Below are 115343 nucleotides of genomic sequence, written 5' to 3'. Positions count from 1 at the left end.
CAGTCTCAGTCAACGCGTCACAAGTTTCCGGCAGGCACAACGGCAGGACTCCGCCTCCCCGTTCCACGGCGTCGAGCTGCAGCTGGACGCGGCTGGAGCGATCGCGTGCAGCATGCGCGGTGCGCGCACTCGCTTCAGCTTGCCGCTACGTGGCCCACTACAACCACCACCGATCCCACCAAGCCCAGCAACTCGCGCCACCACGACCGGACCGACCGATCGCAGAGCCAAGCTGCACCTCGATACGCCGCCGGCCAGTCCTTGGCGGCCTGATCAACGAGTACGAACCCGCAGCAGCCTAACCCGCAGGTCAGACCACGTGGCCGACTTTTGAAACCCCACAGGGCCCCAACGACCTGATCACCGCCAAGAGCCTGTTCCGCGACATCACCGAAGGCTGGACCGACGACATGCACCGGTATAACTGACGCTCCTCTCGCATGTACACATCTTCAATTCCAAAAGGGATAGTCTGCGAGGGACGACTATCCGGAACCTGCACAACAGCGCAAGGACTGGTCTAGCCGCTCGGTTGCGACTCTTACCGCAGGCGGCCCGAGCCTGGCACGGCGCCATCGTCGTGCGGCCAGATCATCGCCCCAAAGTCAGATCGATACTGTTCCACCGTGCCAAGACCTCCCCGACAGCGGAAGCGACGGCCGAGACCCGACCTCGGCACCCGCGGCTACCTCTGCCTGCTGCAGTTCAGCAACGGGGTCATCAAAGCCGGCAAGACAACCGACGTCGTGGCCCGCCAAGCCGAGCACGAGAAAGAAGCCTCTCGCTACGACATCTCAGTCGTCAACCGCTGGAGCTCGTCGTCGCGTTGGCATCGGCTCGGAAGCAGCGTCAGCTGCCGGCGCCGGATCCGCGGTGGGCGTATGAGCCCGAAATGGACGGTTGGCTTCACTGAACTTGAACCGTCACGGATTTGAGACCGCTTCCGTTCTTGAGGAAGATGGTCGTCATCATGTCGAAGCGTTACCCGCCCGAGGTTCGTGAGAAGACCGTACGCTTGGCCCCTGAGCGTCTCGACGAGTTCGAGTCTCCGTATGCCGCCGCCAGGGCGATCGGCCCGATGGTCGATGTGCACTACGAGACGTTGCGGGTGTGGATCAAGAAGGCCCCTTGCGGAGGGCGTCCGGCCTGCCGCGCAGGCTTCGCAGGCACTGCCGCCGGCCGAGCGTGAGGAGTTGCTGCGGCTGCGGAAGGAAGTCCGGGATCTCAAGCAGGCCAACGAGATCCTGAAGCTGGCCTCGGCTTTTTTCGCGCGGGAACTCGACCCGCGGCACCACTGATCGTCGGTTTCGTCGACGAGTACCGCGAGGTCTACGGCGTCGAGTCGATCTGTGATGTGCTCACCGAGCACGGAATCCAGAGATGAAGGCATCGTGCACGTGGTGCTGCGAGTCGAGCGCGTCACTCCTCGATGAGGCCAGCACCTCGAGCGTAAGAGATGAATATCCGCACGGTGCCTCTCAAGCGCACGAGCGCGCGTGACTCTTGAGTATCTTCGCTCGGCGGAAGGGCGTTACGACAGCCAATTCCATTGCCAGGCAAAGAAATTCCGGATCGTGTGGAAGCTACTCCCACTCCTTGTCACACCGCGGTCGGTGGAGCCGTACCGATTCGACGAAGGTCGTCAACGAGGAAGGACTGCGATGATCGAGCTGACTATCCCGGCGGTGACAGGGCCTCTGCCGGAGCCATACCGGCTGGTGAAGCTGGCTGACACGGTTGTGCTCGTCCGCGGTGAGATCGCCATGGCCGAGCAGCGCAAAGAGGCGATGACCGCACTCGCGACGACGCTCGTCGCCGGAGGGCAGACCGCAACGGTCACCGCTCGCGAGTCAGGTGGCGTTCGAGTGGACGATCTCCATCGGGGTTAGCGCGGAGTCCGGGACGGCATGACCTCGATCAGACCGATGGAACGCGCACGCACCTGCGATCAAGCGGTGGCTGACAATCGCAGTCGACGGCGTTCTCCGCAATTGCGCCCGTTCGCCAGCTCATCGAATACAGATGATCAGTCTGCCGCGCAGTCGCGAGCTCGCGCTGGAAACGCTCGGGCGAGCGCTGCGGTCCGGCTGGAGACCTGGAGTCGCCGGAAGATGTTCTCCAGGTGCTTGCGGACGGCGCTCTCAGCCAGGTGGAGGTGCCTGGCGATCTGCGTGTTGCTGAGACCGGCGTCGACCAGCCGAAGCAGCTCCCATTGACGATTGGTGAGCCCTGGTTTGTCCATTCGACGGTCAAGAACCTTCAGGTGCGCGGAACGCAGGTGTGGGCGCAACAGTGTGAGCAGGCCCCTGTCGCATTCGGTGAAGTCCGGATCCCCACGACCGCGGTAGGCGATCAATCGCAGTTGGCGACCTGGTCCGTCCGGCAGACACACACGTATCGCGTGGTCGACGTCCGGCGGTCCATAGTAGTCGACGTAGATGGGTGTACAGCGAAACTCACGCAGCGTGTGGAAGTCAGTGGTCTTGGTGACCCCGCACCAATCACCGGTGCGCTCCGGGTAGGAACAGCTGGCCGAGTACCGATAGTGCGCCCAGTAGATGGCCGTGTCCGATGGTTTGTCCGGTCCACCGAGGTTCTGCCGGAGGTAGTGCTTGCGTTGGTCCACGTCAATCCCGTTGAACGCGATCCCAGTACAGGGAATGAGTGTCTTGAGCGCATCCAGCGTGGACCACGGCAACCCGTCTCCGTCGTCCCCCAGATCTGGGGCGTTGACGACTCGGAGCATCACGTGGAGTTCGCGTTCGCTGATAGCAACTGGAGTTGCCATGAAGGTTGCCTCCACGGGCGGGATCAACCTGTCACGACAGCCTAACCCGCGCCGCTGCCGCCCAACATCCGCGAAAACTCGTATGGCCACGGCAGGTCACAAAGGCAACGCTGGGTGTCGGCACCTGCGCGTCGATCGCGCACCATCGCGCCCTAGGAGGAGAAATGTCGGTCATCACAAAGATCGAACTACGACTAGTGACCGGAGACAGGCCGGATGCGGGAACGGACGGGGATGTCTTCCTGGGGCTTGCCGGACGGGAGTACAACGTCGACTCGCAGGGGGATGTCGACGACTTCGAGCGAAAGTCGGACCGCTGGTACATCTTCGGCGAGGGGGCGACAGTCCTGCGCCCCGCGGAGAACGATCCACGTATGCCCGTGGCCGACCGACTCCGCAGACATCAGCCGGGCTCCGAGATACATCCGCTTCGAGCCCGGCCCCGGCGGCGACTGGAACCTGGAGCGCGTCGAGGTCCTGGTGACCTACTCGGACGGTTCCGTCCATCTCGACCGACTCGGAGGCAGTGCTCATCTGTGGCTCGGGGAACGACGTGGCAAGTTCCTGTACCTCTAGCATCTGCCGGCGATCATGATGTTCACGATTCTCGGGTAGGGATTGCCTCTGGCAGTGGAGTTGTTGGCTCGGGTCTGGTGTTCCGTGCGCCAGCGTGAACAGCATATGAAGTGTGAGCCTGGCGCGTTACCGGACTACGTTAATCTTCCTGAACGGTACCTGCCGGGGTTGTGTCACGAGGCTGGGCTCCACCGTTCTGCAGCGCCCATTTGGTATCGCTGGGATACGGCTATACCAGGCCACAGCTCGACGAATCGTGACCGAAAGCGTGCCGAACGTCCGCTCGTGCCGCCGTGCGTCATGCCTGGCCTCAGAAGAGACAGAGCTGATGAGCCTTGGGAGCACGGAGTGGGAGCAGATTGGGAGCAACTCCGCACGTTGAACATGCCGGAACGGTCCTCAATGGACCTGAACGGATGCGCGCCGACGACCTGCGAGAGTCTTGTTTCGCAGGTCAGCGCGGTATGGGCGACATAGTTCACACCGAAGAGGTCACTGGTTCGATCCCAGTATCGCCCACAGTTTGTTTTACCAGTTCAGACGGCCTGTCGATGGATTCCATCGACAGGCCGTTTGCGTTGCGTAGGGCGGAACTGCCCTGCCAACCTCAGGTCTGCGGACAGCGAATCCGCAGCTCAGCGACTTTTCGCCCATCCAGCCCGTGATCTATTCGCCACTACCGAAGAGGTCACTAGGTTCGTTCTCGACATCATCGACACGACTGAAGCCTCTGACCTGCGCAGACCGAAGATCTCTCGGCGCTCATCGCTCCTTGCTCTCGGTACCCCGGTAGTAAAAGTGGTAGCAAACCCGTCGCGTTGCACGTCACATCAGCCTCGTAGACGAGGGCAGCTTGAGCAGACCAATCACTGTCTTGCAGCGTCGCGTTCAAGGTCCTGAATATGTACGGAGTGGGCCAGCTCCACCTGAGGTCCCACTGGCCCGCACGGCATGGACGTCGTACAGGTGCCGCACAGTCCGATTGAGGTTGCAGAGAAGGCCTCCAGACAACGCGCGACACAACCATCAGCCCGAAGACCTCCGACTAGCGTCGCAACTCTCGAGCCGAGGCTCTTCGACGCCTCAGGAGACAACGAGGCTAGGCGTTTTCTGTCCGGTGCGCAAGATCGCGGACATTGGTGGCCTCTTCTTTGTGGCTGAGTTCTACTTGAGCCCTCGCGTCCACTGGGCGACTTTCTTCTTTACGGCGCGTGGCTGATGAAGATCTCTGTGCTCATTGCCGCCCTCGTGCGATCACCGCTGCAGTAGCTTTGATCGCACGGCGTCGGCAGGATGTTGCACCACCGGTATTTGACCTTTAATTTGATTCCGCCGGAATGGTTGCCCACACGAGCACTAGAAAAGGCCGAAGCCAGCGCAGCCTCCTGCGAGCCAAAGGCACAAGCAAGGCGGCGAGCATCGCCCTATCCTCCATCACAGGCACTGATCACCGATTTGTCGTTGCAAAACCGCGAGTCGAGGTTGCAGCGCGAGGATCTCGACGTTCTTCTCACGGTCGGTCATGCGCAACAGCCACAACGCAGTGAAAGCATGAGAGACTGCGAGATAGCGAAGCGGACCAGCACGGCCACGATCATGCCGGACGAAGACCGGCAACACCTCGATGTCTACTGAACTGCACGGACGCACTTTCGGCACGTACAAGGATTCGCGGCTCGCTCTGAGGGAGAACGTCGCCACCGCGGACCTGACCCGGCTTACCGCCGAGGACTTCCATCTGGCGTGAGCTCTCCCAGGGTGCTCTCGCTGCAGGGAGGGCGCCCATTCGATTGCCGCGCCGAGTGGAATGCCCTCAGCCGATCGTGGGATGGTCAGTTCAAGAGCGGTAAACATCCTCCTCAAACAACTACCGTCGGCTGTCATGGTTCAACCGTCGGAGAGTTCGACCTACAATGTGTTGCGCGGCGCCGCCACGTCCGTCGTGCAGGCCGGTTCCATCTACACGCAAATGCACTCCGCACCGTTGCCGATCCCGCGCGAACTTCCTTGCGACGTACGTGGGTTCACCGGTCGCACCGACCACCTGGACCGCCTCAACGGACTGTTGAAGGCGGATGGCCGAGCGCTAGTGATCTCCGCGATCGCAGGCACCGCGGGTGTGGGCAAGACAGCCCTCGCGGTGCATTGGGCGCACAGCGTGCGCGAGCAATTCCCGGACGGCCAGCTGTACACGAACCTGCGCGGCTACGACCCCGTCGATCCTCCGGCGGAACCAGGGTTGGTGTTGGAGGGTTTTCTGCGCACGCTCAACGTGCCTGCCTCCCAGATTCCCAGCGACCTTGAAGCGCGCCAGCGACTGTACCGCTCTCTGCTGGACGGCAAGCGGGTCCTGATAGTTCTGGACAACGCCGCAACCGCTGACCAGGTACGCCCATTGCTGCCCGGCAGCGACACGTGTCTGGTTGTGGTGACGAGTCGCAGTGCGTTGGCAAGCCTGGTGGCTCACGAAGGCGCTCACCGCGTGACGATCGACGTTCTGCCACCAGCCGAAGCGATAAACCTGCTCACCGCCACACTGGGAGACGAGCTGCCATCCGCGACGCTGGAAACCCTGGCGGAGCTGTGCGTGCGGCTGCCCCTCGCGTTGCGGATCATCGCGGAACGGGTGGCCGCGTCCAGCACACCGATAGCGCAACTCGTCGCCGAACTGGCGAGTGAGCAGTCGCGGTTGGAGGCATTGTCTCCAGACGACGACACCAACACCGTGCGCGCGGTCTTCTCTTCGTCCTACCGCGCGTTGGCGCCTGATGATGCGAGGGCATTCCGGCTGCTCGGCCTGCATCCCGGACCGGACATCAGCGAAGCCGCTGCTGACGCACTGACCGGCGGCTTGGCTCGTCGGTCGTTGCGAAGGCTGGTGAACGCACATCTGTTGGAGGCGCATGGCACTCGTTATCGGTTTCACGACCTGCTGCGGCTCTACGCCGCTGAACGCGCTAACGTCGACGAAGCGCCATCTGCGCAACAAGAAGCGCTGAAGCGGCTGTCAGCCTGGTACGTCCACACAGTCGCTAATTCTCAGCGCATCGTCGATCCTCACTACCGCCGCATCGAACCAGATCCGTTGCCACCCGGTGTCACCCCGCTGACCTTCTCCACCAAGGACGATGTCAACACGTGGTTCAACCAGGAGCACACCAATCTCGTCGCGGTCACCCGCTGTGCTGGTGAGCGGAAGCTTGACGTCCAAGCCTGGCAGCTGCCCGCATTGCTGACGCGGCACTACATGAAGGGCCAGCGGTGGCAAGAGTGGGAGCCGACGACCACCGTCGGCCTCGAAGCGGTCCGGCGCGTCGGCAACCTATGTGGTGAGGCAGAGATTCTCAACAGCTTGGGGATCCTGCACGTACAGCTCTTGGAGTTCGAAGATTCACACGCTTGCCACGAGCGTGCACTGAACCTCAGACGCCTGCAGGGCGATCGGCAAGGCGAGAGTGTCACGCTCAACAACATCTGCTTTCCGCACAAGCAAGCCGGCCGACTCGAGAGTGCCTACGAGTGCCTACGACGATCTCTGATGATCACGCAGGAGATCGGCTACACAGGTTGGCAGCGCACCGTCCTGCTCAACCTGGCACACACCTGCGGTGAGCTTGGTAGATGGCAAGAGGCACTCGACTGGTGCGATGAAGCGTCTGCGCTCCCTCCCGACCAGGTTGATGCCGAGGACGAGGCCGAGCTCATAGCCAGGGGCGAGACCTACCGAGGTCTGGGACGCACCCAGGAAGCCATCCGATGCCACGAAAAGGCCTGGAACATGGTCCTTGGCCGAGGTATGCCGATGACTGAGGTCTTCGTGCTGAACTACCTCGGCCGCGCCTACCGTGACGCCGGTCGAGTGCACGAAGCGATCGAGATTCACCAGCAGACTGTCGCCACCTGCAAGGAGCACAACGCAAAGCGGTTCCTCGCGATCAGCTTGCAGGATCTCGCGGACGCCGAGGACCGCCTTGGCGGGTGACCTCACCGGCTCGCCACCAGCTGCTTCGCTAACTCCAGCTGATGGCACACCTGAGGTCGACGAAGGGAACCGATCATGCAGCAGCACCAGGGAGACCAGAGAGGTGTCGACGACGCATAAACCGAGCGGAGCAATCTGCTTCTGCGGTTGGGGAACAATCTCGGCGCCGACTCCGACGCCGCGCTCATGGCGCGTTTGAGCCTCGCGCACGCTCATCAGCTGGCGGGCGACCTCGCCGCAGCAACACTCACATCCAGCTCGTCTTGCAGCTGTGCGAGAACAGCTCGGATGCCCGGACGGCGATCGCTACGACAGCTCGGGAAATGCTTCGAGCGCAAGCAAGCCAGGCCGGCGGAGCACGACGCTTTCGTCTGCGCGTGAATGACGAGTCGTCGCCGACGACATCGCGCCCGCCACCGACCGACCAGCGCGCGGATGTCAGCCGCCTGCTGGACGAGCTGCCCGCCGGCTTCGCCTTCAGCTTCGGCAGGTTCGCACTCGTCGGCGATGAGCAGCATGTCGGTGGATTCTCGCCGGACGGGACGTATCCCGCGGCCGGTACCCAACACGTTCAGGGGTGAAGTCCGGCGAAGACCGCGGGGTCAGAGCGATCGCGTACCTGCCGGTAGCGAAGGACAGGTACCTCATCAGCGAATCCCGCGTGCGCGACTTCGGCTTCCAGGGGATCAGCCCCTATGACCTGGCAGAGGGGATCTGCGTCGTTGACCTCGCCAACGCTGCCGCCGACTGGCTCGCGGGCAAGCCCGTCGCGAGGAACAGCGCCGCCATGTGCAAGAAGGCCGAGGAGATCCAGCGACTGATCGACGACGGCCAGATCGTCGGCTCGGGTACCGGGACCAAAGCATCGAAGGCTCAGAGGAGTTCTCCATCAGCCTGACCCGCCGCGAAGGGTGATCCGCTCTACCGCGGACCCGACAATCGCGTTCGACCAGCCTCACCCGCTAGGAAAGCAAAGATCTTTCGACATCACGGATTGACAGGCTCACGAACCGTCCCAGAAGGACTACGGGTCCACGTGCAGGCACGAATCGACGTACCACCTGAGCAAAGCGCAACGAGCAACCCGTAAGGTCGGCAATGTTCTTTGACGCCGAAAGATCACACGGCTGATCGGCGTCACAACCAGGCGATCGACGAACGAACATCTCGATCGCTTGCCGAGCCAGGAGGCCTCCGCGGTGAGACCAGAGGAAGAGCTGCTCAGCATGATCGCGTCAGAACGACGCCTGGTCGCCACTCATCCTGGTTGGCAGTCCGGGCCGAATCGCATCCTCGCGCTTCTGCAGATGGCCACCCGAAGGCGGCAATCTCAGCCTGACTACCTGGGCCACCCTCTGCCTTGGGAGACGGTGCTCGGTCTCCTCGTCACCTGGCACCACGAGTTCCCCACCGCATCAGGAGCGATTGATCACGAAGACGCGACAGAGCTCGTTGAAGCGGCGATCCGGCTCTCACACGTGGTCAACTTGGAGTTGGCCAGTCGTATCGGCGCATACCACGTCCGCAAGCGCGGCAAGGGCTTCGTTCTCACGCACAGGTGGAATCCCGCCATCGAGGTCGCCGACGCGGTCCTCGAGCAAGAGGCCGCACCCAAGTTGTCTTCGCGCCTCACTGAAGCGGAGAGCGCCTGGATCGCCACGAAGGCCGGCGAATCACGCAGCTTGCCGCCGCTGGAGGTCCTTCAAGCCTCAGCCGCCCGCGCCCGAGACTCGATCACGATCCTGCGCGAGCACCAACCAGAGGGGGCATTGCCTGAGTCCTTCTCGCTCGGCGATCAACTCACGGTCGGCCACGCCATCGACCTTCTCGCCGCCCTGATGGGGTTCGCGGATCTCTGCACAGCCACCGCAAATATCCTGCAACGCACCGAAACCACGCTCGTGACCATGTCGACCACGACGTTGTCGAACCTGCTCACGAAACTGGCACCCGAATGCACGAGCGCGCATGTCGACAACCTCCTAGAACGACTGACGTTCAAGAACGGACGGTTGCCCCACTACTCTCCTCTTGTCCGGGTGGGAGACGACTCGCTCATCATCTGCCCGCCGCTCATCGGTATCCGCCTCGTCGACCCGCTCGTGCTGCGCTCAGCCGGCTACGACCCGAACCGGTTCGGGCCCATCGGAAAGTCGCTTGGAGACCTCGCGACGAGGTGGACCACCTGGCTGAAAAAGATCCCCGGTGCTCTCGTAGCCGAACGGATCAAGGTCACGTACCCCAACGGTCGTCAGGCAGGCGACCTCGACGTGCTGGCGATCGACCCCACCACCAAGACTGCCATCTGTCTGGAGATCAAGTGGCCGGTGGATGCCTGGGCGCTCACGGAGGTCGTCAAGGTCGAAGAGTGGGCGGAGAAGGCCGCCCTGCAGATCGCACGCGTCCGCGCGGGGCTCGCCTCCGGCGAAACCACCGCCAAGCTACCGGCACGTTGGCCCGACCTCAGCGACTTCACCTGGACCTGGGCAGTCGGCATCCCCAGGCAACTATGCCTGCGACCACTACCCGAACCAGACATTGAGGTCACCTCACTCCGCTACCTCCTGGCGTTGGGCGAGCCGACAAACCTCGAAGCGATCGCAAACGCTCTCGCCAAGCGCGACTTGCCAATCGCCGGCGAGCATTTCACCGTCGATCGCCTGACCCTCCCCTTGCAACGAGGGACGATCCATCTGGACGTGCTCATCATGGACCCGGCCAAGCCATGGATCCCCTTCCAGCAGCAGACCCCCTGAGAGCCTAAGCCGGCCGCAACTTGTCCCTACACAACATCCTCAAACTCGCCACGGGTCTGGGCATCGACCCGGCCGAACTTGTCCGCGGGCTGATCGCAGCCGCCGAGGACAGCCCGCAGGAATGACATCTCCACCAGGGTCGGCCGGTCGAACAAGCCGCGGTGAACCGCGGCTCTAGCCTGTCCCGGTGACTGTTGCTGTGGCTTCGTTGATCATCTCCGCATTGGCGTTACTCGTTGGTGGCGCCTCGTTGGCCTGGAACGTGCTCAACTGCCTACTCACCGGGCAGCGCGCGAAGTTGAGCGTCACACCGATGAAGCTGCTGGCGACCGGTGGCGGGGTCGGGATGGAGCCGGTTGTGCAGATCACCGTTGCTGCCACCGGACGTGTGCCGGTCGAGGTCATCGGTTGGAGTGTCGCCTTCCCCGATGATCATCACCTGCATTCAGCAACAGTCAGGGCGCAGTACGGCAACCTTGCCTCAGTACACCTCGGTGATGATCTGCCGAAGGTGATCGAGGAAGGCCGCAGCGGCACCTTTTGCGTCCCCATCGTGGCCATCAAGAAAGCCGCCGAACACCACGGTCTCGACCTGACTAAAGGACACGTGCAGGTCTACTTCGGAGCCCGTAAGACCTTGCGCGACCGCAAGAGCATCGCTGAGCGGCTCGGCAGCAAGGCCATCAGTAGCAAGTAGCAGTCCTTACCCTAGGACTGGTGGCAAGCCGCGCCCTGTCGCCTACGCGCTCCAGGCTTTGAAGCTCTCCGACAGTGCGTCGAGGGTGTCGGTGACGTGGGTGTTGACGGTGTTGTAGGAGGAGATCGTTGTTGCCTCTACCAGGCCGTAGGCCGGCGCGTTGGGTGCCAGGTTGGCCAGGTGGGACGGGATGCCGTAGTGCATGCACCGGTTGCGCAGGCCCCTGACGTCGTCACTGATCAAGTAGCGCGAATCGGCGGCATCCAACACCGCCTGGATTCCCATGATCCCGCGGCGCCCTGCCAGGGCGGGGTAACGCTGCAGGATCTCGGTGAGCGCGCGAAGCGCGTGGACTGTGGTGACGAAGCGGGCACGAAAAACCGGGCCGACGAATGTATCAGCCGACGGGGCGAACACGACGAGGCTGGTGTTGACCGATGACTCGATCACAGTCAGGATGTCTTTGAGCGCATCAGGAAACTCTGGCTCGAACCGCTGCGCGTAGTACTGACGTGCGGTCGTATTGCGCGGGCGGGGAACCTGCCCCGCGGGCAGCGGCACAGCAACCTCGGCAGGCAATCCAATGCCCAGCGCCATCGTGATCGATGGTAGAGCGGTCCCCATGTCGTAGCCCAAGTCGTACGTGCGGCTGCCCTGCCCGGTGGCGCGGGAGGCGATCTCGTGCTCGGTGAAGACTCCCTGAAAGTCCGCGACCCGCGAGGTCGTGAAGACATGCCCATCGCGGGTCACGACAGCGAATTTGCTCCGCCCCAAAGGGCATCATCGTGGGTCTGGGCGATGCGTTCGAAGTCGTCAACCACCCCGTCATACAGCTTGTGGGTGTCATCGAGCAGCTTGACGGTGTGACGCGCTGCCTCAATCTCGCGCCCGTGGCGCAGACGCACCATGGCCGCGGCCGCAGGGGCCTTGCGCGTCACATACTGATAACCCTCGTGCACGATCCGGGCGCAGTGGGGCGCGATCACCAACCCCATCAGTCCTTGCCACACCTCATCGGCCTGGGTGCTCGACGCCAACGAGTACAGCCACGACGCGTCCTCGAAGATCATCCGCCGATCCAAGGCAGACCAATCATGCTTGGGGCCTCGCGTCTTGCCTTTGCCCTTGCCGCCCTTGGTCCTGTTGCGCCCCATACGTGACTCCTAGCTACCCGATCTGCCGCAAACGGCGCCGCTCCACGTCGCAGCAAACCGCAGGTGTGGCTCTCGCAGCTTCACGCTGATGTTCCGTGCTGGCAAGCGGATTAGCTTAGCGGGCCCTGGCCTGATAGGGCTTTTGTCCGTCCCAGTCGATGGGGGCCAGTCCGTCTTGGACTCGGACGTCGTTGACGACGGTGCGGTAACGGCCAAGTACGCCGGTGAGCACGGTTTCCCATGGTGGAGGATTGAAGATTTCCCGCACGGCCTGCAGTGCGCGTAGCAGCTGCGTGGTCGCAAACGGCACCGGCGGCACAGGTTGCCGTGATTCGGGCAAGGCACCACCGCCGGGTAGCTCGGTGTAGCAGATGGCTGATTCGTAGGTGGGATGGCAGCGGGCCGTCTCGGCGAGGTAGCCGGGCAGCTCGTGGACCTCGCCGTAAGCCTTGAGGCGGTGCAGGAAGTGCATCAGGCTGTCGTTGCCACCGTCCCGCGTATCGGCGTTGATCTCATCGATGTCGCGACGGACCTGGTCCAAGTCAACCGACGTCCAGCCTGCTTCCGACACCGCTTCGTGACGCTTGCCGGAGTTGCGGGCGTGGCTGCGGGCGATGGTGTCGATGATCGAATCGCCTTCGGCGGCCAGCCACCGCAGCGCCAAGGTGTGCTCGAGGATTGAGCGGCGGATCGGGGCGGCTTCCTCGATGTAGCCGGCCTCATCCAGGATCAGGATGGATTCGATACCGCGGTGGCAGCGCAGATACCAGCCGTGCGCTAGGTATGCCACCTGCTGGTAGCCCTCGCGCACTGGTGGACGGCCCCCGGCAAGCGTGTCCAGGTACAACGGCAGCATCTGCTTCAGCAACGGCGTGAACCCTGCCCGCGCATCATCGACGACCACACTAACCTCCGAGGATCCAGCGTCCGCGCGGCACGCGCAGGAATTGCGGGGAGCGTCTGCGGGATGCCAACTGGTCTGTCAGCAGCGCCTGATCACCGTGCACCAGCGGAAGGTCAACCCTACAACCGTCGCCATGATGATAGTCAGGACCCGTACGACAACGCCTGACCCTGAAATAGGGGAATGTCGTGCACTTGCCATCAGACGTCACTCCAAAGCATTTTTTCCCTGAAACCTGCAAGCGAAAACCTTCAGGTTTGAACCAGACGCGACCGGGCCAGGCTCGCCAAACAGAAAGTTTGCCAGAAATGTCGCTTATCAGAGCCCAGGCGGAATAGCACGCGAACCGCCTGACAGGTCATGTTCCTGCACCACACATCACTACCCACGTCACGACAATCGCTTCGATCTGCAGCAAGACAGAAGCCTCCGCGACGAGCCCCACGAGCGCCGCCAGACCAATAGGCACATCGCCATGAACAGCGACCGAGCTGGACCGGTAGTAAATCCGGTAGCTGAGACAACCCGAAGCTAGCGAGACGCCGACGAAGCAGTGGGACCCTCAAAGCCTGTATACACAGGTCAAGAGTGTAGTGCTGAGACCGGCGAAACGGTCTGACACTCGACAGGATCCGTTCACACCGAAGAGGTCACTGGTTCGATCCCAGTATCGCCCACAGTGTGTTTTACCAGTTCAGACGGCCTGTTGATGGATTCCATCGACAGGCCATCTGCGTTGCGTAGGGTGGAACTGCCCTGCGAACCTCAGGTCTGCGGACTGCGAATCCGCAGGTCAGCGACTTGTCACCCATCCAGCCCGTGATCTATTCGCCCACTACCGAAGAGGTCACCAGGTTCGTTCTCGGCATCATCCTCACAATGAAGGCCTCTGACCTGGGAAGATCGAAGATCTCTCGGTGTCCATCGCTCTCTGCTCTCGGCGCCTCGGTAGTAAATGTGGTAGCAAACCTGCCTCGTCGCACGTCACATCAGCACCGCCGACGAGGGCAGCTGGAGCAGACCAATCACTGTCTTGGCTGCGTCGCGTTCGAGATCCTGCGGAGTAGGCCGGCGCCACCCAGGGCGAGCGCGTTCCTGAAGTCTGCACTGGCCAGCACCTGCAGTAGGCCATGAACCTCGACGAACTTCTTGCACGGTCCACGTCGAGCAGCCTGGTCTTATCCAACGATGAGAACTGCGCAAGTCCAACGGGCGTGCGCGGACCTCGGCATCAACCGGTTGATATGCCTGCAGCAGATCGGGCCGATCCGGGGGGACGAGGTGATGACGAGCATCCGGTTGATCAGGGAACTGATCCCGGAGTTCGACCGGTCCTGACTTGGTTCAGTCGCCGTGGCCCGCGCTCGCCGTCCTGCCGCTGAACGGGCAGCGCGGGCGGCTTCCCGGTCGTCGTTCAGAAGCGCTCGTTGGACTCTGCGGCGATGCGGAACCCGTGCCCGGTCTGATCGTGGACGCACCGCATGCCGGTGGTCTCGGACGTGCAGGTCATGCCTGAGACGGAGAGTGCGGCACCGTAAGGCAGAACCTTCGCGTTGCCATCGCTGAACATCAGGCCGCCGGCACACAGGTAGGCGACCTTTCCCGTGCTGTTGACGTACATGCCGAAGCCCCAGTTAAGCCTGCAGTCCGCCGGCTTGGGCGGGACCGGCGTGGTGGTTCCCTGGCACGCCGCGAGTCCTGTTTGCCCGTCGCTTGGAGCGAGAATGCCGCACCAGAATCGCCTGGAGGGTGAGTCGAAACTGTGTATCCCCGCGAACTTCTGGTAGTCGGCGGGGTCGGCTCGAACCTTGGGGCGCCGTGACTCGACGTCTTCGTTGACCACGCCCGTGGCAACGTTGGTCAGTTCGACGGCGCGCATGAGGTTGCTGTGGAAGCAGGCGCCCAGTGCTGACGTGATCGGCTGGGCGACGTCGTTGCGCGCGGTGACGTTGAGCGCGAGAGCGACCTGGTCGGTACCGGCGCGCACCGGGTTGAGCTGGTAGGCGCAGGAGGTCTGCTTCGTCTCGCCGCCGTACTTCGTCGCGGAGTCGGTCATGACCACGAGGTCTCCGACGGGGACGGTGTCGACCTCCCACGGAAGCCGGAACCAACCGGCTTTCGGGACGGTGAGCGCCGTGTCACCCGCCAGCGCCACGACTTTGACGTCTCGGGGGAACGACTGGAGCGCGGCCAGTTGTGGCGAGCCCTGCCGCAGCGCCAGGCCCGCCTCCGAGTCGAACGCGCGCGCCGGTTCCGGCAGGAAGTCGCAGAGCGTTCCGGTGTGGACGGACGTGGTACTGAGCTGGCCGCACGTGGCGAGGATGAGCCGGATCACGCTGACGGCGCGGTGGGCGATCGCACCGACGTCCAGCGCCACATCGCCCAGCGCTGCGATCAGCGAACCCGTGTGCGGTGTGCCGAAGGTGACGACAGTGCTGACCTTGTTCGATCGGCCGGGGTTCTGGCCGAGGGCATACCGAGTCGCCAGTCCGCCCATGGAGTGCGCGAGGATGATGACCTTCTCCCCGCTCGCTTCGAACAGGCAGTCGATCGCGTTGCCCAGCGCGTGGCCGATGTGCTGGTCGTCCACCCAGCGGGCGGAGTGGTCGTGGTAGTCGAACGTGAACACCGCGGTTCCGGGTATGCGCTGGATTTGCCCGACCATCGATCTGGTCGGTGACAGGGAGGAGAGTTGGTTCGCCGCCAGGTCGATCTTGTGGGAGAACGCGCCCTTCCTTCCCTCGTCGTGCGTTGACCTGCCGGTCCAGCCGTGCACCATGAGCACCGGGACGAACTTCCCGCGCCCGTCCCGACTGATCCGCACGGGCGTCCCGTCCGGGTTCACGTCGGGATCGCCGGTCAGTTGCGGTGCGAGACCGACACCCTCACATCGGACGTCCGCGGGATCGCCTGGCGCCTGTGCGGCAGAGTGAGGCACGATCGTGATGAGAGGCAGGAGCGTCAGCACTGCCAGGTACCGCAACGCCTTCATCGCGTTCCTCCGACTGCGGAGTCGCTGATGGGCATGGTGGCGGCCACCTTCCACCGCCCGTCCTCAGATACCATCACCACGACGTAGGAAACCGTTGGTAAGCCGGGCGAGCTGACGGTGACCTCGACGGTTCCGCCGCCGACGCCGTCCGGGGCCCACGAAGCCTCGTTGACCTTGACCGAGGATCCGGCTGGAACTCCCTCCCGAGCGCGTTGCCCGACGTGGCTACGGCTTCCGTCGGCCACCACAGAGTCGGGATCTGTCGCCAGCTGCCCCAGAGCCACCGCGACCTCACGGGCCTGATTCGCAGGCGCCTCGGCCGAGTTGGTGGTCGCAGTGGCGCTGGACGAGTTCGTGCGTTCCTCGTCGGAAGAAGATCTCAGAGACAACGTGATCCACGCAGCCGCCGTCAGCAGTGCCATCACTGCAAAGCTGAAGGCGACTTTAGCCCACCGTTTCACGGTCGTTCCTCCTCCGGGTTGTGCATGCCCCTCATCGGCAACGGCGCGGAGAGAGTTACCGACGGCTTCAGAGAGGGACATGTCGCCGTGGCCACGTGATAAAGAGCAGCGAGCCGAAAGCCTCGAATTCCATGCGGGCCGTACAACTCAGCTTCTCTCCGCCGCCAAGTCCGTGTGCGCCTCCTGGTTGTCGTGGCGTCAGAACGGCCGCACTCACACGGCGGCGACCACAACGATCGCGGTGCAGAGCATCGCGGCCCCTAAGCAGGCCAGTTACGACTCGGTGTAACAACAGATCATCTCGACTCGAATTCCAAACGTGCACCCGAGCAAGTTCAGGATCCGAGGACTTCGCGCCAGCGAGACACACGGTCGCCGAGGCGCTGCGGCTCGCGCACACCAAGGGCTTTTCCCGGCTGTCCGCGCCGAGCGCGGCCGTTCTGGGCAACGGCGAACGCTCGGTACGAGTCGAGCAGCGGAAACGAGGACATGACCAACTCTCGGGAAGAACGTGTTGCGCACTTGATCGCCGACAAGGGTCCTTGCGGCGAGGCCGAGTTGCTCACCCGAGCGCGCGTCACCTGGCCTGGTCTGACCGTTCAAAGATTGCGGAAGATCGTGACTGCGGCCGTCCACATCGGGCTTCTGGTGGATGACGGCGGAACCCTGCGGTCCGCATCGCGCGCCGCGGACCGCACACACCTCGACTCTGCGCCTGTCGAACAACGTGCTGTCCCCCGAGCGATCGTCATCGACGTGGAAGCAGTGGTCCGGCCGAGTTCTCAGGGATCCGGCAAGGATCGTCGCATCTACCAGATCGGCGCGGTTCGGTTGTCGGCCGACCAGACCTGGGTCGAGGACGCCCCGAGGTTTGACGCGTGGGTTGCCTTACCGGACGGGGAGTGGGAGGACCACCTGCGGTCCACCTCCGTCAGAGCCCGGTACGAGTCGGGCAAGGTGCCCGCCGCGCAGGTGCTGCAGGACCTGCGGGAGTACTCGGAGGGTGCTGACACCCTCGTCGCGTACAACGGTTTCGCCGCCGACTTCGAGATGCTCGAGAACTTGGCCAAGAGCGTGGACCAACCTCCGCCGGGAGGTCTCCGGCTCGTGGACGCGCTGTACTTAGCACATGCCGTCTGGCCCTTCGCGTCGACGCACCGGTTGGGCGAGCTCGCTGAAACCACCGGTGTGGACCGAACCGGTTTGCGTTGGCACGACGCTGGGGACGACGCCGCCCTGACCTCCCGACTGCTGTGCCGTGCCGCGGAAGTCGTCATTGCCTGGGACGGGCCCCTGCGGGACCTGGTGCTCGGGATCGGCGTCGGATCGCCTGCTTGGGCCTTGATGACTTCGCTGCTTCACGAGCCCTCCAGGCCACCCGCAGCTGACGACGGTGCTGTGGCAAATGTCCTCGCCGGGACGTTGGCCGGCTCAGGGCTGTTCACCCCCCTGCGTCGAGGACGTGCAACCCCAGCGACGTTCTCGATCCCCAAAGGCATGCTCGACGAAGCGGGTCGGACTGATCCGCACGTACTGGCACAAGCCGGGTCGGGCAGGGCCGTTGAACGGAGACCGGCCCAGCAGCGCATGGCCGAGGTGCTGGCGGATCAGGTAGCGGTCGGCCGCGACGCGTTGTGCGAAGCGCCGACCGGGACCGGCAAGAGTTTCGCCATCCTCGCCACAGCCCTGGACTGGCTGGCCGCTTCTCCTTCTCGACGCGTGGTTCTCGCCACCTACACCAAGCAACTCCAGTTCCAGCTCGCGACGGACATCACCCGCCTCATGCCCGCTGTCAGCGGTCTCGACAGCATCACCGACTTGGTCAAGGGAAGGCGAAACCGCCTGTCCATGCGATCGCTGGTCGCTGCTGTCACCGACGCGATCACCTCCAACTCCGGAACCGGCAGGCAATCCGAGCGCAGCCGGTTCGTGGCCAAGCCTGAGTACCGCGAGCTCCTGGTGTACTTGGTTCGGCGACTCACCAGCGCTACGTCGGCGTACCAAGCGTGGATGGCACGCAGTGTCGACCCGGTCGACCTACCGGCCTTCCTGGCCGAGTACATCGAGGCAACAGCGGGGTCCATGGTCGGAATGTGGCTGGGTGACCTGAGCCAGGAATACGGCGAGTACGGAGCGCACTCTGGTTCGCCGCTGGCCCGCATGACCGACACCGTCGCAGAGGCGCTCGCCAACCACCGATTGGTGATCGCCAACCACGCGTTGTTGCTGAGCAACCCCGATGTGTTCGCTGACGACACGTTGCTCATCGTTGACGAGGCGCATTCTCTTGAGCACGCCGCCACCGGGGCGGCAAGTGCCGAAGTCGACTACCGGTCCATGGAGAACCTCGTAGCAGAACTGCTTCATTGGAGCCGCACCCACCGCCACACCCCAGAACTGCTTCGCGAGCACATCGCCGATCTTGAGCGGTTGCTCGACACCGAGGTGATCCCCAAGGCAGCGCAGGCGGTGTTCGACGCGGTGGGTGGCGAACCGGGACTCCGAACCGCGACGCTGGCGAGCCCGTTCGGCGGTCTCGGCAGCAGCACGCCCGCGCGCCACCTGATGTCCCGCTTCAGCAGGCTCGCCACCATGGCAGGACAGGTCCACCAAAGACTGATCGGCCATCTCGGATCACCGGAAATGCGCGCCGCGTCGTGGTGGGAACGTGAACGGACTGCGTCATTGGCCACCAGGGTCGAGAACCTGGGCGACGCCGCGAAGACGATCTTCAGTGATGCCGACGAAATCCTCACCCTGGACCGGGCAAGGGCCTTACCTGCCGACGTGCCAACCATCCTGGACGGCGATCAGGGCGGCGAGCCGGACGTCCCACTCGACCCGCTGGAGGAGCATCTGGGCGAGACCGGGGCGGACGACCAGCCAGAAGCGTCAGGGAGCATCCCGCAGCGCGAGGTGTCGAACCGGATCGTGTACGCCACCGAACTCGAACTGCAGGGCTTGAGCGTTTCGGCTCGTCGGTACGCCTTCACGGTGACGTCCTCACCCATCGAACTGTCCCGTGACCGGCAGTGGCAGTCGGCCAAGGAGCGCTTCGCCCGCATCTTCTACGTCTCGGCGACCCTGCGGGTCTCTGGCCGATGGGACTACATCCGCAGCAGGCTCGCCCTCGACACCGATGTGGACGCCCACTGCCTGCCTGGACCGTTCGACCTCGCCGAGCAGGCTCGCCTGCTCTGTCTGACCGACTTCCCCAGCTGGGCTGAACAGGCCGAGGGTGCCGTCCGCACGGTGGCCCACCAACTCGCCGGTTACGCCCGCGAGGTCATCCGTCGAGATCCGAGCCCTTTGGGAATCGACGAGGCGGAGACGTTCACCGGCGGAGCTCTGGTCCTGACCACGGCCACCCGTACGGCATCCGCGATCGCCGAAAGCCTCCTAGCAGAGCTACCTGCCGAAGCACCTGATGTGCCCGTTGCCGTTGCTCCTGTCCTCGGCAATGCCCGCGCCGCGCATGCCTTCGCCGAGGCCGGGGGTTTTTGCGTGGCGACCCGCGGCATGTGGCAAGGCGTCGACTTCCCCGCCAACCGCCTGTCCCTGGTATGGATCAACAAGCTCCCGTTCGCGCCGTTCGCCGATCCCGTGGTCGCGGCTCGTCGCGCCGCCATCGCCCGCCGCGCCGCGGACAGCGGTCACCCGGACCCCGACCGGATCGCCAGCGAGTCCTACTACCTGCCGTTGGCCGCGATGGACCTGAGGCAGGCCGTCGGCCGGCTCATCCGTTCAGCTGGCCACCGAGGCGTCATCGTCATCAGCGACCGGAAGCTCGAGGGGAACACCGCGCTGCGACGCAGCTACCGGAAGGTGTTCCTCGAGTCGCTCGATCCAGGGCTGCTCACGAGCGATCCGGACACCGGCGAGGCCGCGGGAGGAAACCTGGTGACCATGGCCGCCGGGTGGGAACGGATCTGGCGGTTCCTCGCCGACTGCGGGAAGATCACCTCCCAGCGCGCCGACGAGTTGTGCACACCGGCGGCACTGGCCGAGCAGACTCTCCTGCCCGCCACCCGCAAGATCCTCGACGCCCGCATCACCCCGGCGGCCGAAGCCGCGGCGCGCGCCGACGGAACGTTCGGTGACCTGCTCGTCGAGCGATGCACCAGGATCGCCACGTGTCTGCACCCCGGCGACGAACCGATGGTTCTGCGCAGTCAACAGGAGCAGGTGATCCGCGCAGTCGCCGCCAGTTCCGACGTACTCGCTCTCCTGCCCACCGGGTTCGGCAAGTCTTACACCTTCCAACTGCCCGCGCTCGCCATGAGCGGTGTCACCGTCGTGGTGTCACCGCTGGTCGCGCTCATGGCCGACCAAGCCCTCGAACTCAACGCCACCGTCGGTGGCGCCGTTCGAGCACTGGTCGGGCCTATGGCGGAGTCGAACAGCAGACGTGGTAAGACCGAGGTCGCCGAGCAGCTCACCGGGGTCAGGGACCACGGCATCAGACTGATCTACATCTCCCCGGAGCGCCTGGCGAACCGTCGTTTCCAGGACTTGTTGCGCGAAGCGGCCGAGAGGGGAAACCTGCGGCGCGTCGCGATCGACGAGGCCCACACGTTCGTCCAATGGGGAGACGACTTCAGGCCGAGCTTCCGACGGGCAGCCACGCTGCTAGGCGAGTTGAGGACCGCACACGGGCTTCGCATCACCGCCGTGACCGCGACGGCCAACCGCGGAGTACGCCAAGGTCTGCGCAGCGGACTGTTCGGTCTACCGGAGGAGCCGACCGAGGGCGAACCGCTGACCACGATCACCGCAGACCCGCTGCGCCCGGAACTTGCCATCTACCGACGGGTCATGCCCTCCGGTGGCCCCAACGCCGTGGCCGGGTTGGCCGAGGCGGTGACGGCGGCTTGTACGGACCACGCCATCTTCTACTGCCTCACCGTCCGTGAAGTGGACACGCTGTACGCGCACCTTCGCGAGTTCATCGGCGAAGGCGGCACCAAGCGGGTGCGCAGGTTCCACGGCCGGATGCCCGAGGCGGAGAAGGCCGCAGTGCTCACCGAGTTCCGCGACGCGCCTACGAGGGACGACGAAGATTTCGTTCCGCTGCTCATCGTGGCGACCAGCGCGTTCGGGCTCGGCGTCAACCGCAAGGACATCCGCTGCGTGTTCGTCGTGTCCCCGCCCACCGACCTCGCGGGGCTCTACCAACAGCTCGGTCGAGCGGGCCGTGATCAGGCGGGGAAGCCGCCCGCCACGATCACCTCGCCCTCTCATGGGCTGGCACTCGGCACCGGCAAGGGGTTCCGCACAGTGTCCTGGATGGCCTCCCGGGGCCTGCCTACGTCGACGCTGCGACGCATCGGGAACGCGGTGCTGGTCGCCGCTCGCGACCAGTGCGTGCTCGATCCAGACCTGGTCGTTGACACCGTCATCGGTGATGAGCTCGCTGCGGGACTGTTGCCCGCTCGTGAAGCACGGAAGTCCGAGACGATCGCGGACTACCGGACAGCCGTCGTCAGGGCGCTAGCGGTGCTCGCCGCGGCCGGTGCCGTGGACGACGGCGGGGACTTCCCGGCGACGGTGACGCTAAAGCCGATCGACGATCCCGTCCGTTACGGCGATGATCTTCTAGCCTCGCCCCTCGCAATCGTTCAGAAGCTCGCCATGACCAACCCCGGCCGTCACCGGGTGGTCGAACTCCACCAGCAGCTCACCTCGCAGGTCGTCGGATACGCGGATCTCTCCGGCGACGCGGCCGGCACGTGGACGTTGTTGGCGACCATGCACGACCTGGGAGCCGTTGACATCTCTCAGGCGGGCAACACCCAGACCCTCATGTCGGTCCAGACGAGTGGGGGCAAGGGCGCGCTGCCCCCTGATTTCGACATCCGGATGAACTCTCAGAGGCAAAGGCTCAGAGAAGAGGTTCGCGCGCTGCGCGGCTGGTACTCCGAGACAACGCGGTGCGTCAACCAGGGTTTCGCCGACTACTTCGGCCGCCCTGACCAGTCCTTGCCAGAGGGAACCTGCGGCAGTTCGGCGTGCCGTTGTTCGAGTTGCTGGGGCACCACGGAAGACCTCGTCCTGCGTCCCGCACTGCTGAACGCATTGAACACGCCACGACCGCGACCGTCCGCCAACCGGGACGGTGCTCCCTACCACGAGGCTGTCGAGCGCTACGTCCGGACGTTGCTGTGGGACAACTTCCGCGGCCTGACCGCTGGAATGCTGCACCGGGTCCTCCGCGGTGACGACATGTTCTTGTCCAGCAAGTCAGGACGCGTGCGGCCGTTGTGGCCGCAGTTGCTCTACCACAGGCTCAGGGGCGTCGACCCCGGCATCAAGACAGGTCATGTCGAGGACGCGCTGATCCGGTTGCGCAGCAACGGTGAGGTGGTGCTGGCCGACGCGCGGGTGTGGCGACTACGACGACACGTCGACCGGGACCTTGCCCACACCCCAACGGCCCGGATGGGAGTGAGCGGATGACGATCACGGAAGCACCGGTGTGGCAGCCGTTGTACGACGAGCCGTTGTTCACCGGCACTCTGCTGCAAGGCCCCGACGCGGTGCCCGCCACCGATCGCGTCAGGATCTCCACCTACTTGGATCAGGTGGCACGTGTTCGTGGAATCCCGCTGCACACCAGCACGGCGTTCAACGCCCTGCATTTCGGGTTCGATATCGAGAACGACGGCTACCGCGCAGCGGTCCTCGATCCGGAACTGTTCGTACCACTGGAGGCGAGGAACGGCCGGTTGCCCCTGCTGCCGGTGGGCACGTTTGTCCGCATCGAACGCGGTGCGCACCTGTTGTGGGGCGAAGTGGTCGCCAGGTTCGGCGCGGAAGAGGCAGACCCGGACGGTTGGCTACCGGCGCACCTGTCTGGAGCACGTGACGTGTTCGACGAACAGGGCTGCCGTCGGGAACGGGTGGTTGTCGACCTGCACGCCTTCGGTGGGTCCCTCAACTCCGGCGACCGAAGAGAACTGCAGCGGCTTCGGCGCCGAGGGGTGTTCGACGAACGCGGGCACCTGACCGGGAACGTCCACTACCCGAACGCGCGGCACGGCGCTCTCGACGACACCGCCTTGTACGCCGCTCACCTGCTCGGCGCGGCCAAGCCGTTGGTGGCTCACGGCCCGCTCGGCAACTTGCTCACGGAGTCGGACGACGACACGTTGGCCGTAGCGCTGAGAACTGCGCTGAACACGATCGACGCGCTGCTGACCGACGCGCCGGACGTGCGTCGCTGGGCCGGATACGCCACCTCGAGCGATCGCTACCGGGAGCGGTACGACCATCGAGGTCTTCTCGGCGGAAAAGACCTCGACGAGCTGGTCCACGCCGTCACCCGGCCCACCGCCGTCCCCCGTTTCACCGGTATCTGGCCGTTGCTCGCGGGACGGGTCGACGCGGCCAGGCGCGTCGACCCCGATGACTTCGCCGCTGATCCGCTCGAGTTCACCGGCGCGGCAGAGGCGGTCGTACACGCCAACCTCGCCGTCGCCGACTTGGTGGGGCCCACCGGGACCGGCCGGCTGCCGAACGGGAGCCACGTCCGAGTGGACGACACGTGGCAGGCCGGCGGGGTGTGGCTGAGCCGAGCCGCACCAATTCACGCGAACCTGGGCGACGTCGATCCGCTGCGGCCGCTCGGGTTGGGCCGGCACGGTCTGCTTCCCGAGCAGCCGCCGGACGTAACGCCGACAGTGGATGAACCGGAACTCGAAGCCCCAGTAGACGACACTTGCGCGGCAGAGGTCGACCACCTCTCGAACAGCCTCACCGTCTACACGGTGGCGCTGCGCTCCACCCACATCGACAGCGACACCCTCCCCCTGCCCGAGCGCCTCGAGTCGATCCCGGCCGAGGGAATCCTCGTCGTGGAGCTGCACCACGACGGCGACGATTTGGCCGAGGACGAACGCGTGCACCGGGTCGGTCGCGCACCAGGACTGCTCACCGGCATCGCCTGGCCGCTGTCCTTCTACGCCGGCATCAAGGTCGTGGTAGCGATGGCAACCGAAGCCCGGCGGGTGTCGGTTACGACGATCTTGCTCGACGAACCGCTCGCACTCGGACCGGAGTACCGATGGGCAGCCGACCTGCACATCCTGACCGGTTCCGTCGGACAAGACCAGGACGGTGCGGCGGAGGCAGCTCCATCCACACCGCATGAGCAGATCGACCCACTGCCCGGATTGATCGTCGCGGTGCTGCGCCGTCACGGTGTAACAGGGGCGTTCGGCTCCCGCAGGCTGACAGGTCCCCAGCTGCTCGCCAGCCTGTTCGGCGACGACCTGGTGAACCCCGTGTTGTTGTGGGAGGTCATCCATACCTGCGAAGAACTGGTCGACAAGGGGAAGCTCTCCTGTGAACCGGGCGGAGACGCGCCCGACACCTTCGTGTGGTGGCCCGGCCCGATCGCTCAACGCCAGGCACAGCAGCAAGTCGAGCGGCAGCAGCGGGCCGCCTTGCAGAGCAGCATCAGACAGCACTGGGTCGTACCGCGCCTGCGAGCCCTACCCGCGGGGTATCGGGCCAGCGACGAGGCTCAGGTGGCGTACGCGCAGTACATCCGGAAGCTGCGCGGCCCCGGTACGAGTGCACAACTCCCCGACGGGTGCACCTTCGTCAAAGGACACGCACGCGGCAGCAATCCCGGGCCCTACTGGATCCAGCTGACATGACTCCACAGGTGCCGACCACCGATCTACCGGGCAAACACCGCTAACGAGAAAGCCGGCCCCACATGTCCAGTCGTTCCCGCCGCCTTCGAAATCAGAACCAGCCACCGGTGTGCACATCAGACGGCTTCCTCCGCCTTGCCGCCAAGGCAACCAGACCCGCGACCAAGGCACTCCTCACTGCCGAAGCGGAAGTCGCCGCGCAACTGGAACGCCTGGGCGACCCGGTGAACGATGCCTTGGAGGTCATCGGGCCGGAAGAGTTCACCGAGCTGGTGTGGCGGATGCCAAATCCCGGGCGGACGGAGTTCCTGAGCGCTCTCAAGATTCCTGGGGCGAGGAGACTCGCCACGGCCACGGCCACGATGGGTCTGAACCGCGTCCGCGCCAGAACGCCGGAGCAGCGGTTGCACGACGTGCGCTACTTCTCCACCTCGGCTTTGCGCGGTGTGTCCGTCGCGATGGAGCGCTGGCTGGAGGACCAGGATGACGACTCCCTGTCCAAAGCGTTGGTCGAAGATCCTTCACAGATCAATGCGAACCGGCTGGTGGTCGTCACCCACTGGTACGACACGCCGGCGTTGGTCGCCGCCCTGCGATGCGGTTTGAACGCGGGTCTCGCGCTGCCGACGTGGTCGACGGAGGTCGTCGGCAGTGTCATCGCAGCGTGCCGGGAGCTGGAACGAGTCTGGCTCGGCTTGGACGAGTGCGAGCGCACCGCAGTCGACAGCGCTGGTGAGCTGTCCGATTCCGAGGAAGACACCGTTGCTGTTCTGGTGGACTCCGGTGAACCGCAATCTGAGCGCGCCGAGCTCCTCCCCGTAAGCCTTGACGACCTGGTGGTCGCGGCCGAGGAGCTCGAGCAGGCGCTGACCGCTGCCCGGCAGCGGGCGGAGCTGTTCGCCCATGACTTGGCGCAGGGACGGCTGCCGGCGTTCGAGCGCATAGAGCCCATCCACACGCTCTACGCCGTCGTCGACCGGGTGAAACCGCTCCTCCGCGACAAGAACGCGCATCTCGGCTTCGACACCGCGAAGGAGCCATCGGACGGCGAGAACTGCGGGATGTTGCTCGACGCGCTAGGCGTGGCGATCACCGCGGCATCAGCAGAAAGCGGAACCCGTGACGAACTCCGACGCTTGATCGACGTCACCGGACCCGAGGCATCGCTTGACGTTCTGGACAAGGTCACAACGCTCACTGCAGAGCTGCTGCACGCACATCCCTGGGATGAGGCCCTCCGCAATCGTGCCGATGGACTGATTGCGCTGCTTCGGCTCATCGACGTGGTTTCGGCCGGTGACACCTCAGCGGCAATGGAGTGCCACGGTCTGGCGCAACAGCGGCTGCCGGGTGAACTCGCGCCGATCCTGGTCATGGCTCTCATGAATCAGCTCACCATCTCGAACGACGCGCACCAGGCGCCCGCACAGGTCGACCCTCCCGACCACGCCGACTTGCCGGTAACCCCCGACGACAACATGGCGGTGGCAGTGGCTGAGCCACCGCATCCGCTGCTCACGAAACCCGGCGAGCTACTGTCATCACCACAGCAGTCCAAACCCGCCGCGGCGGAGTCCGGCGACGTCGTCACCCCAGCTAGCGCATGGAGAGGGGCAGCGCAAGTTCCTGCCGACGCCCTCTCTCCCTCGGTGCTCGACTTGGAGCCGCGCGACGGCAACGAGGCACCTGAGTGCCGCTCCGACGACGAGAATTCCGCCGATGAGCAGGCCGCGGTCTCCGACGACCTCGTCATCGGCATCCCGTCCGAAGCTCAAGAAGACGCTCTGGCGAGCGGGGCAGAAGAGCGGATTGCCTCGCTGTTGCAAGCTCACGAGTACGGTCTGGCTCACCACGCGGCGAGCGCGGCGGGATCCACCGCTACCGCGAAAGCGTTGCTGCTGTTCACGTTGAGCGAGGCAGTCCGCAGCGAGACCGGTCCCACGGCGATCGAGTTCCACAACGCCCTCGACGACTTGCGGGTCCACTCCTTCGACGGCGACCGCCCGGCGCAGCTCCTGCTGTTGGCCGCGACGGTTCGAGCCGCCCTGGTGACCGCTGATCCGGCAGCCGGAGAGGTCGTCAAGGACCTCTCGGCCAGCCTGCACGAGCTCCCGGCAGTCAGCCGGCTGACCGACGCCATCGGTACGGCTTCCGCCCGCGGCGTCCTGTCGAGGAGCGAGACACTGAAGGCGCTGGCCCCCATCGCCGGTGCGGACAACGACATCCAAACCGCCGCAGCGCAGGCGGGCCGCGAGCGCACCAAGCCCCGCACCATCCGGTTCGCCCGCGCCAACCAGCTTGTCGACAGCTGGTGGTCGCCAAACGGCTTGATCGGCGCCTTGCTCGAGACCGCCGCCAGTGATCGGCGAGAACAGGTGGACGTGGTCGCGGCTCAACTGCGCAAGCTTCTCAAGCGCGAGCACCTCGCCCGGCAACTGCGCAGCGATGACGAGGAGCTGCGCGGGACAAGCGGCCGCCCCCTGGAAGGGTCCGCCCGTCGACGCCTGCTGGATCACGCAACGGAATCCCTCGAGGTCGTCGGCAGCTGGGTGGACGCGGTGCGCTCGGAGGCGAGTGCGGAGGGCGAAGGGGTACCGATCCCGTCGAAGCTGGCCGAACTGCGCACCGCTGTCCGCAGGGAGTTCGTGCCGGCCAAGGCTGAATTGAGCACGCTGATGAACGCGGAAACCGTGCTGGCGGGGTCCGCAGGCGCGTGCCTGGCCAGCCTCACCCGCAGCGTTCAGTTGCTCGATGGCAAGAGCCTGATCGGGACTGAACCCGACCCGGTGGTGGTGCTGAACCGCGACCTGCTGCGTAGCTCGTCGCTGCGCATGGACAGCAAGCTGGTGCCTCTGGACGACATCACGGTCGACCACATCGTCACCGCCGTCGCCAACAGCTGGGTGAACGCCTTCGACGACCGGCTCGCGCAAGAGGACTACGTCGCCGCCCGCACAGTTGTGGACGTCATCGCCGACGACGGAACCGATGCCGACCCGGTGAAAGTGGAAGAGATGTCCAACCGGCTGGAGCAAGGCATCACCCGCTCTCGTCAAGATCTCCGCGCGTTGCGCCAGGACATCTCCTCCCAGGTGAACAAGGCAGCGCGGCTGGGACAGCTCGGCACGACCGAGTACGCGCAAGTGATCGCGGCATTGGAAGCCGCGCAGGTCGAACGTCATGATCTCGGAACGGTGCGCCGCCAGCTCACCGGCATCGCCGAGGACCTGCCCAGGTTCGCCGAAGAAGCGAAAGCCGCCCTGTGGTCGCGGGTGCAACAGGAGCTCAACACCGCTGCCGGCCGGGTAGCTGACAACGCGGCGGAGACCATCAAGTCGTGCATCGACGCCGGTGACCTGGCCACGGCGGAGGAGTACCTGCTCAACGCGCTGGCAGGCGGGGAACCTCCCACCGCAGAAGTGTCAGGGCACCGAGCGGCGTTCCTGGCCGTGGCCCGGTCGTTCGGCACCGGTGTGGACGACGACATCGTCCAGGCGGCAGAACGTGGCGGATCGGCGCGCGGTTTGGAGTTCGGCCATCTGTCGGACGCTGCCCGGACCGCCGCGGAGGAAGGTCTGCGCCAGTGGGTGGGCATGAAGACCGCTCGGGATCGGCGCAACTTCCGGATGAAGTCGGTCTTCGCCTCGGCCTTGCGTCTGGCCGGCATCGAGTTCACCGGTGAGCGGCAGCCGTACAAGCTGACCTTCGCTCCGAACCGCAAGTGGCTCGAGCTGACCGGGTTCAAGCGAATGCCCCAGGCGTTGATGCCGGCGTTCGGGTCGCGCACCGACGACAAACTGAAGATCATGATGTGCTGGGGGGTCCAGGACGCGCAGACTCTGCTCACCTGGATCGCGCAGGACGCGACCACGGACCCCATCCTGATCACGTTGTTCGGCACCATGACCGTCGACCAGCGCAACCTGCTGGCGAAAGCGTGCGCGGACCAGCCGGATCGAGCGATCATGGTGCTCGACGATGCCGCGATCGCCTACCTGGCCACGACCGGAGGGGGCCAGTTCCCGACGACCGAACGCATCCTGCTGCCGTTCGCGGCGACGAACCCCTATCACCCCCATGCGATCGGCAACGTCCCGCAAGAGATGTTCTTCGGGCGCAGGCACGAGTTGCACCAGGTCATCGACGACTACGGGACCAGCCTCCTGTACGGCGGCCGGCAATTGGGTAAGTCGGCTCTGCTTCAAGCAGCGGCACGTCAGTTCGAGCTCGTGCCGGAACGCGTAGCCGTGTACCTGTCCCTCCCCGTCGGCTTCGGTTCCACGGATCAGGTGGACGACCTGTGGAGCATGATCGCCGACAAGCTCGACCAGCGCGGCATCGTCCCGTTGCAGCGCCGCCGACGTGACAGCGCCCAGTTCGTCGAGGCGGCCGTCACCGCCTGGCTGGACGCGAACCCGAGCCGACGGCTGCTGCTGTTGCTCGACGAGTGCGACATGTTCTTCGACGCGGACGCCAAGACCGGCTTCCGGCACACGACCAGGCTGCGCGAACTGATGAACACGACGAAGCGGCGCTTCAAGCCGGTTTTCGCGGGCCTGCACCAGGTTCAGCGGTTTGCGCACCTGCCCAACCAACCCTTGGCCGGGGCCCACTTCGGTGACCCCATCGTGATTGGTCCGCTGTCTCCGGACCCCGCGTACCGCCTGATGTTCACCCCGATGGAGACCCTCGGCATCACCTTCGAATCCGACGAACTCGTCCACCGAGTACTTGCCTACTGCAACTACCAACCCAAGTTGTTGCAGCTCGTCGGTGACGCCCTCGTGCGAGAGTCGCTGAGCCGCCGCGGCACCAGAGGGCCGGACTACCTCATTCGCGACGAGGACCTCGAACGAGTCATCGGCTCGGACACCGTTCAGCGCAAGGTGAGGGAGACGGTCCAGCTCACCCTCGAGCTCGACTCGCGGTACAAGCTGATCGCCTTGATCGTGGCGCTCGACGCGCTGGACAACGGCGCCGACCACACCATGGACACCAACACGTTGCGCGACGCGTGCCACGAGTGGTGGCCCGACGGGTTCCCGCACCGAGGCCCGGACGAGTTCCGCTCATTGCTCTCCGAGATGAGTGGGTTGGGTGTCCTGTCGGAGCGGAACGGCCGGTGGCGGTTGCGGTCCAGCAACGTCCTGCGACTCCTGGGGACCAGGGAGACGATCGAGGACGAACTGTGCGGGGAGAACTGGAAGGACAAGGTCACCCGCCTGTCAGCCGAACACGTGCGCCGCACCCTGAGGGACGGATCGATCTCGCCGCTGACGGAACGGCAACTCGCGACGGTGATCGAGCGGAGCAATCGGTTGCTGCTCGTCGTCGGCACCCCGGCCGTCGGCATCGACCAGGTCCAGTTGCTCCTGGACGAGGAGGCCGATCGGATCGGTGCGCGGTTCAGCATCCACAAGGCGGGAAGCCCCGCGAGGTTCCGGAAGGAACTCACCGGTGGCACAGCAGGAGACCTCCACCGAGTCGTGGTATCGGACCTGTCCGGGACCCGTTTGGAGAATGCCACCGCTGCCCTCCAGCAGGCTCTCGACATGATGCCGGGTGCCGGCGTGACGAGGACGGTGGTGGCGCTGGTGGACGCGAGCAGCAGTGACCTTTTCACCCATTCCGATGCGCCGGACCTGGCAGGCTTCACGGACCAGGTCATCGCCATGCGCCGATTGTCAGCTGACGGCTTGCGTTCCTGGGCAGTGTCGGAAAACGAGAAGGTCTCGCGGTTCAGCGACGCCGCCAGTCAGAAGCTACTGATGGACGCGACCGGGGGTTGGCCGACACTGCTCGACGAGGCCGCCCAACTCGTCGCAGTGGGTCGCAGTGCACGACGCGTGTGCGAACTCCTGACCGCCGGCGTGACCAGCGGCAAATACGCGGTCAAGCTCATCGAAGAGGTCGGCATGGCCGGTAACCCGGTTGCCGAGGCCGCATTCGCCAAGCTGGTCGAGTACGACGGACCGGTGACGACGGAGGAGATGGTCGAACTGCTCGACGAAGGCGGGCGCACTGGCAGCCGCCTGGTCGAGTTGCTGCGGTTCCTGGACGTGGTGGAGGAGCGCTCCACCGATGGCAGGTGGATGCCGGAGCCGGTGTTCGCTTCCGCCTGGAAGGCCGTCCGCGACAACGAAGCACCAACTGAGCAGTAGCCCGCCCGCTCCGATCCGTGATCCCACTGCAGCCCAAGTGACGGTCTGACCGTCACTTGGGCTGCAGTGGGATCACGGTCGCGTCCCGTAACGTGACCTGTACGTCATCACACGGTGTGGCAGAGTCGAACGGGATAGGACTGTCCAACGCAAGCCGAATCCGCAGATCCCTGGGAACACTCGCGATGTCTGCGGCCAGGTTTCCTCCAGAGGCTGGGAAGTGGAGGGATCCTCTTGCCCGTTCTTCTCCGTCGACGAGCAGTGACCAGTGCATCAAGGCCACTGGCGGGCACGGCGACTGCATGCTCATCTCGAACGTACCCACGATTCGCTCGACTGGTTCGTTCGGATAGGACGTTCGAAAGACGGTTTCGAGCTCCTTTTTGCCGTCAGAGCCCACGATCCACGTGTGGTCTTGGCCGGTATTGCGACCTGCTGCGACTTTAGGCTCGTCGCCAAACCGATAGACCAGCACCATCGGCGGCCGCGCGGGCGGCTTGATGCCGCTCTCAGGCAGAGTGCCCGTGACGGAGTCGTTTCCCTTGGTGCTGGCTTGCGGAGCGCTCATCGAGGGCCAATCGCGCACCGACATCAACGTTGTGAACGCCAGCATCACCACGACGAACGCCCACCCCAGTGCGAGATCGCGCCGCCTCAAATGCCCACCCGTAGTCGATGCTGTGATCGTCCCGATGGCGTTCAGGCCAGGAGCGGACCTCTCCGGCAAGACTCGAAGGTTTGCAGTGGACGTCATCGACGAGTCAAGGATCCGCGTCACGTCGTTGCGCAGGTCCACGGTGGCGTTGTGGGCCTTGTCGAACTCGGTGAACGCCTTCGAGGCGTCAGATCTCCTGCCAACCGCCACCAGTGCGCGCGCGAGGATCCGGATCAGCCGCTCGTCCTCCGGCCATGCGGTGAGCTGCTCGAGGACCTCGTCGAGTGCCTTGACGTGCTGGCCGAGTTCGAAACGGAGTTCGGCACGATCGAGGCATGCTTGACGCTGTTGCTCGTCGATTCGGCGCCGGACGCTGTCGATGAGCGGGGAGTCGAGGGCCCCGAGAGGTGTGCCTCTGCACTCCTCGAGCGCGGTGTTGAGCAACAGCAGTGCGGGCTCGCCCTTGGCCGCACGTGCCTCTTGGATCAGACGCCGGAAGCGGTGGTAGTCGAGGACCTCGGGGTCCGCGAGGTCGAGGCGCAAAGTACCGGATGTGCCGATCAGATCTGCTTGCCCATCGAAGTTCTCTCCAAGAAAGGTCCGCAGGTCGCTGATCGCCTTGTCCCTGGTGTTCTTCTGCCAGCCGTTCGGGGGTAGTTCCAGCAACCGGGTCTTGTCGATCGTCCTCTTCGGATCGCTCAGCAGTGCGCCCAGGAGCAGCTTTCGCGTCGGGGTAAGCGGCAGCGGGCCGCGGAGCGCGTGGATCGCCTGCACGTCCGAGAGAATGCGCAGCTCCACAGATCACTCAACTCTCCGGCTCGAAGCCGAGTTCGGTGGAGGCTTCAGTCACCTCGTCACGCAGGTCTTCGTCGGCGGCAGCCACGTCCATGGCTCGCTGCAATAGAAGCTCTGCACCGCGCTCGTCGTCCTCGATCGTCGCGTACGCCTGGGCGACGAGTGCGGACACGAGGTAGGAGGTCCGGTCGTCATCCTCAAGCGTTGACAGCATCGTCACTGCTTCTCGCGCCAGTTCTCGAGCTTCGTGGTAGCGCTGGAGGTCGACCTGTGTGTGCGCCATGTTGGTCAACGCTTCCGCCAGGTGCACAACGGATCCGAACTCGGTATCGAGCAGCGCGCGTCGGTGCTCGACGGCCTCCGCAGTAAGGCTCGCCGTGGTGGCGAGGTCTTCGAGGTTCGCCGCGCACACGCCGGCGTTGAGACACGCTACGGCCAGGTGCTCCAACTCGTTCGCGACGTCACCTCCTTCTTCCACCGCCTCACGGAGCAAGGCGATCATTTCCTGATACAGCTCGAAGGCGACCTCGTGTTGCCCGTCCGCCTCGACGGTTCGAGCCGCATGTCGAAGGATTCGCACGAAGTCGCCGTCAGGCTCGCGATACCTGGTTGCGATCAGGTTCCGGTAGATCTCCAGCGCCTTCATCGCGTCTGGGACCGCGCGGGTGAGATCATCGAGTTGGAACGCGGCAGCGGAAGCTGTGTGCAGCGCGGCCGCCAACTTTTCCTGGAGAGCTGCGGTTTCCGAGCGCATGGCGCGTTTGAGCAGTTCGACGGCCTCGTCCGCCAACTCCAGGGCCTGCGACTCTTCGTCCAGGTCGGACAGCGTGTCCGCTAGACCGACGAGCGCGTCCGCAAGATCAGGCTCGAACAGGTCAGGACGCGGTCCGGCCAGCTTGCGGTAGACCTCCGCGGCTTCGTCGTAGGCGTCGAGGGCGTCCTCGGTCCGGCCGGTGCGGGCCAGGTCGATCCCGAGGTTGTAGAGGGCGCTCGCGAGACCCGCGAGGTGCTCCCCCGGTTGCCTGGTCGCCAGGGCGCGGAAGAGCTTGACGGCCTCGGTGGCGTGGTCCAGCGCTTCCTCGGACCGTCCGGTCTGCCGGTACAACGAAGCGGTGTTGGTCAGGGCGTCGGCCAGCAACACGTCGTGCGCGTTTCCGTAGCGCAGGACCAGGTCGCGGGCCAGCGTCACCGCCTCCTCGCCCACCTCGACGCCCAGCTCGGTCTGCCCGAGCTCGGCGTGCGCACCGGCCAGGGTGCCGAGCAGCCCGATGAGGTCTCCTCGATGAACGTCGGGGGCTTCGGCATCGAGTTCGCGCACGATGTCCACCGCTGTGGTGCAGGCCGCGAGATGTTCCTTCCGCCAGCCGATGGCCGCCCAGCACGATCCCAGGCTCTGCAGGCCGTTCGCGTAATCGGCCCGAGCGCCGGGGTGGTCGGCGTGCACCAACTCGAGCAGTTCGTCCACCCCGCGCTCGATGCGTGGCAGCGCCTCTTCCGGTGCTCCGTCGGCGTCGAGCAGGATGCCGAGGTTGACCAATGTGCTGGCATGCCGGTGCTTCAAGTGCTGCCGGCTGTAGGTGCGACCGGGTTGGCCCCCTTCAAGCAGTTGCTCAAGCAGTTCGACGGCCTCTGTTGCCGCCGCAATGCCCTCGGTGTGCATGCCGAGCTTGGCGTACGCCGTAGCAAGGGTGTCCAAGGAGACCGCCAAGGCGACCTGGTCGTCCAAGGTCGGTCTCACGAACGCCCGATAACCTTCGACCGCCTGCCCCGCCAGCGCAAGCGCTTCGTCGAACTCGCCGACGTCGAGCAACCGCAGCGCCAGGTTCTGCCGCACCTCCGCGACGAACTCGTTGTCGACGTGCTCGTGCCGCAACTGCAGTTGCAGGAGCACCTTCGTCTGCGCGGCTGCGAAGACCGAGAGCGCGAGGCTCCGGTGCGGCAGCCGGTCCATGACGACCTCGGTCAGAGCAGTATCCGAACCGGTCAGCTCGGTGATCGCCTCGACGAGCTGCGGGCTCTCCACCTGACTGGCGACCGCGACAGCGACCGGCAGCCGGTGCACCTTGTCCGGTTCGATCAACCCGAGCAGGTGCTGCAGCACGCCGTCGTGCCGTGATGACGCCCGCGCCAACACTGTGATCGCACGGAGGACCTGCCCTTCGTTCAGCACACCCGCAAGGGAAGCTACCGCTGCGCGGGTGCCGAGGAACTCGACGACGAGATCTTCACCCAGGCGGTCAGGGCGTAGCGGGTTCAGCGCGGCAGGGCCTGGGTACAGCGCCCCTGCCCAGTCAGCATAGGTGTCGATCAGCTCCGTTGGTTTGCCCTGAAAGGTGCGCAGGGATCCCAGCAGCCGGTCCGCGTCCTCCGGGGTGGCCGCGCCGCACAGCGTCGCCACCGATATGACGGCGTTGAGTCTGCGCGTGGTCGCCTGCGCGATGCCGTGAGCTTTTATGGAACGGAGCCAATAGCGTCGTTCATGATCCAGCACTCGGTCCAGCGGATCGGTTCGAGTGCTCGACCAGCCGGAGATCGCGTCCAGAACCGCCGCCAGCGCGGCGGCGTGGACGTCGAGCATCCGGTCGTACCGCTCGTCGTCGAGATCGGCAGGCGGATGCACCTCACCGGTCGGGATTCTTGTCAGATGGGGCGTGAAGGCGCGCACCGCTTGGTCGAACCACCGGCGCCGGGCACCTTGGCCCGCAGGCAGCGACCGCACCGGTTCGACCACCATCTTCGTCAGCAGCTTGGCGATTCGAGCGTCCTTGTCCCTGCGGACGGTGGTCGGCAGCACCCCGACGGAACGCGCGAGCAACAGGATTCGCGCTTTCGTCGTGCGTGCGAGTACCGCCCGCACCACGGCGGTCACTTCACTAGCACGGCCCTCCGCGTAGTCGATCACCAACAGCACGGGTGTCGCTTCCGCGAGCACCTGGTCCAGTGCGCTGGGCGGCGCGTCTTCGCGGACCAGGCCTGCTGTCCATCCGGTGCGGCCGGCGAACCGGACGAGTTCGTGGGCGAGACGCGTCTTGCCGCGCCCGCCAGGTCCGGTGATCAGTCTGAGGTCGACGGTGTCCGAGCCGTTCAACCAGGCCTTGAGCCGCGACAGGTGGTCGTCGACCTCGTCGAAGCCGACGACCCGGTACTCGGCCTGCAGCAGTGCGCTGGGCAACGGCTCGGGTCCGAGGACGTAGTCGGGCTCGAACAGCAACGGCGTCAAGCCGACCCCGGCATCGGCAGTTCCGTCGCTGCTCGCCCGAGGCTGGAACTGCTCGTCGTGCGGCCAGCGGCGACGGCAGCCGTCGAGTTCGTCCGCCGCCTCCGTGCCACGTCCCAGGGTGGTCAAGAGCTGGATCCTGCGGTGGTGCGCCTTCTTCCACCGCTTCACGAGGGAATTGCGTTCCGCCTCCAGCTGCGCACCGCCGCTCAGACCTGCCCACGGCTCGCCGCGGAACTCTGCCGTCGCGGCTGCCAGTTCGGCCAGCACGACTTCCGGTTGGCCAGCCGCATCCGCCGCCTTCAGGTGCCTCTCCAAGCGGTACAGGTCGACCACGTCCGGGCAGGACAACGTCAGGCTCAGCAGTCCACCGGCACGAACGAGCTTCGCCGCTGGATCGAGGTCGCGCACAACCGCGCGCAGCTTCGTGACGTACCGGGAGATGGTGTTCTTGACCGGCTCTTCGCCGTCCCAGACGAAGTCCTTGATCTGCTTGTCGCTGACCTTCTCGCCCAGATGCAGCAGAAGTACCACCAGGAGGGCGTGCACCCTGGGTGCCAGGGCGATGAGCTCGCCGTTGGCACGGCGTACTTCCACAGGCCCCAGCACTCTCAGATCCACCGGGTTCGCTCCGATCACACCCCACCAGCTCTACGAGGAAACACACTCACGACCGGCCAGGACTCCCGCTCGCGGTCACTATGTCATCGGTTCGGCTGGACCAAGGATGACCGAGGATGGGCAACGGGTTCGAGCCGTCCGTGCGCGCCTTCGCCCGCAGGTCGTCCTCGATCTGCTTAACCAGGCGGGACGGCAAGGAATGCGTGCTGAGCGCACGGAGGTCGTCCTTGAGCTCCTGATAAGCCTCCTGCGCCGCAGCATTCACGATGATCCGGCCGAGGGTCTGCTGCGTGGCCGCGACCTGTGCGAGCAACCAGCGCTTCTCGGACGACCGCGCCTTGCGGAACACGAGCACGACCGGTCTGCGCAACCGGTTCGCAAGCGTCTCGAGCACGTTGTCGCTGAGACCGATCCCGCGCGCATCCTCCATGAGGTTCAGCACCAACTCCGCCGCGACACGGGTTCGGCCGGAGTCAGCCAGGGTGGTGGCCGCTGTGCCCGCGAGCGCGAACACGCCACTGTCCGTCGGTGCTGCGGAAGCCAGCCGGCGCACCTCATCGAGGTCACCGCGTGTCGGGTCAGCCCGCGTCGCGAGCACCTGGATCAGCGCGCTGCGCGCCGCCTGAACCACTCCGCCGTCCTGGCTCCGATGTGTCGCCGTGAGCTGTGGTGGATCACCCTGAACCGCGACGTACGAGGAGAGCAGCGTGCGCGCCGGGCCGAACGGTGCGGCGTCCCGGCTGACCCATTTTCCGAGCAGCGTGAACAAGTTGGCCTTCGCGCGTGGGTCGGTGACGTGACGCAGGGACCCGAGCATCTCGTCCCAGCTGCGTTCCACCCGGTAGCCCGCGTTTTCGAGAGCCTGCCACAGATTCACCGCAGTCCTTTGCTGCCCGCCGTTGCCCGCGAGCAACCGGTCGAAGATCGGCATGAGGCCGTCGCCGTGCGCCATGAGCACCGGGTAGGCCCGCGGCCCCAGCAACTTGATCGCCTCCGTGATGTGCTTGGCTCCCTCGTCCTTTACCAGGTCGACGAGCAGCGAGAACAGCTGCGGAGCCGTACGGAGGTGGGCTCTGATCGCGCTGGACACCAGCTCTCGCGGCTGGCGGGGCAAGTCGGCAGGCCTGGACTTCACAGCGTCCAGGGCGGCTTGAGCCGTGCTGTGACCGGCAATCGCCGCAGGGATGAGGAACGCCACGAGTCCGTCTGGCCGGCGCCACAGATCCACGTCACCGGCCGCCTCGACGCCGGTGAGCACCTCCGTGATCCCGGCAGGAGTGAGCTCGGCGTTGACGAGCGACGCCCGCGCCACCGCTGCCCACATCTCCGGTCCCGGTTGTGGCCGGTTCGCGGGCGCGGGCAAGGACTCCAGCATGGCGGCAACGCGTCGCGCCAAGGCATCGGCCGCAGGCCCACCAATGCGGAGCAGCAGCGGGAACGGTCCTCTGCTGAGCTGGTGCGGAGCTCGGGGCGGTGCCATCCCGACGAGAAGGTCGATCGTGGGTTCGATCACCCGGTGCTCGGGTTCGAGGCGAGCGAGCACGAACGCTATTCCGACCAGCTCCGCAGCGGCGATCGCGTCCTCGTCGTTCACCTCGACTCGTCCGCGCACCTCTCGCACATGCGTGAGCCAGGGATGTTCCGCGCCGCCGCGCCAGTCGCGATGCAGCGAGAAGTCCTCATCGAACCACCAATGCGCCGCCAGCAACTGTCCAAGCGCCTCGCGGATGGCGCCGGCATCCCGGTCCTTTCCTTCCTGCCCCTGCGGGACGAGGTCGAGGAACTTGCGCAGCAGGCGCCCGTCACGGATGTGTTCCCAGCTCTCCGCCACAAGGCGAAGGATCAGCACACAAAGATCACGTCCATGCGACCGTTCACTGGCCACGCGGTAGAACCGCGCCAGCTGCCCGCCGGCGTACTTGGGGGCCGCGGTCGCGACCGCGGCATAAGTTCTCGGCAGCACATGATGCGTTGGGAAGATGTCAGGCCGATCTTTGATCACGTAGTTCGCGCAGCGGGCGTTTCGCAGGAAGGTGACGACTTCGTCCGGCGCCTGTGCCGCCAGCCGCTCCACCGCCTCCAGCACCGCCTGCCTGCACTCGTCGTTCTTCATGTCCCACACGGAACGGAGTTGGCCGAACAGTTCAGGAAGCCGCTTCTGCACCACCGTGGGCACGATGTACACGTACCTGCGCACGGCCGCAGGCCCAACGACCTTGAGCACGTCGGTCGGCAGCTCCTTCAAGTTCGGGTGGTGAGCGACGACCACCAGCCCGATGCTTGGCAGGCTGGAGCCGCCGGCGGTGATCAGCGTGTCGACGGCGCCGCGCACGGCGGCCTCGTACTGCGGCTGTCTGGCGAGGAGGACGAGCACCTGCTCGAGCACAGCGCCCGCGAACAGGTCGGCCGGGTTGCTCCTCATGTGCTCGACCAACCGATCCGCTGCGTGCTGCCCGTCCCTGGTGATCAGGCCCCAGGCCGCGAAGTACTCGAAGAGCGTCTGGTGGTTGAATTTGAGCACCTTGCCCTCACGTGACAGCACGCTCCGCCGAAGCAGGTGTTCCACCGCCGTGGCGAGCCCGATGGAAGCCTGCACCGGCCATCCGGCACCGATGGCCGCCGCGGCTTGCAGGAGCTCAGTCTCTTCGAGTTCAGGTTTCCCGTGCACGAGGAACGCCACCGCGCACTGCTCCACGGCGATCGAGAGGTCTTCTCCCGTCGCGAAACCGACCTCTGTTCGCTGGTCGGTCTGGACCTTGTGCTTGCGGTACCTGTCATACAGGCCGGAGATGTCGAGCTCGCTCATCGGGAACTCGTCGTCGTACATCTCGAACAGCATCCGCAGGTGCAGAGGACTCCGGCAGATCTCGTGCACGGGCAGCGAACGGGCGACGGCGTTCATGATCCGTTCGGCCCGTGCCGCCGGATCGCGCGGCGCCGCGTCCGGGCAGTACATCCGCGCGTAGTTGGTCACCGCGACGCGCAGCTCCGCGTTGTCGTACCGCTCCAGGTCGAAGGTCTTGCGCCGATCCCGCGACAACAGCGCGGCCTCACGAGGCCGGCAGGCGATCACGATCCGGGCCGCCGCGTCGTCAAGCATCGTGCACAGGGATTCCGTCGCGATCCGGTCCGCGACGCCGTGCAGCAACAGGTCGGCGGTGTCGAGCAGGATCACGGCGGTGTCGCCGGACAGACGGACGGCGTCGGCGGCACGCACGACCTGCTCCGCGGTCACCACCCGGTCCGAGGCAGGTTCGAGCGAGCTCGACGTTGTCAGCCACGCGGAGTTCACCAGCAAGGGTTCGACGCCGTGCAGCTTGCCCAACTGGTGGTAGAGGTCCCACAACATGGTGGTCTTGCCGATACCCGCCTCACCGGCGATCAGGATCCGTTCCTGACCAGGCCCCGTGAGCAGGTCGAGGATGTCCGCGGTGTACCGGAGCCGTTCGACGTGCAGGCCCTCGCTGAGCCGCCGCACGGTCCCGTCGCCGACCGGCGCGATGCCGACGACGTCCATGTCATCGGCCATCAGCTGTGAGTAGCGGCGCAACAGCCGCAGCTCGGAGGGCATCTCACGCTGTGGCGAAATCGGTGGAGCGGTATCGAGGTCTTCGGTAGCCGGCGGAGCAACCACGGGGTTCTCGGCGACCGGCTGTTGTGCGGTCGGTCGGACGAAGTTCTCCTGCATCCACTTCTGGAAGCCGGGACTCGCCCCATGCGCCGATGCGAACTCGGCGAACACTGCCTTGGCGTCCGACCGTCTTCCGTCGGCCGCGAGTGCCTCGATGCTCAGCTTCACCAACTGCTCATCACCGGGCCAGCGGCGCACGTACCGGGCCGCGAGGTCCGACGAGCCGTCGCGCCAACCGAGGGCTGACAGCCGTCGCAAGTGCAGGTGGCAGGCTTGGCGGTACTCCGTGTCCAAGGCCTGCCGGATGCCTATCACGAGCGGGCCGGTGAACGTCTTCGTAAGCCCCGCGAGCGGTGCGCCGCTGGTCTCCTCGATCGCCGCCTGGAGCAGATCGGCCGCAGCCCGGTCGTCTGGGTCGGCGCGAGCCTCGCTCACCTGTCTTCGGAAGCGGTGGTAGTCGACCGCGTCGGGATCAGCGATGTGCAGTCGTGTCTGCTGCCCTTCGAGCGGAGGCAGCCGAACGCGCTCGTCGAAGTTCGCCTCGATGATCTTGCGCAGGTTGCCGATCACCCGGTCGACGGGGTCACTTTCCAATTCCTTGGACCAGATCTCCAGGAGCCGAGTCTTGTTCGTCGGCCGGTCGAGGTCGGTCAACAGGACCGCGAGCAACGCTCTGCAGCTGGGCGTGATGTGGACGGGCTCGCCGGCGTCGTTGATCGCCTCGACCTTGCCGAAGATGCGGAACTCCACGGACGTGCACCACCCCTGTCGTCGCCATCGACGAATGAGTCATCGAACCAGAGACCCGCCCTGCGGGACTCCGAAGGACATACCGCCATCCAGGTGACAGCGAAATTGCCAGTGGATCAGCAGTCGATCCGCCACTTATTCCGCCAGTACCTCCCAGTGCACTCGCTACCAGCGCAAACACATGTAGCTGGGAGTCGGGATGGTCGCGGAGCGGCGGGGAGGCTGGGTGCTCGCACCCGGTCTTTCGGCTGCCGTTCCGTGGTCGACGTGGGTCGGCCGCAGGACCGTCTTGTTCATCGCGCAGCACCCCCAGTCAGCCACACGACTTGCCTACGACCTGCTCCCGCACCTGGAGGACCACGGCCAGATCGACGTCGTCTGGACGACACCCGACGAGGAGTACCGGCTCTGGGACTTCGACGGGTTCATGCGCAAGCTGGGCACGACCAGCGTGCCGTGGTGGCAAGCGGAGCAGACTCCCTACGATCTCATCGTCACAGCCTGCTACGGCGGCCTGGCCGACACCATCGGTCACAAGATCAAGTTGCCTCACGGGATCAACGCCGCGCGCTCGCGGAAGGGCCCCTTCGACGGGGAGGTGCATCACGACCTCACTCGCGCCAAGCTGATGAAGGGCGACGAGGTCGTGCCCTCCGCGCTCATGTTGTCGCACGAGAACGAACTCGATGTGCTCGCGGAGTCCTGTCCGCCTGCCGTGCCTCGCGCTGTCGTGGCGGGGTGCTTGTCGTTCGACCGGATGCTCGTGAGCCGCCACTTGCGGCGGAAGTACCGCCGCGCGTTGCGGGTCCGGCTCGGTCAGAAACTCGTGGTGGTCAGCACGACGTGGTCCCCGCACTCTCTGTGGGGCACGGACTTCACGTTCTTCGAGCGGCTGCGAGCCGCCTTGCCTTCCAGCAGGCACCGCATCGTGGCAGTCGTACATCCGTTCGTGTGGCTCCAGCACGCCGGCACCGTCCGCTCGCTGGTGCGCAAGGCACGCGAGATCGGCATCGGCGTGCTCCCGTACGACGAAGGGTGGCGGGCGGCACTCATCGCTGCCGACCTCGTGATCGGCGACCACGGGTCGGTGACCCAGTACGCGGCCGCACTGGGGATCCCGGTGCTGATGAACGCGAAGTCGCTGGACAACGTGCGCGAGAACAGCACGGCGGACGCGCTCGCGCAACGCGCGACGCTGCTTCGCCCCGGTGACTCCCTCCTGACCAAGGTGCGGGAGGCGATGAAGGCCGGTCCCGCGCTGGACTTCGGCGACCTGGCCGTGTCTAACCACGGACAGGCCCTCGACACCGTGCTGAACACCTGCTACTCGCTGCTGGAAGTGGACTCGCCCGAAATCCCCGCACGGGTCCAGGAACTGCCGATGCCCGTCTTGTTGGACTAGGCGCTCTTGAGTGACCCCAGCCGTTCACGTAGTCGATGTGCCCGTGGATGCCGCAACGCGGTGAGGAGCTCCAAGGCCTGCTCCCAGTACCTTCGCGCGGCGGTCCGGTCGCCGGCGAGCAGGGTCACGTCGCCGAGCTTCTCGACCACATCGACGCGCAACGCCGGAGCTGCAGGGTCGAGTGTCGCGAGGCCCTCGGTCATCTCTGCTATCGCGCGGTCGTACTGGTGCTGCCGCGCACGGGTCTCCCCCAGCCCGACCAGCGCCTGCGCCCGGCAGGTGTGGTCGGCGATCGACGTGGCCGTGCGGATCGCGCGTTCGAAGCAGTCAGCCGCCCCGGAGTCGTCGCCCAGGCCGGACAAGGCGTAGCCGAGTGCGCACAACACCAAGCCGATGCCACGCGGGTGGTGGTGCTGCTCGTTGAGGACCAGAGCACGGGAGTAGAACCCGACAGCGTCCTCCAGCCGTCCGTCGGAGTGCGCGATCCTGCCCAAGCTCTCCAGCGCAGTCGCCTGCGCCCGCCAGTCCTGCCCGTCACGCGCCCTCTCCCACGCCGGCTGCGCGGCGCGCAGAGCAGCGGCCGGATCACCCAGCCTCAGGTGAGCGGCCGCGAGGTGCACGAGCAACCGCGACTCCGCGACCGGATCGCCGAGCCTGCCTGCGGCGACCGCGCCGACCGCGCACGACTCGAGCCACTCGGGGTGAAAACCTCGGTACAAGAACAGTCCCCACATGGCATCACTGAGCTTCCAGGCGAGGTCGTCCCAACCGGACTCGGCAGCGGCCCGCAGGACCGCCATCAGGTTCGGGAGCTGCGTCTCCAGCCAGTCAAGGGCCTCCGCCGACGAGGTGAACCGCTGGGCTCGCGGAGTCAGGTAGTGCTCACCGAGGTGGAATCGCAACGAGGTCGCGACCAGGTCGGCGGTGACAGCCCGGTCCAGGTACCACTCCGCCATCGCCCGTAACGCCTTCTCACGGACCCATAGGTCATCATCACGCTCAGCGCGATCGCGGGCGTGCAGACGCTGCAAGTCATGCATCCGGTAGCAGTCCTCACCCACCTCCGCGAGCATGCTGGTCTCGACCAACACGTCCAGCATGTCCTCAGCCGCCTCGACGGACGCGCCCACCGCCGCCGCTGCCACCTCGCTGCCGAAGACCGCGCCGGGGTGCAGCGCCATCCGCCGGTACATGCGGGCCGCGGCCGGGTTCAGCTCGCGGTACGACACTTCGAAGACCGCCTCGACTGACACCTCGCCGTTCTCCAGCACGAGCGCGCCGAGCCTGCGCCGGTCGTCGGTGAGCTCCCGCACCATGCGGCCGACCCGCCAGCGAGGTCTCGTCACCAACCGCGCGGTCGCGACCCGAAGTGCCAGGGGCATGCCGCCGCACAGTTCGGCCAGCCTCCGCACCACACGAGGTTCCTCAGTCGCTGCCCGCTCGCTGCCCAAAGTGCGCACGACAAGTGCTGTCGCGTCGTCCTCGCGCAACAACGACAGCGGCAGAACTCGAGCCCCGCTCAACACCATGCCGCCCAGGTGGGATCTGCTGGTGATCACTACAACGCTGTCCCCCGCCCCTGGCATCAGCTGTTGTATTTGAGCCGTCGACGCCACGTCGTCCAACAGCAGCGCGATCGACCGTTCCGCAGTGATCGACCTGAACAGGGCGCTTCGCTCCTCCAGCTCCGCAGGAACCTCGGTCGCGGGCACGCCCAATCCCCTGAGCAACCTCCCCAGCACCCTGCCGGGTTCAGCCGGTCCCTGCGGCCCGAACGCGCTCAGGTCCGCGTACATCTGGCCGTCGGGGAACTGATCGGCCCGTTCACCGAGCCACTTCAGCGCGAGAGCCGTCTTCCCGATACCTCCGGGGCCGACGATAATGACCACGATCAGCCCGCTGACATCTGCGGCCACGTCGTCCAACGCCGACAGCTCCTCTTCCCGCCCGGTGAACCCGGCCGGAATCGGAGGCAACTGTTGCAGGGAGTACTGCCGTGTGCTGGGGTGGACGTGCACGTCGCCCTTAATCAGCTTCGCTTGGAAAACCGTGCCGTGCACAGATCCGATCACGCGGTTCCCGCCTTGGACATGCTGGTCGCCCATCGGCACCTCCCCGAGCGAAGCCGGAGCTTCGGAGTATGCGCACCGAAGGATCGCCGGCGACCAGATGATCACCACTTCTCACCTGATCGTCGCACCGCCCGTCACTCAGCGTGGGACCTCAGTTCGTGGCTTCGTCACCGCCCGCCGGCTGGAGGACGGTGCTCGGACAGGCTTGACGAACCCAGGCATTCTCAGCGCGGACCGCGGCGGCTTCACCTGCGTGACCGCAGCGTTGAACACATGCCGCGCTTTGACGGCGTGCTGGACCAGTGGACCTACGAGAAGAACGAGGAGCAGCAGGCTGACCGGGTCCGTGGCCCCCTTCGGAGTCGGTTCGGCCAGGGTTTTGAAGTCGCCCAACTCACTCGCTCGGCCGCGACCAGTTTCTCCTGAATTTCCGCTCTAACGGCACTCGTGAGCTCCTGATCGCCAACCGCATGCAGGGCTCGCCCGATACGGGTGCGCCATTTCCTCAACCAGGATGTACGGCCGCATAGGAGAGAGCCCTGCTTGACAGGCAGATGGATTCCGTCGGATGGTCGAGCAGCTCGGCAAACGCATCTCGCTGGCCCTGCCGACGCTAGTCTTCGTTGTCCGGCTTGACGATATCCTTATCGCTCGCTAGATGGGCAGGTCGCAAACCGATCACTAGGGACAGCGCTCGACACCGCAGACCAAGATCACAGAGCGCGCCCCAAAGAGCACTTGTAAGACACCCTGAACTGCGATGACAGCACGACTAGACCAATAAGCACCTCCGCCGCGACCGATGCCCCGCCCTAAACCGGTAGTAAATTCAGTAGCTGAAACAGCCAGCTACGAGCGAGATACCAGAAGACCCCACGAGACGCAATCAGATCACTCACGCAGGTCAGAACAGAAATAGCGAGACAGACCGAACCACCTGAAACTCGACAGGATCCGTTCACACCGAAGAGGTCACTGGTTCGATCCCAGTATCGCCCACAGTGTGTTTTACCTAGTCAGACGGCCTGCCGATGATTTCATCGGCGGGCCGTTTGCGTTGCATTGGGAGCAAATTGGGAGCACGGGCTCCAGAACACATTTGCGATACCTAAACGTTCACACCGCTTCGTCCAGTCCTTCCATGATCCAGGCCCACCCGCCATCCTCTTCCCAACGGCGCTGCAGCTGCTCCAACATCCTGCCGATCATGGCGTCCGTCACATGCGAATACCGGTCGTGGACCTCCTTGCGCTTGTGTCCCAGCCGTTCGAGGCGCAGCACGTGCGGCACGCCATCCTCGATGAGCCACGTCTCATGCGTGTGGCGCAGATCGTGGAAGTGCATCCCTTCCTTGAGCGGAGCCCAGCCGAGAGCTTCGTTGCCAGCAAGAGCCGGCAACCAGACGCGCTGCCGGAAGTTGGACCGTCGCCGCAATGCACCCCGCGCACCGGGGAACACGAACCTCGAGTCGGGGTTGCGCTCATGGTGTGCACGCAACTCGTTCACGAGGAACGGCGGCAGGTGAACGTCGCGCACGCTGGCCGGGGTCTTCGGCGGACCGAGAACAAGCTGCTGCCCACGAACCTCATGCAGCGCACCGAACTCCGGATCCACCGCGATGCGCGGGTCCGAATCCAAGTAGATCCTGATCCACTGCAGCCCAGCCAGCTCACCCCACCGCAGACCGGTATAGGCGCCGGTGATCGTCAGCAGCCCGTCATCGGGATTGGCGCCCTGTGCTCGCTGTACTGCCACAACCCGCCCGTACGCCGCTCGGTCCTGGGCGCTGGCCTGTGTGGTGCCCGGCATGGTCGGCGGCCTCGCCGTCGCCCTGTTGACGGCCGCACTCACCACCAACGCGGCCGTCCTGGTCGCTGTCGGCGCCGTCATGGCCGCCGTGCAGAAGGCCGTCTGCGACGCCACCCGCATCGGTCCACCCGCGAATGTGGCGCTCACCTTCATCAGCTCAACCGCCCTGTTCCTGCCGCAGACTCCCGGCCAGGTCCCCGGCCACATCGGTCTGGCACTGGTGGCGGGTGTCTGGGCCTGGCTGGTCTGCATGGCGCCCGGTCTGTTGCGCCCTCACGGCCCCGAGCGCCGCGCCACCGCCAATGCCCTCGAAGCGGTCGCCGCGTACGCCGCCACGTGCGGCGAACCAGAGGGTCAGGTCAAGGCTCGTACGGTCGCAGCAGCAGCCGTCCAGACCGCCTGGCAATGCCTGCTGGTCTCCAGGGACCGCACCGACCTCACCCGCCGCTGCCTCGAACAGCTCGTCGTCCGTGCCGAGGGCGCATTCACCGCGCCTGCGGACGCGGACCCGCAGCGTCTGCTGGCATGGGCGCGCGACTTGCGCGGGTCTGGTCCGGTCCCGCACCTCGGTCCTCTGCTGCCAGCGGACGACGAACTCCTCGGCGTGGACGCCGAGATGACCGCACCGCACCCGCCGTGGTGGAGCAGGCTCAGCCCGCTCGTCCCGATCGCGGTGCGCACAGCCTTCGGCTGCGCCCTTGCCGGATACGCGTCCCTCGCCCTCGGAGTCAGCTACCCGTACTGGGCCCTGGTCACCGCCGCCTCGCTGTACCAGGCCGACCTCTCGCTCACCTGGCGACGAGGGGTCGAGCGGGTCATCGGCAACATCATCGGCGTCCTCGCCTTCGCCGCGATCGTTCCGATCGCCCACTTGCATCCGACGGCCCTCGTGCTGTGCTTCCTCGCATTCTGCTTCGCCGGTGCGGCGCTGATCGGCCCCAACTACTGGCTCCACACGGTCTGCGTCACCCCGATGGCTCTGTTCATCGCCGAGTTCGCGCAGACACAGGACTCCGGTCAACTGATCACCGAACGGATCGTGGACACGCTTGTCGGCGCGCTCGTCGGCTTCGTCGCAGCTGTGGCGGTCACCAACCGGCGCGCGGGCGATCGCCTCGAGCACGCGCTCACCACCGTCGAGCACGCCCGCGAGACCACTGCAGGTCTCCTCGCCGAGTCGCAACCCGCTTCCAGAGCCCTGGATGCCTCCCGACGTCGCCTCGCCGCCGCGCTCGTCGAACTGCGTGCCTGTGCCGACACCGCGGCCGGCGAGTGGTGGCTGCGGCTTTACGAAGCCAGGGGCTGATATCCCTCGACCAGGACACGGCCACCACCGCGCGGAACATGCAGACGTGACCGCACCTCAGGGATCCAGTCACGCGTCGAGCGCCCGGCGTTTCCGGTGCCGGGGCGCTATCCGAGGCTCTCCGTGCTGGGCACGACCACGTACTGCCGCAGATGCAGGTCGCGGAAGCTCACCGGGCCGCGCGGACCGGGAACTCGGTCGATGTTGATACCGGTTTCCGGCAGTCGCAGCAGCTTAAAGCCGTCCAGCAGTCGCGTCGTGGAATTCCAGAAAACCCCCGAGCCGCCGTAGGCATCGATGAACTCGGTCGCGGCCGCCGGGTCGTCGGTCGCGATGGCGGCGGCCAGCCCGGACGTTTCCTCGTTCGCGATCCGAGCCGCGTCCAACGGCCCCTCGGCGGCGTCGATCGTCACGGTCGCCGCTCGCTCGGAGTCGAGTGCCCACTCGAATCCACGTGGGTGGGTGTGCGGCGGAAGTGAAGCGGTGATGCCCAGGCTGTCCAGCAGCGAAAGAATGCCTGGCAGCCGTTCGTCGTACCCAGACCGGTCGATGAGCAGCAGATTGAGCCGGTTGCACACGCCCAGGCGGTCGAGTCCCTCGCTGATCAGCTCGTGCACGGTTTTCTCGTCCGCGGCCGAATGCACGTACAGGACCCCGCCGCCGTCGGCATGGGCGAGGGTCCGCACGCCGTGGCGTGCGCCCTCGCGGCCGAGTTCGCGGGTGCTGTCGCCGCTCCCACGCAGGATGACGAGCGGGATGAGTTCGGGTAGTGCCACCAATGCGTAAGCGGCCGAGCGGTCGTCGCTGGGCACCAGCTGGATGGCGTCCGGGTCCAGCCCCGCCTCGCCGAGCGCCGGTGCGATCACCTGGTTCACCAGGGCCTGAGACGAGCCGAGCGCGGCCGATCCGGTGCGGAGCACGCCCGCGTTGCGCGACTTGAGCAACTGGGACGCGATGTCGAGGGTGACGTTCGGGCGCGCCTCGAAGTTGGCGCCGATGACACCGACCGGTCGCCTGCGCTCCAACAGGGTGAGACCGTCTGGGCGCACCTCGACAACCGTGTCCCGCGGCTCGTGCGCGGTGTCCGCCAGCGTGCGCAGCTCCGCAGCCATGGCCTCCAGCCGCGGCGCGGTCAGCCGCAGGCGATCCTGAAGGGCGGGCGACATGCCTGAGGTGACGGCCGCCGCGAGGTCCTCCTCATTGGCGGACATGAGTGCCGGCTGCGCCGACTCCAAGCGCTCCGCCATGCCTCGCAGCGCCGAGTCGATCTCGATATCCGTAGCACGTACGAGGCTCGTTCCGCCTTGCCTTGCCCGAGTCGCACAAGCACGAACGACACTTGCGGAAGCGGATCCTCGGTAGCTCTCGTCGCTGGTCATGGGTCTCCCTCTCGCGGTCGGGACACCGCAGCAAACTGACTCCACCTAGCGCCAGGATTGTAGCATTGTTCAACAATACTACGAGGCGCAGGTGGTGTTGCGGGGGCGCTGAACATCGGATTTCAGACAACGGTGCGCATACCGGCCCATGAGCCTTGTGACCACTGCGGAGAGCGAGTTGCCCGCCTGGTCAACCGGTCCCGGCGCGGTGGGCGGACCTGAAACCACCAGGCGTTGTGCCGGTCTGCCGGGTGAAGAACTTGCCGAAGTTGGTGGGCTCACTGAATCCGAGCCTGCGCGCGATGGCCGCCACCGGGTCGTCGGTGTGCGCCAGCAGCCGCTGCGCCTCCAGGGCAACGCGGCCGTCGATGACGTGCTTCACGGACTGTCCGGTGGCGGCCGTGCACGCACGGGTGAGGGTCTTGACGGAGTAGCCGAGCCGCTGGGCGTAGTCCTCGGCACGCCGGACCGTGGCGTAGGAGCGTTCGAGCTCGGTGCGGAACCGGGCGTAGACCTCGCCGCCCGCATGCGGCTGGTCGCTCTTGGGCAGGCGGTCGACGTGCAACAGCAGCGCGGCGAGGATGAGCCGAAGGATCTCTGGCGAGACCGCGTCCGGCGGGCGGGTGAACTCGGCGCGCAGCTGACTGAGCAACGTCGACAGCGTGGCGTAGGCCGGGCTGACGCCCAGCTGCCAGCAGACCGGGCCGTACCACTCGCTGGTCAGGTGCTCGGCGCCGCTGAAATCAGGCGGGAAGGCCGGGGTGAACATCAGGTGGATGCCGTTGGACGTGCCGAGATCGCCGAACCGCTGCACCTGCCCCGGCCGGACCCACAGCAGCGTGCCCGGCCGGCAGGGGTAGGTCACGAAGTCGACGGTGCGCGTGCCGGTCCCATCTGTGACCAGAGTGAGGGTGTGGAAGTCGACGCGGTGCAGCCCGCCCGGCTGCCGTCGCCGCATCCGTTCGTGCAACGCGGCCAGGTCGGTGATCTCGAAGCCGGGAACTCCCGCGTCCGGCGGGTTGAAGCCGAGGCTGGTGATCGGCTCGTCCTGCATCACACCTCCGTGTCCGATTCTGACCATGGCGAGTCTGCAGGACATCTCGCTCGCCTGCGCAAGCGGGGACGAAAGTAGGGGCCATCACCGCGGCAGGGCACCGCCACACCAGAGGAGACCGGCATGAACGGGACGATCACGATCATCGACAAGGGCGCTGTCCGCATCCACAGCTACATGGCGCCGGACACCAGCGTGAACGTCACCACCCAGCTGATCGAGACTCCCTCGCGGATCATCGCCGTCGACGCGCAGTTCGTGCTCGCCTACGCCGACGAGGTGGTCTCCTACGTCGAGGGACTCGGCAAGCCGCTGGACCGGGTGATCGTCACGCACGCACACCCCGACCACTACAACGGCGTGGCCCGCTTCGGCGCGCCGGTGCACGCTCTGGCGGTCGTCCGCGACCAGATCATCGCCCGCGGCGACAGCCAGGACCCGACCGGTGCGATCATCCCGCTCACCGACGTCACGCCGACGGTCGAGATCGTCCCTGGCGCCGAGATCATCGACGGCGTGCCGTTCGTCTTCGAGACCCTCTCCGGCGGTGAGGCACCCGACCAGTTGGTGATCAAGCTGCCGGACCACGGCGTGCTCGTCGCGCAGGACCTCGTCTATCACGACATCCACCTGTACCTGGGCAACAACGACATCGCCGGCTGGCAGCGCGCGGTCGAACAGTTGGCCGGCGAACCCGGCTACGACACCGTCCTCGCCGGCCACGGCCTGCCCACCGGTCCCGAGGTCTACACCGAGCTGCTCGCGTACCTGGCCGACGCCCGCGAACTGCTGGGCGACGACGGCGAGGCGTACAAGAAGGCGATCGTCGACCGCCACCCCGGCTACCGCGGCTCGTTCGTGATCGACATCGCCAACCGGTACCTCTTCGCCGGCGGCCACGTGTGACCGGTGTCAGCGGCGCCAGGGCAGGTCGCGTGCCGGGCGGTCGGGGCCGGAGAGTCCGGACAGGACGATCTCGCAGACCTCCCCGAACACCCGGATCTGCTCGGCGTCCAGCCGGTCGAAGACCGCGGCCCGGACGGTGGCCACATGACCGGGCGCGGCTCGCTCCAACGTGGACAAGCCGGCCTCGGTGACGATGGCGAGCTGGCCACGCCGATCGTCCGGATCACCCTCGCGGCGCACCAGGCCGTCATCGGCCATCCGACTCACGGTGTAGGACAACCGGCTGCGGGCGACTTTCAGGGCTTCGGCGAGATCGGTCATGCGCAGCCTCCCGTCCGGAGCCTCGGAGAGGAAGACCAGTACGGAGTAGTACAGGTGGCTGATCCCGGCGTCACGACGGAGCCGCTGGTCGAGCGTGTCCTCCATGAGGAGGGTCAGTGACCGGTAGGCGCGCCAGGCGCGCTGTTCCTCGTCGTTCAGCCAGCGGGTCTCCATGTGACCAGCCTAGCAGTTTGTACAAATTTGAAGTACTTCCTTGAAATTTGAAGTACCTGCCCTTAGGCTCGGATGTGCTTCAAATTTGCAGAACTTTGAAGGAGTGAGCATGAGCGACCTGACCTTCACCGTCTTCGACCTGGACTTCCCCGTGGGGTCCCGGAACAAGACAGCCACCCTGGTCACCGGAGAGAACGAGGCCCTGCTGGTGGACACCGGGTTCACCCGCGCCGACGGCCACCGCCTGGTCGCGGCGGTGCTCGACTCCGGCAAGACGCTGACGACGGTGTTCATCAGCCACGGCGACCCCGACTACTACTTCGGTGCCGAGGTCGTCGCCGACGCCTTCCCCGACGCGCGGTTCGTCGCGACGCCGCAGGTCATCGAACACGTCCAGCACTCCTACGAGGGCAAGCTCAAGGCGTGGTCCGCACTCGGCGCGAACCTGCCCACCCGGCTCGTCGAGCTGACCCCGCTGACCGGCGACCTCGACCTGGAAGGCCACCGCTTCGAGCTCAGGGGCGGCCCGGCCGAGCTGCCCGACCGGCACTACCTGTGGCAGGCCGACGCACAGGCGGTCCTGGGTGGCGTGCTGATCTTCGGCCAGGAGCACGTCTGGGTCGCCGACACGCCGAAGCCCGAGCAGCGCGCCTCCTGGATCGGCCTGCTCGACGAGATCGCCGCCCTGGACCCGCAGCTGGTCGTCCCCGGCCACCGTCTCCCCGAGGCGCCCGCCGACGCCTCCGCCATCAGCGGCACCCGCGAGTGCCTGCTCGCGTTCGAGGAGGAGTTCGCCGCGGCCGCCGACGGCGCGGCGCTGACCGAGGCGCTGGTCAAGCGCTACCCGGACCACGGCATGCTGATCGCGGCGCAGATCGGCGCGAAGGTCGCCAAGGGCGAAATGAGCTGGGGCTGATGAGCGACTTCGCCACCTCCGGCGCGCCCGCCGACGTCGTGCGCCGGCAGTACCTCGCCTCCGCATCAGGTGATCTCGACGCCCTGCGCGCGACCCTCGCGCCGGACGTCGAGTGGACCGAGATGGCCGGCTTCCCTCTCGCCGGCACCTACCGCACGCCCGAAGGCGTCACCACCAACGTCATGGAGAAGCTCGGCCAGGACTGGGACGGCTGGGCCGCGCACGACGACACCTACGTCGTCGACGGCGAGAACGTCGTGGTCCTCGCCCGCTACACCGCGGTGAACAAGGCGACCGGCAAGCCGATCAACGTCCGCGTCGCCCACCACTTCGTCGTGCGCGGCGGCCTCATCGTGCGGTTCGAACAGTTCGTCGACACCGCACTCGTCCGTGACGCGATGAGCTGAGGAACGGAACCACCATGTCCCCGACCGTTCTGCTGGTCCACGGCGCCATGCACACACCCTGGATCTTCGAGCCACTCCGCGAGCGGCTGACGGCGCTAGGCATCGCCTCGGCCGCCGTGCAGCTGCCCAGCAGTCACCCCGACAGCGCCGCGACCAAGGGGCTGACCGAGGACGTCGCCGCGGTGCGCGCCGCGATCCGGCAGGTGGGCGGTCCCGTCGTGCTCGCGGCCCACTCCTACGGCGGAGTCCCGGCCACCTGGGCCGCGGCCGACAACCCTGACGTGGCCGAGCTGGTGTATCTGGCCGCGTTCGCGCTGGATCCCGGGATGTCGATGATGACCTGGATGGGCGGCGACTTCCCGCCCTCGTGGTTCCACTCCCCCGACGGCCTGGCCGTCAAGGTGGGCGATCCCGAGGAGTCGATCTTCAGCGGCGTGGATCCCGTGCTGACGGCCGCCGCCGTCGAACGACTGAACTGGCAGGGTCTCGGCGCCTTCACCGAGGAGCTCGGCGCCACGCCGACCGGCCTGCCGGTGACCTACGTCGTCGCCACGGAGGACCCCGCACTGCCACCGGCGGTCCAGGTGCAGTGGGCCGCTCGCGCCGACCACCGCGTCCACGTCCCGTCCGGGCACTCGCCGCACCTGTCCCACCAGAACGAGGTGGCCGCAGTCCTCGCGGACGCGGTCACCCGTGCGAAAGGAGAATGATCATGCGGATCGCCGTCATCGGTGCCGGGAAAATGGCTCGCGGCATCGCCACCCGCCTGCTCTCCGGTGGGCACACCGTGGCCATCACGGCCAGGGACATCACTCAGGCCAAGGCCCTCGCCGCAGATCTGACCGGCGACGTGCGCACCGGTGACGACACGGTGGTGGACGACGCCGAGATCGTCGTCCTGGCCGTGCCGTTCGCCGTCGCCGAGGAACTCGCCGCCTCGTACGGCCCGCGACTGAACGGCAAGATCGTCGTGGACATCAGCAATCCGGTGAAGCCGACGCTCGACGGGCTCGTCACCCCGCCGGGCACCTCGGCCGCCGCGGCGATCGCGCAGGCCGCCGGCGACGGCGCGCGGGTCATCAAGGCGTTCAACACGACGTTCGCGTCGACGCTGATCGCGGGCGAGGTCGCCGGCACGCCGCTGGACGTCTTCATCGCCGGTGACGACGAGACCGCCCGCAAGCAGGTCGCGGACCTGGTCGCCGGCAGCGGGCTGAACCCGGTCGACGTCGGCCCGCTCGAGTGGGCGCGGGCGTTGGAGGGCTTCCAGCTCCTGCACATGTCACTCCAGCTGCGCGACGGCGGCCACGGCTGGGGCAGCACCATCAAGATCGTCGCACCCTGAACCCCACGAAGATGTCCATCGAACACGAAGCACAGCCGCTCGCGCCGGAACGCCACCCGGCGATCCGGCGCGGACTGCCACTCGTCCTCATCCTGGGCTCGCTGACCGCGCTGGCCCCGCTGACCATCGACCTCTACCTGCCCGCCCTGCCGCTGGTGAGCCGTGATCTGCAGGACTCACCGGCGACCACCCAGCTCACTTTGACCGCGTTCATGGCCGGACTGGCACTCGGGCAACTGGTCATCGGCCCCCTGAGCGACGTTCTCGGCAGGCGGCGCCCACTGCTGGCCGGCGTGATCGGGTACGTCCTGGCGAGCATCGCGTGCGTCGTCGCCCCCAGCACCGAACTGCTCGTCGGCGCACGCCTCGTCCAGGGGCTGGCCGGAGCCGCCGGCGTCGTCATCGCCAGAGCCGTCGTCCGCGACCTGTACGGCGGCATCGCGGCAGCACGCCTGCTGTCCTCGCTGATGCTGGTGGCGGGCACCGCCCCGGTCGTCGCCCCTGTCCTGGGCGCCCAGTTGCTGCGCCTGTCGTCGTGGCGGGGCATCTTCCTGGCCCTGACGCTGCTGGGTCTCGTCATCGTGGTCGCCACGGCGGCGTTGCTCCCGGAAACCCTCCCGCCCACGCGCAGGCAGCGCGGCGGCCTGGGCACCACCCTCCGCACGATGCTCGGCCTGCTGCGCGACCGGACGTTCACCGGCTACCTGCTGACCGGCAGCCTTGGGTTCGCGGCCCTGTTCGCCTACATCGCCGGCTCGTCGTTCGCCCTGCAGGAGGTCTACGGCGCCTCCGCGCAGACGTACAGCCTGCTGTTCGCCCTCAACTCCATCGGCCTGGTCGCCACCGGGCAGCTCACCGGCAAGATCCTGATCGGACGGTGGCCCACCCGCCGCATCGTGGCGATCGGGCTGGTCCTGTTGTGTGCCGCGGCGGCGGTTCTGCTCCTGCTCACGATCGTCCACACCGGACTGCCCTGGGTCGCCGTGCTTCTGTTCGTGGTGGCCTGCCCCGTCGGCCTGGTCCTGCCCACCACCACCGCCCTCTGCCTGCAACGTGCCCCGCACGCCGCCGGGAGCGCCTCCGCGCTGCTGGGCACGACCCAGTTCCTGCTGGGATCCTTCGCGCCCGCGCTGACAGGCCTCGGCAACCAGTCCACGGCATCGCCCGTGGCCGCCGCCGTGCTCGGTCTCGCAGTCGCCGCGACCGGCTGCTTTCTCGTCCTGTGCCGCCCCTTCCACCCGGCGGAGGACCTCAAGTGACTGTTCACGCAAGTCGGTGAACGCGACCTGGCCCGCCTCTGAGGCGGGCAGGTCGCGGAACTGGTGTACGTCGCGGCCTTCGCGTTGGAGCCAGACACCTCGATGATGGAGTGGATGAGCGGGTCTCACCCCGATGAGGTGGCCATCGTTCTCGCCGAAGCTGTGGCACGGGCTCCCGCGGGTTCTGCGGGGTGCAGCCGTTGTTGCGGACGAACCTGTCACGCAGTGCCCTTCCTGCCGAGATGCCCAGCACTCCGTCGTTGACGCCGTGCATGGCCAGGTAGGCGATCGGCTGGGTGCCGCCGCCGCATCCGCTGATCTGCCCGCCGGCGTACACGGCGACCGCGCGGAAGACGTTCGGACGCGCACACGCCAGCGCGAAACTCATGCCACCGCCCCAGCTGAAGCCCACGGCGAAGCGCCTGCTCGTTTCGACGCAGAGGTCGCCCTCGATTCGCCTGAGCATGTTGTCGACGAACGTCACGTCCTCGCCGCCGGCGTTGCCCCACCCGTTGCCCAGCCCCTGAGGCGCGACGAAGATGGTGCTGTTGTTCGACAACCTCAAGAGCCCGTAGTACTGCCAGTACTGCGGGTTGACGGTCCGGCCGGTGGCCACGTCGGTGGCGGTGCCGCCCCTCCAGTGGAATCCGAAGACGATCCGGTAGGGCGTGTTCCTGTTGTAGTTGTCCGGAAGCTTCAGGATGAAGCTGCGGTTCTTGCCGTTGCTGGAGATCGTGTGCGTGCCGTTCCCCAGCGTCGGGGTCTTGCCACAGCCCGCGCTGGCCGCGGTGGCGCCCACCTCCGCGGGCGCCGCCGCCGCGCCCGCGGACTGCCCCGCGCCGACCGACGAGACGACGAGAAGCGCCGTCACCGCCGCCGCCTTGAAGAACGATTTGTACTTGGCCATTACCTGGTTCCTCTCAGTTGCCGAGCTGGGGAATGCGGCCGGAGAACGTCAGCTTCACGACGTAGGCCGGTGCGCCGAACGGGGCGCTGGACGACGGCATGGTGATCTGCAGGGCCGAACCGGTCTGGGTGCGGCCGGGCAGGTTGATGTACGAGCCGGCGTGAATCCAGCGTCGTGGCGAGCTTGCTGACGATCATCACGCCGAGCTCACCGTGCGCGTGCTCGGGGAAGGTGACCGAGTATCCGGCGGCGGTGAAGGCCTCGGCCAGGAACATGCTTCCCGCGGTGGCCTTGGTTTCGGTCAGCACCAGGACTTCCTCTGGGCGAGCGGCGAGCCATCGCAACTGCCGGCGAGCGCGATCGATCGACGGTGCGCCCACGTTGACGGTGAGCAGCCTCAGCGACCGCTGCCACCGAACGGGGCGGCAGCAGACGGGTGAACGGGCACGGCCGCAGTGGCGGATACCGCCCGGTCGAGGCGGCCGTCGAAGACGTCAGCGTGCTCGCGCCGGCAGGTGAAGCCTTCCTAACAACCTGGCGGATGACGTCAGCCCTGTACGACCCCGGACATTCGGTTGATCAAATCTGAGCTGGTGTAGTGTTGATTTTGCCGGGAACACCTCGTACGTGGGCGGTCAAGCTCACGTCGTACTCGGCGAAAACCGAACCGGCCGTTTCCGGCCAGGGACGGGAGTCCCGGCATGATGTCGGCATCCCACCTTCCCATCTCGCCACCGTCCGGCTACGCCTCCGAGCGGTCACGGCTTTCGCCACGCACATTGCTCGCCGATCTGGGCGGCGTCCTGTGGCTGGGCTACTACCACCTCGTCGACCGCTGGCGGCGGATCCGCCTGGACGGGAAGGTCTCACGACCTGTGCACACCATCGACCTGGCCATGTTGGGCGGACATCGCCGCGCAGTCCCCGTGCGCAGCGGCCACGCCGAGGTGCACGTGCTGAGTTTGCGCCGTTCCCTCGCGCACCGGTCGCGTTGACCATTCGCTCACACCCTCCACAGTGGAGCGTTCACGGCCGCCAGCCCGAAAGTCCCGCTTCGTGGCCGCACTTACGGCAGTTTCGCGACGGATTCGAGACTGTCCGTGATGACGAGGTCCTCGCAAGGGCCAGGTGTCCACACGTCCCCGTCACCCCAGAACACGCAGCAGTCCAACGGTTCGGATCATCAACACTGACAAGGCCGAACACGCAGCGGGCACTACCCGGTCTCCGGCCCGGCCTGCCCTCAGTTCTGGGCGGGGAAAGTGAATCCCTTGACGAACAACCAGATCGGGAGGATCAGCTCGAAAATGCCGCCTGGGACCAGTGCGATGAGCCCGACACCTTGTGTCACATCGACGATGTCGAACATGTCCAGCACACACCCCACCAGCAGCGCTGGATAGCTGACCAGGCCGAGGATTGCCAGCGGGCGCGGGATCAGCCGCGATCGGTACAGCAGCACGGCCATGCACGTGCCGGCCGCCGTGGTGACCAGATAGATCAGCAGAGTGGCCGCGCTGTACTGCGCCCGCAGCAGGGCACCAAGACTCGTCGAAGTGGCACCGTCGACGGTGCCATCGCGCACCCCGGCGCCGAGTTCGAGCATCAGAAGCGGGACTGCCAGGTAGAACAAACTCGCGGCGAGCTCCGCGACCCGGAACCCGACGTGTGCCAGGGCCAGCGACTCACCGTGGCGTTTCAGCAACGGAAACAGCAGGACCGCGATACCCACCACCCCGAACTGACCGGCCAGCAGAGACGCACCGACGGCCAGGCTTCCGGTGTCGGCGGACGCACCGGCCAGGAAATCCGGCCGGCTCAGCACTCCGCCGATGAGCGTGTCCGCGAAGATGAACGCGATGGTGGCGATGAGGAAGAGCAACCCGACGAGGGTTGCGGTCTTCCTGGTCGAGGCGGTCGTCGGCGCACTCTGCTGCATCGCCCCATCGGAGACGGCCGGCACGAGGGGCTTCTCGGGTGCTGACATGGCATTCGCTCTCTCTATTCAGTTGATTCGCTGACAGTGAGCCGGCTACCCCGGATCACGAGCCACAACGCCAACAGGAATTCACCGACGAACGTGAACGAGGCGACATCGGCCCAGGAGTGCCGGGAGAGCATCACGCCGAAGCTGTCGATCACGTAGCCCAGTCCCGCGACAACGAGCAGAGCACCCAGAAGCCTTGGTACATAACCTGATCGCCAGGCCAGGTAGCCGAGGAGAAGCAGGTGCGACCCGAACAGGCCGAGACCGGCCATCCACAGGTCGTTGAACGCGGTGAGTTCCAGCAGTGCCAGGGCGTGCAACTGGTCCCTTCCGAACACCGCGAGGTAGGAGTCGCCGCCGAACAGGCGCAGTCCTCTGAGGAGCTGGCCGACCGCCACCATGAAAACCGCCGTGTAGACCAGCCTGAACGCCGCCGCGAGCATCGAGAGGTTCCTGCTCGCAGGGCTGAACACGCGGTACAGACCCCACGCCACGACGACGTCGAGCGCGATTACCACGAAGACACACGCGACAGCGAGCCGGAACAGGCCGGTGGACTCCGTGATGTGCACGGCTGTCTGCGCCGGATCCCCCTTGACCACCAGTCCGTCCAGCGCGACGAACTTGGCGAAGCCCGCCAGCGCGGACATCAGCAACAGCCCGGCTCCTGCCGCGACACTCGCGTGGCGAAAGGCCCGATCTCCTTCGTCCTCCGGCGAGGTGGAACGCCCGGACGGACTTCGGGTGCGGCTCGTCATCGAGGTTCCCCAGCCTCCGGCGAACTTCGGCCGTCAGCGCGGCCAGGTCGTCCACTCAGGACGCCGGCCAGACACACGAGAACTTGGAACCGGCTGCAGTGACAATCCCGGCAGAGTCGGCGAACGGCGCTCAACCCCCGTGACATGTCAGCCGGCGCCGTGAGCGGAAACATCTCGGCGGCCTCCCTCGACGCGTCAGCAACTCGACGCTTGCGCCGCCAAGGTCCGGAGCGGATGTCCGACACATCCCGATCCACCGCGTCAAGCCGATGCGGTCCGGCAGATGGCGCGGCCGGTGGGATGCCTTGCCAGCGTAGAACTCCTCGACATCCACCGAACAGGGCCGATGAGGTGACTGCGACCAACCTGCCGTCCGGATGTGGTTATCCGGTGCAACTGGGGACTGCCGGGACGCCGGCGGGCGCCCGGGCCGGGAGGATCTCGCACCGGGCCCGGCAGCCGGTAGCCTCGGTGGGCTGACTGAATCAGCAACCGCCCGGACCCGCGGTCTCGTCACCTCGCAGTGAGGAGATCCATCGATGGGCAGGATCGCCCTGGTGTCCGAGCACGCCAGTCCGCTGACAGCGCCCGGTCGGCTTCACGCGGGAAGCCAGAGCCTCTACGTCGCGAACGTTTCAGCCGCGTTGAGCGGTATCGGTCACGAGGTGGTCGTCTACACCCGGCGCGACGATCCGCACACACCCGCCAGGACGCGCGTCGGTGCCGGTTACGAGGTGGTGCAGGTTCCTTCCGGGCCAGCCAGGAGGATCACGGGTGACGAGGCGACCGCCCATGCCGGGGACTTCGCGAGATTCCTCAGCACCGACTGGAACACGAACCGGCCGGACGTCGTGCACGCACAAGGCTGGCTGTCCGGCATCACGGCGGTGCTGGGAGCCCGGCACAACCGGGTGCCCGTGGTGCAGACGTTCCACACGCTGGGCGCCGACCTCCAGCGGCACCGCGGCGACGATGACTCGCTCACGATGAAACGCCTGGCCGTCGAACGGCTTCTCGGCCAGCAGGTCGCCCACGTCGTCGCCACCCGCACGGACGAAGCCGAAGGCGTGTTGAAGATGGGCATCAGCCGCGCGAAGGTGTCTGTCATTCCCCACGGCGTCGACTTGACCCTCTTCACCCCGCAGGGCTTGACCGCCGGGCGCAACGGTGTGCGTCGCATCGTGTCGGTCGGACGTCTGCTGCCACACCAGGGATTCGACGACCTGATCCGCGCCCTGACCTCTCTGGAGGACGCCGAGCTGGTGATCGTCGGCGGTGGATCCGTGAGCGGACGGCTGCGCGGTGACACGGAGGCGAGGCGGCTGCGTGCGCTCGCACGCGTACGCGGTGTCGCACACCGAGTCACGCTGGCCGGGCATCTGCGCCACCACGAGCTTCCCGCGCTGCTGCGATCGGCGGACGTCGTGGCGTGCACGCCGTGGTACGAGTCGTGCGGCGTCGCGGCGCTCGAAGCGATGGCGTGCGGAGTTCCGGTGGTGGCGACCTCCGTCGGCGGTTTCGTCGACACCGTGGTGAACGGGCAGACCGGGATCCAGGTACCGCCGAGGAATCCGGGCGCGATCGCGAAGGCGTTGCGAACGCTTCTCCCGAACGACACCCGCCGGGAGCTGCTCGGAGCCGCCGGACGCGACCGGATGCACGCTCGGTACTCGTGGCATCGCATCGTCTCCGAACTGATGCAGGTCTACACCGCCGCGGGCCGCTCGTCGTTCACCGAATCCCGAACAGTCCCTTTGCGACAGTCTCATGTGGACCTCTAGCGGGGCGGTGTCGCGGCGTTCTGCTTGCCGTGCCGGTCGATCACCGTTCGATGCGTGTAGGGTTGGGCTCGTCGAGTTCTTCTCGCATGTGGGCGGTCAGGCTCATGTCGTCCTCGGTCACGCACTGACGCCGATTCTGATGCCGGCAGAACTCACCTCGCCGGCAGGCCCTTCTCGCCTGCCGGCCCATTCGAAAGGCCCCCCGCCTCATGGTTCGCACCTACGGCTTCATGAGCACGTATCCACCCACCCAGTGTGGGCTCGCCACGTTCACCTCCGCTCTCCGTCATCATCTGACCGCCGCCACCCCTGGCAGCGAGGGCCGCGTCGTCCGCGTACTCGCGGAGGCCGAGCCCGGCGCGGCTGAGCCGTCGGTGCTCGAGATGCGTCCCGGCGAGGCCGAGGCCGCGGCCGGTGCCCTCAACGGGTGCGACGTCGCGGTGGTGCAGCACGAGTACGGGATCTACGCCGGTCATGACGGTGCGGAGGTGCTCAGCGTGCTCGCCCGGTTGCGGGTTCCGGTGATCGTCGTGCTGCACACCGTGCTCACCGCTCCCACTCCAGGTCAGCGCCGGATCCTCGAGGCCGTCGTCGACCACGCCGACGCCGTGGTCACCATGTCGGAGACCGCGAGGAACCGCCTCCTGGCGGGCTACGCGGTCGACCGGCCTCATGAGGTCGTGGTGATTCCGCACGGCGCCGTCCCCGCCCACAGACGCGCGACCGGCGTGCCAGGACGCGGACCGCTCATCCTCACCTGGGGCCTGCTCGGGCGCGGCAAGGGCATCGAGTGGGGCATCGCCGCGCTGGGCGCGCTGCGCGACCTGCGGCCCCGGTACCTGGTGGCGGGGCAGACCCATCCCAAGGTGCTGGCGCACGAGGGTGAGGCGTACCGGACGCACCTGCGCGATCACGCCGCGGCCTGCGGTGTCACGAACCTGGTCGAGTTCAACCCGGCCTACCTCGAAGCAGAGGCGCTCGCGGACCTGGTCGGGCGGGCCGACGTCGTCCTGTTGCCGTACGACTCGTCCGAACAGGTCACGTCCGGAGTGCTCGTCGAAGCCCTCGCGGCACGGAAACCGGTGGTCGCGACGGTGTTCCCGCACGCGGTCGAGCTGCTGGCGGGCGGGACCGGACTACTGGTGCCGCACCGGGATCCCGCCGCCATCGCCGCGGCGTTGCGCCGGGTGCTCACCGAACCGGGACTCGCCGCCGGAATGCGCGACCGGTCCGCGCACCTGAGTCCGGCGCTGAGCTGGCCCGCGGTGGCGAGCCGGTACCACCACCTGGCCGAGGACCTGCTCACCACCCGACTCGTCATGACGAGGTGAGCGGCCTCGATTTCGCCCACCTGATCCGGCTGAGCGACGACACGGGTCTGTTCGAACACGCGGAAGGCCCGTTGCCGCGCCGGGAGCACGGCTACTGCCTCGACGACGTCGCCCGCGGGCTGGTCGTCCTGAGCCGCGAGCCGCAGCTGTCCGCCGAACCGGCCGCGCTGGCGGACCACTACCTGGCTTTCATCGCCTACGCGCAGTCCGAGGACGGGCGCTTCCACAACCGGCTCGGCACCGGCCGCACCTGGCAGGACGAGCCGGGCCTGGGCGACTGGTGGGGACGCGCGTTGTGGGGCCTCGGCACCGCCGCCGCCCGCTGCCCGCTGCCGTGGATCCGCGAGGCCGCACTGGAGTGCTTCGAGCGCGGCGCACACCACCGGCCGCCGTCGGTGCGCACGATGGCGTTCGCCGCGCTCGGTGCCGCCGAGGTGCTGGCAGCCGATCCCGTGCACGCTCCCGCCGCCGCGCTGCTCGGCGACATCGCCTCGTACGTCGGTGAACCACGTCCTGATGCGAACTGGCCGTGGCCGGAGAACCGGCTGTTCTACGCCAATGCCGCACTGCCCGAAGCGCTGATCGCCGCCGGCGACCTCCTGGGGAACGACAAGGTCCGCGACGACGGGCTGCGGCTGCTGGACTGGCTGCTGACCGTCGAGTCCGTCGACCTTCACCTCTCGCCGGTCCCGACCGGCGGCTGGTACCTCGGCGAGCCGCGCCCCTCGTTCGACCAGCAGCCCATCGAGGTCGCGGCGATGGCCGACGCCTGCGCCCGCGCCTACCGGATCACCGCCGACCCGGCGTGGCTCGCCGGTGTCCACCGTTCGATCGCGTGGTTCAACGGCGACAACGATCTCGGCTCGCTGATGCACGACGAGCAGACCGGCGGCGGCTACGACGGACTGACGCCGGCCGGCCCGAACATCAACCAGGGCGCCGAGTCGACCTTGGCCCTGCTCTCCACCCGGCAACACCTGCGCACGCTCCTGAGGAGCATTGGATGAACGCCCGCGTCACGCGCAGCTCGCTGCGGCTGCGCCCGGACCCGCGCCGGGTCATCACCAAGCTTTTCGTGCCAGGAGAGGAAGTTCCCGAGCACGAGTCGCGGTCCGCCGCCGTCATCCGGCGGGTGATGGCGCTGGACGAGGACACCGTGCGCCACGCTCTCGACCGCACTGTCCGCCTGTTCGCGGGCCGGCACCGGGACGTCCGCATGACGTTCGCGGACAACTTCGCGAGCGTCAGCCACCGGTTGTCCCCGGACGTCGAGCTGTCCGAGTCGCGCCGGTTGCTGATCGGCGCGTACTTCACCCACGAGTACGCCGTCGAGGGCGCCGCGCTGTGCAACCCGTCCATGGTCGCGCACCCCGACCAGAGCGGGCTGACACCGGGACAGCTGCGGTTCGTGCTGAGCGTCCGCGGCATCGGCGAGGGACACCTGTCCTCGATCGGTTTCCGCACCGGGGTGGCCGGGCCCGATGATGTTCTCACCGTGGACCCGCAGCCGAGCGTCATCAGCACGGGCCAGCACAGGGACGGGGACTACGAGAAGAGCCTCTTCCTGGGCACGCTCACCGAACGCGGCCACGACGACGAGGTCTCCGCCGTGCTCAACCGGTGGCTGCCCGCGCGGTTCACCGGTGCCGAGCTGGACGAGCTGCTGGCGGGCCTGCACCCGAAGCTGGTCGCCCGGCAGGCCGCCCACCGGACCGTCGAACTGATCAGGTGGATCGCCGCCTGCAACTACACCACCGAGTTCCCGGAAGACTCGGTGGTGAGCGGGCGGGTGCTGTGGCCTTCGGGCCCGTCTGAACGCCACGGCATGGAAGACGCCCGGTTCGTGCGCTTCACCGACGACGACGGCTCGCAGACCTACTACGGCACGTACACGGCGTACGACGGCACTGACGTCGCACCGCAACTGTTGCAGACCAACGACTTCCGCACGTTCCGGATCACGCAGACGACCGGTGCCGCGGCACGCAACAAGGGCATGGCGCTGTTCCCCCGGCGGATCGGCGGGAAGTTCGCGGCGTTGTCCCGTGGCGACGGCGAGAGCAGCGCCGTGTCCTTCTCCGACGACATCAGGACGTGGAGGGAACCACAGCCCGTGGCGATGCCGGGCAGGGACTGGGACCTCGTCCAGGTCGGCAACTGCGGCTCGCCGATCGAGACCCCCGAGGGCTGGCTCGTGCTGACCCACGGTGTCGGTCCGATGCGGCTCTACTCGATGGGCGCGATGCTGCTCGACCTCGACGACCCCGCGAAAGTGCTGGCGACACTGGCTCAACCACTGTTGGTGCCCAGCGCCACCGAACGGGACGGGTACGTGCCCAACGTCGTCTACTCGTGCGGTGGCCTGCTGCACGACGACACCTTGGTGATCCCGTACGGGGCGAGCGACGCGACCATCGGCCTGGCGACGACGTCGGTGAGCGACCTGATCGCCGCCATGGCGCCGTGACGTTGCCGGTCCCAGGTTTCGTCACCGCCGCGAGGCGGGTAGCCCGCTACTGACTTACTTGAGGATCGCCCTGGACCTCGGCGACGCAGACGAGAACGCCGTCCCGGAGGTTCGCGACGTGACCACGACAGTGCCCCGTGTTCAGGCCGCACCACAGCCGATGCTCGCGGGTGAGAACGCCCCCTTCGAAAGATTCCTCATCAAGCTCTTCACGGTGGTTCCGGCGCTGGCGTTGACCGCCGCGGTGCCGCTCGCGTGGGGCTGGGGCCTCGGCTGGACCGACATCGGTCTCGCCATCTTCTTCTACACCGTCACGTGTCTCGGCGTGACGATCGGTTTCCACCGCTACTTCACGCACGGCGCGTTCAAGGCCAACCGGGCGCTGCGGATCGCGCTCGCGGTGGCAGGCAGCATGTCGATGCAGGGGCCGATCATCGGCTGGGTCGCCGACCACCGCCGGCACCACGCCTTCGCCGACCGCGAGGGCGATCCGCACTCCCCCTGGTTGTTCGGCACGTCCGCCGTCGCACTGGCCAAGGGTTTCTGGCACGCCCACCTGGGCTGGATGTTCCGCCGCGAGCTGACCAACGCCGCGCGGTTCGCGCCCGACCTGCTCGCCGATCCCGACATCCAGCGCGTCAACCGCTGGTTCCCCGCGCTGACCACCGTCACGCTCCTCGCACCCGCCCTGGCGGGCGGGCTGATCACGTGGAGCTGGTGGGGTGCGCTCACCTCGTTCTTCTGGGCGAGTCTGGTGCGGGTGGCCGTGCTGCACCACATCACGTGGTCGGTCAACTCCATCTGCCACATGATCGGCGACCGGCCGTTCGAGGCACGCGACAAGTCCGCGAACTTCTGGCCGCTCGCGATCCTGTCGATGGGCGAGTCCTGGCACAACTCCCACCACGCCGACCCGACCTGCGCCCGGCACGGCGTCCGGCGCGGTCAGATCGACATCTCCGCACGGCTGATCCGGGTGTTCGAGATCTTCGGCTGGGCGACGGCCGTCCGCTGGCCGACGCCGGAACGGCTGGCGCGCAAGCTCAAGCCGTCCGGATCCAACCGAACGGCGGCGGACCCCGAGCAGGCATCGCTCTAGGATCGATCACGCGCCTGGTCCGGCCAGGTGACATCTCGACCGCCCCGGCCCCCGGCGGTGCCACTTCAACACCCCTGGTCTGGAGTGTTGCCCGCCATGATCGATCTGTCCGACGTCAGGCGCCTGGAGCAGGAAACCCGGACACTGCGCGAGATGGACTACCGCCACGGCGAGGACCTGATTCGCAGCCGAATTCTCAGCCTGGTGCTGCTGGCCACCGACCACCTGATCGAAGGAGACGTCGAGATCGGCGTCGGCGCCGGGCTGCGAGCCCCGGAGTCTGCCGGCGGCGGCGTCGGCTCGGCCCGCACGCGCGACCGCTTCCGCCCGCTCGCCGCACAAGCACGCCGGCACGGCACCCACACCGGTGCGTTCGACCTCGCCGAGCAGATCAACGCCGGAGCGCCATGATCGGTGACCGGCTGGCGAGGGTGCTGACCCATCTCGCCGACGAGGCGGCCCTCCGCGGCGTCACGCCGTCCAGCGAAGCGTCGTGCGAGGCGTGCGTAGCGCTGATCGGGGTGACCGGCGCTCAGCTGACCCTGACGAACGGCACGGGCCGGGGTGAGTCGCGGTACTCCACGAACGAGATCGGCACCCTCCTCGAGAACATGCGGTTCACGCTCGGCGAAGGGCCGTCCGAGGACTGCCTGCGCGCCGGCGTTCCCGTCCTGGCGGGTGTTCTGGACTCATGGGAGAACGACCAGCGGTGGCCGCTGTTCACACCGTCCGCCGACGCCACCGGGGCGCGAGCGATGTTCGCGTTCCCGTTGCGCAGTGGCGCCATCCGGCTGGGGGCGCTCGTGTTGCACAGAACGAGTCCTGGGCCGTTGACGCCGGAGCAGATGGCTGACGGATATGTCGTCACCGACATCATCATGGCGATGGTGCTGGACGAATTGACTCGCGTTCATCTCGACGCCGAGGTTCCCGCACTCGACGGAATGCCGCTCAGCCGAGCCGAGGTGCATCAGGCCACCGGGATGGCCTCCGTCCAGATCGGGGTGGGCCTGGACGAAGCACTGGTGCGACTGCGCGCGCACGCGTTCGTCCGCGACAAGCCGGTGGTCGAGGTCGCGCGCGACATCATCACCGGGCGTCTGCGCCTGGGTCCGGCGACCGAACAACAGAGGTGACAGTCATGTCCGTGGAGAACCTGGCGGAAACGTTCGTCGAGCTGGCCGACACCCTGGTCGCCGACTTCGACCCGATCGACTTCATGCATCTCCTGGCCAACCGCTGCGTCACCACCCTGGGGGTGGACGCCGCCGGGATCCTGCTGGCAGACCACCGCGGTGAGCTGCAGGTGGTCGGGGCCTCCAGCGACCGCGCCAGGGTGCTCGAGCTCTTCGAGCTCCAGCACCAGCGGGGTCCCTGCATGGAGTGCTACCTCACCAGCGAGCCGGTGACGATCACCGGCTTCACCGAGCCGCCGCAACGATGGCCGGAGTTCTCCTCCGTGGCGGTGACCGCCGGGTTCGGCGCGGTGCACGCCCTCCCGATGCGGCTGCGCGAGCAGACCGTCGGCGCGCTGAACCTGTTCACCGTCAACGAAAGCGCGCTCAGCGAGACGCGACTCAGGGTGGCGCGCGCCATGGCGGACGTCGCCACCATCGGCCTGCTCCAGGCCCAGGTCATCAGCCACCGGGAGCTGCTCGCCGGGCAGTTGCAGAACGCGTTGCAGAGCAGGGTGCTCATCGAACAGGCGAAGGGCGTGCTGGCCGAGCGGCTGCGGATCAGCGTGAGTGTGGCCTTCCACATCCTGCGGCAGTACTCGAGACATCACCACCTGCATCTGAGCGGCGTGGCGGAGGACGTCATCGCCGGCGCGATCGACATGACGGCGTTGAAGGCCGCCACGCCGTGAAGCCCGCAAGCTCACCGTCACGCCGGAGCGAGGTCCTCGGCGTGAACCACCGTCGACTCCAGCGCCGGACCACCGTACGTGGTGACCACGGCGACGTCGGCGGCGTCCCTTGTGCTTCGTTGACCGCATCGACCAGAGCCAGCGGATCTACACCGGCCGCGATCGCGTCCTGGAATCGGCGCGACATCGCTTCGGCATCGGCCAGCCGCTGTTTGGCACCGACGTGGCTGGGGTCCGAGGACCGCGCGGCGTTCCTCCATCCGGCGTTTGCAATATCCGCACTTCACCCGCCACGGAGCGGTAAGCCCTCCTGGTTTGCTTCTTCGGCCCACGTACCAGGATCGCGCGAATGGTCTGGCAGGCTGAGCGATGTCGTTGAGCAGCCAGCGGCCGCGCGGGTCCGGTAGCACGGTGCGGGTCCACCCCCGGCGGCCCGCACCGTGTGGTCGAGGAACCGTCTGCACGTGGGCTAGCCTTCGTGCAGATTGTGGGTGACCTGATGAGTGAGCCTGTCTTAGGTCCGTTGAGCTGTCATGGCTCTGAGTTGCTCGACAACCGCGCCGAACAGGTGTCGCACGACCGCGCGATCGAAGTGCTCGAACAGGCTGTCGCCGCGGGCGAACCCGCAGCCGCCCGCCTCCTGGCTCGCGGTTACCTCGAACGGGGCCGACTGATCGAGGCGCAGGAGCTGCTCGGCCCTCTGGTCGCCGCCGGACGCGACGATCTCGCCGATGTGCTGGGCGATGTGCTGGCCGATCTCGGCATGCGCGATGACGCCGAGGCCGCATACCTGCTGGCCGTCGCCGAAGGCAACAGCAAGGCGATGAACAACTTCGGGTTGTTCCTGGCCGAGCAGGACCGCCTCGACGAAGCGGTGGAGATGTTCGAGCGTGCCGTTGAGTTGGGCGACACGCTCGCACCAGCGAATCTGGCCCGTACTCATCTGCACGACCGGCGCGACGTGGCCGCCGCGCTCGCCGTGGCGGAGCGGCACGTCGACACCGCCAGGCCGACGACCTACTGCGCGCTCGCCGAGGTCTATGCCGAACTCGGACGCCTGGATGAAGCCGAGCAGCTGCTGCGGGAGGCGATAGACCTGGACGCTCAGCAGGCGCACATCGACTACGCCAAGTTCCTGCACCGCCACCAGAACGACCTCGTGGCCGCCGCACGCGAGTACCGGCTGGCCGAGGAGCTCGGCGAGCCTGCCGCCGGCTATCACCTCGGCGCGTTCCTGCTCGACCAGGGCGACGAGAACGAAGCCGCCGACGTCCTCGAAAAGGCCGCCTCGTGGGGCGACCTCGACGCACGACAGCTGCTGGACACCGAGTTCGAACTCGTCGCGGAACAGTGAACGTCCAACCGAGACGAAGCGGATTCACCTGGGCAGCGCGACCGCGCCCAGTCGACCGGGACCGGTGAGGCGCTGGCCAGACGTCGACGTCCCTACAGGCGGGAAGCCAGTCTTGAGCGCGACTCCGGTGTCACCAGGGCCGCTTGGCCGGAATGACGAGCGCGGGGACATCGATGGCCGGGTCGGTCGACAGTGGTCGCCAGCTGCCGGCGAAGTGCCTGTCGGACATCGCATCCGGCTTCAGCGGCAACCTCAGACCGTGTTGCACGGTCAACGCCGCAGTGGCGCAGAGCAGATCCGCGATCATCTCGGCGCTCCCGCCTCCAGCTGAACCCAGCCGGGTCCCGTGGTGCGCCCAAGGCGGCATCAGCTTGACCGCCGGTGCTACGACGTGCCACACAGCTCCCCCGGGCCGTGATCACAACGACGCGACCTGACGGCATGCCGCCTTCTTCTTTCCGTCCATTGTGGAGCATTAGCGGAGGGCACCCGGCGGGCGAAGCCGCGCCGCCGAGCACGAGCCGCCGGACCGAGCGGCGCCTGTGCCGCTAGCCGAGTTCGGGCAGTGTCGGGACGGACCGCAGCGCGCGGTTGCTGCGCGGCTCGGTGCGGGTCTTGGTCTCGCCGACCTGACGGATCAGCTCGTCGCGGACCTCGTTGAGCGCCGCGGGAAGCTCCCGCTCGGCCGAGGTGGCGACGAGGTGCAGCCGGTGGCCGTGGTTGATCCAGCACTGCAGCATGACGCGCTGCTCGGCGCCCTTGCGATCCTTGAGGCTGATCTCCAGTTCGATCTCGTCGTCGCGGTACGACCGCAGACGGGAACCGAGCGCGGCCAGGCGATCCACGACCCACTCGCGTTCGGAGGAGTGGAAGCCGCTGGCGAGGTGCAGGCGCTGTGCGATCACTGAAGCATCTTCGGGAGTAGCGTTCATGCGTTGTCGCTGACGGTGCTCACTGAAATCTCTCCTCATGGCCAAGGCGAACCGCCTGCCCTGCGGGCGGGAAGCTGGTCTGAGCCGCAAACCTGAAAACGTCGAAAAAATCTCTTTCACATACTCTATGTCACCTGCGTGCACATCACCTGAAATTCACATGAGAATCCGGCGACGATGTCCCGATACAAACAACGCGTGATATTTCAGCCGATCAGGCGCGGAACGGCGTAGGGTTGATTTTGTCGAGAAACTCTCGCGCCTCAGCGGTCAAGCTCAGGCTGTACTCACCAAACCACGGCCCCACCGCGCGTCGACGTCAGAAAACAGCCACGACCCTGAGTGGTTCGCGATCGCCTGCTGCCCAGCCGGGTTTGTGACCGGCGTGGCAGGGAACTCCGAGCAGACGCAGGCGGACGCCTGCCAACTCATCGATGATCCCAGACCCCGGCGTCGGAGATCGACACTGGAGGTGTGGACGTGGTGACCACCGACCGCGGTGACGTGCCGCGCACGCGGGACCCGATTCCCGCTGTGCTGCGGGTCAGCGCGGCGTTGAGCTGGCGCTTTCTCGTCGTGGTCGCGGCGCTCTACGTCGTCGGTGTCATCTTCAGCAGGCTGGCGGCGCTCGCCGTGCCGCTCGCGATCGCGCTGCTGCTGGCCGCCTTGCTCGCACCGGCCGTCGATTTCCTGATGGCGCACCGTGTTCCCAGGGGTCTCGCCACGGCACTGGTACTGGTCGGCGGACTGCTCCTGCTCGGTGGAATGCTGACGTTCGTCGTGGTGACCTTCGTCAACGGCCTGCCGGACCTGGCCGCGCAACTGGCCCGCAGCATCGACTCGATCTCCGGCTGGCTGGTCGACGGCCCGCTGCAGCTGAGCGACACGCAGCTGCGCGACTTCGCCGACCGGATCGTGAAGACGTTGCAGGACAACCAGTCCGGCATCACGACGGGCGCCATCACCACCGCGGCGACAGTCGGCGAGACCTTCGCCGAGATGCTGCTGGTGCTGTTCGCGCTCGCGTTCCTCCTCTACGACGGACCCCGGATCTGGCAGTTCCTCATCCGTGTCGTTCCCGACGGACCCCGCAGGCGGATCGACGTGGCAGGCCGGCGCAGCCTCGCCGCACTGGTCAGCTACGTCCGCGCCACCGGAGCGGTCGCGGTGGTGGACGCGATCGGCATCGGCATCGGACTGGCCGTGCTGCGCGTGCCGCTGGCGGTTCCGTTGGCGGCGCTGGTGTTCATCTGCGCGTTCGTCCCGATCTTCGGCGCGGTGGTGGCCGGCGCCGTCGCCGTCCTCATCGCGCTCGTCGCGAACGGTCCCCTGGCCGCGGTGATCGTCCTGATCATCGTCATCGCGGTGAACCAGCTGGAAAGCCACATCCTGCAACCGTTCCTGCTCGGACGCGCGGTGAAGCTGCACCCGCTCGCGGTGGTGCTGGCCATCGCGGCAGGCCTGCTCGTGGCAGGCATCGCGGGCGCACTGCTCGCCGTTCCCCTGCTGGCGGTGCTCAACTCCGCGATCCGCTCCCTGCGCAGCGAAGCGGACGAACACGTGTCACCCGCCGACGTGCACACCAGCCAACCCGAGGAGTCCGGGCCGGACGAACCCGGCCTGGACACCGAAGCCGAGAAGTGAACCCCCACAACGGCTCCACCCAGCCATCTACCCGGAGTAAATACATGACCTCAACCCACGTCGCCCCGACAGACACGGCTGACCGCCCTCGCGGCAGCGACTTCGCCCGCCTCACCAAGGAACTCAAGGCCGCCGGCCTGCTGGATCGGCGGCGCGGCTACTACGTGCTGCGGATGGCGGTCAACGCGCTGCTGCTCGGCGCGATCGCCGTGACGTTCGCGCTGCTGGGTGACTCCTGGTGGCAACTGCTCACGGCAGCCGTTCTGGCCGTGGCCTCAACACAGCTGGCGTTCATCGGGCACGACGCGGGGCATCGGCAGATCTTCCGCGGTCATCGCAACAACGACGTCGTCGGACATCTGCACGGCGGCCTCACCGGCATCAGCTACCAGTGGTGGGTGGCCAAGCACAACCGCCACCACGCCAACCCCAACCACGAGGACCACGACCCGGACATCGAGATCCACGCCCTGGCGTTCAGCCGGGCACAGGCCGCCCAGAAACGCGGCCTGTACAGCTGGATCACCAAGCACCAGGCGTTCCTGTTCTTCCCGCTGCTGCTCGCGGAAGCCGCCGTGCTACGCGTCTCCGGCCTCGTCGCGTTGTGCCGCAACGAACTGCGCAACCCGTGGCGCGAAGCCGCGCTCCAGATTCTGCCGATGCTCGCCTACCTGACGGCGGTGTTCCTCATGCTGTCGCCGGCGAAGGCGATCGTGTTCATCGCCGTGCACCAAGGCCTCATGGGCGTCTACCTCGGCTGCTCGTTCGCACCGAACCACAAGGGAATGCCGATCATCACCGAGGGCCAGCGCCTCGACCACCTCCACAAACAGGTGCTCACCTCCCGCAACGTCACGGGCGGCCGATGGGTCGACGCCCTGCTCGGCGGCCTCAACCACCAGATCGAGCACCACCTCTACCCGCACATGCCCCGCCCGAACCTGCGGCGCGCACAACCCGTCGTCGAGAACTTCTGCATCAGGCACGGCATCCCGTACAGCAAAACCACCCTGCGCCACTCCTACGCCCAGGTACTGCGCCACCTGCACGACGCCGGGTCACCGCTGCGCCACCCGGCACAGTGAACGAGCAAAGCCCGCCGGTTGGACTCAACCGGCGGGCTTTGGTGTTCGTGCGTGCACGCCGCTGGTCTACCAGCGGCTGAACACGGACTAGGCAGGGACGACGTTGTCGGCCTGCGGGCCCTTCTGTCCCTGCGTGACCTCGAAGGAGACCTTCTGGCCTTCCTGGAGCTCGCGGTAGCCCTGGGCGGCGATGTTCGAGTAGTGCACGAAGACGTCGGCGCCACCGCCGTCCTGTTCGATGAAGCCGAAGCCCTTTTCAGCGTTGAACCACTTGACGGTTCCGGTGGCCATGTGCACTCCAAGCATGATTCGGCACCCACACGATGCGGAGCCGGGGGTGATCCGTCATGGCCCGCGGAGACGCTGAACAGCAAAACGCCCGTGACACGTGATCACGGGCGACCGGTACTTCGGAACCATGACTGATGGCACCACACTACACCTGCCACTCGGCGACACCCCGCTCCCCACCGCGTCATCGCCAGACGAGCGCGAAGTCCTCTTCGGCGTGGACGACCATCGACTCCAGCCAAGGGCCACCGAAGGTGGTGGCCATCGCGACATCGGCGGCGTCTCTGCCACGACCGATGACGACGCGCCCTTTGCGGGACGTGTTGTTGCGCGGGTCGAAGGTCCACCAGCGGTCGCCCAGCCAGACCTCCATCCACGCCGCGAAGTCCATCGGTGCCCCGTCGGGTGGCACGTCGAGATCCGGCAGGTAGCCGAAGACGTAGCGGGCCGGAATGTTGAGCGCCCGGCAGAACGAGATCGCCAGATGCGCGAAGTCGCGACAGACGCCGACACCCGCGGCGTTGACGTCGGCCGACGTGGACAGTGCGGTGGAAGTCCCGTAGCCGAAGCTCAGGTGGTCGTGGACGTACTGGCAGATCTGCCGCACCCGGCGATAGCCGCGCGGATGCGCTCCGAACCTCGACCATGCCTCGTCACCGAGTGCGTCGGAAAGGCAGTAGCGGCTGGGCAGGGTGTACAGGAGCACGTCGTCCGGAAGATCCGCAGGCGCCGCTTCCGGCGCATCCTCATCGATGTCCTCGACGGCGTCCGACACGACGGCCAGCGCACTGTAGTGCAGTGTGGACGGACCCGTCGGCAAGACCACTCGGGTGCAGGGATTGCCGTACAGGTCCTGGTAGTGCCGCAGGGCCAGGTCGGGCTCGAACACCAGCCGTTCGCGGGTCACCTGCAGGTCCTGGTCCCCGACGGGCCGGACTTGGAACACTGTTGAGGTCGGCACCTCTGCGCGGTAGGTGAAGGTGCACCCGATGCGCAGCAGCCGGGTGCTCACAGGCGACTCCTCGGCGGCAGGGATGCTCGGACTGTTCGACCGGGGTGAGTCAGTGATCAGCGCACCTGCTCCGGGATGTGGTCCAGCGCGCCCAGCACGTGCACTGCGAGGCCTCGTGCGTCCTTCTTGCTGAGCTTGGCATGCGCGGACAGCACTTCTTGGACCAGCTTGACTCTGCGCTCGTACAAGGTCACATAGGTCGACGTGGTCATGAGGTGCACCTGCTGTTCTGTTCTGGGATTCGTTCGGTCGGTGTGGCCACGCTGACGCCCGCGGCGAGCAGGTCGTCGACGGTCTGGGAGTTGTCGCGATCCGTCGCGAGCATCATGGTCTGGTGCGCGGCGGCCGGATCGGTGGTCGACGGCACGACGAGCAGCGTGAGACGGCGTTTGTCCGCCGCGAGCACGTCCACGGTGTGCGCGGGCCTGGAGATGAACCCGTCGAGCCGGATCTGGCGGCCGCCACCGATGATGCGGCGGGGCGCGGAGTCCCACTCGGTGAGGTTGTAGCTGACCCGCAGGACGTCGCCCAGCCGAACCGCCAGCGTTGCGAGCAACGCCGGCAGTTCGGCGGCGAGGTCCCGGGAACGTGGCCACCAGGCACCGTCGACATACCCCGTCGTGGGCGCCTTCGGCCGCAACCTCAATCGTTGCGGGTGCCGAGGCCGCTCGATGACCGCAGTGGCCACTGGGGCGATGGGAAGGTGGGGTGCCGACGTCATGCCGGGACTCCCGTCCCCGACCGGAAAACGGCCGGTATAGGTTTCGCCGAGCACGACATGAGCTTGACCACTCACGTACGAGATGTTCTCGACAACTCAACTCTACACCGATTCAGCCATGATCGACCGAAATGTTGTCAAATTTATGAGCCGCCACCTTCGGCGGTTGATCCAAGGCAGAAAAACGCCTCTGGCAAGCAAACCCGCAGCTCAGCAGTCACAGGTGATTCTCAGGAAGCGTTCGCGGTTTTTCTGATCACGCAGACTTCGCTCATACGTGCCAGCCGTGCGTGTAGTATGGAGAAAAGTGCCGCTTTTCAACGGCCTCCTCGATCCTCCCCGAAATGGCCTGACGATCCATATCGGTCCATTTGCTCGAACATCACCCGGCCAGCTCACGCAGCCGGGGGACGGAGTACCGATATGAGCACGTCGACCTGGACCACCCACGCGTTGACCACGGAGCGGCTGACGTTGCGGCCCTGGCTGGTCGACGACGCACAGGCCGCGCTGGACGTCTACGGCCACGCCGAGGTGACTCGCTGGCTCAGCCCCGACATGGACCGGGTGCCCGACCTGGCGGCCATGCGGCTGCTGCTGCAGCAGTGGAGCGCCGAAGACGCCCGGTTGCCTGCTCCGGCAGGCCGATGGGCCATCCAACGCAACACCGACGACCGTGTGATCGGCGGCGCCGTTCTGCTCCCGCTGCCGCCGGGCAACGAAGATCTGGAGATCGGCTGGCAGCTGCGCCCCGACGCCTGGGGCAACGGCTACGCCACCGAGACCACCCACGCGCTGGCCGCCTGGGCGTTCAGCCAGGACGTCCAGGAGATCTTCGCCGTCGTCCGGCCCGGCAACGCCCGCGCCGCGGCCACCGTCCGGAACAACGGCATGCACTGGGTCGGCGAGACCACCAAGTATTTCGATGTCGAGCTGCAGGTGTTCCGGCTCCGTGCGGCCGACCTCGACCTGGCGGCGCCCACGGCACTCCAGCCGCCCAACCTCAGTGGCGACTGACGCCCTTCGTCGCGCTGCCGCCGACACCATCAAGGAAACAGGGCACACGTGGATCAGCGAAGCGCTGCTCCCGCACCTGCGCACGATGCTCACCGGCGCCTGGGACTCCAGCGAGATCATCCGGCGTGCCATCGCGATCCGCGACGGAACCATCCTGACCCCCCGCATCCTCTCGTTCCAGCATCGATCATCGGAGCACCCGCATGCCCACGTCTGAGCTGCGAATCGCTGTACCGGCCGGCCACTCCGACGCTGCCGCCATCTGTGCCGTGTGCCCGCACCCGTCGCACGAGCACGACCCGATCGGCGTTCGCTACTGCACCGCGACCATGGCTGCCGCGCTGCCCCGAGGCTGCATCTGCCGGTGACACACGACACCTGATGTCACCACGGGAACCAAACTGGCCACGGCGGTGTTGTGCGGGATGGTCGTAGAGTTTTGTGATCGTGGTTCATCACGCTCGTGGAAACGATGTTGCGAGAACGGGCCTGGCGTTTTCGCGCACCACTCGGAGATCGACGGCCACGGCTACCGCGGCCTCGAGGACGACCAGCGCGTCGAGTTCGAGGTCACCCAGGGCCCCAAGGGCCCGCAGGCCACCGCCGTCCGCGCCGTCTGACCTCACATCGTGCTCCTACCAGCTGACACACGCTGACGGAGACACCGACCCGGTGCCCCTCGACCATCCCCCGATCGAGGGGCACCGGCCTCATCACGCCGGTTTGCCGCCACCACTCACGAGCGAATCCCAATCTCTCCAACGACGAGCAGCGCTCCTACAGGAACCTGTTCCGTGAGCCGGCGCCGACACGGCGAAGGACAAGCCTGAACACCGGCAAGCCATCGCCCGGCAGCAGCCGTGCACACTCCACAAAGGACGACGAGCGCATGCCTCACATTCCAGATGACGCTCCGGTCATCGCCCAACGTCTACGCCTCGCCACCGGATTCCTCGCATCTGAACGCGGATGGGTCTCGGAACGCCTGACCGCGCTCGGTCCGCCGTTGCGGTCGTTCCGCAACGACCAGATCGACCTGGAAATCAGCCTGAAGGACCGCCAGGGCGCCGAGCAACGACTCACCCTGGAATGCTGGATCGACCACAGACCACGCCTTCACCTCGTCGCCACATCCTCGGAGCGCGATCTGCCCACGGCGCTGAGCGATGTCTGCGACGAGCTGGTCCGGCAGGTCGACACGGCCAAGACACGCACTGATCCACGCAGCAACCGCACACTGAAGTTGGTGCCCGGATTGCCCAAGCACGAATAGGCCTGTGGGATGCCGGACACCAGCAGCGGGGAAGTTTCTCCAGTCTCAGCAAGACAGCCAGAGCAGGGTTCCAGACTTGCGGAGCCCTGCTTTTCGCGCGTTCGCACATCTCGCCCGAGTGGCGGTTCTCGGCGGCGATCCTCAGCACGTCCGCACCAGTCGTGGCATTCCGACCTCGTCCGCGGCAGGCTCGTGGTGTCCTCGGGGACGTCAGGTCGTCCGTGGGTGCTCAGGCCTTGGTCCACCAGGGTTTGGTGACCGCCCGGACCGCGTTGGTCCCGCAGTGGATCTCGCCGCCCATGACGTGGTGGGTCGGGTAGTCGTCGATGTGCCCCACCTCCATCCCGACGGTGCGGTAGGCGCGTTCGACCGCGTCCTGGAGGACGTCACGGCCGTCGACCACAGGTCCCCACTGACGCGGGGCGAGGTAGTGCTTGCGGTCGATCACGATGCCGTTGACCGCGCCTGGCACGTACGCCGAGAACGAGCCCTGCGCGTACTCGATCGGGCTGTCCTGTGCGGTGGCGGCGTCGAAGGGACGATCGGGCGCGTACGTGTTCGCGGCGGGATCTTCTTCGGTCGGCAGCGGGCCGGGTTCACCTGTACCGGGCAGGTCGTCACCGCCAGACCCGAGACCGTCCTTGCGGAACAACGCCGGGACACTCACGACTTCCTCCCGTTTCACTCCTGTCTCGTCCATCAGGATCTTCAGGTTCCTGTCGATCGACTCGGCCGCTTCGGTGTTGCCGGCCAGGAACTTCTGATCGCTCAGGAGCTGGTCGACGGTCACCGCGCGTGCGTCCGGACGGCTGCTGGCGCGGACCGCGCCGTGCCCGGCGGCCTGCGTCGTGCGCAGGGCCTCGACAGCCGCCCGCGGGTCGGCGACCGCGATCGTCCAGCCGCGGGCGTTGTCCGCGGGCAGGAACTGGACGAACTCGTCGACGTGCGCGATGGCCAGCCACGACGTGTCGAGCTTGAGCGGATCCTGGACTCCCTGCGACGCGAAAAGGGTGAGTGCCTGGGAATCGAAGCCCGCACCCTGTCCACCGTCGCCGTAGATGATCCGTCCCGCCGGAAACGACCGTCCATTGTGCTCGTACGGCGGAATGGTCTCGAGATTGCCGAACGAGCTGACCTGGTGGTAGCCCTTGCCGCCGGTCTGCACCGCGCCAAACCCCGGACCGCGCAGGTCGAAGACCGCACGGCCACCGACCCGGCCGGGCTGGGGTGAGCGCACCGCGATCTCGACGGCACGGGTTGTCCCGCCCGGTCCCGGCATGGACACGTACCCGAACTCCACGAGGTCCTGAGCCCAGTTGTCGTCGGTGGCCAGCGTCTTCAGTTCGACGCCGCCGATCTTGGCCACCGCGTCGCCGAGGTCGCGGACGAACGTCTGATGGTCGGCCCGGTCACCGCTGCGCGGGGCGAACAGGGTGGTCACGCGCTCGGTGTGGTTGTGCAGGATCAGCGGCGCGACGGCCATCGGGACCGAGTCCGACGAGGACCGCAACCACCCCTCGGAGACGTCCACCCGCAGCGTGAAAAGGCCGTCCCAAACGGCCTCGTCGCGAATGACGTCACGTGAGTCGACACCGAGCTCCACACCGGAACGCAGGTCCTGCGCGGTGAACGTCGCGCCCGGCTTCAGATAGGTCCACTCGTCACTGGTCTTGCGGAACACCCGGATCTTCCCCCGCGGGTCACCGTCGACCCGCAGCGTTCCCTCCGCCTTGTCGGAGACCTGGGTGAACGGGAGGATCCTGACGGGGGCCAGGTTCTGCGGGGCGTGCGCGACCTCGCCCGCGGCGTCATGGCACGCTTCGAGCTCGTTGTCACTGGCGGTGCTGCGCGTGTCCTGACAACGTACGCCGCTCACACCGATGTTCGGCAGCACCAGGGCGCCGCCGGTCCGCCGCGCGGCCCATTCGTCGACGGCACCGTCATGGTCCACGTCGGCGACGATGCGGACACCGTCCCCGGATCGTCCGGCGGCGATGACGACCGCGGTAGCACCGACGGCCGACACGGCGAGAACCACGACGGTGACGATGATCAGAGTCTTGCGGCTCAGACGGGTCTCTCCTCCCTGGCTACTGCTGGCCATCGGCGACCACGTCCCAGTGCTCGATGATTTTTCCGTCGACCACGCGGAAGATGTCCACGACGACGTAGTCGGAGCTGGAGACCCACACCAGGTCACCGTCGGCGAGGGTGTGGCCGAACTGGGTGCGGCCGCCGCCGGTGGTTGCGCTGGGGGTGCCGCTGGGCTGGGTGACGCCCTGCTGCTGCATGAACTGCTTGAGCGGGTCTGTTCCGTTCGGGGCCACCGGGTTGTGCTGGTAGTACCGCGGATCCCAGCTGGTGTCGATCACGGCCGCGTCGCCGTCGGAGAGCTTGCGGTAGGCCTCGACCGCGAACTGGTGGTTCTTCTCCTCCTGCTCTTCGGACAGGGTCGGCGTCCCGCTCGGGTACTTGTACTCGTCGCTGAACAGGGAGTTGCCGCTGGCCGTCGTCGCCGGCACGGTCTGCGTGATGCTCCAGTGCTCGACCAGCTTGCCGTTGCCGACCCGGTACAGGTCGATCTTGGCCTCGCCGGTCGCCTCGTTCGCCGGGGTGGCCGACGCGTGCCAGTGCACGGCCACCAGGTCGCGGTCGGCGGCCGTGCGCTTGACGGTCGCCACCGCGCCGGGAATCTTCGCCTTGAGGTCCTGGAACTGCTTGACCTGACCGTCTGCTCCGCCGGGCACCGATTTGTCGTGCTGTACGTAGTCCGCTCCGACGAGTTCCCTGACCACGTCGGTCTTGTCCTGGTTGAACGCCTCCGAGTACAGGCGCAGAACAAGCGCCTTGTTCTGCTCCTCGGACGCTGACGACGAGCCGGCCACGGTGGCCGGGCCGGAGCCGGACGCGCCGCTGCATGCGGTCGTGAAGAAGGCCACGGTAGCGATCCAGGGCAGGGTCTTCCGGTATCCCATTCGAGTCTCCTGTGTACGGTCCGAAACGGACTTTGTTGGTATTGCTCGGCATCTGGCGGCTGGTGGCGGGGCTGCCCGACCTCTGAAGATCGCCTGTCTCCGCTCGTCAGGCCAGGGCGAACCGCTCGGAGTGCACTTGCTGGTCAGGAACCTTCAGGCCGCGCAGGGTCCCGCGGTGAGGAACAGCAGCTCGACGATCACCAGGTTGACGATGACAAACGTCCACAGCGCCCACCGCGCCGCAACGACCGGAGCTGCGGTGCGTTGCCGCATCTGGGAAATTCTCGTCTCCACCGCTTCCCTCTTGTCCATTTGAGACACTCCTCCCAGCGGCCACGAAACCCTGGGCGTCTGTGCCACCAACGCCATCTGACAGGTGATCACTCCAGACCCGGCGGCGGTTCCGGCCGCTGTCGCCGGTAGGTTGAGTGATTAACGTCTTAACCACAAACAGGTACAGGGCTGTTGAGATGGACATGAAGAACACTCGTGTCTGGCGGCGTCCCACGCTCGGAGCCGTGGCCGCTCGGGCCGGGGTCTCCACCGCCACGGTGTCGAACGCGCTCAACGGCACCGGCAGGCTGTCCGAGGCGACCAGACAGCGCGTGATCGCCGCGGCCCGCGAACTCGGCTACGCCCCTGCCAGCACGGCCCAGGCCGTGGCCTGCGGCGGCACGGGTGTGCTCGGCCTGACCATGACGACGTACGGCGAGCTTCCCGTGCCGTATACCGAGATCCCGTACTACGCGCAGCTGGCGCTGGGCGCGATGGCGGCGGCGCACGAGCGCGGCTACCTGCTGATGGTGATGCCGAGCTCGTCGTCACCGTGGATGTGGCTCAACACGCCGCTGGACGGCGTCATCCACGTCGCACCGCGCGCCGACGACCCGGTGTGTGCCCTCCTGCGGGAGCGCGGCATCCCGATCGTCAGCGAAGGCCGGCCGCCCCAGCCGCGCTGGGGCGACGCGTGGGTGGCCACCGACTACGACACGGGCCTGCGCCTGCTGCTCGACCACCTCACGGAGGCCGGCGCCCGACGGATCGGGCTCACCCTGCCGCTGCACGACGACACGTATCCACACCAGATCGGACGCGCCTACGCATCCTGGTGCGCCGAACGCGACATGGCCACCCTCGTCGAGGAGTACGACTCACTGCCCGACTACTTCACGGCGGAACGGGACGCGGTCGGCCGGCTGCTCCACCACGATCCACGACCAGACGCCGTCATCGGCATCTACTCCGACTCTGGCCACAACATCCTCGCCGCCGCCCGGCACCACGGGCTCCGGGTACCGCGGGATCTGCTGGTGGCGTGCATCAGCGAAGATCCGGACTACGCGACGACGACCCCGCCCGTCACCACCGTGAGCCTCCGCCCGGACCGGGTGGGCGAGGAAGCGGTCGACCTGCTGATCGCTCTCATCAACGCCCGCACCGGGGTGGACCGACGCCGACTCGTGCAGCCGGCGCTGTCCACTCGCCAGTCCACCCGGCGCCCGGTGCGGGAAAGCAGTCCAGTCGACGCTGTGGGCGCTCGACCTGATGCAGCACGGCTGCACCCGGCCTGCCACATCAAGGCCGACGCCGTCCCGGACGAAGGGGCGTAACTCGCCCAGTCCTGCCGTCGAACCACACGGCGGTGCGCGCGGTTGGGCAGACCCTGGCGTCACGGGCGCCCTCCACCCGCGTGAGCGCCGACGAGTCCGACACGGTCAGCAGGTTCGTCTCCGAAGTGCCGCAGTGGATCAGCCAGCCGGACACCTCGCAGTACGTGGCGAACCCCGCCCGCCTACGGCGCCCAGTACGACCCGGCTTCACCGGCACCCCTTGCTCGGCGCCGTGACAGCCGGTGCCCGCGTGGACTTCGCCGGCACCGACCTGTTCACCGTCGGCAGCGGAGTCTTCACCGCACAACGCCACGTCGAAGACCTGCTCACCCTCACCAGCCAACTACGCCCGGACCACACCGGAAAGCAAGCGGCGGCCGCATCGAGAAAGTCGATACGGCCGCCGCTGCCGTGACGAGGTTCCGTCGCCTGACGGTGATGCCGGGATGACGAGAATCAGACGCCGTAGGGGTTGTCGATGATGTAGACCCAGTCCCCCTCGCTCGTCCTCCTCATCACCTCCAGCACCTTTCCTTCCACGGTGCCGCTCCCGCTCCTGCAGGACCTCCTGACGGACGCTCCAGACGTGACAACGATCCTCGCGTGGAGCAAGCGCGCCGAGGCCGTCATGGATCAGGTTCAGCCATTCGGTGACGCCGGGTGGTCAGCTCCACCTCCCGCACAGACAGCGATGTGATCACGGCAGTTCTGCTGGCAGCGCCGAGGAGGTCAGCAGACGCCGAGGCGGCGAAGCGTGGCCACCACGACCTCCGCCGCTGCCTCGGGGCTCAGTGCGGTGGTGTCGAGCCTGATCTCGGGGTTCTCCGGTGGTTCGTAGGGTGAGTCGATGCCGGTGAAGTTCGCCAGCTCACCTCGACGAGCACGGGCGTACAGCCCCTTCGGATCACGCTCTTCCGCCACGGCCAGCGGTGTGTCGACGAAGACTTCGCAGAACTCGTTCTCGGTCACCAGTTCGCGGGCCAACGCCCGTTCGGCGCGGAACGGGGAGATGAACGAGACCAGCACGATCAGCCCGGCGTCGACCATGAGTGCGGCGACTTCGGCGATGCGGCGGATGTTCTCGACGCGGTCGGCGTCGGAGAACCCGAGGTCGGAGTTCAGGCCGTGCCGGACGTTGTCGCCGTCGAGCAGGAAGGTGTGGCGGCCGTCGGCGTGCAGTGCTTTCTCGACCAGGTCCGCGATGGTGGACTTGCCCGCGCCGGACAGTCCGGTCAGCCACACCACGCAGGGCCGGTGGCCGTTGCGGGTGATCCGTGCTCGTTTGTCGACGGTCAGCGTCTGCCAGCGCAGGTTCGACGACCGCAGCGCGTGATCGATCATCCCGGCGCCGACCGTGGCGTTGGTCAGCCGGTCGAGCACCACGAACGAGCCCAGGTCGCGGTTCACCCGGTAGCTCTCGAACGGCACGGGCGCGTCGAAGTGCACAGTATCGGTGCCGATCTCGTTGAGCCGCAACGCCTTGGTCGCGGTGAACCCGACAGTCCGCGCTCCGATCTTCGCGAGATACCGCCGACCCGGCAGCAACTCGTTCTCGTTCAACCAGACCAGCTGAGCCTGAAACGAGTCGCCCACACCGAGTGGATCCGCGGCCGCCGCCAGCACATCACCACGACTCGCGTCCACGTCATCGGCCAGCACCACGGTGACCGAAGAACCCTTGGGCGCCTCGGCCAGATCACCGTCCATCGTGACGATCCGATCCACAGTGGAGGATCGCTCACCGGCACGAACCTCGTCACCCTGACGCAACGTGCCCCGCAGCACCCTGCCGGAGAAGCCGCGGAACGACGCGTCCGGCCGGTTGACCCACTGCACGAGGAACCGCGACGGCCCGTCCGGCTCGGCCGGGATGACCACCGATTCCAGCCACTGCAACAGGGTCGGCCCGTCGTACCACGGCGTCAGCTCGCTGTGCCCGATCACGTTGACGCCCTCGGTCGCCGACATCGGGACGCAGGTGGTGTCGGGGAACTCGGCCCGCACCTTCTCGAACGCCTCCCGCGAATACCCGAGCAGATCCAGCTTGTTCACCGCCACCGCAACGTGCCGGATACCCAGCAACGACACGATCCGCGCATGCCGCCGCGTCTGCTCGAGCACACCCTTGCGCGCATCGAGCAGGAGAACCGCGGCATCGGCGGTCGACGCCCCGGTCACCATGTTGCGCGTGTACTGCTCGTGTCCCGGCGTGTCCGCGACGATGAACCGCCGCGCCTCGGTCGCGAAGTACCGGTACGCCACGTCGATCGTGATGCCCTGCTCGCGCTCGGCGGCCAGCCCGTCGACCAGCAACGCGAAGTCCAGCTCACCACCCCGAGTCCCGACCCGCCGGGAATCCGCTTCCAGAGCCGCCAGATGGTCCGCGTACAGCAGCTTCGACTCGTACAGCAGCCGGCCGATCAGCGTGCTCTTGCCGTCGTCCACGCTGCCACAGGTGATGAATCGCAGAAGCTCCATCAGAAGTATCCCTCCTGCTTCTTGCGCTCCATCGACCCGCTCTGGTCGTGGTCGATCAACCGCCCCTGCCGCTCCGACGTCGTCGCCGCCCGCATCTCCTCGACGATCTCGGCAACCGTCCGCGCCGCACTGCGCACCGCCCCCGTCAGCGGATAACACCCCAGCGTCCGGAACCGGATCAGCTCGGACCGCGGCGGCGACACCAACGGCATCCGATCGTCATCCACCATGATCAGCAACCCGTCGCGGTCCACCACCGGCCGCTGTGCCGCGAAGTACAGCGGCACCACGGGAATCCGCTCCCGCTCGATGTAGCGCCACACGTCCAGCTCGGTCCAGTTCGACAGCGGGAACACCCGGATGCTCTCCCCCGGCGCCACCCGCGTGTTGTACAACCGCCACAGTTCCGGCCGCTGGTTCTTCGGATCCCACCGATGCTGCGCCGTCCGGAACGAGAACACCCGCTCCTTCGCCCGAGACGCCTCCTCATCCCGCCGCGCCCCACCGAACGCCACGTCGAACCGGCCCGCGTCCAACGCCTGCCGCAACCCCTGCGTCTTCCACAAATCCGTGTGCCGCGCCGAACCGTGATCGAACGGATTGATCCCCAGCGCCACACACTCCGGATTGCGATGCACGATCAAATCCAGCCCCAGCGACGCCACCACCGAATCCCGGAACGCGATCATCTCCCGGAACTTCCACGTCGTATCCACGTGCAGCAACGGGAACGGAGGCTTCGACGGGTAAAAAGCCTTGCGCGCCAAGTGCAACAGCACCGAGCTGTCCTTGCCGATCGAGTACAGCAGCACCGGCCGCTCACTCTCCGCCACGGCCTCGCGGAAGATGTCGATGCTGTCCGCTTCCAACGTGTCCAGGTGGTTCACGCGATCACCCGCATCGGTGGCCAGCCGCCTTAATCTGAACGTTGTTCGGTATTGACTGGAAACGTGCGGTCGTGCGGCCCGCCGGAGAGCAGGCCGCACGACTTCGATCAGATGGCGCCGGAGATGTGCATGTTGAAGATCCGTCGCCTGGACTCGACCTGGGTGCCGTCCGCAGCCTGCTCGTAGGCGGGGAAGGCACGCCGGCCGTGGGCCGTGCGGCGGTTGTCCAGGACGACCAGGTCGCCCTTCTCCATCACGAACTCGAACTTCTCGGCGTTGAGCGCCTCGTCGAACATGCGCAACGCCTCGATCTGCTCCTCCGTCAGACCACCCTTGACCGCGTGCTCACGCACCCGGCCCCAGTAGCGGAACGCCCACGTGCCGTCCGAGCCCCTGGTGAGGATCGGGTCGACCCGTGGCGAGTCCGCGGGGAACTCCGTGCTGATCGGAGTCTCGAGCAGCAGTTCGAGGGCGGCCTCGGCGGCCGCTTCCCCGAACATCGAGGACATCCGTGCCACAGCGTCGTCGACCCGGCTGAACTGAGACTGGCCGTTGTCGATGTCCGCGTCGGCGAACTCCGGGTCGGCCTTGTCCACCATCAGCAGCAGGTGGATGGTCGGCTCGACCGCCTGGTGGGCACCGGCCGTGTGCTGCTTGAGCACCTCGGACGGCTTCTTCTTGCTCGAGACGTCGTTGACCCAGTACATCGGCTGGTCCGGCGTCAGCGAGCCGTCGCCCAGCACACCGGGCTCCGGCGTGCCGACCCGCTGCGCGAACGCCACCAGGTCGGCAGCCTCGCGGGAGAAGCCGCGAACGATGACGATGCCCTCCTCGCGGAGAACGGACAGCATCCTCTCGAACCCGGCAGCGGTCTCGATCTCGGTGTGGTCGATCGTTCGGGCGACATCGGTGCGCGCACTCGCGCCCCAGACAGCAGTCATTTCTGTCCCCATTTCTCGTGCGGACGGCCCCCAGTGCGCGGACTCCGGAGAATCCAACAACTCAATCGGCCACATATCGGCCAACTCGCCCCTCTCGAGCCGAGAAGACACCAGAGACCTCGTGCGAGGCTAGCCACGGGACCAACGGGACCCAAGGCCTTGTTTCAGCTGATGAAATTACCTTCGCGGATTGACAACGACCCCGGATGCTGGATTTACTCGCTGTCGAATAACGGATTCGAGGGAGCTCATGAACAGTGCCGGAAATCTGACGAGTTCACCGGTGGACCTGCACGTCCACTCGTCGCATTCGGACGGGGACTGGGACGTCGCCGCGGTCGTCGATGCTGCCGCTGAGCAGGGCGTCGAGGTCATGGCCCTGGTCGACCACAACACGCTGCGCGGCACCCGAGAATTCGCGGCGGCGGCCGCGAAAAATGGTATTCAGACCATCACGGCATGCGAAATATCCACGACCTGGCGTGACGAGACCTGGCACCTTCTCGCCTACCACGTCGGCGACGACCCGGTGTTCACCGAACGGGTCGAGGCGATTTCGTCAGGACAACGCGCCATGTACGGGAAATGGCTTCAGCTCCTCACAGAGACAGGCGTCGAGGTCGAACGCGAAACCGTCGACGCCTTCCTCCAGGCGTCCTATCTGCCATTCTTCGGGCGATTCCTGGACGTGGTGCTGCCCGATCTGCTGCGCCATCCGGACTACGCCCGGTACGAGGGCGCGCCGTACCGGGAGCTCGTCGAGTCGCTGTTCCGACCGGGCAAGCCGTTCCACGTGCCCGACCCGGCGTTCCCGACGATCGAGGACGCGATCGGCTGGGTGCGCGACGCCGGTGGTGTCGCCGTGGTGGCGCACCCCGGCCGGTCGCTCGTTCCGACCGACGCGGTGCAGGCGCTCCGGCCGCTGGCCGAGGCCGGTCTGCACGGTGTCGAGACCTGGAGCACGTGGCACGACCGCGACACCGCGGAGGCGTACCTCGGCGTGGCCCGCGAGCTGGGGCTCATCGCCACCCAGGGCTCGGACTTCCACGGCGACGTCAAGTCCTGGGCACCGCTGCCCGGCTCGATGCCCGGTCATGCGGCGGATCCGTTCGACACCGTCGCCCGCCTCACGGACGCCGCTCGGCGAGTGACGTGACCCGAGCAGCTCCGTCCAGGCCGAGCACCGGCACCCCGGCCGCGGTCACCGCCGCGTCCCGCCGGACAGGCGCTTGTACACGCTGTCCCGGATGGACATGGCCCGCAACGACAGCAGGCTGAACGAACCCGCGTCCCCGATGCCGTGGGTCGACTCGCACAGTCCGTTGAGGAACAGCGGCGGTGTCGCCGGGCCGGCCGGAGTGACGCTGTAGTCGGCGTTCACCGCCAGATAGCCGTCGTCGTCGAACCTGAACCTGTCGATGACCCCGGCCAGCAGCGCCGGGTACGGCTCCTGGCCGGGTTCCGGCCCGAGGTCGCGGAAGCCGGTCGCGAGCACCACGGCGTCGACCTCGTCGGACTCGAGGACACCGGTGTGCACCTCCTCTACCTCCAGCAGCACCGAGTCCTCCCGCACGGACGCGGCCCGCACCTGGCGATTGCCCTGCACGAACACGCGCTGGTCGTGGTCGAGCCGCTGCTCGTAGATCAGCAGGTAGAGCTCCTTGAGCACGTCGTCGTCGCTCGAGGAGTAGTTCGTGAGCCTCATGTAGTCGTCCAGCACGCGCTTGCCCGCGCGGCTCGCCGTGAAGTAGTAGTCGGTGAACTCGGGGAAGTAGCCCTCCTCGCTGAACGGGCTGTTGTCCTTGAGCCGCAGGCTGTTCGTGCGGACGTAGTTCACGACCTGCGTGCGCGGGAACCGGTGCGCCAGGTCGAGCACGATCTCCACCGCACTCTGGCTGCCACCGACGACCGCCACGCGGCGCGGCTCCGGCAGTTCCCGCACCCGGTGCAGGTACTCGGTCAGGTGGAACACCCGCGCGGACAGGCCGGCCGCCGCGAACGGCTCCGGCACGTGCGGTGTCCTGCCGGTGCCGACCACGAGCACCCGTGCCAGCTCGCGGTCGCCGCCGTCGGTGGTGACGACGTAGACCGGCTCACCGCCGAAGGTGTCGACGGCGATCCCGGTCACCCTGGTGCCGAACCGTGCGACGTGCTCGAACTGCGTCGTCACCCACCGGACGTAGCCCGCGTACTCCTTGCGCAGCGGGAACTCCACCGGCAGGTTCAGGTGTTCCACCAGCCTGCCCTGCTCGAACAGGTAGTTGAGGAAGCTGTACCGGCTGCGCGGGTTCCGCAACGTCACCAGGTCACGGCTCGGGTGGTTCTGGATGTTGACCCGGTCGAGCATCATGCCGCCCTGCCAGACCGGATCCCGCTGCGCCTCGAGGAAGCACGTCGTGACCTCCGGCAGGTCCTCGGCGAAGGCAACGGCCAGCGCCAGGTTCGCAGGCCCGAAGCCGACCCCGAGCACATCGTGGCAGTAGGACATGTTCCCCGCTCTCAGTGTGATGACGCGAGCAGCGCCGGGTCGTCACGCAGTGCGAAGTACGTCTCGCACCACGCCTCCACGTCCGCGGCGAGCCCCGCGTCGGAGATCAGCCTGTTCTCGCGGTCCCAGTCGACGCGGTCGGGAGGCTGGATCCCCTCGCTGGAGAGCACCCTGCGGTAGAACGGGTCGTCGGCCTGCCGCACGCTGCTCATCAGCGCGCCGACCTCCGGCGAACACAGTCGCAGTCCCGGCCGCGGTGCCCAGCTGTGCAGGTCCGGCTCCTCGCGCAGGCCGAGCACGTCCTGCAGCGCGAGTGCCATCCCGTCGGGATCGGCCCGCAGGTCGTCGGAATCGACCAGCACGTAAGGGATCCCGTTCCTCCGGCAGGTCGTCACCTGGTCCAGCAAGGACGGCCAGCCGCTCTCGAAGGCCGGGAAGGTGTCGGTGCCGTCGAGCTCTCGCACGATGCGCAGCCGGGACGTCGTGGACAGCCGGGGGTCGCGCATGACGAAGATGACCGGAAGCGTGGCCAGCGCCGCGAGGTACTCGAACTGGTCGGCATCGAGCTGGAAGCTCATCTCCTTCATCAGCACCCCGCCCGGCGGCTGCCGCGAGGCGAGCGAGACCCGCGCCCCGCCCCTGACCTCGATGGGGTTGAGCAGGACGTCGGACGCGGAGCCGAAACCCTTGCCACCCCAGTACATCGCCTCGAACGGCTCGTGGCAGTGGTAGCGGAAGGCCGTGTGCTGCCACAGGATGCGTGCCACCGCGGTGGAACCGGTGCGCGGCGGCGAGATCAGCACAGCGCGGGGATCGCAGGTGGACGACAGCGCGGCGTTCACCACGCGGCTGTCCTGCTCGGTGACGGTCAACGAAGCCCCTCTTCTCCAGAACGAACAAGATCGTGGACGGCGGCGACCGCGGCGGCGAAGATCTCCAGCGCGACGGCCGTGGTGCGCTCGCTGACGTTGAGCGGCGGCAGCATCCGCACGACGCAGTCGTGTCGGCCCCCGAGCTCGAGGATGAGCCCGCGCGCGAACGCCTCGCGCTGCACCCGCGCGGCGGCATCCGGCCACGGGCGTCCGTCCGGCCGGCTGAACTCCACACCGATCATCAGGCCCAGGCAGCGCACGTCGGAGATGAACTCGCGGTGCGCGCGCTGGACTTCCGCCAGCGCGTCACGCGCCTGTTCCGCCCTGGCCCGCACGTTGTCGAGCACCCGATCCCGCTTCATGATCCGCAGGAACGCCGCGCCGGCGGCGAAGGCGAGCTGGTTGCCGCGGAACGTCCCGGTGTGCGCGCCCGCCTGCCACGTGTCGAGCCGCTCGTCGTAGAGGATGGCGGCGACCGGCATGCCCGCGCCGGACAACATCTTCGACACCACCCGCACGTCCGGTTCGATGCCGTAGTGGTCCGACGCGAACCATTCCCCCGTCCGCCCGCACCCGGTCTGCACCTCGTCCACGATCAGCGGCACGTCGAGCTCGCGGGTCACCTCGCGGACCCGCCGGACGAACTCGGGCGGCGCGATCACCGCGCCGCCCTCTCCCTGCACCAGTTCGAGCAGCACGGCAGCGGGCCTCGTCATGCCGGCGTGGCTGTCCCGGAGCGCCTTCTCCAGGTACTCGGCGCAGTTCGTGGCGCACGAGCTCGCCTCGAGGCCGAGCGGGCAACGGTGGCAGTACGCGAACGGGTAGAAGTGCACTCCTGGCATGGTGTTGGCCACGGCCGCCCTCGTGCCGGTGTCGCCGGACACCGCCATCGCGGCGTGGGTCATGCCGTGGAACCCGCCGTGGAAGGCGATGATCTCGCCTCTGCCGGTGGCCTGCTTGCACAGCTTGATGGCGGCCTCGACGGCGTTGGCGCCGGTCGGTCCGCAGAAGTGCACGCGGGTGCGGGCTCGAACGTGGTCGGGCAGCAGGCCGAACAGCTCGGTCGTGAAGTCGTCCTTCACCGCGGTCGGGAAGTCGAGACCGTGGGTCAGCACCTCGGCCTGCTCCCTGATCACCCTGGTCAGCTCCGGATGCGCGTGGCCGAGCGCGAGCACCCCCGCTCCGGTCAGGAAGTCGATCAGGACGTTGCCGTCCTCGTCCTGCACGAAGCTGCCGGCGCCTCTCCTGATCGCGATGGGCAGCCGCCGGGGGTACGACCGCGCCCGCGATTCCCGTTCCTCCTGCCGTGCCAGCAACCCGCGGCTCACCGGGCCGGGCATGGTGGTGCGCAGCACTGGCACCCCGTCCGGCGCCAGGCCGGCGTGATCGTCGACTACCTCGGTCGCAGTGGCGCCCATAGGTGTTGTCCCCCAAGGTTTTTCACAGTGCCGGGTCGGAATGGACCAGCGGCACTCCGATGCATTTCTCGAACCGGTCGACCAGGCCGTCCGCGCGGGTCATCGCCTCGGTCCAGCTGTCGGCCAGCACCACGTACCTCGCGAGCACCTGCTTGGCCCGCACTTCGCGGCCCGGTCGCAGGTGGTAGTTCTCGAGCTCGAGGATCTGCCACTCCGGCTCGCTCACCCAGCCGAGGTCGAACTCACCGGGCAGCGTGCCGGACGACACCGGCATGATCTTGCGCGCGGTGATCGTCGCGGTCGCCTCCGGCAGTCCTCTCGACGGCGGCCGGCCGAGATAGACGTCGATCAGGTGATCGGCGAAGTCGACGCCGGTCACCCGGCCGTACATCGTGGTCATGATGCCGCCCATGACCCTCGGGTTGGCCTCCACCAGCACCGGCCCGCGGTCGGTGAGCATGATCTCCAGGTGGAACACCCCGAAGTCGAGGCCCAGTGCCCGGCAGACCTGTTCCGCGTACTCGAAGCACTCGTCGCGCTGCGCGGGATCCAGGTCGGCGGGCAGCGCGGCCCCCATCTCGACGCAGTCGTTGCCCGCGCCCCGAGACCGTCCGCTGATCATGAACCGGTAGCTCACCCCGTCCACGATCGCGAGCTCGGCGGAGACGAGGCGGCCGACCAGATACTGTTCGACCAGGATTCCCCTGGTGAACTGTTCGCGCATCTGCTCCGGCGTGACCCGGTGCGCGTCGAGCACCTCCCGCGCCGCGGCCGGCATCTGCGCCGCATCGGCCACTGTGGACACCATCATGCTGTCGAGTCCGCTGACAGGCTTCACCACCACGGGATAGCCGATGCGCGCCGCGGCCGCGAGTGCGCCGCCCACGTCCAGCGCGTGCGCGTGGCCCACCGTCGCGAGGCCCGCGTCCGCGAGCAGCTCGCGGGTGCGCACCTTGTTGCGCGCGTTGCACACACCCGCGGCGCTGGTGAACCGCAGTCCCAGCCGGTCGCAGACAACGGCGATGGCCTCGAGCGTCGGCTCGATCTGGGCGATCACCGCGTCGACCGGCTTGGCCGCGTGGATCCGCGCGATCACGGCCTCCAGCGCGTCGGTGTCCGAGGTGAGCTCCATCTCGACCACGTCGATGCGGTCGAACAACGCCTGCACCTGCTCGGTGACGACGTAGAGCTGCCAGTTCAGGCCGCGCACGAACGTGAGCTCGTGGCCGAGCTCCACGGCCCGCATCATGGTGCGCAGCGCGGACTCGTTCGCGTCGGCGAAGAGAAGATGGGCCATCACATGCTCCTGTGCAGCAGGACGTCGGTGCGCGTGCTCTCGTAGAACGACCTCGCGAACTCGCCTTTCGCGACGTCCATCAACACGACGTCGTCGTGGCGGACGAACACGGTCGCCGACTCGATCGGCTCCAGGTCGCGCAACGCGGACGCGAGCAGCGCGTCGCCCTCCGCCCGCGAGATCATCATCCGGCCGGGAGGAGCGGGCAGGTCGCCGTACCTGATGTCGGTCAGAAGCGCGATGTGCGCGTAGCCGCCGGGCGCGACCAGCGCGGCGATCCGTTCCAGCACACCATGCACCACAACGGGATCCGGATCCACGTGATGCACCGCGGCCACGCACGCCACGATGTCCGCGAGCGGCTGGTCGTCGTCGAGCCACGTGACGAAGTCCATCTCGTGCGCCTGCACCCTCAGCCCGGACTTCCCCGCCGTGGCACGCAACTGCTCGACGGCACGGGCGCTGTGGTCGACGGCGATGGCGTCCATGCCCTGTGCCGCCGCGAACAGCGCGTTGCGCCCGACCCCGCAACCCAGGTCCACGAACCGACGCCGACCGTCCTCTTCGGACATCCGGCGCACGGCGGTGACGACCATCGGGTCCGGCCGGCGTTCCCGGTGCACCGACCAGATCTGGTCGTAGATCATCCGGTCCTGCGCCGACTGCCGCACCCGCCGCCCGCGTGCTCGTGCGATGCGGTTGCCCGCGGCGTGCGCCTGGTCGTCGGCGACGACGAACAGCCCGTCGACACTCGACTCACCGTGGACGTCGACCTCGGCCGGGCCGGGCTTCCGGTGACCGCTCGACGCACGCGTGCCGGGCACGGCGCCGAGCTCGGCGAGCCACGACCGCCAGTGGTCACACCACGGCGACGCGATGGCGACCATCCCGCTGGACACGCACAGCGTCCCGCCCGCCGTGAGCACCTCGAGCAGGAAACCTCCGGAGGGCAACCGCTCGATGCCCGTCGCCTCACCGTCCACGACCACCAGCCGCGGATCGGCCCGCACACCGGCGTCGCGGCCGACGATGACGACGAGTGCGTCGCCGTCGGCCTCGAGCACCGCGTTGGCGGTGGCCACAGCGGTCTCGCCGGCGCCCACCACGACGGCGTCCACCACGACGGCGTCCGCCACAACGGCGTCCGCCGCGGGGGCAGGAGGTTGCCTCGACACCGGGCTCACAGCTGCCAGTACTCGATCATCAAGCTCAGCCGGAAACGGTCTTCCGAGGTGTGCACGGATCCGATCGAGTGCCAGCTGGAGGCATCCGGGCAGACAATCGCGCAACGGCCGCCGAGCGGAATGAACTCGGCCGCGGGCGCGGAATCCGTTTTGTTCTGCCACACCTGGAACACCCCGCCCTCGTCGGCGGTCCAGTCCTCGTTCAGATAGAGCCCGAAACTGACTTTCTTGGCAGCCTTGCCGGTGTCCGCGGTCGTGTAGTCGCCGTTACCGAACTTGTAGACACCGATCACCAGGGAAAGGCCGCTGAGATCCATTGCGAGTTCATCGGACAACCAGCCGCCGAACTCGTCGGACTCGATGCTGTCGAACAATTCGGACCACACGGGACCGACCTTGCGGCCTGACTCCGTGCGCTCCCCGTTCTCCCGCGCGGTGAACCGCGACATGTTGTACTGCTTGGGAAACTGCTCGCCGACCTTGATCTCCCGGTTGAAGAGTCCGGGCGCCGGGATGTCGGCGTTGAGCCTGCGCAGGTCGGCGGCGGAGACGAGGTCGACCCCGGTGTAGTACGTATAAGGCTGGTCCAGGCGCTTGAGTCGAACTTCGGTGTTGAGCACTTCTCCCCGTCCCATCGCCGACGTCAACTCCGGCCACTATCCGGGTCCGCCCCGAGTGCGCATAGGCGGATTTTCATCAGGTGAGTCCGGTGCGACCACTTCGGATGGCACGAGACACCGTGCTAGTTTTGCCATTCATCCGCTGGGGAGGGGATATCGATGCCTGAGCGCACCGACGAGACCGCGCGTTCATCAGGGGATTCGGTGGCGGAGGCCGCATCCTCCCCGGCAGCCGACGGCGCCCGCCGCCGATTCGTCGCCGCGACGCTCATCGACGCACTCGGCAGCGGCCTGTGGATGCCGTTCGTGCTGCTGTTCCTGGTGAACGCACAGGGCATGGAGCTCACCGAGGCGGGCGCGGCGCTGAGCCTCGGCGCGTTGCTCGGCCTCGCCGCGGGTCCGCTGTCCGGCAACCTGATGGACCGGATCGGCGCTCGCTGGACGCTGGTCGCCAGCAACGCCGTGCGGCTGATCGCCTTCGCCTTCTACCCGATGGCGCACGTGGTGTGGCAGGTCGTCGTGGTCTCGCTCATCGTCAGCGTCGGCGACCGGCTCTTCTGGACGGCGAACGCACCGGTGGTGAACGCGCTCACCTCCGAGCGCGACGCCGACAAGCTCTTCGGCACGCAGACCATCGCCCGGTTCGTCGGCGCGGGTCTCGGTGCCGGCGTCACCGCGCTGATCCCCGACCTCAACAGCCAGGGGACCTATCACCTGCTCGCCTACCTGAACGCGGCGAGCTTCGCCATCGCGGGACTGCTGCTGCTCAAGCTGGAAGTGCCGATGCGGCACGGGGAGCAGAAGGGCGCGGACGGCACGCGCAGCGGATGGGGCGTGGTGCTGCGCGACCGGGCGTACGTCGGTTTCTGCGCGTCGAGCGTGCTGTTCACCCTGGCGAGCGTCAGCAAGTACTCGATCCTGCCGATCCTGGTGCTGGACTTCCTGCACGGCCCCCACTGGGTGCCCGGCGTGGCGCTGGGCATCGGCACGCTGACGATGGTGTCGGTCCAACGCCCGATCACCAGGCTCGCCGCGCGGCACAGCAGGAGCAGGGGGCTGGTCGTCGCGGCGGCGATCTTCGCCTGCTCGTTCGCGGCGCTGCTGTCGGTGACCGTGCTGCCGTTGCCGGGCGCGATCGCGGTCATCTTCGCCGTCTGCGTGACGTTCGCGGTCGCCGAGGCGCTGTTCGCGCCGCTGGTCACCGCGGCGGCCGCGGCGGCCGCGCCTGTCTCGGCGCAGGGCAGGGCGAGTGCGCTGTTCCAGCTGTCGTGGGCGGTCTCGATGGTCGTCGGCCCGGCGATGCTGACCAGTCTGCTGTCCGTCGGCAACTCCGCCCTGTGGCTCACCCTCACGCTCACCTCGGCCGCGGCGATCCCCGCCGTGCTGGCGTTGCGCGGCCGGATGCCCTCGGTGCTCGGCTGAGCGCAAAGGGCCTGTGTCGAAGTCCCGTTCGATGAGAGTCGCGCCTGAGGTGGTTCCTGGTGGTGCGGCCGAATGGCCCGCATACCGGTGTTGTATGTGGGTCGTTCGGCCGTGCCGCCAGGGGCCGCCTCAGGCCCGGCTATCGCGGACGGGACTTCGACACAGGCCCTAGGTCACGGCACCCACGTGACCGGAGTCAGCGGGTGGTCCAGCGGCTCGTTGCGCACCAGGCCGAGCTGGTCGGTCAGCCGCTGCGGCGTGCCCGTGTAGAGCGACGCGGCCTGGAAGAGCACGACCGTGTAGGCCCATCGGGGCGTGTCCGTCGTGTTCGCCGGGGCGTTGTGCACGACCAGACTGTGGTGGACGGTCGCGTCCCCCGCCCTCAGGTGCAACGGCGGCGAGAGCGGGCACTCGTCGAGCAGCTCCGGGTACTGGTTCACGAGATCGTTGTCCGGGGTGCCGAGCGCCCGGCCCAGCACGCCCTGGCGGTGCGACCCCGAGAGGAACCTCAGCGTGCTGTGCTCGGGGGTGAGGTCGTTGAGCGCGATCCAGAGGTTCACCTGCTCGGACCGGTCACGGGACGAGTAGGGGAAGTCCTGGTGCCACGGCGTCGGGCTGCCCGCCGGCATCTTCACCAGCACCTCGTCGCGGTAGAACCGGACCGGCCGGTCGCGCAGGAACCTCGACCCGGCCCTGCCGACCGCCGCGGACGTCGCGAAATGACGCAGGAAGTCGTTGTCCCGCGAGGGTTCGTCGTAGGTGCGCCACATCGTGGCGAACGGGTCTCCCGCGCCGCGCGAGGGCGTGTCCGCTCCCCGGTACCGTTCGGCACCCCGCCCCATCAGCCCCTGGATCTCCTCGCGCAACCGGAGGGTGAGCTCGGGCGAGACGAAGCCCTCCAGCTTCGCCCAGCCGTGCTGCCGGAAGAACGCCACCTCGTCGGTCGTCACGTCACGGGCGGCGTCGAGCCACCGGTCATGGGACACGGTCACGGACTCATTCCTCCATCTCGATGGGCTCGGCGGGCAGGCGTTCGCCGAAGATCGTCCCGCCACCGAAGTTCGCGAACTGCGCCCCGGCCCTGGCGATCATGTGCCGGGCCTCCGCGAGCAGGTTCGGGTCGTCGCGCAACCGGGCGTCGATGATCCGGCGGACCGCGTCGGCACCATCGCTGGTGCGGATGTCGTACCGATCGGTCAGCAAGATGTCGCGCAGGTAGATGTGCAGGTACAGGTCCGGCAGGCCGTGCGGGTTCGCCTGCCGCCGGGTCTGCCGCGCCCGTTCGTCGTCGATGGCGGTGAACGGGGCGCGCACGCGTGGCAGCGGTTCCCTCACCGGATACCGGTCGAAGCCGCGGAACACCACCCGGCGGCCGTTGAAGTAGGCGATCGCGACCCTGCGGCGCAGGCAGAAGTTCACCGCCTGCGCGATGGTGTCGATGATCGGTTCGCCCTTGTCGTTCAACGAGGTGTTGCACAGCATGGGCACGCCGGTCCGCCGGTGGAACGCCGCGATCAGGTCGTACAGCGCGGGATTCTGCTCACGGGTGAGCGACTGGATCCTCGCCGAGTAGTCGAGGTGCGCGACCGCTGGGATCCGCTCCCGCTGTTCCGGCTTGATCGTGAAGGTCTCCAGCATGTACGGCGACGGCCTGGCGTTCTCGAACCAGTCCGGCAGGTGCTCGGCCAGGACGACCGGGGCGACCGGACGCCACCACTCGCGGCGCTTCAGCTCGTTCACCGCGGTCTTCGCGTCGTAGGTGGTCGGATCGCCGAGCAGGCTGCGATGCCCGAGCGCCCGCGGCCCGCTCTCCGCCCTGCCGTCGAACCACACCACGGGGCCTCCACGCAGATCGGCGACCGCGGTGTCCACGTCGAAGTCGGTGACGGACTCCACGAACTGCCGATGCCCGGCCAGCGCACCGTCGAGGTCGAGGTCCTCCGTACCGAGGTACGGTCCGGGAAAGCGGAACCGGAAGCGGCCGAGCCGGCGGTGGAACGCGGCGAGCCCGATCCCGATCGACTGTCCGCTGTCGCCGACACACGGCGGGGCGAGCAGCCCGCGGAACCCGTACTTCAGCATCAGGTGACTGTTCGTCGGGCAGTTCAGCGCGTAGCCGCCGCTCAGTGCCAGATGCGCCGCCGCGGGATCCACGTCGTAGCGGTCCAGCAGCATGTCGACGTTGCGCTCCATCATGGCGACGGAGATCGCCTGCACCTCTTTCATGACGGCACTGATCAGGCTCTCCTGCGCGGAGAACATGGGGTCGTAGGTCATGGTCTCGCGGACCTGCTCGACGATGCGGCGGAAGGCGTGGCCGGCCGCGCGCATCCCGTCCTGTCCGACGAACCGGTACTCGCGCAGCAGCGCCTCCCGGTCGCAGGCGCCCGCCGCGACGGTCGCGGTCGCGAGAGCCATCAACGTTCCCTCGCGCAGCTCGAAGCGGTCCCTCGCCTCGCAGTAGAGGTTCGCGGGCGACTCAACCGGGCAGAACTCGACCTGGCCGCCGCGCACCACACAACCCGCGTACCAGTTGTCCTTGAAGTACCGGTCGAGCAGGCGGTCCGGCCCGCGGTCCACCGCCATCCCGACGATCGTGCCGTCGAAGAAGACGTCGCTGTCGAGCAGGATCGCGCTGTAGAGGTGGCAGATGCTGTGAAACGCGATGTCCGGCACCGCCTCCACGAGCGTGTAGTCGTCGCTCGTGGCAAGTCCAGGAGTGCCCCACACCTCGACCATGTCGTCGACCTTGACGGCGAGGGGCGCGAGCAGGTCGTTGACGAAAGAAAGCTGGCTCTCCTCGTCGAAGAACGGCGTGCGGTGCATCTTCTGGCCGGTGGTCCGCTCAAGCTCCCAGTTCCGGACCAGGCGCACGTCCTGCCCGTCCTTCTCCCACAGCGCGACGGTGTTGTCGTGCCGGAAGTAGACGTTCGCCAGCCGGTGGACCCCCGCCGGGTTCAGGTACGTGGAGAGGTAGTAGCCGTCCTTCATCTCGCTCCTCCGGGATCGCTGCGAGCCGGCCGTCAGGGACGGGCCGCGTCGGTACCACCCCGGTAGGCGGAGCCCATCAGCTCGGTGGTCAGCCAGTACTCGATCTGCACGGTGAGCCGCTCGGTCCCGTCCGGGTGGTCGATCTTCGACACCGCGTGCCACGAGTGGTCGGTCGGCGGGAACGCCACGAGCCTGCCGCCGACGGGCGGGAGCTCGGCGACCGGAGCCGCGCCCCTCTCCCCCGTCTCGAACATGAGGAAGCGGCCACCGGCCTCGGCAGGCCAGTCCTGGTTCAGATAGATGATCGTGGTGATCGCCTTGGTCGGCTTGTCCTTGTGCACGGCCAGGAAGTCGCCGTTGCGGTGGGCGTACACGCCGACGCTGCGCAACAGGCCGGTGAGCCCGATACCGGTCTGCTCCTCCAGCCACGAGGTGAACTCGGGGCTCATCAGGTCGCGGCGCAGCTCCTGCCACGGCACGGGCAGCTCGGTGTCGGGCGCGACCTGCTCGTCGCCCTCGACCAGGCGGAAGAGGTTCATCCGATACTGCTTCTCGTGCAGGGGGTCGTCGACGACGATCGGGTCCGCGTGCTGGGTGGGCGCGGTCGCGACGAGCTTGTCCAGCTGGTCGGACGACAGCACGTCCAGCACGTGGAACAGCTGGAACGGCGTGGTCCGCTCCTGCAGCCGGTTGGTCAGGTTCAGCATGGTTCTTCCTCCTGATCGGGTAGTGGTGCTCACCGCGGCCGGTAGCCGTGCACCAGCAACGCCCGCCTGGGCGCGGGCGCGCCGGCGGACACCGGCAGCACCTCGTGCCAGGACCGGTCGGTCCTCGCGAACGCCAGTGAGGTGCCCGCACCGGGCAGGAACACCGCCGACGGTTCCTCGTCGTGCTCGCCCTCGTACAGGGCCAGCCCGCCTCCCCACTGATCCGACCACTGTGGACAGAGGTAGAGGTTCTGCGAGAACAGCTTGTCCGGACGGTCGGTGTGCCGGGACATCCAGCCGCCCTCGGTGTACTCGGTCAGCCGCAGTTCCAGCGTCACGGGTCCCGGCGGAACGCCGAGCAGCGCGGACAGGCGCCGGGCGTAGTCGGACTCGACCAGCTGGTGGGCGAGCGTTCGCCAGCACGGCGCCATCATGCGCACCTTGTCCGACCAGCCGCGGTGGTCGTGCAGGGTCGCCATGTTCGCGAGGTAGGTCTTGTCGCTGCCGGCGGTGCGCCGGAACGTGTCCAGCACACCGGCGCCGGGGAACGACTCCACCAGCTCGGCCACCGCGTCCGGCGCGAGCAGCGCCCGTTCGCCGAACACCGCGTGCCGGAACGGCCGCTCGTGCACCTCGGACACCTCGGACAGCTCGATGTCGTTCAGGTCGAAGGACATTCAGCACCTCGCCGACGACGTGACATCCGCCAGCACGTCGGCCACGGTCCGCATCACGTCCCTGTCCGCGAGTGAGAACCGCAGGCAGCCGTCGAGGCCCGGCACGTCGTCGAGGCCGCGGATCCTGATCCGGCGCGCGGACAGCTCCCGTTCCAACCGCTTGCCCTCGCCCGGGGTCCCGGTGACGAACGTGACGAAGTTCGCCCCCGATCTCAGCGCCGTCCACCGCGGATGGTCTCCGAGCACGCGCGCCGCGAACCCGTCCCTGATCTCCGCCACGTCCCGCCAGATCGCCCGCAGCCGGTCGATCTCACCCGCGAGCTCCACGGCGATCCGCACCGACGGGGTGGCCAGCGTGCTGTCCGGGCGGAACCGGCTGAGGTAGTCGATGATCCTGGGCGCCGCGAACACGCACGCCACCCGGCCGCCGGCCATTGCCCAGCTCTTGGACAGCGACCGCAGCACGATCAGGTTGGGGTGCCGGGAGAGCAGGGTGGCGTGAGCCATTCCGGCGAACGCGGCGTAGCACTCGTCGACGACCAGCAGATGGCCGTGCTCGGCGGCGACCGCGGCGAGGTTGTCCACTTCGGACAGAGGGGTCACCGTGCCGGTCGGGTTGCCGGGGTTGGTCATCGCCACGATCGACGGCGGTGACGTGCGCATGGCTTCGACGAGCGCGCGGTGGGTGTCCCGCACCGGCTCGCCCGTCAGGCCGGGACACCGCGTGACAGGAACGCCGCGCAGTGCGGCGTAGTAGCGCCAGCTCTCGAAACTGGGCTCCTGCACCAGCAACCGGCCCGCGGGCTCCGCGAGCGCGTCGACCACGAGGCCGATGGCGGTGCACGATCCGGCGGTCACCAGCAGGGAGTCCTCGTCGACGTCGTGGGCCTGGGCGAGCCGCCGGGTCAGCGTTCCCAGGTACGGGTAGCGGAACACGTCACGGGCGGTGAGCCGGCCCAGCACCTCGTCGAGCAGGACTTCGGCGTCCGGGTGCTGCATCTCGCAGCTCTTGAGGTTCATCACGTCGCTGTGGTCTGCGCGCGGGGTCCGGCGCACGGTCAGCGCACTCTCCCGGACCACGAACGACGGCTCCGGAACGCTCATGACGCGACGTGCTCCGAACGCTGCGGTATCTGTTCGTGCACCGAGGTGATCCGCTCTTCGACGCCGAAGACGTACCGGTAGAGCGGAGCCGTGTCGGTACCGGGCGGCAGCGCGCCGTCGAGGAACGTCTGGCGGTTGTACCGGTTGAGCTCGTCGGCACGCATCGCCGGAGTCATCCGCTCGAACGGCGTGTACACGGTGGGGCGGAACCGTGCCCCGGACTCGGTCACGACCACTCGGGTGCGGGCGACGCCCTCGGCGGAGGTACCCGGCAGGCCGACGATGACGAACGCGTTGAGCTCGATGCCCGCCTCCGCACACCACCGGCCAAGCTCGCGGAACTGCTCCTCGTGGATCTGCTTTGCCCTCGGCAGCGCGCCGTGGCCCGCCGGTTCCAGCGTCTCGAGACCGACCGAGATCCGCACGCAGCCCGACGCGCCCATCCTGGAGACCAGGTCCTCGTCGAGGTGGTGCACGGTCGTGGCGCACTTCCAGCGGATCTTCTCGTCCCTGGCGGTCAACCGGTCGCACAGCTCCCGCACCCAAGCCTTCTTCAACGTGAACGTCGGCGCGTAGAAGGCGACGTACTCGAAGGGTTCCTTGGCGAAGCACTCGTCCACGTAGGCGAGCACCGCGTCCACCGACAGCCGCCGCTCGGCCAGGCCGAAGATCTGGTGGACGTCGCAGTAGTCGCAGCCGATCGGACAGCCTCGGGAGACCGGCACCACCAGCTCCCGCCGGAACGGGATGCCGCAGAACTTGTGGGTGTCCTGCGCGTACAGCTGGTCGTAGGCCCGGTAGGGGATCTCGGCGATCTCCGGCAGCGCCCACTCCTCGGCCGGCAGGAAAAGCCCGTTCCCGCTCGGGGGAAGCCATTCCTCGCCGGCTCGGACGAACGTCCCGGGCAGCCCCAGAACGGGTCCTCCACCCGCCAGCGCAGTGAGGTAGCCGGCCACGCCGCATTCGAAGTCGCCGTTGACGACCACCGCGTCGAAATCGAGCGCGGTGAAGAAACCGGGATTCATGTTGCTCAACCGGCCGAACGCGATCAGCTTGCTCTTGGGGGTGAGCTCGCGCGCGTAGTGGATGAATCGCTCGAGACCGTCGACCGCGTCGAAGTCGTTCATGACCGCGATGACGTCGAAGTCTCCCTGGAAAAGCAGGTCGCCCACTGCCTTCCAGTTCATGTTGAGCAATCCGGCCTCACACGTCACGACTTCGTGCGATTCCGGCAGGGTGCGCAGATAAGACGCCGTCTGGTAGAGCGGTGAATGGTGGCCGGCATTGAAGTAGCTGGGTACATGTGGGGGCCAGATGACCAGGACCTTCAAAGCGACTCCCTCGTCTCGATGCGCGGCGGGGGCCGCACCACCGCATTTACCGACCCAGTGTGCGGGCGGTACCCGGCGAGGGGAACGCCGTGTTTCTCACCGTGAAACACCGGCCTGCTCGACGCCGTCCCGCAAGTGGATCACCGGACCCGCGAAAGATTCACCCAACAGGGTCGTCATCTGCGGCAGCACAGTTGAACGGAAGCGGAGGATGAATCGGGCGAAGGAGAAAGGCCGGTCGAACACCCGGCGTCTGCCGGTCACCGGGTCGCGCATGTACGCGGGCACCGCGCGGGCGGGACCGAGCGCGATGCCGAGCGACCGCTTCAGGTAACGGAGCAGGCAGCGCGTCCCGGCCACGTCCACGATCACGACGCCGGTCGCGCCGGCGAGCCGCACCGGCAGCGTCGACGCGTGGTTGCCGTCGACGATCCAGCGCGGCCCGCTGGTCAGCTCCCGCTGGCGGGCACACCACCTGTCCTGCGGCAGGGGCTGCCAGCCGGGACCGAAGAACTCGTCGTCCAGGTGCACGCACGGCAGCCCGCTCACCGCGGCCATCTCGGTGGCGAGCGTGGTCTTCCCGCTGCCGGGGCAACCGAGGACCAGGATCCGGTCACCGAGCCGCCCGACGAGGCCGCGTACGTCCACAGTGGACCGCATGGCCGCCCTACCTGTCGAATTCCTCGGAGAACTCGGAGATCATCGCGAGCTGCCGGCCGATCGCCACGGCGATCGCGCGAGCGTGTGTGCCCGCCGTCCTCGGGTCGAAGGCCGGCCTCAGGCTGACCGCCGAGACCGCGGCGACCAGCGTGTCCGCCACCTGGATCCGCACGGCCACACTGGACAGTTGCTCGGACGGCCTCGGCAGCGGGATCACCGGCACATCGGCCGGTGAGGCCGCGCCGAGCCACTCCCGTGCGGACACCCGCACCGCCACGGGCAGGTCGGCCTCGTCGAACTTGCGCAGCGCCAGCGCACGGGCCGCCGCAGGACTGACCGTGCCGTTCCGGGCAGGGAAGGTGGTGCGCAACGACGACGAGCACCCGGCACCGGCCACGTCGACCGCACGCCCCCTGCCCGGCATCGACAGGCACACGTACTCACCGGTCAGCTCGTGCAGACGGTCCAGGAACGGCTGCGAGACCGCCCGCATCAGACCGACGCGTGGCGCGCGCCCACCGAGCTGGTAGAGCCACTGTCCCAGCCGGACACCGGTCTTGCCGCGCTCCAGCGCACCCCACCTGACCAGCTCCGCCGCCAGTCGGTGCACCGTCGGCTTGGGCAGGTCGGTCCGCTTGGCCAGCTCGGTCTGCGACAGCTCCACGTCGTGCGGCTCGAACGCCTCCAACAGCGCGAGCCCTCTGGCCAGCATGGAACCGAGCAATTTCGACTGCGGCTGCGCCGAGACGTCCGGCGCAAACGACAAAATGCCCTCAGATTCGAACGTCATACAGTCAACCCCCACGTTAACGCGACGCCGAGCAACGCCGAAAGCCCGATGATCGCGCAAGCCAGCATCCCCACATGCTCAACTCAAACCTTTCTACCACATGCTCCTGAAGCGCTCCGGCCGTTCGCACCAGCCCAAAGCACGATGACCGTCAGATGACAGATGCGCCGCAGGCGCGATTACCGCACGTGATCGACACCAGCGGCGCGCCGTCACCCGATCGTACTAATTCGGGCAAGCTCCGAACAGTCATCTTCCAGATTCACCGCCGCCGCGCCGTTGCGCAGACTCGGGAACGTGCTTCGATTCGCGGTCATCGGCCTGGGTGCCATCTCGCGCTTCTATCTCCGGGCGTTATCCCTCAATTCGGACGTCGAGCTCACCGTGGTCTGCGATCGCCGTCCCGAAAAACAGGAGCTGGCGCCCGCCGGGGCACGTTTTGTGACGGACTACCGCGAAGTGCTCGATTCCGGCGATGTCGACGCGGTGATCGTGACACTCCCGAACGACCTGCACCGACCGGTGTGCGAAGAAGCGCTACTCGCTGGCAAACACGTGTGCTGCGAAAAACCGCTCGCGACCGATCCGGAGCAGGCACGGGAACTGACCGAACTCGCCGCGGTGCGGGGCAGAACGCTTCTCACGTCGTTTCACCGCCGGTACAACAGCAACGTCATCCAGTTGCGGGACAGGATGCGCGTCCTGCCCGCACCCTCCTCTTTCACCCTCACCTACCGCGAGAAGATCGAGGAGCACTGCGGTGACGACACCTGGTATCTCGACCCGGACCGGTGCGGCGGGGGCTGCGTGATGGACAACGGTCCCAACGCATTCGACACGCTGCTCTTTCTGCTGGGCGACGTCTCGGTTCGCAGCAGCGAGATCGAGCGGGACGCGCGCGGCATCGACCTGCGGGCAGTGATCGGCCTGGAGACGGCGGCCGGCGGCCGCGGCACGGTCGAGCTCGACTGGGCGTACGACCGCGGCGAGGACAAGGCGGTGACCGTCGGGTGGGACGGCGGCCGTGAGTCCGCGGACATGCTGGGCGGCTTCACGGAGTTCAAGTCCTCGCTGCACCACGAGTACGAGGCACTGGTGGACGAGTTCGCGCGGACGGTGGCGGGCGCCACCGTCCGCCAGGACACCGGGCACCGCGTGGCACAACTGGTCGCGGACGCCTACCGGCTCGGCGGATGATCTGACTCTGGGGGATGCATGCGTTCTGGCAGCACGAAAAGGCCGATCAGCGGTGCGCTGGTGAAGCTGTTGTTCCACGAGCGCACGGAACGGGGGATGAAGCTCATCGCCGAGCAGAGCCGCTGCGTCCGGGCGGGTGAGGTGCACGAGCTGGTCACCACCGACCACAGTGGACTGATCGGCGGCGACACCGTCGATCGGGTGGGGTTCCTCGGCTTCGTCGAGATCGACGGCGCCGGCGTGATCGACGTGGGCGACGACGTGCTGGTGGGCGAGGTGAGGATCGGCGTCGTCGCGGGGTTCGACGAGTGCCACTTCCCCAACCACTACAACGTTCTGATCGCCGCCGACGCGCTGGCCACCGCCGCGACGCTCGGGCTCGAGGTCGAACAGCGGATCCGGTTCGAGGCGGGGATCGTCCCGGCGGAGACGACCCGATGACGATCCGCCCGCTGAACACCGTGCTCGTCGGCTACGGCCACTCCGCGAGGTCCTTCCACCTGCCGGCGCTCGCCGACCTCGTGGCGAGGGCACACGCGAGCGGTGTGCTGACCGTCGTCGACCCCGCACACGCCGGCAGTCCGCTGCCCGGCTCGGCACCGGGCACCGTGCGTTCGCGGCTGCCGTCTCCCGATCCGCACGCCGACAGCGTGGTGCACGTGTGCACCCCGCCCGCGACCCACGCCCGGATCGTCGCCGAGGCGAGCGAGCTGGGCTACCGGCGGTTCATCGTGGAGAAGCCGATGGCCACCCGCCCGTCCGACGCGGCGGCGATGGTCGACCTGTGCGCACGAGGGCTCGCCGATGTGCTGGTGGTGGCGAACTGGTCGGCGAGCGCGCTCACCGACGAGATCCGCCGGGTGCTGCTCGCCCGTGCCGGGACTCCTGTGCGCTCGATGCTGTTGTCCCAGTTCAAACCCCGGTTCGAGCGGACCATGGACAACACCGCGCACAGGTCCGCGTTCCACGTCGAGATCCCGCACCTGGTCACCCTCCTGCTCGCCCTGCTCGGCGACGAGGACTGCACTGTCGTGGCCGCCTCGTGCACGGACCTGCGCATCGGCGACGCGTGCTATCCCCGGATGGGCGCGGCGGAGCTCACGCTGCGCACCGCTGGCGGCGCGGACGTGACCTTGCGCTCGAACCTGGCCGCACCGTGGCGCGAACGCTCGACCCGCATCACCTGGGCCGACGGGTCCAGCCTCACGGGCTTCCACCCGTGCGACAGCGCCGACCGGTACGCGCAGCTCTTCAGCAGGTCCGGGGCCGGCGAGGCCGTGCGGCACCAGGTGCTCTACGACGACACGGTCCGCCGTTTCCTGTTCAGCGCCTACGCCTACTTCCTCGGCGTCGGCCCCAAGCCCACCAGCGACGTGCGCTTCGGAGCCCGCGTCACCGAGATCATCAGCGCGGCCGAGCAGATCAGCGTCACCGCGCCTCACCAACCGGAAGATCTGCTGGAGGCGAGCAATGCCGCAGGACAGTCAGGGTGAACCTGTGCCGTTCTTCGACGCGCGTGCGTCGTTCGAGTCGGAGTGGCCGGACCTGGAACAGCATCTCAACGACGTCTTCGACCTCAGCAAGTACTCCCATGGTGTCAAGACCGAGCAGCTCGAGCAGGAGATCGCCCGGTTCACCGGGGCCCGGTACGCGATCGGGATGAACAGCGCCACCGACGCGCTGATCCTGCTGATGCGCGCCGCGGGCATCGGTCCCGGCGACGAGGTGATCGTGCCGTGCTACTCGTTCTTCGCCACGGCGTCCACGGTCTGGCACACCGGTGCCCGGCCGGTGTTCGTCGACGTCGAGCCCGGCACCTACGCGATCGACCCCGGCGCGATCAAGGCCGCGATCACCGAGCGGACCAAGGCGATCATGCCGGTGCACCTGTTCAACCAGATGGCGGACATGGCGGCGATCACCGCGGTGGCCGCCGAGGCAGGTGTCGCGGTCATCGAGGACAGCGCGGAGGCCATCGCGATGTTCCAGAGCGGGGTGCACGCGGGCCTGCACGGGCTCGGCGGCGTGCTGTCCTTCTTCCCCACCAAGACCCTGGGCGCGCTCGGCGACGCGGGCATGGTGATCACCGACGACAAGATCGTCGCCGACCGGTGCGCGGTGCTGCGCCACCACGGCCGGATGGGCACCACGGTCGGCCGGATCTCCGGGATCTCCAACGCCGCCGCAGTCTCCGGCACCAACAGCAAGACCGACGAGGTGCAGGCCGCCGTGCTGCTGACCAGGCTGCCACGGCTGAACCGGGCCGTCGCCAGGCGCGCGGAGCTGGCCCGCCGCTACGACGAGGGACTGGCGGGCATCCGCCAGGTGCGTCGTCCGTCCGTTGTGGACAGAGGGGTCGCGGCCAACCCGGTCTGGTACGTCTACCTCGTCGAGGCCGAGCGCCGCGACGAGCTGGCGGACCGGCTGGCGCAGGAGGGCATCGGGACCGAGACCTACTACCCGCGCCCGCTGCACCTGCAGCCCTGCTTCGCCGAGCTCGGCCACCGCCCCGGCGACTTCCCGGTCGCCGAAGCGGCCGCGGAGCGCGCGCTCGCGCTGCCCCTGTACCCCGACCTGCTCCCCGGTCAGGTCGACCGGGTCTGCCTGGTGATCGAGCAGTTCTACACCGGAGGTTCGCGATGAGGAGCTCACTGCCGTTCTTCCCAGGAGACCTCTTCGAGTCCGACCGCGCCGTGACCCTCGACCTGATCCGGCGGGTGGGAGGCGCGAGCGAGCAGAAGTTCATCCTCGGCGCCGCGGTCGCCCGGCTCGAAGAGGAGATCGCCAGGGACACCGGCGCCAAGCACGTCATCGCGTGCGGCAGCGGCACCGGCGCGCTCATGCTGGCGGTGCACGCGCTCGGCGTGGGCCCTGGCGACGAGGTGATCGTGCCCGCCTTCTGCTGCCAGCCGGTGGCCAGCACGGTCGCGAACCGCGGTGCCACCCCCGTCTTCGCCGACATCGACCCGTGGACCCTGGTGCTCGACCCCGGCGCCGCCGAAGAAGCGATCACCGCGCGCACCAAGGCGATCATGCCCGCGCACGTGTTCTCGGTGATGGCGGACATGCCCGCCTTCGCCGGCATCGCCGGACGGCACGGGCTGCGCCTCATCGAGGACGCCGCGGTGGCCCAGGGCGCGGTGCTCGACGGCAGGCCGTCCGGCACCTGGGGCGACCTCGGCGCGTTCTCCTTCTTCCAGGTCAAGGCGCTCGGCACGATCGGCGAGGGCGGCGTCGTGCTGACCGACGACGACGAGCTCGGCAGGCTGGTCCGGATGTTGCGCAACCACGGCCAAAGCCGCCGGTTCGTGCACGAGGAGATCGGCTACAACAGCCGGATGGACGAGGTCGTCGCCGAGTTCCTGCTGCACCGCCTGGAGCGCTTCCACGAACGGCTGGCCCGGCGAGCGGACATCGCGGCCTACTACACCGAGCGGTTCGCCGAACTGCGCGACGACGGCCTGCTGCCGCCACCGGCCGGTCTCAACGGCAGGTGCTACTACGTCTACTCCGTGCTCACCGACCGCAGGGACGCGCTGCGCGACCACCTGGAGGCCAAGGGAATCGGCACGCACGTGTACTACCCGCTTCCGTTGCCGAGCCAGCCCGCGTTCGCCAGGTTCGGCAGGGGCAGGACGTTCCCCAACGCCGTGGCCGCGGGCCGGCGCAACCTCGCGCTACCGATCTGGCCGCACCTGAGCGACGCCGAAGTGGAGTTCATCGCGGACTCGGTGCGGGAGTTCTTCCGATGACCGCCGCGTGGCTCCAGCGGACAGGCGGCATCGGCGACGAGGCGGCCGCGGGGCTCGACGAGCAGATCGCCGTGCACCGCGAGCTCGGCTGGCCGCTCCTGGAGCTGCGCACGGTCGACGGCCAGGCGCTCGGCGACCTCGACGCCGAGCGGCGGCGCGAGGTGGCGGACCGGATCGTGGCGGCTGGACTTTCCGTGCCCTGCCTCGACTCCAGGATCGGCAACTGGGCGCGGCCGATCACCGGCCCGTTCGAGCGGGACCTCGCGGAGCTCGACGCGCTCGCCGACCTCGCCGCCCGGCTCGGCACCCCCTACCTGCGCGTGATGTCCTACCCCGGCGACGGCCTCCCGGAACCCGCGTGGCGGGCCGAGGTGATCACCAGACTGGGCCGGCTCGCCGACCGCGCCGCGCGGCGCGGTCTGGTGCTGCTGCACGAGAACTGCAGCGGCTGGGCGGGCACGTCGGCCGAACGCACGCTGGCGCTGCTCGACGCGGTCGGTTCCCCGTCGCTGCGAGTCCTGTTCGACGTGGGCAACCCGGTCGCCCATGGTTACGACGGCGAGGAGTACCTGGCGGCGGTGCTGCCGTTCGTCGACCACGTGCACGTCAAGGACGCGCTGCCGGGCGAGCGGGGACCGGACTCCACCGTCTTCACCACGCCCGGCGACGGTGCCGCCAACCTGCGGCGCTGCCTGGAGATGTTGCTGCGCAAGGGATACGAGGGCGCGTTCTGCGCCGAGCCGCACGTCGCGGTCGTGCCGCATCTCGGCACTCGGGCCACCCCTGACGAGGTGCGCGAACGGTACCTCGACTTCGGCCGCCGGTTCGAGCGGCTGCTCGCGGAGGTGACAGCGTGACGTGGACCCGGTCCGACGAGGAGCTGGCGCTGGCACTGCTCGCGCTCGACACGACGACACCGATGGAGACCGGGTGTCCTGGCGAGTTGCGCGCCGCGCAGGAGCTCTACGCGGACGCCGCCGCGACACTCGGCTTCACCACCGTCCACTTCGGACCCGCACGGCCGGAGTCCGTCACGGACCCGCGGGCGCCCGCCACGGTCCGGCTCGCGGCACGGCGGATGGGACTGGAGTTCCTGCGCTGCCAACCCAACCTGGTGCTGTCACTCGGCGACGCCCCGCCGGAGCGCACGATCATGTTCAACTTCCATCTCGACACCGTGAGCGGCATCCAACCAGCCGGGGTGCGCGACGGCCTGCTGCACGGCAGGGGCGCGGTGGACGACAAGGGACCGGGGGTGGCGCTGCTCGCAGGGATCCGCCAGGCCCTCCCCCTCCGCCCGGGAGTCCGGATCCTGATCCAGGCCGTCGGCGGCGAGGAGGGCGGGGCCATGGGCGTGTACGGCACCCGCGAGCTGGCCTCGCTCGGGTTCGTCGGCCGGCTCAACGTGGTGGCCGAACCCACCCGAGGCGGTTTCCTCGACCGGAGCACCGCCGCGATGACGGTGCGATTGACCGCCGACGGCGCGGGCAGCACCGACGACGAGCCGGAGCGGGGCGAGAACGCGACGGTGCTGCTGGGCTTTCTCGCCGCGTGGTTCGCCAGGGAGGTCGTCCCGCGCGTGACGGACCTGGGTGGCAAGGCCTGTGTGGCCGGCCTGCACGTCGGCGACGCGCACAACCGCGTGTACGGGACCGGCGACCTGCTGTGCAACTTCGCCTACCGCGACGAGGCCGCCGCCCGCGCCATCGACGGGCTCGTGACACGAGCCGTCGACGCGGCCCTCACGGCGTTCACCGAGGAGTTCGGCGGCCATCCGGCGACCGCGGTCACGGCCGCCGCCGCCCGGCGGATGCTGCGGGTGACCTGGGACAAGCGCGGACTGCCCACTTTGGACAATCGCGACCCGGCGATGGAGAAGCTGCTCGGCGCCGCGGGATTCCGGCGGCACGACGACGATGCCGGCGCGTTGAGGCCGTTCACCTGTGACGCCATCTGGCTCGGCGGCACCGGTGGCCACACCGTGATCGCCGGTCCCGGCGACCTGGCCGCGAACAACGCGCACGCCGCCGGTGAGCACGTGGCGATCACCGAGCTGGACGAGTACGCGCGCCGGATCAGCACGCTGGTCACCGGGTTCGCCGACTGGTGCGAGCGGACCTCCGCCCGCACGACTACTTCGCGTGGGGGTGTCATGTCATGACCGAGACCTTGCTGGACCTGAGGTCGCTGCGGGACTTCTACGTCGGCGCGTTCCGCGCCATGGGGGTGCCGGAGGCGCACAGCCGAATCTGTGCCGACGGCCTGCTCTACGCCGACAGCCATCACATCCGCACGCACGGCGCGGCCAGCCTCGACCGGCTCTACCTGACGATGCTGCGCGAAGACGCGGTCGATCCGGCCGCACGACCCGAGGTGCTGCACGAGCACGGCGCGACCGCGGTGGTGGACGGACACAACGCTCTCGGCTTCGTCACCGCCGAGTTCGCCATGCGTACCGCCATGGAGAAGGCCCGGGAACACGGGATCGGCGCGGTCACCGTGCGCAACAGCTCGCACTGCGGCGCGATGGGCTACTACTCCCGGCTCGCAGCGGACCACGGGATGATCGGCCTGGCGTCCACGAACCTCGGCGCGCAGGGCGTGCTGCCGCCACCGGGCGGGCGGGATCGCCTGCTGGGCACCAACGTGCTGGCCGCGGCCGCCCCGGCGGGCGAGGAGGCACCGTTCAACCTGGACATGAGCGCCGCCGTCGTCGCGGCCGGCCGGATCAGGCGGGCGCGGGACGAAGGCCACGACGTGCCCGCGGGATGGCTGGTGGACGACGCGGGCGAGCCGGTGACCGATCCGGCCGCGTACTTCACCGGTGCCGCCGCGCTGCGGTTGCTCGGCGGCGACCCCAGCACCGGCGGCTACAAGGGACTCGGCCTCGCGATGCTCGCGGACGTGCTGTGCGGACTGCTCAGCGGCGCGTCCGTCGGCCCCAACCCCGCCAACCTCCGCGGCGGCCGGCGGGTGTCGCGGGTGGACGCGAACATCGGCCACTTCATGCTGGCCATCGACATCGCGGCGTTCCGACCACCCGCGGAGTTCACCCGCGCCGCGGACGAGATGCTCAGGGTGCTGCGGGAATCGACGCCACTGCGGCCGGACGAACCGGTCGGCTATCCCGGTGTCCCGGAACGCCGCTACCGCGAGAGCAGCGAACGCGACGGCGCGCCGGTCTCCTGCGCCGTGCTCGCCGAGCTGTACTCCGTCGGCGCCGAGCTCGGGCTGCTGGTGCCCCGCCGGGTCGGCGCGCCCAGCGCGGTGACCGGTGCAGCACGATGACGCGCGTCGAGACGGCCGAGGTGCTCGCGCTGCGCTACGGGCTGAACCCCCACCAGCGTGGCGCGTCGGCGACGGCGACCGGCGGCCGGCTGCCGTTCACCGTCCTCAACGGACACCCGAGCTACCTGAACCTGCTCGACGCGCTCACCGCCTGGCAGCTGGTGCGGGACGGGCGCACGGCGCTCGGCCGCCCGGTCGCGGCGTCGTTCAAGCACACCAGCCCGAACGGCGTGGGCATCGACGTGCCTCTCCACGACGACGAGGTGACCGCCTACCAGGCGCCGGCCGAGCTCTCCCCGATCGCGCTGGCATACGTGCGGGCGCGGGGCACGGACCGGGTGGCCGCGTACGGCGACTTCATCGCGCTCAGCGACCCTGCGGACGAGTCGTTCGCACACGCGGTGCGCGGTGAGGCCACCAACGGGGTGCTCGCGCCGTCATTCCACCCTGCGGCCCTGCGTGAGCTCAAACGCAAGCGGGGCGGTGACCTGCTGGTGCTGGCGTTCGACCAGGACCACGAGCCTCCCAGCACCGAGGTCCGCGAGATCTTCGGCGTCTCGCTGCGGCAGGAACGCAACTCCGCGCTCGTCACCAGGCAGTCGCTCGCCGGGGTGGCCGGGCTGCCGGCGGACGCGGTCGACGACCTGCTCGTGGCGTCGCTCGCCGCGCGGTACGCGCAGTCCAACGCGGTGTGCCTGGCGCACCGCGGCCAGACCGTCGGCATCGGCACCGGGCAGCCGTCCCGGATCCAGGCGACCCGGCTGGCGTGCGAGCGCGCGGACAGATGGCTGCTGCGCCAGCACCCGACGGTGCTGGGCGTCCGCTTTCCCGATCGGATGAGCAGGCACGCCCGTGACACGGCGGCCAGCGAGTTCGTCTGCTGGGAGGACCTGCACGCCGTCGCCAGGCACCGGCTCATCAAGGAGAGCACCCGGTGGCTGCGGCCGTTGAACGACGACGAACGCACCTCGTGGCTCGGCCGGCGGGCGGGGCTCGCGATGAGCAGCGACGGCCCTTTCCCGTTCCGCGACTCGCTGGACGCGGCGGCACGGCACGGCGTCCGGTTCGTGGCGCATCCGGGCGGGTCGCGGCGCGACGACGAGACGGCCGCAGCCGCGGCCGAACACGGCATGACCGTGGTGACGTTCGGCCGTCGTCTGTTCCAGCACTGACGACCTGTCCGGACCGACGACCTACTGGGGGACCGCAGTGAACACGGAAGACGCCGCAACCGGCCACAAGCTGGTGGTGCTCGGCCTCGGATACGTCGGGCTGCCGCTGGCTCTCGCCGCCGTCGGCGCCGGGCACCACGTGCTGGGCTACGACATCAGGCCGGAACGCATCACCGAGCTCCGCGAGGGACGGTCCGGCCTGGTCGACGTGGACGACGAGGAGATCCGGGCACACCTCGCCGCCGGCACGCTGGCGATCACCTCCGACCCCGCCGACCTGGCCGGGTGGGACGTGTACGTCATCTGCGTCCCGACCCCACTGCTCGACGGCGGTCCCGACCTCTCGATGGTGCTGGCGGCCGCCGACGTGGTCGCGACCTGCCTGTCGCCGGGTGACCTGGTGATCCTGGAGTCGACCACCTGGCCGGGCACCACCAGGGACGTGCTGGCCCCGAGACTGCGCGAGCGCAGCGGTCTCGAACCGGGCGAGGAATTCCACCTGGTGTTCTCGCCGGAGCGCATCGACCCCGGCAACAAGCAGTTCCCGCTGACCCGCATCCCGAAGCTGGTCGGCGGCACGACCCGCGCGGGCAGTGAGCGGGCGGCGGCGTTCTACCGCACGTTCGTCGACACCGTGCACGTGGTCTCCGGGCCGTCGGAGGCGGAGATGGCCAAGATCCTCGAGAACACCTTCCGGCACGTCAACCTCGCTCTGGTGAACGAGCTCGCGGTGCTGTGCCGGGAGACCGGCGTCGACCTGCAGGAGTCCATCGACGCCGCGGCGACCAAGCCGTTCGGCTTCATGCCGTTCTACCCGGGACCGGGCGTCGGCGGGCACTGCATCCCGGTCGACCCCGTGTACCTCACCTGGCACGCGCGCAACGCGGGCAGGACGTTGCGGCTCGTCGAACTGGCCCAGCAGATCAACCGCGACATGCCGCGGCACATCGTCGCCAGGGTGATGGACGTGCTGAACGCGGTGGGCAAACCGGTGCGCGGCTCGCGGATCCTGATCCTCGGGGTGAGCTACAAACCCGATGTGGCGGACGTGCGCGAGTCGCCCGCGTTCCCCATCGCCGAACGGCTCGCGGAGCTCGGCGCCGAGGTGAGCTGGCACGACCCGCTCGTGGCCGACGGGCAGGGGCCGCCCGGCCCGCGCCGGATCGCCGAGCTCACCGCGCGGGAGCTGGCGAGCCACGACCTGACGCTGCTGCACACCGCGCATTCCGGCTACACCGACGACGACATCACTCGCCACACTCCGTTGCTGCTCGACGCGCGCACGGTGCTCGATCCGGTGGCCGGCTGATGACCGATCCGCTCTTCGCGCTGTCCCCCGTCGACGGCCGCTACCTCGACCACACCTCGGCACTGCGCGACCATCTGTCCGAGTGGGCGTTGCAGCGCAACCGGCTTCTGGTCGAGGTCGAGTGGCTGGTCGCGATGTCCGAAGAGGACTCTCTGCCCGAGATGCGCGCGCTGACCGCCGCCGAGACGGCGTGGCTGCGTGCGATCCCCTCCGAGTTCGACGCGGCCGGCGGTCACCGCGTCAAGGAGATCGAGCGCACCACGCGCCACGACGTCAAGGCCGTCGAGATGTACCTGAGGGAACGGCTCGAAGGCACCTCCTTGGCGGACCTGGTGGAGTGGGTGCACTTCGGCTGCACGTCCGAGGACATCAGCAACCTGGCGTACGCGCGAATGATCCGGGACGCGGTGGAGCTGGTGTGGCTGCCCGCGGCCGAGGAGCTCACCCGGCACGTCGCGGCGCTCGCGGAAGAGCACCGCGCGCTGCCGATGGCCGGCCGCACCCACGGCCAGCTCGCCACTCCGACCACGCTCGGCAAGGAGCTCGCGGTGTTCGCCCACCGCTGGAGGCGTCAGCTCCGGTCTCTGCGCGACGTCGAGCACCTCGGCAAGTTCGGCGGGGCCGTCGGCGCGTTCAACGCCCACGTCGCCGCGTACCCGGCGGCTCCGTGGCCGTCGATCGCCGCGAGGTTCGTCGCCCGGCTCGGCTTGGTGTGGAACCCGCTGACGACGCAGATCGAGTCCCACGACTGGCTCGTGGAACTGATGCACGCGTTGCTGCGGTTCAACGCGGTGCTGCGCGACTTCACCGGTGACGTGTGGCTCTACCTCTGCCTGGGCGGGCTCCGGTTGCGGCCGGTGGCGGGAGAGATCGGGTCGTCGACCATGCCGCACAAGGTGAACCCGGCCGCCTTCGAGAACGCCGAGGCCAACGTGGCGGTCAGCTCAGGGATGCTGGAGACCCTCACCAGGGAGCTGCCGGTCTCCCGGCTGCAGCGCGACCTGTCCGACTCGGCGAAGCTCCGCACCTTCGGCACAGCACTGGGCCACTCGCTGATCGCCGTCCGCGCGGCCACGACCGGTGCGCGCCGCCTGGTGCCCGACGAGCACGGGCCACGGCGCGAGCTGGCCGGCGCCTGGGAACTGCTCACCGAGGCCGTGCAGACGGTGATGCGCAAGCACGGGATCGCCGACGGCTACCAGCAGGTCAAGGAGTTCTGCGCGGGCGGTGTCGACCGCGCGGGGCTCCACGCGTTCGTCACGAGCCTCGGCCTGCCGCCGGAGGACGAGAAGGCCCTGCTGGCGCTGACACCGTCCACCTACGTCGGCCTGGCCGACCTGCTGGTCGGCCACCTGCGGGAGTAGGCCCTGTCCTGCAAGTTCGTTCGGTGAGAGGCGCGGGCGAGGGACCCGGAGGCGGTGTCTCTCCGGGTCCCTCGGCTGCCACTGTCGCCGGACGCGACTTGCAGGACAGGGCCCTGGTAGTGCTTTGTCGGGT

The 115343-nt window shown here is 67.6% G+C and carries 97 protein-coding genes; 53 read left to right on the top strand and 44 right to left on the bottom strand.

Translation table 11 applies throughout. The features are described 5' to 3' along the window. Positions 1 to 1661 precede the first annotated feature (1661 nt). Positions 1662 to 1889 carry a hypothetical protein gene (locus tag B0F77_RS04875; RefSeq protein ID WP_086661560.1) on the top strand — a complete coding sequence of 76 codons (228 nt, stop codon included), beginning with the start codon at positions 1662 to 1664 and terminating at the stop codon, positions 1887 to 1889. 137 nt (positions 1890 to 2026) lie between these two features. On the opposite strand, the gene B0F77_RS04870 is transcribed toward B0F77_RS04875, so the two are convergent. Next, entirely contained in the window at positions 2027 to 2803 is a 777-nt protein-coding gene (locus B0F77_RS04870) for a helix-turn-helix transcriptional regulator (RefSeq protein ID WP_086661559.1), read from the bottom strand. A 1995-nt stretch (positions 2804 to 4798) separates the two neighbouring features. Continuing rightward, positions 4799 to 5065, bottom strand: a complete 267-nt coding sequence (locus B0F77_RS46945; RefSeq protein WP_143466569.1) for a hypothetical protein — start codon at positions 5063 to 5065, stop codon at positions 4799 to 4801. Between the two features lie 181 nt (positions 5066 to 5246). Between B0F77_RS46945 and B0F77_RS04860 the strand changes: the two genes are divergently transcribed. From B0F77_RS04860 to B0F77_RS04840, 5 genes are all read left to right on the top strand, one after another. Beyond that, positions 5247 to 7346, top strand: a complete 2100-nt coding sequence (locus B0F77_RS04860) for a tetratricopeptide repeat protein (RefSeq protein ID WP_158102602.1) — start codon at positions 5247 to 5249, stop codon at positions 7344 to 7346. Positions 7347 to 7723: 377 nt separating this feature from the next. After that, on the top strand, positions 7724 to 7927 hold the full coding sequence (locus B0F77_RS04855; RefSeq protein WP_086661556.1) for a hypothetical protein: 204 nt from the start codon (positions 7724 to 7726) through the stop codon (positions 7925 to 7927). 80 nt (positions 7928 to 8007) lie between these two features. After that, the gene (locus B0F77_RS04850) at positions 8008 to 8244 is read left to right on the top strand and encodes a hypothetical protein (protein ID WP_143466568.1); all 237 of its coding nucleotides are present in this window, start codon (positions 8008 to 8010) and stop codon (positions 8242 to 8244) included. A 328-nt stretch (positions 8245 to 8572) separates the two neighbouring features. Continuing rightward, positions 8573 to 10102, top strand: coding sequence for a hypothetical protein (locus B0F77_RS04845; RefSeq protein ID WP_143466567.1), 1530 nt, complete (start codon positions 8573 to 8575; stop codon positions 10100 to 10102). Positions 10103 to 10289: 187 nt separating this feature from the next. Continuing rightward, on the top strand, positions 10290 to 10799 hold the full coding sequence (locus B0F77_RS04840; protein ID WP_143466566.1) for a hypothetical protein: 510 nt from the start codon (positions 10290 to 10292) through the stop codon (positions 10797 to 10799). 42 nt (positions 10800 to 10841) lie between these two features. On the opposite strand, the gene B0F77_RS04835 is transcribed toward B0F77_RS04840, so the two are convergent. The 3 genes from B0F77_RS04835 to B0F77_RS04825 all read right to left on the bottom strand — a co-directional run bounded on the left by B0F77_RS04835 (position 10842) and on the right by B0F77_RS04825 (position 12857). After that, a complete protein-coding gene (locus tag B0F77_RS04835) occupies positions 10842 to 11549 on the bottom strand; it encodes a hypothetical protein (RefSeq protein WP_086661552.1) in 708 nt (235 codons plus the stop codon). Then, complete coding sequence (locus B0F77_RS04830) at positions 11546 to 11953, bottom strand: hypothetical protein (protein ID WP_143466565.1); 408 nt, start codon at positions 11951 to 11953, stop codon at positions 11546 to 11548. The genes B0F77_RS04835 and B0F77_RS04830 overlap by 4 nt, the downstream gene beginning before the upstream one ends. Positions 11954 to 12068: 115 nt before the next feature. Then, entirely contained in the window at positions 12069 to 12857 is a 789-nt protein-coding gene (locus B0F77_RS04825) for a DUF5677 domain-containing protein (protein ID WP_086661550.1), read from the bottom strand. A gap of 1188 nt (positions 12858 to 14045) precedes the next feature. On the opposite strand from B0F77_RS04825, the gene B0F77_RS47700 reads away from it, so the two are divergent. After that, the gene (locus tag B0F77_RS47700) at positions 14046 to 14195 is read left to right on the top strand and encodes a hypothetical protein (RefSeq protein ID WP_158102601.1); all 150 of its coding nucleotides are present in this window, start codon (positions 14046 to 14048) and stop codon (positions 14193 to 14195) included. A 76-nt stretch (positions 14196 to 14271) separates the two neighbouring features. Here B0F77_RS47700 and B0F77_RS04820 read toward each other — a convergent pair whose 3' ends face one another. Beyond that, entirely contained in the window at positions 14272 to 15849 is a 1578-nt protein-coding gene (locus B0F77_RS04820) for a DUF6636 domain-containing protein (RefSeq protein ID WP_086661549.1), read from the bottom strand. Between the two features lie 336 nt (positions 15850 to 16185). Between B0F77_RS04820 and B0F77_RS46940 the strand changes: the two genes are divergently transcribed. The 4 genes from B0F77_RS46940 (at position 16186) to B0F77_RS04800 (ending at position 31131) form a co-directional block, all read left to right on the top strand. After that, the gene (locus tag B0F77_RS46940; protein ID WP_143466564.1) at positions 16186 to 16599 is read left to right on the top strand and encodes a hypothetical protein; all 414 of its coding nucleotides are present in this window, start codon (positions 16186 to 16188) and stop codon (positions 16597 to 16599) included. 467 nt (positions 16600 to 17066) lie between these two features. Then, positions 17067 to 22766 carry a DEAD/DEAH box helicase gene (locus tag B0F77_RS04810; RefSeq protein ID WP_245847832.1) on the top strand — a complete coding sequence of 1900 codons (5700 nt, stop codon included), beginning with the start codon at positions 17067 to 17069 and terminating at the stop codon, positions 22764 to 22766. After that, on the top strand, positions 22763 to 24970 hold the full coding sequence (locus B0F77_RS04805) for a hypothetical protein (protein WP_086661546.1): 2208 nt from the start codon (positions 22763 to 22765) through the stop codon (positions 24968 to 24970). Before B0F77_RS04810 ends, B0F77_RS04805 begins: the two co-directional genes overlap by 4 nt. A 224-nt stretch (positions 24971 to 25194) precedes the next feature. Continuing rightward, entirely contained in the window at positions 25195 to 31131 is a 5937-nt protein-coding gene (locus B0F77_RS04800; protein ID WP_245847831.1) for a hypothetical protein, read from the top strand. Positions 31132 to 31183: 52 nt separating this feature from the next. On the opposite strand, the gene B0F77_RS04795 is transcribed toward B0F77_RS04800, so the two are convergent. The 3 genes from B0F77_RS04795 to B0F77_RS04785 are packed head-to-tail and all read right to left on the bottom strand — an operon-like array spanning position 31184 to position 40800. Continuing rightward, positions 31184 to 32584 carry an AfsR/SARP family transcriptional regulator gene (locus tag B0F77_RS04795; protein WP_086661544.1) on the bottom strand — a complete coding sequence of 467 codons (1401 nt, stop codon included), beginning with the start codon at positions 32582 to 32584 and terminating at the stop codon, positions 31184 to 31186. Positions 32585 to 32591: 7 nt separating this feature from the next. After that, complete coding sequence (locus tag B0F77_RS04790; RefSeq protein WP_158102600.1) at positions 32592 to 36419, bottom strand: tetratricopeptide repeat protein; 3828 nt, start codon at positions 36417 to 36419, stop codon at positions 32592 to 32594. 46 nt (positions 36420 to 36465) lie between these two features. Beyond that, positions 36466 to 40800, bottom strand: coding sequence for an AfsR/SARP family transcriptional regulator (locus B0F77_RS04785; RefSeq protein ID WP_143466563.1), 4335 nt, complete (start codon positions 40798 to 40800; stop codon positions 36466 to 36468). Between the two features lie 199 nt (positions 40801 to 40999). Between B0F77_RS04785 and B0F77_RS04780 the strand changes: the two genes are divergently transcribed. Further along, positions 41000 to 42202 (top strand): hypothetical protein, encoded by a 1203-nt coding sequence (locus B0F77_RS04780; RefSeq protein WP_086661541.1) that lies wholly within the window; start codon positions 41000 to 41002, stop codon positions 42200 to 42202. Here B0F77_RS04780 and B0F77_RS04775 read toward each other — a convergent pair. After that, positions 42199 to 44307, bottom strand: a complete 2109-nt coding sequence (locus B0F77_RS04775; RefSeq protein WP_143466562.1) for a tetratricopeptide repeat protein — start codon at positions 44305 to 44307, stop codon at positions 42199 to 42201. The two genes, B0F77_RS04780 and B0F77_RS04775, sit on opposite strands and share 4 nt — an antisense overlap. Positions 44308 to 44547: 240 nt before the next feature. Between B0F77_RS04775 and B0F77_RS47695 the strand changes: the two genes are divergently transcribed. Further along, the gene (locus B0F77_RS47695; RefSeq protein WP_158102599.1) at positions 44548 to 44700 is read left to right on the top strand and encodes a hypothetical protein; all 153 of its coding nucleotides are present in this window, start codon (positions 44548 to 44550) and stop codon (positions 44698 to 44700) included. A 690-nt stretch (positions 44701 to 45390) separates the two neighbouring features. On the opposite strand, the gene B0F77_RS48895 is transcribed toward B0F77_RS47695, so the two are convergent. Beyond that, positions 45391 to 46083, bottom strand: coding sequence for a tyrosine-type recombinase/integrase (locus B0F77_RS48895; RefSeq protein WP_211293660.1), 693 nt, complete (start codon positions 46081 to 46083; stop codon positions 45391 to 45393). Here B0F77_RS48895 and B0F77_RS04765 point away from each other — a divergent pair. After that, positions 46082 to 47389, top strand: coding sequence for an FUSC family protein (locus B0F77_RS04765; protein WP_211293659.1), 1308 nt, complete (start codon positions 46082 to 46084; stop codon positions 47387 to 47389). The two genes, B0F77_RS48895 and B0F77_RS04765, sit on opposite strands and share 2 nt — an antisense overlap. Before the next feature lie 107 nt (positions 47390 to 47496). Here B0F77_RS04765 and B0F77_RS04760 read toward each other — a convergent pair whose 3' ends face one another. Beyond that, positions 47497 to 48768, bottom strand: coding sequence for an aldehyde dehydrogenase family protein (locus B0F77_RS04760; protein ID WP_086661539.1), 1272 nt, complete (start codon positions 48766 to 48768; stop codon positions 47497 to 47499). 190 nt (positions 48769 to 48958) lie between these two features. Beyond that, the gene (locus B0F77_RS04755; RefSeq protein WP_211293658.1) at positions 48959 to 49822 is read right to left on the bottom strand and encodes a helix-turn-helix domain-containing protein; all 864 of its coding nucleotides are present in this window, start codon (positions 49820 to 49822) and stop codon (positions 48959 to 48961) included. Positions 49823 to 49945: 123 nt separating this feature from the next. Between B0F77_RS04755 and B0F77_RS04750 the strand changes: the two genes are divergently transcribed. Beyond that, positions 49946 to 50728 carry an MBL fold metallo-hydrolase gene (locus B0F77_RS04750; protein ID WP_086661537.1) on the top strand — a complete coding sequence of 261 codons (783 nt, stop codon included), beginning with the start codon at positions 49946 to 49948 and terminating at the stop codon, positions 50726 to 50728. 6 nt (positions 50729 to 50734) lie between these two features. Here B0F77_RS04750 and B0F77_RS04745 read toward each other — a convergent pair whose 3' ends face one another. Further along, complete coding sequence (locus tag B0F77_RS04745; protein ID WP_086661536.1) at positions 50735 to 51223, bottom strand: MarR family winged helix-turn-helix transcriptional regulator; 489 nt, start codon at positions 51221 to 51223, stop codon at positions 50735 to 50737. Positions 51224 to 51332: 109 nt separating this feature from the next. Between B0F77_RS04745 and B0F77_RS04740 the strand changes: the two genes are divergently transcribed. Genes B0F77_RS04740 through B0F77_RS04720 form a run of 5 tightly spaced genes read left to right on the top strand, consistent with a single transcriptional unit; the run spans position 51333 to position 55150 of the window. Next, entirely contained in the window at positions 51333 to 52139 is an 807-nt protein-coding gene (locus tag B0F77_RS04740) for an MBL fold metallo-hydrolase (RefSeq protein ID WP_086661535.1), read from the top strand. Continuing rightward, positions 52139 to 52546: a nuclear transport factor 2 family protein gene (locus B0F77_RS04735; protein ID WP_086661534.1), complete on the top strand. Its 408-nt coding sequence runs from the start codon at positions 52139 to 52141 to the stop codon at positions 52544 to 52546. The genes B0F77_RS04740 and B0F77_RS04735 overlap by 1 nt, the downstream gene beginning before the upstream one ends. Positions 52547 to 52560: 14 nt before the next feature. After that, positions 52561 to 53256: an alpha/beta fold hydrolase gene (locus tag B0F77_RS04730; protein WP_086661533.1), complete on the top strand. Its 696-nt coding sequence runs from the start codon at positions 52561 to 52563 to the stop codon at positions 53254 to 53256. A gap of 2 nt (positions 53257 to 53258) precedes the next feature. Beyond that, positions 53259 to 53891: an NADPH-dependent F420 reductase gene (locus B0F77_RS04725; RefSeq protein WP_086661583.1), complete on the top strand. Its 633-nt coding sequence runs from the start codon at positions 53259 to 53261 to the stop codon at positions 53889 to 53891. 11 nt (positions 53892 to 53902) lie between these two features. Then, complete coding sequence (locus tag B0F77_RS04720) at positions 53903 to 55150, top strand: multidrug effflux MFS transporter (protein ID WP_086661532.1); 1248 nt, start codon at positions 53903 to 53905, stop codon at positions 55148 to 55150. 4 nt (positions 55151 to 55154) lie between these two features. Here the strand turns inward: B0F77_RS04720 and B0F77_RS04715 are convergent, their stop codons facing one another. Next, the gene (locus B0F77_RS04715; protein WP_211293657.1) at positions 55155 to 56057 is read right to left on the bottom strand and encodes a CE1 family esterase; all 903 of its coding nucleotides are present in this window, start codon (positions 56055 to 56057) and stop codon (positions 55155 to 55157) included. Further along, positions 56057 to 56365, bottom strand: a complete 309-nt coding sequence (locus B0F77_RS49635) for a hypothetical protein (protein ID WP_245847830.1) — start codon at positions 56363 to 56365, stop codon at positions 56057 to 56059. The genes B0F77_RS04715 and B0F77_RS49635 overlap by 1 nt, the downstream gene beginning before the upstream one ends. A 393-nt stretch (positions 56366 to 56758) precedes the next feature. On the opposite strand from B0F77_RS49635, the gene B0F77_RS04705 reads away from it, so the two are divergent. Next, a complete protein-coding gene (locus tag B0F77_RS04705) occupies positions 56759 to 57052 on the top strand; it encodes a hypothetical protein (protein ID WP_143466561.1) in 294 nt (97 codons plus the stop codon). Between the two features lie 248 nt (positions 57053 to 57300). Here B0F77_RS04705 and B0F77_RS04700 read toward each other — a convergent pair whose 3' ends face one another. Both B0F77_RS04700 and B0F77_RS04695 read right to left on the bottom strand, forming a co-directional pair. Beyond that, a complete protein-coding gene (locus tag B0F77_RS04700; RefSeq protein ID WP_086661530.1) occupies positions 57301 to 58044 on the bottom strand; it encodes a DUF4386 domain-containing protein in 744 nt (247 codons plus the stop codon). Between the two features lie 14 nt (positions 58045 to 58058). Next, positions 58059 to 58802, bottom strand: coding sequence for a DUF4386 domain-containing protein (locus tag B0F77_RS04695; protein ID WP_086661529.1), 744 nt, complete (start codon positions 58800 to 58802; stop codon positions 58059 to 58061). A 539-nt stretch (positions 58803 to 59341) separates the two neighbouring features. Here B0F77_RS04695 and B0F77_RS04690 point away from each other — a divergent pair. The 9 genes from B0F77_RS04690 (at position 59342) to B0F77_RS04645 (ending at position 68701) form a co-directional block, all read left to right on the top strand. Next, positions 59342 to 60583, top strand: a complete 1242-nt coding sequence (locus tag B0F77_RS04690; RefSeq protein ID WP_086661528.1) for a glycosyltransferase — start codon at positions 59342 to 59344, stop codon at positions 60581 to 60583. 230 nt (positions 60584 to 60813) lie between these two features. Beyond that, positions 60814 to 61914 carry a glycosyltransferase gene (locus B0F77_RS04685; protein ID WP_211293656.1) on the top strand — a complete coding sequence of 367 codons (1101 nt, stop codon included), beginning with the start codon at positions 60814 to 60816 and terminating at the stop codon, positions 61912 to 61914. Further along, on the top strand, positions 61911 to 62921 hold the full coding sequence (locus tag B0F77_RS04680) for a glycosyltransferase (protein WP_086661526.1): 1011 nt from the start codon (positions 61911 to 61913) through the stop codon (positions 62919 to 62921). The genes B0F77_RS04685 and B0F77_RS04680 overlap by 4 nt, the downstream gene beginning before the upstream one ends. Beyond that, entirely contained in the window at positions 62918 to 64381 is a 1464-nt protein-coding gene (locus B0F77_RS04675; RefSeq protein WP_086661525.1) for a glycoside hydrolase family 130 protein, read from the top strand. The genes B0F77_RS04680 and B0F77_RS04675 overlap by 4 nt, the downstream gene beginning before the upstream one ends. Before the next feature lie 160 nt (positions 64382 to 64541). Beyond that, the gene (locus tag B0F77_RS04670; protein WP_086661582.1) at positions 64542 to 65480 is read left to right on the top strand and encodes an acyl-CoA desaturase; all 939 of its coding nucleotides are present in this window, start codon (positions 64542 to 64544) and stop codon (positions 65478 to 65480) included. A 96-nt stretch (positions 65481 to 65576) separates the two neighbouring features. Then, a complete protein-coding gene (locus tag B0F77_RS04665; protein ID WP_086661524.1) occupies positions 65577 to 65891 on the top strand; it encodes a hypothetical protein in 315 nt (104 codons plus the stop codon). After that, complete coding sequence (locus B0F77_RS04660; protein WP_086661523.1) at positions 65888 to 66616, top strand: GAF and ANTAR domain-containing protein; 729 nt, start codon at positions 65888 to 65890, stop codon at positions 66614 to 66616. Before B0F77_RS04665 ends, B0F77_RS04660 begins: the two co-directional genes overlap by 4 nt. Positions 66617 to 66621: 5 nt before the next feature. Then, a complete protein-coding gene (locus tag B0F77_RS04655) occupies positions 66622 to 67347 on the top strand; it encodes a GAF and ANTAR domain-containing protein (protein WP_086661522.1) in 726 nt (241 codons plus the stop codon). 442 nt (positions 67348 to 67789) lie between these two features. Then, positions 67790 to 68701, top strand: a complete 912-nt coding sequence (locus tag B0F77_RS04645) for a tetratricopeptide repeat protein (RefSeq protein WP_245847829.1) — start codon at positions 67790 to 67792, stop codon at positions 68699 to 68701. A gap of 130 nt (positions 68702 to 68831) precedes the next feature. On the opposite strand, the gene B0F77_RS47690 is transcribed toward B0F77_RS04645, so the two are convergent. Both B0F77_RS47690 and B0F77_RS04640 read right to left on the bottom strand, forming a co-directional pair. Beyond that, the gene (locus B0F77_RS47690) at positions 68832 to 69008 is read right to left on the bottom strand and encodes a hypothetical protein (protein ID WP_158102598.1); all 177 of its coding nucleotides are present in this window, start codon (positions 69006 to 69008) and stop codon (positions 68832 to 68834) included. 241 nt (positions 69009 to 69249) lie between these two features. Further along, positions 69250 to 69606, bottom strand: coding sequence for an HPF/RaiA family ribosome-associated protein (locus B0F77_RS04640; RefSeq protein WP_245847828.1), 357 nt, complete (start codon positions 69604 to 69606; stop codon positions 69250 to 69252). 507 nt (positions 69607 to 70113) lie between these two features. Here B0F77_RS04640 and B0F77_RS04635 point away from each other — a divergent pair. Next, the gene (locus tag B0F77_RS04635) at positions 70114 to 71277 is read left to right on the top strand and encodes an AI-2E family transporter (RefSeq protein WP_245847827.1); all 1164 of its coding nucleotides are present in this window, start codon (positions 70114 to 70116) and stop codon (positions 71275 to 71277) included. Between the two features lie 44 nt (positions 71278 to 71321). Beyond that, complete coding sequence (locus tag B0F77_RS04630; protein ID WP_086661518.1) at positions 71322 to 72362, top strand: fatty acid desaturase family protein; 1041 nt, start codon at positions 71322 to 71324, stop codon at positions 72360 to 72362. An 87-nt stretch (positions 72363 to 72449) separates the two neighbouring features. Here the strand turns inward: B0F77_RS04630 and B0F77_RS04625 are convergent, their stop codons facing one another. The 4 genes from B0F77_RS04625 to B0F77_RS04615 form a co-directional block, all read right to left on the bottom strand. Continuing rightward, the gene (locus tag B0F77_RS04625) at positions 72450 to 72653 is read right to left on the bottom strand and encodes a cold-shock protein (protein ID WP_086661517.1); all 204 of its coding nucleotides are present in this window, start codon (positions 72651 to 72653) and stop codon (positions 72450 to 72452) included. A 184-nt stretch (positions 72654 to 72837) separates the two neighbouring features. Then, positions 72838 to 73665 carry a transglutaminase domain-containing protein gene (locus tag B0F77_RS04620; protein WP_086661516.1) on the bottom strand — a complete coding sequence of 276 codons (828 nt, stop codon included), beginning with the start codon at positions 73663 to 73665 and terminating at the stop codon, positions 72838 to 72840. 56 nt (positions 73666 to 73721) lie between these two features. Continuing rightward, positions 73722 to 73877, bottom strand: a complete 156-nt coding sequence (locus tag B0F77_RS48635; protein ID WP_169730885.1) for a DUF6307 family protein — start codon at positions 73875 to 73877, stop codon at positions 73722 to 73724. Further along, positions 73874 to 74353 (bottom strand): DUF5994 family protein, encoded by a 480-nt coding sequence (locus B0F77_RS04615; protein ID WP_143466560.1) that lies wholly within the window; start codon positions 74351 to 74353, stop codon positions 73874 to 73876. The genes B0F77_RS48635 and B0F77_RS04615 overlap by 4 nt, the downstream gene beginning before the upstream one ends. 456 nt (positions 74354 to 74809) lie before the next feature. Between B0F77_RS04615 and B0F77_RS04610 the strand changes: the two genes are divergently transcribed. The 5 genes from B0F77_RS04610 (at position 74810) to B0F77_RS04595 (ending at position 76676) form a co-directional block, all read left to right on the top strand. Continuing rightward, entirely contained in the window at positions 74810 to 75403 is a 594-nt protein-coding gene (locus tag B0F77_RS04610; protein ID WP_086661514.1) for a GNAT family N-acetyltransferase, read from the top strand. Further along, entirely contained in the window at positions 75393 to 75620 is a 228-nt protein-coding gene (locus B0F77_RS04605; protein WP_086661513.1) for a hypothetical protein, read from the top strand. Before B0F77_RS04610 ends, B0F77_RS04605 begins: the two co-directional genes overlap by 11 nt. Continuing rightward, positions 75607 to 75771 carry an RGCVC family protein gene (locus B0F77_RS47685; RefSeq protein WP_158102597.1) on the top strand — a complete coding sequence of 55 codons (165 nt, stop codon included), beginning with the start codon at positions 75607 to 75609 and terminating at the stop codon, positions 75769 to 75771. The genes B0F77_RS04605 and B0F77_RS47685 overlap by 14 nt, the downstream gene beginning before the upstream one ends. A 57-nt stretch (positions 75772 to 75828) precedes the next feature. Next, a complete protein-coding gene (locus B0F77_RS04600; RefSeq protein WP_086661512.1) occupies positions 75829 to 76023 on the top strand; it encodes a cold-shock protein in 195 nt (64 codons plus the stop codon). A gap of 269 nt (positions 76024 to 76292) precedes the next feature. After that, a complete protein-coding gene (locus B0F77_RS04595; RefSeq protein ID WP_086661511.1) occupies positions 76293 to 76676 on the top strand; it encodes an HPF/RaiA family ribosome-associated protein in 384 nt (127 codons plus the stop codon). A 229-nt stretch (positions 76677 to 76905) separates the two neighbouring features. Here the strand turns inward: B0F77_RS04595 and B0F77_RS04590 are convergent, their stop codons facing one another. From B0F77_RS04590 to B0F77_RS47680, 3 genes are all read right to left on the bottom strand, one after another. Then, positions 76906 to 78780 carry a protein-arginine deiminase family protein gene (locus B0F77_RS04590; RefSeq protein ID WP_086661510.1) on the bottom strand — a complete coding sequence of 625 codons (1875 nt, stop codon included), beginning with the start codon at positions 78778 to 78780 and terminating at the stop codon, positions 76906 to 76908. Continuing rightward, positions 78767 to 79651 carry a nuclear transport factor 2 family protein gene (locus B0F77_RS04585; RefSeq protein ID WP_086661509.1) on the bottom strand — a complete coding sequence of 295 codons (885 nt, stop codon included), beginning with the start codon at positions 79649 to 79651 and terminating at the stop codon, positions 78767 to 78769. Before B0F77_RS04585 ends, B0F77_RS04590 begins: the two co-directional genes overlap by 14 nt. Positions 79652 to 79804: 153 nt before the next feature. Further along, positions 79805 to 79963, bottom strand: coding sequence for a hypothetical protein (locus B0F77_RS47680; RefSeq protein ID WP_158102596.1), 159 nt, complete (start codon positions 79961 to 79963; stop codon positions 79805 to 79807). Positions 79964 to 80127: 164 nt separating this feature from the next. Between B0F77_RS47680 and B0F77_RS04580 the strand changes: the two genes are divergently transcribed. From B0F77_RS04580 to B0F77_RS47670, 3 genes are all read left to right on the top strand, one after another. Then, positions 80128 to 81261, top strand: a complete 1134-nt coding sequence (locus B0F77_RS04580; RefSeq protein WP_086661580.1) for a LacI family DNA-binding transcriptional regulator — start codon at positions 80128 to 80130, stop codon at positions 81259 to 81261. 80 nt (positions 81262 to 81341) lie between these two features. Then, positions 81342 to 81497, top strand: coding sequence for a hypothetical protein (locus B0F77_RS47675; protein WP_158102595.1), 156 nt, complete (start codon positions 81342 to 81344; stop codon positions 81495 to 81497). A gap of 14 nt (positions 81498 to 81511) precedes the next feature. Further along, complete coding sequence (locus tag B0F77_RS47670) at positions 81512 to 81676, top strand: hypothetical protein (RefSeq protein WP_158102594.1); 165 nt, start codon at positions 81512 to 81514, stop codon at positions 81674 to 81676. A gap of 314 nt (positions 81677 to 81990) precedes the next feature. Here the strand turns inward: B0F77_RS47670 and cysC are convergent, their stop codons facing one another. From cysC to B0F77_RS04555, 3 genes are all read right to left on the bottom strand, one after another. After that, positions 81991 to 83739 (bottom strand): adenylyl-sulfate kinase, encoded by a 1749-nt coding sequence (cysC, locus tag B0F77_RS04565; protein ID WP_086661506.1) that lies wholly within the window; start codon positions 83737 to 83739, stop codon positions 81991 to 81993. Further along, positions 83739 to 84626: a sulfate adenylyltransferase subunit CysD gene (gene cysD / locus B0F77_RS04560; RefSeq protein WP_245847826.1), complete on the bottom strand. Its 888-nt coding sequence runs from the start codon at positions 84624 to 84626 to the stop codon at positions 83739 to 83741. The genes cysC and cysD overlap by 1 nt, the downstream gene beginning before the upstream one ends. Before the next feature lie 107 nt (positions 84627 to 84733). Next, complete coding sequence (locus B0F77_RS04555; RefSeq protein WP_158102592.1) at positions 84734 to 85567, bottom strand: TauD/TfdA family dioxygenase; 834 nt, start codon at positions 85565 to 85567, stop codon at positions 84734 to 84736. A gap of 283 nt (positions 85568 to 85850) precedes the next feature. On the opposite strand from B0F77_RS04555, the gene B0F77_RS04550 reads away from it, so the two are divergent. Beyond that, a complete protein-coding gene (locus B0F77_RS04550) occupies positions 85851 to 86723 on the top strand; it encodes a PHP domain-containing protein (RefSeq protein WP_158102591.1) in 873 nt (290 codons plus the stop codon). 45 nt (positions 86724 to 86768) lie between these two features. On the opposite strand, the gene B0F77_RS04545 is transcribed toward B0F77_RS04550, so the two are convergent. From B0F77_RS04545 to B0F77_RS04520, 6 genes are read right to left on the bottom strand one after another with little or no spacing between them, the layout of a single operon-like run. After that, on the bottom strand, positions 86769 to 88055 hold the full coding sequence (locus tag B0F77_RS04545) for a lysine N(6)-hydroxylase/L-ornithine N(5)-oxygenase family protein (protein WP_086661503.1): 1287 nt from the start codon (positions 88053 to 88055) through the stop codon (positions 86769 to 86771). Positions 88056 to 88066: 11 nt separating this feature from the next. Beyond that, complete coding sequence (locus B0F77_RS04540; RefSeq protein WP_086661502.1) at positions 88067 to 88927, bottom strand: sulfotransferase family protein; 861 nt, start codon at positions 88925 to 88927, stop codon at positions 88067 to 88069. Then, the gene (locus B0F77_RS04535; RefSeq protein WP_245847825.1) at positions 88924 to 90345 is read right to left on the bottom strand and encodes a diaminobutyrate--2-oxoglutarate transaminase family protein; all 1422 of its coding nucleotides are present in this window, start codon (positions 90343 to 90345) and stop codon (positions 88924 to 88926) included. Before B0F77_RS04535 ends, B0F77_RS04540 begins: the two co-directional genes overlap by 4 nt. Before the next feature lie 22 nt (positions 90346 to 90367). Next, positions 90368 to 91642: an ATP-grasp domain-containing protein gene (locus B0F77_RS04530; protein WP_086661501.1), complete on the bottom strand. Its 1275-nt coding sequence runs from the start codon at positions 91640 to 91642 to the stop codon at positions 90368 to 90370. After that, positions 91642 to 92817, bottom strand: a complete 1176-nt coding sequence (locus B0F77_RS04525) for a class I SAM-dependent methyltransferase (RefSeq protein WP_143466559.1) — start codon at positions 92815 to 92817, stop codon at positions 91642 to 91644. The genes B0F77_RS04530 and B0F77_RS04525 overlap by 1 nt, the downstream gene beginning before the upstream one ends. Before the next feature lie 5 nt (positions 92818 to 92822). Further along, the gene (locus B0F77_RS04520) at positions 92823 to 93446 is read right to left on the bottom strand and encodes a 2OG-Fe(II) oxygenase family protein (RefSeq protein ID WP_158102590.1); all 624 of its coding nucleotides are present in this window, start codon (positions 93444 to 93446) and stop codon (positions 92823 to 92825) included. A 159-nt stretch (positions 93447 to 93605) separates the two neighbouring features. Here B0F77_RS04520 and B0F77_RS04515 point away from each other — a divergent pair, with 159 nt between their 5' ends. After that, entirely contained in the window at positions 93606 to 94868 is a 1263-nt protein-coding gene (locus tag B0F77_RS04515) for an MFS transporter (RefSeq protein WP_086661498.1), read from the top strand. A 173-nt stretch (positions 94869 to 95041) separates the two neighbouring features. Here B0F77_RS04515 and B0F77_RS04510 read toward each other — a convergent pair whose 3' ends face one another. The 8 genes from B0F77_RS04510 to B0F77_RS04475 form a co-directional block, all read right to left on the bottom strand. Beyond that, complete coding sequence (locus B0F77_RS04510; protein WP_158102589.1) at positions 95042 to 95860, bottom strand: phytanoyl-CoA dioxygenase family protein; 819 nt, start codon at positions 95858 to 95860, stop codon at positions 95042 to 95044. Between the two features lie 4 nt (positions 95861 to 95864). Further along, a complete protein-coding gene (locus tag B0F77_RS04505; RefSeq protein WP_086661496.1) occupies positions 95865 to 97859 on the bottom strand; it encodes a carbamoyltransferase C-terminal domain-containing protein in 1995 nt (664 codons plus the stop codon). Positions 97860 to 97891: 32 nt separating this feature from the next. Continuing rightward, positions 97892 to 98566 carry a 2OG-Fe(II) oxygenase gene (locus B0F77_RS04500; protein WP_086661495.1) on the bottom strand — a complete coding sequence of 225 codons (675 nt, stop codon included), beginning with the start codon at positions 98564 to 98566 and terminating at the stop codon, positions 97892 to 97894. 29 nt (positions 98567 to 98595) lie between these two features. Then, positions 98596 to 99243 carry a 2OG-Fe(II) oxygenase gene (locus tag B0F77_RS04495; RefSeq protein ID WP_086661494.1) on the bottom strand — a complete coding sequence of 216 codons (648 nt, stop codon included), beginning with the start codon at positions 99241 to 99243 and terminating at the stop codon, positions 98596 to 98598. After that, positions 99244 to 100347 carry a pyridoxal phosphate-dependent aminotransferase gene (locus B0F77_RS04490; protein WP_086661493.1) on the bottom strand — a complete coding sequence of 368 codons (1104 nt, stop codon included), beginning with the start codon at positions 100345 to 100347 and terminating at the stop codon, positions 99244 to 99246. Continuing rightward, positions 100344 to 101534, bottom strand: a complete 1191-nt coding sequence (locus tag B0F77_RS04485) for a B12-binding domain-containing radical SAM protein (RefSeq protein WP_143466558.1) — start codon at positions 101532 to 101534, stop codon at positions 100344 to 100346. Before B0F77_RS04485 ends, B0F77_RS04490 begins: the two co-directional genes overlap by 4 nt. 240 nt (positions 101535 to 101774) lie before the next feature. Continuing rightward, complete coding sequence (locus B0F77_RS04480; RefSeq protein ID WP_143466557.1) at positions 101775 to 102338, bottom strand: P-loop NTPase family protein; 564 nt, start codon at positions 102336 to 102338, stop codon at positions 101775 to 101777. 7 nt (positions 102339 to 102345) lie between these two features. Next, a complete protein-coding gene (locus tag B0F77_RS04475; protein ID WP_086661490.1) occupies positions 102346 to 103128 on the bottom strand; it encodes a helix-turn-helix domain-containing protein in 783 nt (260 codons plus the stop codon). A gap of 297 nt (positions 103129 to 103425) precedes the next feature. On the opposite strand from B0F77_RS04475, the gene B0F77_RS04470 reads away from it, so the two are divergent. From B0F77_RS04470 to purB, 11 genes are read left to right on the top strand one after another with little or no spacing between them, the layout of a single operon-like run. Further along, positions 103426 to 104325, top strand: a complete 900-nt coding sequence (locus B0F77_RS04470) for a Gfo/Idh/MocA family protein (protein WP_158102588.1) — start codon at positions 103426 to 103428, stop codon at positions 104323 to 104325. Between the two features lie 18 nt (positions 104326 to 104343). Next, positions 104344 to 104766: a DUF6917 domain-containing protein gene (locus B0F77_RS04465; protein ID WP_211293655.1), complete on the top strand. Its 423-nt coding sequence runs from the start codon at positions 104344 to 104346 to the stop codon at positions 104764 to 104766. Continuing rightward, positions 104763 to 105818, top strand: a complete 1056-nt coding sequence (locus B0F77_RS04460; protein WP_086661488.1) for a Gfo/Idh/MocA family oxidoreductase — start codon at positions 104763 to 104765, stop codon at positions 105816 to 105818. The genes B0F77_RS04465 and B0F77_RS04460 overlap by 4 nt, the downstream gene beginning before the upstream one ends. 4 nt (positions 105819 to 105822) lie before the next feature. Next, positions 105823 to 106968: a DegT/DnrJ/EryC1/StrS family aminotransferase gene (locus tag B0F77_RS04455; protein WP_245847824.1), complete on the top strand. Its 1146-nt coding sequence runs from the start codon at positions 105823 to 105825 to the stop codon at positions 106966 to 106968. After that, positions 106965 to 108077, top strand: a complete 1113-nt coding sequence (locus B0F77_RS04450; protein ID WP_086661486.1) for a DegT/DnrJ/EryC1/StrS family aminotransferase — start codon at positions 106965 to 106967, stop codon at positions 108075 to 108077. The genes B0F77_RS04455 and B0F77_RS04450 overlap by 4 nt, the downstream gene beginning before the upstream one ends. Then, complete coding sequence (locus B0F77_RS04445; protein WP_086661485.1) at positions 108074 to 108934, top strand: sugar phosphate isomerase/epimerase family protein; 861 nt, start codon at positions 108074 to 108076, stop codon at positions 108932 to 108934. The genes B0F77_RS04450 and B0F77_RS04445 overlap by 4 nt, the downstream gene beginning before the upstream one ends. Beyond that, on the top strand, positions 108931 to 110238 hold the full coding sequence (locus B0F77_RS04440; RefSeq protein ID WP_245847823.1) for a M20/M25/M40 family metallo-hydrolase: 1308 nt from the start codon (positions 108931 to 108933) through the stop codon (positions 110236 to 110238). The genes B0F77_RS04445 and B0F77_RS04440 overlap by 4 nt, the downstream gene beginning before the upstream one ends. Further along, positions 110235 to 111365: an Ldh family oxidoreductase gene (locus B0F77_RS04435; protein ID WP_086661484.1), complete on the top strand. Its 1131-nt coding sequence runs from the start codon at positions 110235 to 110237 to the stop codon at positions 111363 to 111365. The genes B0F77_RS04440 and B0F77_RS04435 overlap by 4 nt, the downstream gene beginning before the upstream one ends. Then, entirely contained in the window at positions 111362 to 112537 is a 1176-nt protein-coding gene (locus B0F77_RS04430; RefSeq protein ID WP_086661483.1) for a hypothetical protein, read from the top strand. Before B0F77_RS04435 ends, B0F77_RS04430 begins: the two co-directional genes overlap by 4 nt. 37 nt (positions 112538 to 112574) lie before the next feature. Beyond that, positions 112575 to 113846 (top strand): nucleotide sugar dehydrogenase, encoded by a 1272-nt coding sequence (locus tag B0F77_RS04425; RefSeq protein ID WP_158102587.1) that lies wholly within the window; start codon positions 112575 to 112577, stop codon positions 113844 to 113846. Then, a complete protein-coding gene (purB, locus tag B0F77_RS04420) occupies positions 113846 to 115210 on the top strand; it encodes an adenylosuccinate lyase (RefSeq protein ID WP_086661481.1) in 1365 nt (454 codons plus the stop codon). The genes B0F77_RS04425 and purB overlap by 1 nt, the downstream gene beginning before the upstream one ends. Positions 115211 to 115343: the final 133 nt, after the last annotated feature.

Source organism: Lentzea kentuckyensis (assembly GCF_002150765.1).
GTDB classification, from domain to species: domain Bacteria; phylum Actinomycetota; class Actinomycetes; order Mycobacteriales; family Pseudonocardiaceae; genus Lentzea; species Lentzea kentuckyensis.
This window is presented reverse-complemented; position numbering and strand designations above follow the sequence as displayed.

What these genes read in the sequence shown, in the direction of transcription:
- B0F77_RS04765 (WP_211293659.1), top strand. Translation starts at nt 46,082, where the DNA reads ATGGTCGGCGGCCTCGCCGTCGCCCTGTTGACGGCCGCACTCACCACC.
- B0F77_RS04675 (WP_086661525.1), top strand. Translation starts at nt 62,918, where the DNA reads ATGAACGCCCGCGTCACGCGCAGCTCGCTGCGGCTGCGCCCGGACCCG.
- B0F77_RS04555 (WP_158102592.1), bottom strand. Translation starts at nt 85,567, where the DNA reads ATGACTGCTGTCTGGGGCGCGAGTGCGCGCACCGATGTCGCCCGAACG.
- B0F77_RS04500 (WP_086661495.1), bottom strand. Translation starts at nt 98,566, where the DNA reads ATGCTGAACCTGACCAACCGGCTGCAGGAGCGGACCACGCCGTTCCAG.
- B0F77_RS48635 (WP_169730885.1), bottom strand. Translation starts at nt 73,877, where the DNA reads ATGACCACGTCGACCTATGTGACCTTGTACGAGCGCAGAGTCAAGCTG.
- B0F77_RS04750 (WP_086661537.1), top strand. Translation starts at nt 49,946, where the DNA reads ATGAACGGGACGATCACGATCATCGACAAGGGCGCTGTCCGCATCCAC.
- B0F77_RS04590 (WP_086661510.1), bottom strand. Translation starts at nt 78,780, where the DNA reads ATGGCCAGCAGTAGCCAGGGAGGAGAGACCCGTCTGAGCCGCAAGACT.
- B0F77_RS04685 (WP_211293656.1), top strand. Translation starts at nt 60,814, where the DNA reads ATGAGCACGTATCCACCCACCCAGTGTGGGCTCGCCACGTTCACCTCC.
- B0F77_RS04490 (WP_086661493.1), bottom strand. Translation starts at nt 100,347, where the DNA reads ATGAGCGTTCCGGAGCCGTCGTTCGTGGTCCGGGAGAGTGCGCTGACC.
- B0F77_RS04780 (WP_086661541.1), top strand. Translation starts at nt 41,000, where the DNA reads ATGGTCGCGGAGCGGCGGGGAGGCTGGGTGCTCGCACCCGGTCTTTCG.
- B0F77_RS04595 (WP_086661511.1), top strand. Translation starts at nt 76,293, where the DNA reads ATGCCTCACATTCCAGATGACGCTCCGGTCATCGCCCAACGTCTACGC.
- B0F77_RS47700 (WP_158102601.1), top strand. Translation starts at nt 14,046, where the DNA reads ATGAGAACTGCGCAAGTCCAACGGGCGTGCGCGGACCTCGGCATCAAC.
- B0F77_RS04475 (WP_086661490.1), bottom strand. Translation starts at nt 103,128, where the DNA reads ATGACGTTCGAATCTGAGGGCATTTTGTCGTTTGCGCCGGACGTCTCG.
- B0F77_RS04610 (WP_086661514.1), top strand. Translation starts at nt 74,810, where the DNA reads ATGAGCACGTCGACCTGGACCACCCACGCGTTGACCACGGAGCGGCTG.
- B0F77_RS04820 (WP_086661549.1), bottom strand. Translation starts at nt 15,849, where the DNA reads ATGAAGGCGTTGCGGTACCTGGCAGTGCTGACGCTCCTGCCTCTCATC.
- B0F77_RS04515 (WP_086661498.1), top strand. Translation starts at nt 93,606, where the DNA reads ATGCCTGAGCGCACCGACGAGACCGCGCGTTCATCAGGGGATTCGGTG.
- B0F77_RS47690 (WP_158102598.1), bottom strand. Translation starts at nt 69,008, where the DNA reads ATGATCGCGGATCTGCTCTGCGCCACTGCGGCGTTGACCGTGCAACAC.
- B0F77_RS04690 (WP_086661528.1), top strand. Translation starts at nt 59,342, where the DNA reads ATGGGCAGGATCGCCCTGGTGTCCGAGCACGCCAGTCCGCTGACAGCG.
- purB (WP_086661481.1), top strand. Translation starts at nt 113,846, where the DNA reads ATGACCGATCCGCTCTTCGCGCTGTCCCCCGTCGACGGCCGCTACCTC.
- B0F77_RS04460 (WP_086661488.1), top strand. Translation starts at nt 104,763, where the DNA reads ATGACGATCCGCCCGCTGAACACCGTGCTCGTCGGCTACGGCCACTCC.
- B0F77_RS04530 (WP_086661501.1), bottom strand. Translation starts at nt 91,642, where the DNA reads ATGGCCCATCTTCTCTTCGCCGACGCGAACGAGTCCGCGCTGCGCACC.
- B0F77_RS04715 (WP_211293657.1), bottom strand. Translation starts at nt 56,057, where the DNA reads ATGGCCAAGTACAAATCGTTCTTCAAGGCGGCGGCGGTGACGGCGCTT.
- B0F77_RS04830 (WP_143466565.1), bottom strand. Translation starts at nt 11,953, where the DNA reads ATGGGGCGCAACAGGACCAAGGGCGGCAAGGGCAAAGGCAAGACGCGA.
- B0F77_RS04435 (WP_086661484.1), top strand. Translation starts at nt 110,235, where the DNA reads ATGACCGAGACCTTGCTGGACCTGAGGTCGCTGCGGGACTTCTACGTC.
- B0F77_RS04775 (WP_143466562.1), bottom strand. Translation starts at nt 44,307, where the DNA reads ATGGGCGACCAGCATGTCCAAGGCGGGAACCGCGTGATCGGATCTGTG.
- B0F77_RS04625 (WP_086661517.1), bottom strand. Translation starts at nt 72,653, where the DNA reads ATGGCCACCGGAACCGTCAAGTGGTTCAACGCTGAAAAGGGCTTCGGC.
- B0F77_RS04700 (WP_086661530.1), bottom strand. Translation starts at nt 58,044, where the DNA reads ATGTCAGCACCCGAGAAGCCCCTCGTGCCGGCCGTCTCCGATGGGGCG.
- B0F77_RS48895 (WP_211293660.1), bottom strand. Translation starts at nt 46,083, where the DNA reads ATGCCGGGCACCACACAGGCCAGCGCCCAGGACCGAGCGGCGTACGGG.
- B0F77_RS04630 (WP_086661518.1), top strand. Translation starts at nt 71,322, where the DNA reads ATGACCTCAACCCACGTCGCCCCGACAGACACGGCTGACCGCCCTCGC.
- B0F77_RS04730 (WP_086661533.1), top strand. Translation starts at nt 52,561, where the DNA reads ATGTCCCCGACCGTTCTGCTGGTCCACGGCGCCATGCACACACCCTGG.
- B0F77_RS04705 (WP_143466561.1), top strand. Translation starts at nt 56,759, where the DNA reads ATGATGTCGGCATCCCACCTTCCCATCTCGCCACCGTCCGGCTACGCC.
- B0F77_RS47685 (WP_158102597.1), top strand. Translation starts at nt 75,607, where the DNA reads ATGCCCACGTCTGAGCTGCGAATCGCTGTACCGGCCGGCCACTCCGAC.
- B0F77_RS04450 (WP_086661486.1), top strand. Translation starts at nt 106,965, where the DNA reads ATGAGGAGCTCACTGCCGTTCTTCCCAGGAGACCTCTTCGAGTCCGAC.
- B0F77_RS04465 (WP_211293655.1), top strand. Translation starts at nt 104,344, where the DNA reads ATGCGTTCTGGCAGCACGAAAAGGCCGATCAGCGGTGCGCTGGTGAAG.
- B0F77_RS04580 (WP_086661580.1), top strand. Translation starts at nt 80,128, where the DNA reads ATGAAGAACACTCGTGTCTGGCGGCGTCCCACGCTCGGAGCCGTGGCC.
- B0F77_RS04480 (WP_143466557.1), bottom strand. Translation starts at nt 102,338, where the DNA reads ATGCGGTCCACTGTGGACGTACGCGGCCTCGTCGGGCGGCTCGGTGAC.
- B0F77_RS04745 (WP_086661536.1), bottom strand. Translation starts at nt 51,223, where the DNA reads ATGGAGACCCGCTGGCTGAACGACGAGGAACAGCGCGCCTGGCGCGCC.
- B0F77_RS04665 (WP_086661524.1), top strand. Translation starts at nt 65,577, where the DNA reads ATGATCGATCTGTCCGACGTCAGGCGCCTGGAGCAGGAAACCCGGACA.
- B0F77_RS04445 (WP_086661485.1), top strand. Translation starts at nt 108,074, where the DNA reads ATGACCGCCGCGTGGCTCCAGCGGACAGGCGGCATCGGCGACGAGGCG.
- B0F77_RS04740 (WP_086661535.1), top strand. Translation starts at nt 51,333, where the DNA reads ATGAGCGACCTGACCTTCACCGTCTTCGACCTGGACTTCCCCGTGGGG.
- B0F77_RS04430 (WP_086661483.1), top strand. Translation starts at nt 111,362, where the DNA reads ATGACGCGCGTCGAGACGGCCGAGGTGCTCGCGCTGCGCTACGGGCTG.
- B0F77_RS04655 (WP_086661522.1), top strand. Translation starts at nt 66,622, where the DNA reads ATGTCCGTGGAGAACCTGGCGGAAACGTTCGTCGAGCTGGCCGACACC.
- B0F77_RS04860 (WP_158102602.1), top strand. Translation starts at nt 5,247, where the DNA reads ATGGTTCAACCGTCGGAGAGTTCGACCTACAATGTGTTGCGCGGCGCC.
- B0F77_RS04760 (WP_086661539.1), bottom strand. Translation starts at nt 48,768, where the DNA reads ATGACCAGCGACGAGAGCTACCGAGGATCCGCTTCCGCAAGTGTCGTT.
- B0F77_RS04805 (WP_086661546.1), top strand. Translation starts at nt 22,763, where the DNA reads ATGACGATCACGGAAGCACCGGTGTGGCAGCCGTTGTACGACGAGCCG.
- B0F77_RS47680 (WP_158102596.1), bottom strand. Translation starts at nt 79,963, where the DNA reads ATGGACAAGAGGGAAGCGGTGGAGACGAGAATTTCCCAGATGCGGCAA.
- B0F77_RS04735 (WP_086661534.1), top strand. Translation starts at nt 52,139, where the DNA reads ATGAGCGACTTCGCCACCTCCGGCGCGCCCGCCGACGTCGTGCGCCGG.
- B0F77_RS04670 (WP_086661582.1), top strand. Translation starts at nt 64,542, where the DNA reads ATGCTCGCGGGTGAGAACGCCCCCTTCGAAAGATTCCTCATCAAGCTC.
- B0F77_RS04600 (WP_086661512.1), top strand. Translation starts at nt 75,829, where the DNA reads ATGGTCGTAGAGTTTTGTGATCGTGGTTCATCACGCTCGTGGAAACGA.
- B0F77_RS04585 (WP_086661509.1), bottom strand. Translation starts at nt 79,651, where the DNA reads ATGGGATACCGGAAGACCCTGCCCTGGATCGCTACCGTGGCCTTCTTC.
- B0F77_RS04505 (WP_086661496.1), bottom strand. Translation starts at nt 97,859, where the DNA reads ATGAAGGACGGCTACTACCTCTCCACGTACCTGAACCCGGCGGGGGTC.
- B0F77_RS04660 (WP_086661523.1), top strand. Translation starts at nt 65,888, where the DNA reads ATGATCGGTGACCGGCTGGCGAGGGTGCTGACCCATCTCGCCGACGAG.
- B0F77_RS04535 (WP_245847825.1), bottom strand. Translation starts at nt 90,345, where the DNA reads ATGGGCGCCACTGCGACCGAGGTAGTCGACGATCACGCCGGCCTGGCG.
- B0F77_RS04545 (WP_086661503.1), bottom strand. Translation starts at nt 88,055, where the DNA reads ATGTCCTACTGCCACGATGTGCTCGGGGTCGGCTTCGGGCCTGCGAAC.
- B0F77_RS04695 (WP_086661529.1), bottom strand. Translation starts at nt 58,802, where the DNA reads ATGACGAGCCGCACCCGAAGTCCGTCCGGGCGTTCCACCTCGCCGGAG.
- B0F77_RS04875 (WP_086661560.1), top strand. Translation starts at nt 1,662, where the DNA reads ATGATCGAGCTGACTATCCCGGCGGTGACAGGGCCTCTGCCGGAGCCA.
- B0F77_RS04485 (WP_143466558.1), bottom strand. Translation starts at nt 101,534, where the DNA reads ATGAACTGGAAGGCAGTGGGCGACCTGCTTTTCCAGGGAGACTTCGAC.
- B0F77_RS04720 (WP_086661532.1), top strand. Translation starts at nt 53,903, where the DNA reads ATGTCCATCGAACACGAAGCACAGCCGCTCGCGCCGGAACGCCACCCG.
- B0F77_RS04755 (WP_211293658.1), bottom strand. Translation starts at nt 49,822, where the DNA reads ATGCAGGACGAGCCGATCACCAGCCTCGGCTTCAACCCGCCGGACGCG.
- B0F77_RS04845 (WP_143466567.1), top strand. Translation starts at nt 8,573, where the DNA reads ATGATCGCGTCAGAACGACGCCTGGTCGCCACTCATCCTGGTTGGCAG.
- B0F77_RS04725 (WP_086661583.1), top strand. Translation starts at nt 53,259, where the DNA reads ATGCGGATCGCCGTCATCGGTGCCGGGAAAATGGCTCGCGGCATCGCC.
- cysC (WP_086661506.1), bottom strand. Translation starts at nt 83,739, where the DNA reads ATGGAGCTTCTGCGATTCATCACCTGTGGCAGCGTGGACGACGGCAAG.
- B0F77_RS04495 (WP_086661494.1), bottom strand. Translation starts at nt 99,243, where the DNA reads ATGTCCTTCGACCTGAACGACATCGAGCTGTCCGAGGTGTCCGAGGTG.
- B0F77_RS47695 (WP_158102599.1), top strand. Translation starts at nt 44,548, where the DNA reads ATGCCGCGCTTTGACGGCGTGCTGGACCAGTGGACCTACGAGAAGAAC.